113 protein-coding genes and 2 tRNA genes (2 of these 115 running past the window's edge) are annotated in these 110,921 nt (G+C 64.3%); 76 read left to right on the top strand and 39 right to left on the bottom strand.

Features of this window, described 5'->3' with window-relative positions; translation table 11 throughout:
- The 3 genes in view from AC07NV_RS19650 to AC07NV_RS19660 are tightly spaced (at most 1 nt apart) and all read right to left on the bottom strand, a layout consistent with a single transcriptional unit that may run on beyond the window.
- A protein-coding gene (locus AC07NV_RS19650) for a VOC family protein (protein ID WP_495168083.1) crosses the window boundary here: on the bottom strand, positions 1–127 show its 5' end (the start). Its footprint begins 287 nt before the window's first position; only the first 127 of its 414 coding nucleotides appear in the window; it begins with the start codon at positions 125–127; the stop codon falls past the left edge of the window.
- A gap of 1 nt (position 128) precedes the next feature.
- Positions 129–479 (bottom strand): hypothetical protein, encoded by a 351-nt coding sequence (locus tag AC07NV_RS19655; RefSeq protein WP_495168084.1) that lies wholly within the window; start codon positions 477–479, stop codon positions 129–131.
- Positions 476–1,645, bottom strand: a complete 1,170-nt coding sequence (locus tag AC07NV_RS19660; RefSeq protein WP_495168085.1) for an isovaleryl-CoA dehydrogenase — start codon at positions 1,643–1,645, stop codon at positions 476–478. Before AC07NV_RS19660 ends, AC07NV_RS19655 begins: the two co-directional genes overlap by 4 nt.
- Before the next feature lie 102 nt (positions 1,646–1,747).
- On the opposite strand from AC07NV_RS19660, the gene AC07NV_RS19665 reads away from it, so the two are divergent.
- From AC07NV_RS19665 to AC07NV_RS19690, 6 genes are all read left to right on the top strand, one after another.
- Positions 1,748–2,650: a LysR family transcriptional regulator gene (locus AC07NV_RS19665; RefSeq protein ID WP_495168086.1), complete on the top strand. Its 903-nt coding sequence runs from the start codon at positions 1,748–1,750 to the stop codon at positions 2,648–2,650.
- A 168-nt stretch (positions 2,651–2,818) separates the two neighbouring features.
- Positions 2,819–3,745, top strand: a complete 927-nt coding sequence (cysD, locus tag AC07NV_RS19670; protein ID WP_495168087.1) for a sulfate adenylyltransferase subunit CysD — start codon at positions 2,819–2,821, stop codon at positions 3,743–3,745.
- Complete coding sequence (gene cysN, locus AC07NV_RS19675) at positions 3,745–5,649, top strand: sulfate adenylyltransferase subunit CysN (protein WP_495168088.1); 1,905 nt, start codon at positions 3,745–3,747, stop codon at positions 5,647–5,649. Before cysD ends, cysN begins: the two co-directional genes overlap by 1 nt.
- Position 5,650: 1 nt before the next feature.
- Positions 5,651–6,394 (top strand): 3'(2'),5'-bisphosphate nucleotidase CysQ, encoded by a 744-nt coding sequence (locus AC07NV_RS19680; RefSeq protein ID WP_495168089.1) that lies wholly within the window; start codon positions 5,651–5,653, stop codon positions 6,392–6,394.
- Positions 6,395–6,472: 78 nt separating this feature from the next.
- On the top strand, positions 6,473–7,612 hold the full coding sequence (locus AC07NV_RS19685) for a zinc-binding dehydrogenase (protein WP_495168090.1): 1,140 nt from the start codon (positions 6,473–6,475) through the stop codon (positions 7,610–7,612).
- Between the two features lie 118 nt (positions 7,613–7,730).
- Entirely contained in the window at positions 7,731–8,315 is a 585-nt protein-coding gene (locus AC07NV_RS19690; RefSeq protein ID WP_495168091.1) for a histidine phosphatase family protein, read from the top strand.
- Between the two features lie 510 nt (positions 8,316–8,825).
- Here the strand turns inward: AC07NV_RS19690 and AC07NV_RS19695 are convergent.
- The 4 genes from AC07NV_RS19695 to AC07NV_RS19710 form a co-directional block, all read right to left on the bottom strand.
- A complete protein-coding gene (locus tag AC07NV_RS19695; protein ID WP_495168092.1) occupies positions 8,826–9,950 on the bottom strand; it encodes a cell wall hydrolase in 1,125 nt (374 codons plus the stop codon).
- Positions 9,951–9,986: 36 nt separating this feature from the next.
- The gene (gene cysK, locus AC07NV_RS19700; RefSeq protein WP_495168093.1) at positions 9,987–10,907 is read right to left on the bottom strand and encodes a cysteine synthase A; all 921 of its coding nucleotides are present in this window, start codon (positions 10,905–10,907) and stop codon (positions 9,987–9,989) included.
- Positions 10,904–11,572 (bottom strand): RBBP9/YdeN family alpha/beta hydrolase, encoded by a 669-nt coding sequence (locus AC07NV_RS19705; RefSeq protein WP_495168094.1) that lies wholly within the window; start codon positions 11,570–11,572, stop codon positions 10,904–10,906. The genes cysK and AC07NV_RS19705 overlap by 4 nt, the downstream gene beginning before the upstream one ends.
- A 128-nt stretch (positions 11,573–11,700) precedes the next feature.
- Entirely contained in the window at positions 11,701–12,975 is a 1,275-nt protein-coding gene (locus tag AC07NV_RS19710) for an MFS transporter (RefSeq protein WP_495168095.1), read from the bottom strand.
- A gap of 167 nt (positions 12,976–13,142) precedes the next feature.
- On the opposite strand from AC07NV_RS19710, the gene AC07NV_RS19715 reads away from it, so the two are divergent.
- The 4 genes from AC07NV_RS19715 (at position 13,143) to AC07NV_RS19730 (ending at position 18,951) form a co-directional block, all read left to right on the top strand.
- Positions 13,143–14,864, top strand: a complete 1,722-nt coding sequence (locus tag AC07NV_RS19715; RefSeq protein ID WP_495168096.1) for a DUF885 domain-containing protein — start codon at positions 13,143–13,145, stop codon at positions 14,862–14,864.
- Positions 14,865–14,985: 121 nt separating this feature from the next.
- The gene (locus tag AC07NV_RS19720; protein WP_495168097.1) at positions 14,986–15,969 is read left to right on the top strand and encodes a glycosyltransferase; all 984 of its coding nucleotides are present in this window, start codon (positions 14,986–14,988) and stop codon (positions 15,967–15,969) included.
- Between the two features lie 22 nt (positions 15,970–15,991).
- Positions 15,992–17,167 carry a TIR domain-containing protein gene (locus AC07NV_RS19725; protein WP_495168098.1) on the top strand — a complete coding sequence of 392 codons (1,176 nt, stop codon included), beginning with the start codon at positions 15,992–15,994 and terminating at the stop codon, positions 17,165–17,167.
- A complete protein-coding gene (locus AC07NV_RS19730) occupies positions 17,164–18,951 on the top strand; it encodes a tetratricopeptide repeat-containing protein (protein WP_495168099.1) in 1,788 nt (595 codons plus the stop codon). The genes AC07NV_RS19725 and AC07NV_RS19730 overlap by 4 nt, the downstream gene beginning before the upstream one ends.
- Here AC07NV_RS19730 and AC07NV_RS19735 read toward each other — a convergent pair.
- Positions 18,943–20,238: an RsmB/NOP family class I SAM-dependent RNA methyltransferase gene (locus AC07NV_RS19735; RefSeq protein ID WP_495168100.1), complete on the bottom strand. Its 1,296-nt coding sequence runs from the start codon at positions 20,236–20,238 to the stop codon at positions 18,943–18,945. The two genes, AC07NV_RS19730 and AC07NV_RS19735, sit on opposite strands and share 9 nt — an antisense overlap.
- Positions 20,239–20,291: 53 nt before the next feature.
- Here AC07NV_RS19735 and AC07NV_RS19740 point away from each other — a divergent pair, with 53 nt between their 5' ends.
- Entirely contained in the window at positions 20,292–20,504 is a 213-nt protein-coding gene (locus tag AC07NV_RS19740; protein WP_495168101.1) for a DUF1674 domain-containing protein, read from the top strand.
- Between the two features lie 137 nt (positions 20,505–20,641).
- On the opposite strand, the gene AC07NV_RS19745 is transcribed toward AC07NV_RS19740, so the two are convergent.
- Together AC07NV_RS19745 and AC07NV_RS19750 are read right to left on the bottom strand one after the other, a co-directional pair.
- A complete protein-coding gene (locus tag AC07NV_RS19745; protein WP_495168102.1) occupies positions 20,642–21,421 on the bottom strand; it encodes a SapC family protein in 780 nt (259 codons plus the stop codon).
- Positions 21,422–21,538: 117 nt separating this feature from the next.
- Positions 21,539–22,963 (bottom strand): FAD-binding oxidoreductase, encoded by a 1,425-nt coding sequence (locus AC07NV_RS19750; RefSeq protein ID WP_495168103.1) that lies wholly within the window; start codon positions 22,961–22,963, stop codon positions 21,539–21,541.
- A gap of 201 nt (positions 22,964–23,164) precedes the next feature.
- On the opposite strand from AC07NV_RS19750, the gene AC07NV_RS19755 reads away from it, so the two are divergent.
- Positions 23,165–23,689 carry a hypothetical protein gene (locus tag AC07NV_RS19755; protein WP_495168104.1) on the top strand — a complete coding sequence of 175 codons (525 nt, stop codon included), beginning with the start codon at positions 23,165–23,167 and terminating at the stop codon, positions 23,687–23,689.
- Between the two features lie 114 nt (positions 23,690–23,803).
- Positions 23,804–25,219: a DEAD/DEAH box helicase gene (locus AC07NV_RS19760; RefSeq protein ID WP_495168105.1), complete on the top strand. Its 1,416-nt coding sequence runs from the start codon at positions 23,804–23,806 to the stop codon at positions 25,217–25,219.
- A gap of 24 nt (positions 25,220–25,243) precedes the next feature.
- On the opposite strand, the gene AC07NV_RS19765 is transcribed toward AC07NV_RS19760, so the two are convergent.
- A complete protein-coding gene (locus AC07NV_RS19765; protein ID WP_495168106.1) occupies positions 25,244–26,260 on the bottom strand; it encodes an NADP-dependent oxidoreductase in 1,017 nt (338 codons plus the stop codon).
- 98 nt (positions 26,261–26,358) lie between these two features.
- Between AC07NV_RS19765 and AC07NV_RS19770 the strand changes: the two genes are divergently transcribed.
- Positions 26,359–26,434, top strand: a tRNA-Ala gene (locus tag AC07NV_RS19770).
- 176 nt (positions 26,435–26,610) lie between these two features.
- Here the strand turns inward: AC07NV_RS19770 and AC07NV_RS19775 are convergent.
- The 5 genes from AC07NV_RS19775 to AC07NV_RS19795 form a co-directional block, all read right to left on the bottom strand.
- Positions 26,611–27,519, bottom strand: coding sequence for a DUF4349 domain-containing protein (locus tag AC07NV_RS19775; RefSeq protein WP_495168107.1), 909 nt, complete (start codon positions 27,517–27,519; stop codon positions 26,611–26,613).
- 75 nt (positions 27,520–27,594) lie between these two features.
- Positions 27,595–29,907 (bottom strand): ATP-dependent helicase, encoded by a 2,313-nt coding sequence (locus AC07NV_RS19780; RefSeq protein ID WP_495168108.1) that lies wholly within the window; start codon positions 29,905–29,907, stop codon positions 27,595–27,597.
- Positions 29,908–29,917: 10 nt separating this feature from the next.
- Positions 29,918–30,802, bottom strand: a complete 885-nt coding sequence (locus AC07NV_RS19785) for a Rossmann-like and DUF2520 domain-containing protein (protein WP_495168109.1) — start codon at positions 30,800–30,802, stop codon at positions 29,918–29,920.
- 451 nt (positions 30,803–31,253) lie between these two features.
- Complete coding sequence (locus AC07NV_RS19790; protein WP_495168110.1) at positions 31,254–32,138, bottom strand: alpha/beta hydrolase family protein; 885 nt, start codon at positions 32,136–32,138, stop codon at positions 31,254–31,256.
- A gap of 2 nt (positions 32,139–32,140) precedes the next feature.
- Positions 32,141–32,905, bottom strand: a complete 765-nt coding sequence (locus AC07NV_RS19795; RefSeq protein ID WP_495168111.1) for a crotonase/enoyl-CoA hydratase family protein — start codon at positions 32,903–32,905, stop codon at positions 32,141–32,143.
- 251 nt (positions 32,906–33,156) lie between these two features.
- Here AC07NV_RS19795 and AC07NV_RS19800 point away from each other — a divergent pair, with 251 nt between their 5' ends.
- Both AC07NV_RS19800 and AC07NV_RS19805 read left to right on the top strand, forming a co-directional pair.
- Positions 33,157–33,351, top strand: coding sequence for a DUF465 domain-containing protein (locus AC07NV_RS19800; RefSeq protein WP_495168112.1), 195 nt, complete (start codon positions 33,157–33,159; stop codon positions 33,349–33,351).
- A 70-nt stretch (positions 33,352–33,421) separates the two neighbouring features.
- Positions 33,422–34,408, top strand: coding sequence for a TerC family protein (locus tag AC07NV_RS19805; RefSeq protein ID WP_495168113.1), 987 nt, complete (start codon positions 33,422–33,424; stop codon positions 34,406–34,408).
- A gap of 144 nt (positions 34,409–34,552) precedes the next feature.
- On the opposite strand, the gene AC07NV_RS19810 is transcribed toward AC07NV_RS19805, so the two are convergent.
- Entirely contained in the window at positions 34,553–36,145 is a 1,593-nt protein-coding gene (locus AC07NV_RS19810; RefSeq protein WP_495168114.1) for an isocitrate lyase, read from the bottom strand.
- A gap of 138 nt (positions 36,146–36,283) precedes the next feature.
- On the opposite strand from AC07NV_RS19810, the gene AC07NV_RS19815 reads away from it, so the two are divergent.
- A complete protein-coding gene (locus tag AC07NV_RS19815; protein WP_495168115.1) occupies positions 36,284–37,672 on the top strand; it encodes a helix-turn-helix domain-containing protein in 1,389 nt (462 codons plus the stop codon).
- A 64-nt stretch (positions 37,673–37,736) separates the two neighbouring features.
- Here the strand turns inward: AC07NV_RS19815 and AC07NV_RS19820 are convergent, their stop codons facing one another.
- From AC07NV_RS19820 to AC07NV_RS19830, 3 genes are read right to left on the bottom strand one after another with little or no spacing between them, the layout of a single operon-like run.
- Entirely contained in the window at positions 37,737–39,566 is a 1,830-nt protein-coding gene (locus AC07NV_RS19820; RefSeq protein WP_495168116.1) for a DUF885 domain-containing protein, read from the bottom strand.
- A gap of 47 nt (positions 39,567–39,613) precedes the next feature.
- The gene (locus AC07NV_RS19825; protein ID WP_495168117.1) at positions 39,614–40,321 is read right to left on the bottom strand and encodes a helix-turn-helix domain-containing protein; all 708 of its coding nucleotides are present in this window, start codon (positions 40,319–40,321) and stop codon (positions 39,614–39,616) included.
- A gap of 5 nt (positions 40,322–40,326) precedes the next feature.
- A complete protein-coding gene (locus AC07NV_RS19830; protein ID WP_495168118.1) occupies positions 40,327–41,361 on the bottom strand; it encodes a mannose-1-phosphate guanylyltransferase in 1,035 nt (344 codons plus the stop codon).
- A gap of 117 nt (positions 41,362–41,478) precedes the next feature.
- Between AC07NV_RS19830 and AC07NV_RS19835 the strand changes: the two genes are divergently transcribed.
- From AC07NV_RS19835 to AC07NV_RS19850, 4 genes are read left to right on the top strand one after another with little or no spacing between them, the layout of a single operon-like run.
- Positions 41,479–42,867 carry a TIGR03013 family XrtA/PEP-CTERM system glycosyltransferase gene (locus AC07NV_RS19835; RefSeq protein WP_495168119.1) on the top strand — a complete coding sequence of 463 codons (1,389 nt, stop codon included), beginning with the start codon at positions 41,479–41,481 and terminating at the stop codon, positions 42,865–42,867.
- A gap of 13 nt (positions 42,868–42,880) precedes the next feature.
- On the top strand, positions 42,881–45,001 hold the full coding sequence (gene prsK, locus AC07NV_RS19840) for an XrtA/PEP-CTERM system histidine kinase PrsK (RefSeq protein WP_495168120.1): 2,121 nt from the start codon (positions 42,881–42,883) through the stop codon (positions 44,999–45,001).
- Positions 44,998–46,374: a PEP-CTERM-box response regulator transcription factor gene (gene prsR / locus AC07NV_RS19845; protein WP_495168121.1), complete on the top strand. Its 1,377-nt coding sequence runs from the start codon at positions 44,998–45,000 to the stop codon at positions 46,372–46,374. The genes prsK and prsR overlap by 4 nt, the downstream gene beginning before the upstream one ends.
- The gene (locus AC07NV_RS19850) at positions 46,375–48,222 is read left to right on the top strand and encodes a tetratricopeptide repeat protein (protein ID WP_495168122.1); all 1,848 of its coding nucleotides are present in this window, start codon (positions 46,375–46,377) and stop codon (positions 48,220–48,222) included.
- A 165-nt stretch (positions 48,223–48,387) separates the two neighbouring features.
- On the opposite strand, the gene AC07NV_RS19855 is transcribed toward AC07NV_RS19850, so the two are convergent.
- Together AC07NV_RS19855 and AC07NV_RS19860 are read right to left on the bottom strand one after the other, a co-directional pair.
- Entirely contained in the window at positions 48,388–48,735 is a 348-nt protein-coding gene (locus AC07NV_RS19855) for a GntR family transcriptional regulator (protein WP_192645414.1), read from the bottom strand.
- 71 nt (positions 48,736–48,806) lie between these two features.
- A complete protein-coding gene (locus AC07NV_RS19860; protein WP_495168123.1) occupies positions 48,807–49,388 on the bottom strand; it encodes a nitroreductase family protein in 582 nt (193 codons plus the stop codon).
- Positions 49,389–49,571: 183 nt separating this feature from the next.
- Here AC07NV_RS19860 and AC07NV_RS19865 point away from each other — a divergent pair, with 183 nt between their 5' ends.
- From AC07NV_RS19865 to AC07NV_RS19890, 6 genes are all read left to right on the top strand, one after another.
- Positions 49,572–51,155: a peptide MFS transporter gene (locus tag AC07NV_RS19865; protein ID WP_495168124.1), complete on the top strand. Its 1,584-nt coding sequence runs from the start codon at positions 49,572–49,574 to the stop codon at positions 51,153–51,155.
- Between the two features lie 2 nt (positions 51,156–51,157).
- On the top strand, positions 51,158–52,567 hold the full coding sequence (locus tag AC07NV_RS19870; RefSeq protein ID WP_495168125.1) for an amidohydrolase: 1,410 nt from the start codon (positions 51,158–51,160) through the stop codon (positions 52,565–52,567).
- A gap of 128 nt (positions 52,568–52,695) precedes the next feature.
- The gene (locus AC07NV_RS19875) at positions 52,696–53,970 is read left to right on the top strand and encodes an amidohydrolase family protein (protein ID WP_495168126.1); all 1,275 of its coding nucleotides are present in this window, start codon (positions 52,696–52,698) and stop codon (positions 53,968–53,970) included.
- A 44-nt stretch (positions 53,971–54,014) separates the two neighbouring features.
- Positions 54,015–54,716, top strand: coding sequence for an NnrU family protein (locus tag AC07NV_RS19880; protein WP_495168127.1), 702 nt, complete (start codon positions 54,015–54,017; stop codon positions 54,714–54,716).
- Between the two features lie 5 nt (positions 54,717–54,721).
- A complete protein-coding gene (locus AC07NV_RS19885) occupies positions 54,722–55,258 on the top strand; it encodes a DUF1003 domain-containing protein (RefSeq protein WP_495168128.1) in 537 nt (178 codons plus the stop codon).
- 66 nt (positions 55,259–55,324) lie between these two features.
- Complete coding sequence (locus AC07NV_RS19890; RefSeq protein WP_495168129.1) at positions 55,325–55,618, top strand: immunity protein CdiI family protein; 294 nt, start codon at positions 55,325–55,327, stop codon at positions 55,616–55,618.
- A 161-nt stretch (positions 55,619–55,779) separates the two neighbouring features.
- On the opposite strand, the gene AC07NV_RS19895 is transcribed toward AC07NV_RS19890, so the two are convergent.
- Both AC07NV_RS19895 and AC07NV_RS19900 read right to left on the bottom strand, forming a co-directional pair.
- Entirely contained in the window at positions 55,780–56,775 is a 996-nt protein-coding gene (locus AC07NV_RS19895; RefSeq protein ID WP_495168130.1) for an aldo/keto reductase, read from the bottom strand.
- On the bottom strand, positions 56,772–58,019 hold the full coding sequence (locus AC07NV_RS19900; protein ID WP_495168131.1) for a dicarboxylate/amino acid:cation symporter: 1,248 nt from the start codon (positions 58,017–58,019) through the stop codon (positions 56,772–56,774). The genes AC07NV_RS19895 and AC07NV_RS19900 overlap by 4 nt, the downstream gene beginning before the upstream one ends.
- Positions 58,020–58,195: 176 nt before the next feature.
- Between AC07NV_RS19900 and glmM the strand changes: the two genes are divergently transcribed.
- The 7 genes from glmM (at position 58,196) to folP (ending at position 65,009) form a co-directional block, all read left to right on the top strand.
- A complete protein-coding gene (gene glmM, locus AC07NV_RS19905; protein WP_495168132.1) occupies positions 58,196–59,533 on the top strand; it encodes a phosphoglucosamine mutase in 1,338 nt (445 codons plus the stop codon).
- A 35-nt stretch (positions 59,534–59,568) separates the two neighbouring features.
- Positions 59,569–59,793, top strand: a complete 225-nt coding sequence (locus AC07NV_RS19910) for a DUF1272 domain-containing protein (protein ID WP_495168133.1) — start codon at positions 59,569–59,571, stop codon at positions 59,791–59,793.
- Positions 59,794–59,899: 106 nt separating this feature from the next.
- Complete coding sequence (gene thiD / locus AC07NV_RS19915; protein WP_495168134.1) at positions 59,900–61,042, top strand: bifunctional hydroxymethylpyrimidine kinase/phosphomethylpyrimidine kinase; 1,143 nt, start codon at positions 59,900–59,902, stop codon at positions 61,040–61,042.
- Positions 61,039–61,593 (top strand): ribonuclease HII, encoded by a 555-nt coding sequence (gene rnhB, locus AC07NV_RS19920; RefSeq protein ID WP_495168278.1) that lies wholly within the window; start codon positions 61,039–61,041, stop codon positions 61,591–61,593. The genes thiD and rnhB overlap by 4 nt, the downstream gene beginning before the upstream one ends.
- Positions 61,594–61,624: 31 nt before the next feature.
- Positions 61,625–62,521 (top strand): oxidoreductase, encoded by an 897-nt coding sequence (locus tag AC07NV_RS19925; RefSeq protein ID WP_495168135.1) that lies wholly within the window; start codon positions 61,625–61,627, stop codon positions 62,519–62,521.
- A 218-nt stretch (positions 62,522–62,739) separates the two neighbouring features.
- On the top strand, positions 62,740–63,879 hold the full coding sequence (locus AC07NV_RS19930) for a site-specific DNA-methyltransferase (protein WP_495168136.1): 1,140 nt from the start codon (positions 62,740–62,742) through the stop codon (positions 63,877–63,879).
- Entirely contained in the window at positions 63,879–65,009 is a 1,131-nt protein-coding gene (gene folP / locus AC07NV_RS19935; RefSeq protein WP_495168137.1) for a dihydropteroate synthase, read from the top strand. Before AC07NV_RS19930 ends, folP begins: the two co-directional genes overlap by 1 nt.
- A 195-nt stretch (positions 65,010–65,204) precedes the next feature.
- On the opposite strand, the gene AC07NV_RS19940 is transcribed toward folP, so the two are convergent.
- Positions 65,205–66,638, bottom strand: coding sequence for a sigma-54-dependent transcriptional regulator (locus AC07NV_RS19940; RefSeq protein ID WP_495168138.1), 1,434 nt, complete (start codon positions 66,636–66,638; stop codon positions 65,205–65,207).
- 239 nt (positions 66,639–66,877) lie between these two features.
- On the opposite strand from AC07NV_RS19940, the gene AC07NV_RS19945 reads away from it, so the two are divergent.
- The 8 genes from AC07NV_RS19945 (at position 66,878) to AC07NV_RS19980 (ending at position 72,723) form a co-directional block, all read left to right on the top strand.
- Positions 66,878–67,000, top strand: a complete 123-nt coding sequence (locus AC07NV_RS19945) for an aa3-type cytochrome c oxidase subunit IV (RefSeq protein WP_495168139.1) — start codon at positions 66,878–66,880, stop codon at positions 66,998–67,000.
- A 10-nt stretch (positions 67,001–67,010) separates the two neighbouring features.
- Positions 67,011–68,132 (top strand): NAD(P) transhydrogenase subunit alpha, encoded by a 1,122-nt coding sequence (locus tag AC07NV_RS19950; protein WP_495168140.1) that lies wholly within the window; start codon positions 67,011–67,013, stop codon positions 68,130–68,132.
- On the top strand, positions 68,129–68,581 hold the full coding sequence (locus tag AC07NV_RS19955) for a hypothetical protein (RefSeq protein WP_495168141.1): 453 nt from the start codon (positions 68,129–68,131) through the stop codon (positions 68,579–68,581). The genes AC07NV_RS19950 and AC07NV_RS19955 overlap by 4 nt, the downstream gene beginning before the upstream one ends.
- Positions 68,582–68,727: 146 nt before the next feature.
- A complete protein-coding gene (locus AC07NV_RS19960; RefSeq protein ID WP_495168142.1) occupies positions 68,728–69,330 on the top strand; it encodes a fasciclin domain-containing protein in 603 nt (200 codons plus the stop codon).
- Between the two features lie 37 nt (positions 69,331–69,367).
- A complete protein-coding gene (locus AC07NV_RS19965) occupies positions 69,368–69,991 on the top strand; it encodes a fasciclin domain-containing protein (RefSeq protein WP_495168143.1) in 624 nt (207 codons plus the stop codon).
- 165 nt (positions 69,992–70,156) lie between these two features.
- On the top strand, positions 70,157–70,438 hold the full coding sequence (locus AC07NV_RS19970) for a proton-translocating transhydrogenase family protein (RefSeq protein WP_039573456.1): 282 nt from the start codon (positions 70,157–70,159) through the stop codon (positions 70,436–70,438).
- A gap of 1 nt (position 70,439) precedes the next feature.
- A complete protein-coding gene (locus AC07NV_RS19975; RefSeq protein WP_495168144.1) occupies positions 70,440–71,924 on the top strand; it encodes an NAD(P)(+) transhydrogenase (Re/Si-specific) subunit beta in 1,485 nt (494 codons plus the stop codon).
- 103 nt (positions 71,925–72,027) lie between these two features.
- A complete protein-coding gene (locus tag AC07NV_RS19980; protein WP_495168145.1) occupies positions 72,028–72,723 on the top strand; it encodes an aspartate/glutamate racemase family protein in 696 nt (231 codons plus the stop codon).
- A 104-nt stretch (positions 72,724–72,827) separates the two neighbouring features.
- On the opposite strand, the gene AC07NV_RS19985 is transcribed toward AC07NV_RS19980, so the two are convergent.
- Positions 72,828–73,190, bottom strand: coding sequence for a DUF2147 domain-containing protein (locus tag AC07NV_RS19985; RefSeq protein WP_495168146.1), 363 nt, complete (start codon positions 73,188–73,190; stop codon positions 72,828–72,830).
- Positions 73,191–73,339: 149 nt separating this feature from the next.
- On the opposite strand from AC07NV_RS19985, the gene AC07NV_RS19990 reads away from it, so the two are divergent.
- The 8 genes from AC07NV_RS19990 to AC07NV_RS20025 all read left to right on the top strand — a co-directional run bounded on the left by AC07NV_RS19990 (position 73,340) and on the right by AC07NV_RS20025 (position 80,971).
- On the top strand, positions 73,340–74,554 hold the full coding sequence (locus tag AC07NV_RS19990) for a parallel beta-helix domain-containing protein (RefSeq protein WP_495168147.1): 1,215 nt from the start codon (positions 73,340–73,342) through the stop codon (positions 74,552–74,554).
- The gene (locus tag AC07NV_RS19995; RefSeq protein WP_495168148.1) at positions 74,551–75,579 is read left to right on the top strand and encodes an SO2930 family diheme c-type cytochrome; all 1,029 of its coding nucleotides are present in this window, start codon (positions 74,551–74,553) and stop codon (positions 75,577–75,579) included. Before AC07NV_RS19990 ends, AC07NV_RS19995 begins: the two co-directional genes overlap by 4 nt.
- Before the next feature lie 8 nt (positions 75,580–75,587).
- Positions 75,588–76,220, top strand: a complete 633-nt coding sequence (gene maiA / locus AC07NV_RS20000) for a maleylacetoacetate isomerase (protein WP_495168149.1) — start codon at positions 75,588–75,590, stop codon at positions 76,218–76,220.
- Positions 76,217–78,262: a TonB-dependent receptor gene (locus AC07NV_RS20005; RefSeq protein ID WP_495168150.1), complete on the top strand. Its 2,046-nt coding sequence runs from the start codon at positions 76,217–76,219 to the stop codon at positions 78,260–78,262. Before maiA ends, AC07NV_RS20005 begins: the two co-directional genes overlap by 4 nt.
- A gap of 82 nt (positions 78,263–78,344) precedes the next feature.
- Positions 78,345–78,791: a MarR family winged helix-turn-helix transcriptional regulator gene (locus AC07NV_RS20010; RefSeq protein ID WP_495168151.1), complete on the top strand. Its 447-nt coding sequence runs from the start codon at positions 78,345–78,347 to the stop codon at positions 78,789–78,791.
- Complete coding sequence (locus AC07NV_RS20015) at positions 78,784–79,065, top strand: HPr-rel-A system PqqD family peptide chaperone (RefSeq protein ID WP_495168152.1); 282 nt, start codon at positions 78,784–78,786, stop codon at positions 79,063–79,065. The genes AC07NV_RS20010 and AC07NV_RS20015 overlap by 8 nt, the downstream gene beginning before the upstream one ends.
- On the top strand, positions 79,062–79,928 hold the full coding sequence (locus tag AC07NV_RS20020) for an HprK-related kinase A (protein WP_495168153.1): 867 nt from the start codon (positions 79,062–79,064) through the stop codon (positions 79,926–79,928). The genes AC07NV_RS20015 and AC07NV_RS20020 overlap by 4 nt, the downstream gene beginning before the upstream one ends.
- Positions 79,925–80,971 (top strand): nucleotidyltransferase domain-containing protein, encoded by a 1,047-nt coding sequence (locus tag AC07NV_RS20025; RefSeq protein WP_495168154.1) that lies wholly within the window; start codon positions 79,925–79,927, stop codon positions 80,969–80,971. Before AC07NV_RS20020 ends, AC07NV_RS20025 begins: the two co-directional genes overlap by 4 nt.
- Here AC07NV_RS20025 and AC07NV_RS20030 read toward each other — a convergent pair.
- Positions 80,935–81,597: an HAD-IA family hydrolase gene (locus AC07NV_RS20030; protein ID WP_495168155.1), complete on the bottom strand. Its 663-nt coding sequence runs from the start codon at positions 81,595–81,597 to the stop codon at positions 80,935–80,937. The two genes, AC07NV_RS20025 and AC07NV_RS20030, sit on opposite strands and share 37 nt — an antisense overlap.
- Before the next feature lie 59 nt (positions 81,598–81,656).
- On the opposite strand from AC07NV_RS20030, the gene glmU reads away from it, so the two are divergent.
- Genes glmU through AC07NV_RS20070 form a run of 8 tightly spaced genes read left to right on the top strand, consistent with a single transcriptional unit; the run spans position 81,657 to position 87,351 of the window.
- Positions 81,657–83,018: a bifunctional UDP-N-acetylglucosamine diphosphorylase/glucosamine-1-phosphate N-acetyltransferase GlmU gene (glmU, locus tag AC07NV_RS20035; protein ID WP_495168156.1), complete on the top strand. Its 1,362-nt coding sequence runs from the start codon at positions 81,657–81,659 to the stop codon at positions 83,016–83,018.
- Between the two features lie 5 nt (positions 83,019–83,023).
- Positions 83,024–83,563, top strand: a complete 540-nt coding sequence (locus AC07NV_RS20040; RefSeq protein WP_495168157.1) for a GNAT family N-acetyltransferase — start codon at positions 83,024–83,026, stop codon at positions 83,561–83,563.
- The gene (locus tag AC07NV_RS20045) at positions 83,560–83,874 is read left to right on the top strand and encodes a hypothetical protein (protein WP_495168158.1); all 315 of its coding nucleotides are present in this window, start codon (positions 83,560–83,562) and stop codon (positions 83,872–83,874) included. Before AC07NV_RS20040 ends, AC07NV_RS20045 begins: the two co-directional genes overlap by 4 nt.
- Positions 83,875–83,887: 13 nt before the next feature.
- The gene (locus AC07NV_RS20050) at positions 83,888–84,334 is read left to right on the top strand and encodes a GNAT family N-acetyltransferase (protein ID WP_495168159.1); all 447 of its coding nucleotides are present in this window, start codon (positions 83,888–83,890) and stop codon (positions 84,332–84,334) included.
- Positions 84,335–84,372: 38 nt separating this feature from the next.
- Positions 84,373–84,597: a ribbon-helix-helix protein, CopG family gene (locus AC07NV_RS20055; protein ID WP_495168160.1), complete on the top strand. Its 225-nt coding sequence runs from the start codon at positions 84,373–84,375 to the stop codon at positions 84,595–84,597.
- The gene (locus AC07NV_RS20060) at positions 84,594–84,962 is read left to right on the top strand and encodes a PIN domain-containing protein (RefSeq protein WP_495168161.1); all 369 of its coding nucleotides are present in this window, start codon (positions 84,594–84,596) and stop codon (positions 84,960–84,962) included. The genes AC07NV_RS20055 and AC07NV_RS20060 overlap by 4 nt, the downstream gene beginning before the upstream one ends.
- Positions 84,963–84,979: 17 nt before the next feature.
- A complete protein-coding gene (gene glmS, locus AC07NV_RS20065; protein WP_495168162.1) occupies positions 84,980–86,803 on the top strand; it encodes a glutamine--fructose-6-phosphate transaminase (isomerizing) in 1,824 nt (607 codons plus the stop codon).
- Positions 86,803–87,351: an STM3941 family protein gene (locus AC07NV_RS20070; RefSeq protein ID WP_495168163.1), complete on the top strand. Its 549-nt coding sequence runs from the start codon at positions 86,803–86,805 to the stop codon at positions 87,349–87,351. Before glmS ends, AC07NV_RS20070 begins: the two co-directional genes overlap by 1 nt.
- 45 nt (positions 87,352–87,396) lie before the next feature.
- On the opposite strand, the gene AC07NV_RS20075 is transcribed toward AC07NV_RS20070, so the two are convergent.
- Positions 87,397–87,585, bottom strand: a complete 189-nt coding sequence (locus tag AC07NV_RS20075) for a hypothetical protein (RefSeq protein WP_495168164.1) — start codon at positions 87,583–87,585, stop codon at positions 87,397–87,399.
- 58 nt (positions 87,586–87,643) lie between these two features.
- Here AC07NV_RS20075 and AC07NV_RS20080 point away from each other — a divergent pair, with 58 nt between their 5' ends.
- Both AC07NV_RS20080 and AC07NV_RS20085 read left to right on the top strand, forming a co-directional pair.
- The gene (locus tag AC07NV_RS20080; protein ID WP_495168165.1) at positions 87,644–88,306 is read left to right on the top strand and encodes an HAD family hydrolase; all 663 of its coding nucleotides are present in this window, start codon (positions 87,644–87,646) and stop codon (positions 88,304–88,306) included.
- Between the two features lie 224 nt (positions 88,307–88,530).
- A complete protein-coding gene (locus AC07NV_RS20085; RefSeq protein ID WP_495168166.1) occupies positions 88,531–89,400 on the top strand; it encodes a dienelactone hydrolase family protein in 870 nt (289 codons plus the stop codon).
- On the opposite strand, the gene AC07NV_RS20090 is transcribed toward AC07NV_RS20085, so the two are convergent.
- The 4 genes from AC07NV_RS20090 to AC07NV_RS20105 all read right to left on the bottom strand — a co-directional run bounded on the left by AC07NV_RS20090 (position 89,397) and on the right by AC07NV_RS20105 (position 92,196).
- Complete coding sequence (locus AC07NV_RS20090; protein ID WP_495168167.1) at positions 89,397–89,960, bottom strand: helix-turn-helix domain-containing protein; 564 nt, start codon at positions 89,958–89,960, stop codon at positions 89,397–89,399. The genes AC07NV_RS20085 and AC07NV_RS20090 overlap by 4 nt on opposite strands.
- A gap of 31 nt (positions 89,961–89,991) precedes the next feature.
- Positions 89,992–90,459 (bottom strand): DUF411 domain-containing protein, encoded by a 468-nt coding sequence (locus tag AC07NV_RS20095; protein WP_495168168.1) that lies wholly within the window; start codon positions 90,457–90,459, stop codon positions 89,992–89,994.
- Between the two features lie 62 nt (positions 90,460–90,521).
- A complete protein-coding gene (locus AC07NV_RS20100; protein ID WP_495168169.1) occupies positions 90,522–91,538 on the bottom strand; it encodes an aldo/keto reductase in 1,017 nt (338 codons plus the stop codon).
- A 67-nt stretch (positions 91,539–91,605) separates the two neighbouring features.
- Positions 91,606–92,196, bottom strand: a complete 591-nt coding sequence (locus tag AC07NV_RS20105; RefSeq protein WP_495168170.1) for a LysE family translocator — start codon at positions 92,194–92,196, stop codon at positions 91,606–91,608.
- A 64-nt stretch (positions 92,197–92,260) separates the two neighbouring features.
- On the opposite strand from AC07NV_RS20105, the gene AC07NV_RS20110 reads away from it, so the two are divergent.
- The 9 genes from AC07NV_RS20110 to queE all read left to right on the top strand — a co-directional run bounded on the left by AC07NV_RS20110 (position 92,261) and on the right by queE (position 99,804).
- Positions 92,261–92,722, top strand: coding sequence for an Lrp/AsnC family transcriptional regulator (locus AC07NV_RS20110; RefSeq protein WP_495168171.1), 462 nt, complete (start codon positions 92,261–92,263; stop codon positions 92,720–92,722).
- Between the two features lie 81 nt (positions 92,723–92,803).
- On the top strand, positions 92,804–93,430 hold the full coding sequence (locus AC07NV_RS20115) for a hypothetical protein (RefSeq protein WP_495168172.1): 627 nt from the start codon (positions 92,804–92,806) through the stop codon (positions 93,428–93,430).
- Between the two features lie 89 nt (positions 93,431–93,519).
- Positions 93,520–94,506 (top strand): LLM class flavin-dependent oxidoreductase, encoded by a 987-nt coding sequence (locus AC07NV_RS20120; RefSeq protein WP_495168173.1) that lies wholly within the window; start codon positions 93,520–93,522, stop codon positions 94,504–94,506.
- Positions 94,507–94,623: 117 nt separating this feature from the next.
- Positions 94,624–95,811 carry an aspartate aminotransferase family protein gene (locus tag AC07NV_RS20125; protein WP_495168174.1) on the top strand — a complete coding sequence of 396 codons (1,188 nt, stop codon included), beginning with the start codon at positions 94,624–94,626 and terminating at the stop codon, positions 95,809–95,811.
- 102 nt (positions 95,812–95,913) lie between these two features.
- Entirely contained in the window at positions 95,914–96,837 is a 924-nt protein-coding gene (gene argF, locus AC07NV_RS20130) for an ornithine carbamoyltransferase (protein WP_495168175.1), read from the top strand.
- Between the two features lie 49 nt (positions 96,838–96,886).
- On the top strand, positions 96,887–97,762 hold the full coding sequence (gene hslO, locus AC07NV_RS20135; protein WP_495168279.1) for an Hsp33 family molecular chaperone HslO: 876 nt from the start codon (positions 96,887–96,889) through the stop codon (positions 97,760–97,762).
- A gap of 127 nt (positions 97,763–97,889) precedes the next feature.
- Positions 97,890–98,294, top strand: coding sequence for a DUF3617 domain-containing protein (locus AC07NV_RS20140; protein ID WP_495168176.1), 405 nt, complete (start codon positions 97,890–97,892; stop codon positions 98,292–98,294).
- A gap of 181 nt (positions 98,295–98,475) precedes the next feature.
- Positions 98,476–99,168 carry a 7-cyano-7-deazaguanine synthase QueC gene (queC, locus tag AC07NV_RS20145; RefSeq protein WP_495168177.1) on the top strand — a complete coding sequence of 231 codons (693 nt, stop codon included), beginning with the start codon at positions 98,476–98,478 and terminating at the stop codon, positions 99,166–99,168.
- Positions 99,169–99,171: 3 nt separating this feature from the next.
- The gene (gene queE, locus AC07NV_RS20150) at positions 99,172–99,804 is read left to right on the top strand and encodes a 7-carboxy-7-deazaguanine synthase (RefSeq protein ID WP_495168178.1); all 633 of its coding nucleotides are present in this window, start codon (positions 99,172–99,174) and stop codon (positions 99,802–99,804) included.
- A 3-nt stretch (positions 99,805–99,807) separates the two neighbouring features.
- On the opposite strand, the gene AC07NV_RS20155 is transcribed toward queE, so the two are convergent.
- Together AC07NV_RS20155 and lipB are read right to left on the bottom strand one after the other, a co-directional pair.
- Positions 99,808–100,152, bottom strand: coding sequence for a hypothetical protein (locus AC07NV_RS20155; protein WP_495168179.1), 345 nt, complete (start codon positions 100,150–100,152; stop codon positions 99,808–99,810).
- A 9-nt stretch (positions 100,153–100,161) separates the two neighbouring features.
- Complete coding sequence (gene lipB / locus AC07NV_RS20160) at positions 100,162–100,815, bottom strand: lipoyl(octanoyl) transferase LipB (RefSeq protein WP_495168180.1); 654 nt, start codon at positions 100,813–100,815, stop codon at positions 100,162–100,164.
- 133 nt (positions 100,816–100,948) lie between these two features.
- Between lipB and AC07NV_RS20165 the strand changes: the two genes are divergently transcribed.
- Positions 100,949–101,695, top strand: coding sequence for a hypothetical protein (locus AC07NV_RS20165; RefSeq protein ID WP_495168181.1), 747 nt, complete (start codon positions 100,949–100,951; stop codon positions 101,693–101,695).
- Between the two features lie 108 nt (positions 101,696–101,803).
- The gene (locus tag AC07NV_RS20170) at positions 101,804–102,676 is read left to right on the top strand and encodes a hypothetical protein (protein WP_495168182.1); all 873 of its coding nucleotides are present in this window, start codon (positions 101,804–101,806) and stop codon (positions 102,674–102,676) included.
- A 57-nt stretch (positions 102,677–102,733) separates the two neighbouring features.
- On the opposite strand, the gene hemF is transcribed toward AC07NV_RS20170, so the two are convergent.
- Both hemF and AC07NV_RS20180 read right to left on the bottom strand, forming a co-directional pair.
- On the bottom strand, positions 102,734–103,594 hold the full coding sequence (hemF, locus tag AC07NV_RS20175) for an oxygen-dependent coproporphyrinogen oxidase (protein ID WP_495168183.1): 861 nt from the start codon (positions 103,592–103,594) through the stop codon (positions 102,734–102,736).
- Positions 103,591–104,049 (bottom strand): tRNA (cytidine(34)-2'-O)-methyltransferase, encoded by a 459-nt coding sequence (locus AC07NV_RS20180; RefSeq protein ID WP_495168184.1) that lies wholly within the window; start codon positions 104,047–104,049, stop codon positions 103,591–103,593. Before AC07NV_RS20180 ends, hemF begins: the two co-directional genes overlap by 4 nt.
- A gap of 224 nt (positions 104,050–104,273) precedes the next feature.
- On the opposite strand from AC07NV_RS20180, the gene petA reads away from it, so the two are divergent.
- From petA to AC07NV_RS20200, 4 genes are read left to right on the top strand one after another with little or no spacing between them, the layout of a single operon-like run.
- Positions 104,274–104,831: a ubiquinol-cytochrome c reductase iron-sulfur subunit gene (gene petA / locus AC07NV_RS20185; protein WP_166941599.1), complete on the top strand. Its 558-nt coding sequence runs from the start codon at positions 104,274–104,276 to the stop codon at positions 104,829–104,831.
- Between the two features lie 13 nt (positions 104,832–104,844).
- Positions 104,845–106,131: a cytochrome b gene (locus tag AC07NV_RS20190; RefSeq protein ID WP_495168185.1), complete on the top strand. Its 1,287-nt coding sequence runs from the start codon at positions 104,845–104,847 to the stop codon at positions 106,129–106,131.
- A gap of 31 nt (positions 106,132–106,162) precedes the next feature.
- Positions 106,163–106,978, top strand: coding sequence for a cytochrome c1 (locus AC07NV_RS20195; protein WP_495168186.1), 816 nt, complete (start codon positions 106,163–106,165; stop codon positions 106,976–106,978).
- A 23-nt stretch (positions 106,979–107,001) separates the two neighbouring features.
- The gene (locus AC07NV_RS20200; protein ID WP_495168187.1) at positions 107,002–107,556 is read left to right on the top strand and encodes an adenine phosphoribosyltransferase; all 555 of its coding nucleotides are present in this window, start codon (positions 107,002–107,004) and stop codon (positions 107,554–107,556) included.
- On the opposite strand, the gene AC07NV_RS20205 is transcribed toward AC07NV_RS20200, so the two are convergent.
- Positions 107,553–108,080, bottom strand: a complete 528-nt coding sequence (locus AC07NV_RS20205) for a DUF4386 family protein (RefSeq protein ID WP_495168188.1) — start codon at positions 108,078–108,080, stop codon at positions 107,553–107,555. The genes AC07NV_RS20200 and AC07NV_RS20205 overlap by 4 nt on opposite strands.
- A gap of 162 nt (positions 108,081–108,242) precedes the next feature.
- The gene (locus AC07NV_RS20210) at positions 108,243–109,013 is read right to left on the bottom strand and encodes a DUF1134 domain-containing protein (protein ID WP_495168189.1); all 771 of its coding nucleotides are present in this window, start codon (positions 109,011–109,013) and stop codon (positions 108,243–108,245) included.
- A 244-nt stretch (positions 109,014–109,257) separates the two neighbouring features.
- On the opposite strand from AC07NV_RS20210, the gene AC07NV_RS20215 reads away from it, so the two are divergent.
- A tRNA-Ser gene (locus AC07NV_RS20215) sits at positions 109,258–109,349 on the top strand.
- Positions 109,350–109,738: 389 nt separating this feature from the next.
- On the opposite strand, the gene AC07NV_RS20220 is transcribed toward AC07NV_RS20215, so the two are convergent.
- On the bottom strand, positions 109,739–110,921 hold the 3' portion of the coding sequence (locus tag AC07NV_RS20220; RefSeq protein ID WP_495168190.1) for an MFS transporter. Its footprint extends 59 nt past the window's final position; 1,183 of the gene's 1,242 nt are visible here — the last part of the coding sequence; its start codon lies off the right edge, out of view; its stop codon occupies positions 109,739–109,741.

Below are 110,921 nucleotides of genomic sequence, written 5' to 3' on the forward strand. Positions count from 1 at the left end.
AGTCGCTGCCATGATCATAATCGGCCGAGCGCCGATAACCGAGGAAGCCGAGCACAGCGTCATAGAAGAGGCGCGAGCGTTCCTTGTCGGTGACCGTCAGGTCGATATGATGGGCCAGCCCACGCACGTTATGCCAACGCGCCGATCAGGGCGAAGATGCCCGAGGCGGTCAAGAAGGGCCAGCCGATGTGGCGTCCGCGCGTGTAAATTGCATCGAACAGCCCGGTCGCGGTCCAGGCCGCGCCGATCAACAGGATGAGGTCTCGCGGCGTGCCCGGCCAGACAACCGACGCCGCCGAAACCAGCATCAACAGGGACAGCGCATGCCACGCCAGACGAAACACTTTGCGCGCCAGATCGACGCCCAGGACACCTTGGTCGAGGGTCAGCAGCGGCCCGATCAGCCGCCGCTCGCCCAGAAAGCCGTGAACAACGGCTGTCGTCGCCATGAAGGCGGCCGACAGCCAGAGCCAGATCACGCGCCGGCGCCGATCAGTTCGCGGCCGATCAGCATGCGGCGAATTTCGTTCGTCCCCGCCCCGATGTCGAGCAACTTGGCGTCACGCCAATAGCGTTCGACCGGCCAGTCCTTCGTATAGCCTGCACCGCCCAGCGCCTGGATGGCTTCGCCCGCAACCTTCACGGCGCTTTCGCTGGCGAGCAATATGCAGCCCGCGGCGTCGAAGCGCGTCGTCTGTCCCGCATCGCAGGCCTTGGCAACATTATAGACGTAGGAGCGCGCCGACTGGAGCGCGACATACATGTCGGCGACCTTCGCCTGCATCAGCTGGAACGATCCGATCGGTTTGCCGAACTGCTTGCGGTCGCGGACGTACGGAATGACCGTGTCGAGGCACGCTTGCATAATGCCAAGCTGAAGCCCGGCGAGCACGACGCGCTCATAGTCGAGCCCCGACATCAGCACGCCGACGCCGCCGTTCTGTGGCCCCATCACCTGCTCTTCGGAGACTTCGCAATCGGTGAAGACGAGTTCGGCGGTCGGCGAGCCGCGCATGCCGACCTTGTCGATCTTTTGCCCGATGCTGAACCCCGGCATGTCCTTTTCGATCAGGAACGCGGTGATACCGCGCGATCCCGCTTCGGGGCTTGTCTTGGCATAGACGACCAGCGTGTCGGCGTGCGTCGCGTTGGTGATCCAGAATTTGGTGCCGTTGAGCAGATATCCGCTGCCCTTTTTCTCGGCCTTCAGCTTCATCGACACGACGTCGCTGCCTGCGCCGGCCTCGGACATCGCAAGGCTGCCGACATGCTCGCCGCTGATCAGCTTGGGGAGGTATTTCGCTTTCTGCTCGGCATTGCCCCAACGGCGGATCTGGTTGACGCACAGGTTGGAGTGCGCGCCGTAGGAGAGGCCGATCGCACCCGAAGCGCGGCTGACTTCCTCGACCGCGATCACATGTTCGAGATAGCCGAGCCCAAGCCCGCCAAACTCTTCCTCGACGGTGATGCCGTGCAGGCCGAGGTCGCCCATTTGCGTCCACAGTTCGTCGCGCGGGAACCAGTCTTCGGCGTCGGCCTTGGCGGCGAGCGGTGTGATCTGTTCGTCGGCGAACCGGGCGGTCGTGTCGCGGATCATGTCGGCGGTTTCGCCGAGCGCGAAATCGAAATCGGGGGTGGCGCGCATGGATTACCTATCGATCAAGGTGGCAGGACAAGGCGCGATAGTGCCTCAAATTTCGATCATATGGAAATTGAAATGAAACGATCTTTGGCATAAGGAAAATTTATGATTAAGCGCGCCCATATCCGCCAGTTCCTTGCGGCTGTCGACGCCGGCAGCTTTACACAGGCGGCGCTGCGTATTCGCGTCACCCAGCCTGCGCTGTCGACCGGTATAGCCGAACTCGAAAAGCTGGTTGGCACGCCGCTCTTCATCCGCAATCGCCGGCAGATCCGGCTGACCGAGGCGGGAGGGCGCTTCCTTCCTATCGCACGCGATCTCGACCGCGGCTTTCGGGCGGCCGACAGTTTCGGCCGCGCGGGCTCCGGCCAAGCAACCGAACTCAAGCTGGGGGTCATCCGCTCGGCGCCGGGTGAATTGCTGCAGGCAATCGCTGCTGCGCTGCGACCGGGCTTCGCCATCGAACTGATCGAAAACACCGACTCCGAACTGCGCGCCGCGCTCGGCAGCGGGCGTATCAATATGGCGCTTGTCCCGCTGCGTTCGGGCGAGCGGGGCAGCCATGTGGTGCCGCTCTATGAAGAGCCGCTCGCGATGTTCATCGCCTCCGATCATCCGCTCGCCGGACGGATCGAGGTCGGTCCAGAGGAACTCGCGGCCGAGACGATGATCGCGCGCCGGTCGTGCGAATTCCTCGATGCAACAAGCCGCTTCTTCACCCGGCATGGGGTCCGCCCGCGTTTCGCGCTGCGCAGCGAGAGCGACGAGCGCTGCCTGCGCATGGTTGCCGCCGGGATCGGCATTACCACCGCGCCGGTGTCGCTCGCGATTGACGGCATCGTTCCGCTGAAGGTTGCGGGCTATGATTTTCGCCGCGAGCTGGGGTTGATCCTCGATCCGGCCTGGAGCGTATTGCCCGAGGTTGAATCGCGGCTGCTCCACACCCTGAAAACGATCGCGGCGATTGCCGCCGAGTGGCGTCAGGCGAAGGTCGATACCGCCGCATGATCCGCACTCCCCAAGTCTGGCTTGCAGCGTCGAAAGGCCATAATGTTTGCCCCCTCGCATGACGCAGGGTTACGGCGACCTCCGTTGTCCCGTCCGTTTGGACGTATAACTTGATAAAAAATGTCCTATTCCGCTGTTCCACGGCGGAAGCGCGAGGAGGCGAGTTTGTTGTCGTCTGAGTTACAGACAAAATCACTGGAGCTGACCCATCTCGACCGGCTCGAGGCCGAGAGCATCCATATCATGCGCGAAGTGATGGCCGACGCGGTCAAGCCGGTGATGCTCTACAGCGTGGGCAAGGACAGCGCGGTGATGCTGCATCTCGCGCGCAAGGCCTTCTATCCCTCGCCGCCGCCGTTCCCGCTGCTCCACGTCGACACGACGTGGAAGTTCAAGGCCATGTACGAGTTGCGCGACCGCATGGCGCGCGAGAGCGGCATGGAACTGCTCGTCTATCAGAACCCCGAGGCGAAGGAGCGCGGGATCAACCCGTTCGATCACGGTCCCTTGCACACCGACATGTGGAAGACCGAAGGGCTGAAGCAGGCGCTCGACCTTCACGGCTTCGACGTCGCTTTCGGCGGCGCACGCCGCGACGAGGAAAAGAGCCGCGCGAAAGAACGTATCTTCTCCTTCCGCACCGCGACGCACGGCTGGGACCCGAAGAAGCAGCGGCCGGAACTGTGGAATCTCTACAACGCCCGCAAGGCAAAGGGCGAGAGCATCCGCGTCTTTCCGATCTCGAACTGGACCGAGCTCGACATCTGGCAATATATCGCGCGCGAAAATATCCCGATCGTGCCGCTCTATTTCGCGGCGCCGCGCCCGACCGTCGAACGCGATGGCCTGCTGCTGATGGTCGACGACGACCGCTTCCCCTTGCTGCCCGGCGAGACGCCGGCCCTGCGTTCGGTGCGCTTTCGTACCCTCGGTTGCTACCCGCTCACCGGCGCCGTGGAGAGCGAGGCTAAGACGCTCAGCGAAGTGATTCAGGAAATGCTCCTCACCACCACCAGCGAACGACAGGGGCGGATCATCGACAAGGATGGCGGCGACGCCAGCATGGAGAAGAAAAAGCAGGAGGGGTATTTCTGATGACCACCGATCCTGTTTACGTCACCGACGCGCTGATCGCCGAGGATATCGACGCTTATCTCGAGCAGCATCAGCAAAAATCTCTGCTCCGCTTCATCACTTGCGGGTCGGTCGACGACGGTAAGTCGACGCTGATCGGGCGGCTGCTTTACGACAGCAAGATGATCTTCGAGGATCAGCTCGCCGCGCTCGAGGCCGACAGCAAGCGCGTGGGGACGCAGGGCCAGGAGATCGACTTTGCGCTGCTCGTCGACGGCCTTGCCGCCGAGCGCGAGCAGGGGATCACGATCGACGTCGCCTACCGTTTTTTCACGACCGAGAAGCGCAAGTTCATCGTCGCCGACACGCCCGGGCATGAACAATATACGCGCAACATGGTCACCGGTGCCTCGACCGCCGACCTCGCCGTGATCCTGATCGACGCGCGCAAGGGCGTGCTCACGCAGACGCGCCGCCACAGCTTTCTCGCGCACCTCATCGGCATCAAGCATATCGTGCTCGCGGTGAACAAGATGGACCTTGTCGGCTATGACAAGGCGGTGTTCGACCGCATCACGCTGGCATATCGTGCGTTCGCGAGCGAGATCGGTATCACCAATTTCACCGCGATCCCGATTTCGGGGTTCAAGGGCGATAATATCACCGCGCTGTCGGACAATACGCCCTGGTTCAAGGGACCGGCGTTGATCGAGCATCTGGAAGGTGTCGAAGTTGCCGCGCAGCGTGATGTAAATTCAGAATTTCGCCTTCCTGTTCAATGGGTTAATCGTCCGAACCTCGACTTTAGAGGGTTTTCGGGGCAAATATCGGGTGGTTCGGTCAAGCCGGGGGACGCGGTACGCATCCTGCCCAGCGGCAAAATAACGACGGTAGATCGGATAGTTACCCTGGGCGGCGACCTCGACGAAGCCGTTGCGGGGCAGTCGGTGACGCTGACACTTTCCGACGAAGTCGACTGCTCGCGCGGCGATGTCATCGCGGCAGCGGACAATCCGCCCGAGGCCGCCGACCAGTTCGAAGCAACGCTCGTCTGGATGGCCGACGAGGCGATGATCGCGGGCCGCGCCTATTGGCTGAAGCTCGCGACCCAGAGCGTTTCGGCGACGATCCAGCCGCCGAAGTACGAGATCAACGTCAACACGCTCGATCATCTTGCGGCGAAGACGCTCGAACTCAACGGCATCGGCGTCGTCGAGCTGTCGACCGACAAGCCGATCGTCTTCGAAGCTTATTCCGACAATCGCACGCTGGGCGGCTTCATCCTGATCGACAAGCTCACCAACGCGACGGTCGCCGCGGGCATGCTGCACTTCAGCCTGCGCCGCGCGCAGAATGTCCATTGGCAGGCAAGCGACATCAGCCGCGACATGCGCGCAAATCTCAAGAACCAGAAACCCGCGCTGCTCTGGTTCACGGGCCTGTCGGGTTCGGGCAAATCGACGATCGCCAACCTCGTCGAGAAACGCCTGCACCGGATGAACCGGCACAGCTTCCTGCTCGACGGCGACAATGTCCGCCACGGCCTCAACCGCGACCTCGGCTTTACCGAGGCCGACCGGATCGAGAATATCCGCCGCGTCGGCGAAGTCGCCAAGCTGATGACCGACGCCGGGCTGATCGTCATCACCGCCTTCATCTCGCCGTTCCGGGTCGAACGCGACATGGTGCGCTCGATGCTGCCCGAGGGCGAGTTTATCGAGGTCTTTATCGACACCCCGCTGGCGGAGGCGGAGCGCCGCGACGTCAAGGGGCTCTACAAAAAGGCGCGCGCGGGGCAGCTCAAGAATTTCACCGGCATCGACAGCCCCTATGAGGCGCCCGAGACGCCCGAAATTCGCATCGACACCACCACGATGACCCCCGAAGAAGCGGCGGACCTCATCATCGACCGCTTGCTGGGATAATATGACCGAGACCGACGCCGAACTCGCCGAAAGGCTCGCGAATGCCGCGGGCGCCATCCTGCTCGAGCTGCGCGGGCAGGGTGGTTTCGAAGGCAAGGCGCTGGGGCCGGCTGGAGACGCGGCTGCCAACGCCTTGCTGTGCCGCGAGATCCGGACCGCGCGGCCGGGCGATGCGCTGTTGTCCGAAGAAGAGAAGGACAATCGGGTGCGCTGCGGAGAGAGCCGAGTCTGGATCGTCGACCCGCTCGACGGCACCCGCGAATATGGCGAGGGCCGCGATGACTGGGCGGTGCATGTCGCGCTTGCCGTGGATGGCGTGGCGACGGTTGGCGCGGTCGCGCTGCCGGGGCTTGGCATGACGCTGACCTCGGCTGCGCCGCTGCCGCTCCAGCCCGCGAACAGTCCGCTCAAGATGCTCGTCAGCCGCACGCGTCCTGCCGCAGAGGCCGTGTATGTTGCCGAACGGATCGGCGCCGAACTGCTTCCGATGGGCTCGGCGGGCGCGAAGGCGATGGCGGTCGTGCGCGGCGAGGCCGATATCTATCTCCATACGGGTGGCCAGTATGAGTGGGACAATTGTGCCCCGGTTGCGGTTGCCCAAGCGGCGGGACTGCACGTCAGCCGGGTCGACGGGGCGCCGATCCGTTATAATAATCCGGACACCTATCTTCCCGATCTGCTGATCTGCCGGAAGGAGCTGGCCGGTGACGTGCTGCGCTTCGCCGCGGAATATTCGCCGGGCTGACGGGCAGGGCATTGCCAGTGGCGCAGCTGCGTCCTAATCCGTTGCATCAAGAAACCGAAATGCGACGGGAGATGCGCGATGACCGATTTGCCTGAAACCAACCTCACCATGCTGACGCTCGTGAAGCCCGAAGGGCAGCTCGAAGTGTCGCTCGAACGCCGGCCGTTGCCGACGCCGAAGCCGCACGAAGTGCTGGTGAAGGTGCTCGCGTCGCCGATCAATCCGTCGGACCTCGGGCTGCTGTTCGGCGGCGCCGATATGTCGACCGCGCGCGCTTCGACGAGGGACGGTCTGCCGCTGATCACCGCCGACGTGCCGCCCGCGGGCATGCGCGCGATGGGCGGGCGTATCGGCGATGCGCTGGCGATCGGCAATGAAGGCTGTGGCACGGTCGTTGCGGCAGGCGATTCGCCCGAAGCGCAGGCGCTGCTCGGCAAGACCGTCGCACTGCTGGGCGGCGAAATGTATGCCGAATATCGCTGCCTTCCCGTCCAGATGACCATGGCGCTTCCCGACGGCACCGATCCCGCCGATGGCGCGTCCTGCTTCGTCAACCCGCTGACCAGCCTCGCCTTCACCGAAACGATGAAGGCCGAAGGGCATAGCGCGATCGTCCATACCGCGGCGGCGTCGAACCTCGGCCAGATGCTCGTCAAGATTTGCGCCAAGGACGGCATCCCGCTCGTCAACATCGTGCGCAGCGACGCGCAGGTCGAGATTTTGAAGGGCATCGGCGCGCAATATATCGTCAACAGCAGCGCCGATGATTTCATGGAGCGGCTGGTCGACGCGATCGTCGAAACCGGCGCGACATTGGGCTTCGACGCGACCGGCGGCGGCAAGCTTGCGGGGCAGGTGCTCACCGCGATGGAAGCCGCGGCGGTGAAGCGGATGATGACATACAGCCGCTATGGTTCGGACACCTTCAAGCAAGTCTATATCTATGGCGCGCTTGACCTGTCGCCGACGACCTTCTCGGCGCGCAGTTTCGGACTGACCTGGTCGCTCTCGGGCTTTCTGCTCACTCCCTTCATGGCGAAGGCGGGCATGGAGACGGTCGGCCGGATGCGCAAACGCGTCGTCGACGAACTGACGACGACCTTCAAGAGCCACTACAGCCATGAAGTCTCGCTGACCGATGCGTTGAACATCGATACGGCGCAGGCCTATAATGCGAAGCGGACGGGCGAAAAATATCTGATCAAGCCGCACGGCTGATTGCCGGACTGTGCCCCGGCGAAAGCCGGGGTCCAGGGTGTGGCCAGCCAAGGCCCGCGATCGAGGATTTGCGCCCCGGCTTTTTCCGGAGAACCACAAGTTGAAGGCGTTCGTGGCTATGTCGTCACAAAAAGAAATCTATCTGGCTCGGCATGGCGAAACCGAGTGGAATGCCGCTGGCCGCTTCCAGGGAAAGCTCGACTCTCGCTTGACGGAAAAGGGGACGGAACAGGCCGCTGCATATGGAAGGCATCTTGCCGCAGTCGCGCCCGGGATCGATGCGCTGGTCGCAAGTCCGTTGGGCCGGGTGCGCGAAACCACAGCGATTATCCAAAGCTTTGGACAATTTCCGGAGCCCCGGTGGGAGCCTCTGATCGCCGAGGTTTCGGTGGGATCGTGGGACGGTCTTACCCATAGAGACATCGACGCCCGATGGCCCGGCAGATTAGACGGAACGACCCCGTTCGACTGGTTTTTCCGATCACCCGACGGGGAAAGCTACGACGCCGCCATGGCGCGCGTGATCCGATGGCTGGATAGCTTGCACGGCGTCATACTTGCCGTCTCGCATGGATTGACAGGGCGCCTCATTCGCGGAGCCTATCTTGGGCTGGCTAAGGATGAGGCCCTCGCTTTGCCCGTTCCGCAGGACGTCGTCTGGCGATTGGCCCATGGGCGGGTTGAGCCCATTCGCCTGAGCTGAGGGCATCGCCACGATGAAGGCATCCGAAAAGAAACATCGGTTAGCGAACGCGACAGCCACTTACTTGCGTCAGATTGGCAGGAAGGCCCAGAAGGGTGCCGAACCGAACGACCGGGCGTATGATCGAAAGCTTGACGAGAAACTCAAGCGTATGCGGCCAGAAGATGTCGATGAATTATTCCGCGGAGAGGATGACTGAGACCGCTTCCCACCCCAAACCCGGAGTTGCGCGCTCACCGCCGAGATGGCCGAATACGAGCAGAAACTGCCTTCTCCTTCATCGTCATCCCAGACTTGATCCGGGGTCCATGCTGCAGTGGATCCCGGATCAAGTCCAGGACGACGAAGGTCTGAATTTGGACCAAGAGTTGCAGTTCCCCGGCGAAGGCCGGGGTTCAGGGCGCAACCAGCAGACATCTGCTTTCTAACGCTCTGGGCCCCGGCCTTCGCCGGGGAACATGAGTGGGAGGCAATGGCAGTTCACCACCCCAACGCCGACCTTCGCGCGTTCTACCGCTTCATGCACTGGCGCACATCGTCGCGCTTGTATTCGCTGCAATTCCACAGCGCCTTTTCGAACCCCGCCTTGTCGTCGCGCAGATAGGAAAAGCTCATCGCCGCGCGCTGGGTTTCGCTCATCGCGTCGCTGTCGGGTTTCAGCACCGGGTTGGTCCAGCCCATGAACTTGCAATAGGGCTTGTCGGCGCACAGCCGCAGCGCGGTTGTGACGAAGCTTTCGGGTGCGGCCTTGCGGTCGAGCTGGGTGTAGATGGTGTCGCGGCCCGCCGCTTCGCCGGCGCCGGTCACGACGCGCGCTTCGCCCACCGCGGCGTTGGCGTCGACGCCCGCGGCTTCGGTGGGAAGGCCCAGCGCGATCGCGTGCAGCGGCGACAGCGCGGCCATTTTCGCGACCGGGCCGTCGCTGCCCGACACGGCGCCGCGGAACGCCCCCGGCGTGCCCCAATATCCCGGCCAGCGGAAGAAGAGGTGGGTGTCGACGATCGCGATCTTTTCGAGGCTGTCGCTCCAATAGGGGCGCACCCAGTCGGTGTGGTAATGGGTGGCGAGGCCGACGGCGGGGTAGGTGCCGCCCGACAGCATCAGGTCGGCGTTGTTGCGTGCCCGTTGCCACGCCGCGTCCGAATAGCGGCGGTTGAGCGCGCCGTCGCAGGTGAAGGTGAACTGGCACCCCGTCGTGCGTTCCGACCCCTGAAACACGACACCACAGATCGACTTGGGGAATGCCGGGTGGCGCGCGCGGTTGATCACGACCTGCCCGACGGCCTGCTGCCCCCTGGCGTCGTCGCCCGCCTCGTAAATCATCGCGGCGGCAAGGCAGTCGCGCGCGCGGGCCTTTGCGTCGCCGCTTCCGGCATAGACGAAGGGGCGGGCCGCGACGAAGCCCTTGGTCACGAGCGCGACCTCGGCGTTCTGCGCGCGCGCATCGTCCTCGGTGACGGGGGCGAGCTCCATCGGCGCGACGTCGGGTACGACGTCGGCCGGCGGTGCGACCGGACGCGCATGGGCGTGCCGCGGCGCGCTGCCCGTGCGATGGCTTGCGGAAAGCACCGCGACGACCGCCGCGACGGCGATCAGAACGAACAGCCAGCCCGTCCAGTCGCGCCCGATGGGCAACGCCGTTTGATCGTCATTGGGGTGCACGCGTGGGCCTCAGATCTCCGGGAGGAAATCGGGGACCGACAGGTAGCGCTCTCCGGTGTCATAGTTGAAGCCGAGGACGCGGCTGCCCGGCGGCAGTTCGGCGAGCTTCTGCTCGATCGCGGCGAGCGTCGCGCCCGACGAGATGCCGACCAGCATGCCTTCCTCGGTCGCGGCGCGGCGGGCAAAATCCTTCGCGGCGGCGGTATCGACCTTGATCACGCCGTCGAGCAGGTCGGTGTGCAGGTTGCGCGGGATGAAGCCGGCGCCGATGCCCTGGATCGGGTGCGGCGCGGGCTGGCCGCCCGAAATGACCGGCGAGGCTTCGGGTTCGACGGCGTAAACCTTGAGGTTCGGCCAATGCTGTTTCAGGAATTGCGCGGTGCCGGTGATATGGCCGCCAGTGCCCACGCCGGTGATCAGCACGTCGATGGGCGTATCCTTGAAATCGGCGAGGATTTCGGGGCCGGTCGTGCGGACGTGGACGTCGATATTCGCTTCATTCTCGAATTGCTGCGGCATCCACGCGCCGGGGGTGGTTTCGACGAGCTCGATCGCGCGCTCGATGGCGCCCTTCATGCCCTTTTCGCGGGGCGTCAGGTCGAACGTCGCGCCATAGGCGAGCATCAGCCGGCGGCGTTCGACCGACATGCTTTCGGGCATGACGAGGACGAGCTTGTAGCCCTTGACCGCCGCCGCCATCGCGAGGCCGATGCCGGTGTTTCCCGACGTCGGCTCGACGATGGTGCCGCCGGGCTTCAGGCTGCCGTCGGCCTCTGCGGCTTCGATCATGGCGAGACCGATCCGATCCTTGATCGATCCACCGGGGTTGCTGCGTTCCGACTTCACCCAGACTTCGGCGTCGGGGAACAGTTTTGCGAGGCGGATATGCGGCGTATTGCCGATGGTATCGAGGATCGAATTGGCTTTCATGATCGGTGCGCTCTTTCCTTGAATTCGAACCGGGGGTCGCGACGGACACGATTTGGCCAGTCTCCGGCGCGGAGCCAAAGTGCCTCGTCCGCCAGCGCCGGCGTCGTCGCGCGTTGTAACGAGGCGAGCAGATACTGTCCATAAGGCCAGTCCGCGACGCCCGAGTCCGCGTTGATATGACCGAAGGGGCCGGCGTTGACGAAACGCGCGTCCCAGTGGCGCGACAGGCGCCAGACATAGGCGGTCTTGGCATAGGGATCGTCATCGCTGGCGACGACGATCATCGGGGTTTGCGACGATAGCGCGGGCGAGTCGGTGAAGCTTTCGACGCGCTTGTCGCGCCGGAGCTGGGTCAGGTCGGGCGGCGCGACGAGCAGGGCCCCGGCGATGCGGTCGCGGGCGACGCTGCTGGCGGCAGCGAACCAATGGGCAAAGGCATGGCAGCCAAGGCTGTGCGCGGCGACAAGCACGGGTTCGGGCTCGGCCTCGATCGCGTCGGCGATGCGCTGGACCCATTGGTCCTTGAGCGGCTCGTCCCAGCTGCCGAGTTCGATTCGCTCGCAATTGGCAAAGCGGCGTTCCCACAGGCTCTGCCAATGGGTCGGGCCGCTGTTGTAGAGGCCCGGAATGGTGAGGATTTTGTGGCGGATATTCGAATTATGCATGGCGGTCGCTCCATCGGAAGGAGAGAGGGGGAACCGCGGTGGCGGGTGCGATAGTAATAACTCAACTAAATAAATTGACAATAGGCTTCGGACGGAATGAGCGCGGGATGCGGCGAACGGTTTCGACGCTAGTCGCTGATCTTTTTGAACTGCGGCTCGAACGTTTTTGCGCGTCGCAGCTCGGGGAATATCCACGCCCACAGTGCGGTGACGCCGACCGCCGCCGCGCCGCCCACGACCACCGCGCCGACCGGGCCGAGGGCGGCCGCCATCGCGCCGGCGCGCATCTCGCCCAGTTCGTTCGAAGCCGAAATGGCGAGCCCCGATGCGGCGCTGACCCGGCCGCGCATATGATCGGGCGTATTGAGCTGGATCAGCGTCCCGCGCACGAAGACCGAGAACATATCGGCGGCGCCCATGAGGACGAGGATTGCGAGCGAGAGGACCAAATTGGTCGAGAGGCCGAATATGACGGTCCCGACGCCGAACACGGCGACCGCCCACAACATCTTCACCCCGACGTTGCGCTCGATCGGACGGATGGCGAGGCCCACCGCTACCGCGACCGATCCGAATGCGACGGCGGCGCGCATCAGCCCGGCGCCTTCGGGCCCGGCGTGCAAGATATCGCGGGCGAAGACAGGGAACATGGCGGTCGCGCCCGCCAGCAGAACGGCGAACAGATCGAGCGTGATCGTGCCGAGCAGGAAGCGCTCGACCCAGACGAAGCGCAGCCCGTCGACCATCTCGCGCAGCGGATGGCGGCGAACCTCGGCGGGCGGCGGCTGGACCGGCCGTACACGGCTGAGGGTGAAGGCCGATATGGCGAGAAGGACGGCCGAGAAGACATAGACCGAGCCCGGGTGCGCGGCATAGATGAGGCCGCCCGCCGCAGGGCCGATCACCGACGCCGACTGCCACGCGATGCTGCTCATCGCGATGGCGCGGGGAAGCACGGCGGGGGGAACGATATTGGGTGCGATCGCGCTCATTGCCGGGCCGGAGAAGACACGCGCGACGCCGTGGAGTGCGGCCAGACCGAAGAGCAAAGGCAGCGTCAGTTGGTCATGCCAGGTGAACCAGCCGAGCGAGGCGGCGATCAGGAGATCGATGAGGTTCGAGAAGATGGCGACGCTGCGCCGTTCGAACCGGTCGGCCGCCCACCCGGCGACGGGGGTCAGGATCGCGAGCGGAACGAACTGGAACAGGCCGAGCAGCCCGAGCTGGAACGAGGCGTCCCTGATCGACATGCCATAATCGGTGCGCGCGGTATCATAGAGCTGGTAGCCGATCACGACGACCATCGCGATCGTCGCCATCACCGCGGTGAAGCGCGCGACCCAGAAATAGCGGAAGTCGGGATAGCTGAGCGGGGAGGGGGCTTTGGGCGCTGCTTCCGGCATAACCGGATCTTCGACTTCTGGTGGGGGGATCGTTGCCATCAGGCTTTGCCGTAGCCGGCTTTTCGCGGCTGTCCAGATGGCATAGCTTTGCCGTTCGTCGATTATCGGATGTCATTGGTCCGGGGCGCTGGCACAAGCGCGGCACAGGAGTTCAGGGAGATACTCGAATGAAAAGCAGATTTGCCCGCTTTGGCGGTGCTGCGATGGCCGCGACGTTGCTGGCCCTCACCGCGTGCAACGCGTCGGACAACAAGTCGGCAACGGCCCCGAGCGCAAAGAACTGGACCGAGTTCCGCGACCGGTTCCTTGCCGGCTATTTCCCGCTCAACCCGAATTTCGCGGTCTATCAGGGCAAGCATGAGTTTGACGGGCAATTGCCCGACTGGTCGCCCGAGGGGATCGAGAAGCAGGCAGCCTATCTGGAAAAGGCGATCGCCGATGCCAAGGCCTTTGATGGTGAGATGAGCCCGGCCGAGAAATTCGAGCGCGACTATCTGGTCCATGTCGCGCAGGGGCAGTTGTTCTTCCTCCGCGATACCGATTTTGCGCAGAAGAACCCAGCTTTCTATACCGGCGCGCTCGATCCCAATGTCTATATCGCGCGGCCCTATGCCGACGCGACGACGCGGATGAAGGCGTTCATCGCCTATGCCGAAAAAGTCCCCGCAGCCGCGGCGCAGATCAAGGCGAACCTGAAACTTCCGCTGCCCGCGACCTTCGTCAAATATGGCACCGCGGGTTTTGGCGGTTTTGCCGATTATTATACCGGTGACGCAAAGGCGGCCTTCGCATCGGTCAAGGATGCGGCGCTGCAGAAGCAGTTCGACGAGGCGGCGGCGAAGGCCGGCGCGGCGATGACCGATCTGGCGAAATATGTCGGATCGCAGCCCGGAACGCCCGACGGCTATGCGCTCGGTGCCGACAAATTCGCCAAGATGATCCTGACCAACGAAGGCGTCGACACGCCGATTGATGAACTCGAACGCATCGGTCAGGCCGACCTCAAGCGCAATCAGGACGCGCTGAAGGCCGCCTGCGCGACTTATGCTGCGGGCATGACGATCGCCGACTGCATGAAGAAGATGAATTCGGACAAACCCGCCGGCGGCCCGGTTGCCGAAGCGCGGCGCCAGTTGCCGACGCTGCGTGCCTTCCTGATCGAGAAGGACATCGTCACGATCCCCGGCACCGAACAGGCGCAGGTTGAGGAATCTCCGCCGTACAACCGGCAGAACAGTGCCTATATCGATATTCCGGGGCCGTATGAAAAAGGCCTGCCGTCGGTCTATTATATCTCGCCGCCCGACCCGAGCTGGGACAAGCAGACGCAGGCCGATTTCGTGCCGGGCCGCAAGGACCTGATGTTCACCTCGGTCCACGAAGTCTGGCCGGGGCATTTCCTCAACTTCCTCCACGCGAACCGCGCCGAGAGCATCTTCGGCAAGCTGTTCGTCGGCTATGCCTTTGCCGAGGGCTGGGCGCATTATACCGAAGAGATGATGTGGGACGCGGGGCTGGGCGAGGGCAATCCAGAGACGCATATCGGTCAGCTGTCGAACGCGTTGCTGCGCGATTGCCGTTATCTTTCGGCGATCGGGCTGCACACCAAGGGCATGACCGTTGCGGACAGCGAGAAGCTGTTCAAGGAGCAATGCTATCAGGACGAAGGCAATGCCCGCCAGCAGGCGGCGCGCGGCACCTATGATCCGGCCTATCTCAACTATACGATGGGCAAGCTGATGATCCGCAAGCTGCGCGACGACTGGACCAAGGGCGACCGGAAAAAGTGGAAAGCCTTCCACGACGAATTCCTGTCGTACGGGGGGCCGCCAATCCCGATGGTGCGCGCGGCGATGATGAAGGAAGATACGCCGAAGGCGGTCTTCTGAGGCTCGCGCATCGATAAGTTGACGACGCACGGACGCGCTCCTAGGGCGCCTGTTGAGTATCGCCCGGACACCGGGCGCGTCCGAAAGCGAGCCCATGTCCGCATCGCGACTTAGCGTTATCATGCCCGTATTCAATTCCCGGCCATTCGTTGGCGCGGCGATAGATTCGATTCTGACGCAAACATTTGGCGATTTCGTTTTCTACGTCGTTGACGACGGGTCGACCGACGGGGCTGGCGACCTGGTCGCTGAAAAGGCTGCGCGCGATCCGCGAATACAGCTGATCCGGCAGGAAAACCGCGGTATCGTTGCCAGCCTTAACCGCATGCTTGTGCTGGTCGACACGCCCTTTGTCGCGCGCATGGACGCCGACGACATCGCCATGCCCGACCGCTTCGCCCGCCAGCTCGAACGGATGGAGGCCGATCCGCAGCTGGGTGCGCTCGGCACGCAGTTCGAAGAGATCGACGAAGCCGGACGAAAGATTTCGGATGGTGTGGCGATGCCTGTCGGAACCGCGCTCGTGCATCCCGAGCTCGAACAACGGCAGCCGATCGCCAACCCGACCGCGATGTTCCGCGCCCAGGCGTTGCGCGATGCGGGGCTGTACCGGGCGGCTTTTCGCTATTGCGAAGATTATGACCTTTTCCTTCGCCTGTCCGAAATCGCCCGTATCGACAATCTGCCCGAGACCCTGCTGCTTTATCGCCGGTCACCGGGACAGATGAGTGTGCTCAATCATGGGGTGCAGACCCGGCAGGCGGTCTATGCACGGCTCGCGCATCGCGAAAGGATGGCGGGTCGGCCTGACCCTTTTGCCGGCGCGGACATGCTGCCGACGCTTTCCGAACTCGACCGGGTGCTGGGTCGGCCTGGCGTCGCTGCGGAGGTGGAGACCGAGATATTGTTCGCTCACCGATATGCGGTAGGCAGCATGAACGACGCAGAGTTCGCCGACTATTGCGCGGCAACGGCGCGCGGCATCAAGGGTAGCGATATGCGGACAGTGGTGCGCTGTCTCGCTGAAGGGCGGCCCGGGCGCGCATGGCGACTGGTACGGGCTCTCGCAAAGGGCGGGCTGGCGAATCGAGCCGTTGATAGCTAGCCTCCCGAAAAAGGGCTGATCCATGGTCGATGTCTTCATTTCCTATTCGCGCGAGAACAAGGCGCGGGTGGCCGATATCGCCGCTGCGGTGGCTGCGGCGGGGTACGACGTGTGGTGGGACGCCGAGTTGCCGCCGCACCGCTCTTACGGCGATGTGATCACCGAAAAGATCGGCAACGCCAAGGCGGCGATCGTCGTCTGGTCGCACGCATCGGCGCAGTCCGAATGGGTGCGCGCGGAGGCCGATGTCGCGCGCAACCAGAAAAAGCTGGTGCAGACGGCGATCGACGATGTCATGCCGCCGCTGCCCTTCAACCAGATCCAGTTCGCCGATCTTCGCGACTGGAACGGCGATCCGGGGCATGGCGGCTGGCGCAAGGTGCTGATGAGCCTTGAAGAGCTTTGCGGACGCGAAGCCGTGCCTGCAGCGCCGGCGAAACCCGCGGCGGTCCAAAATGCCGCGCCGTCCCCGCCTTCGGCCGATCGGCAAGGGCCACCGTCGGCGCCGAAATCATCGTTTCTGCCGTGGGCTCTGCTGGGGCTGGCGGTCATCGCCGTTGCCCTGCTCGCGTGGAAGCTTTTGCAGCCCGCGCCGGCAGCGCCCGAAGTCGCGGCGGTGACAACGTCGGGCAGCGTAGATGGAAAGCCGCCAGCAGGCGCGGCGGCCAACGATCCTCCAGGTCCTGCGGAGGCCTTCACGCTGGCAGCGGTCATCGACGATCCCGACGGCTTCACGAACATCCGTTCGGGGCAGAGCACCAAAGCCGCCATCGTAGGCAAGGTGCTCGAGGGCGAAAAATTCCTGACCTACAAGCAACCCGGCTCCTGGTGGCGGGTGCGCAAGGCGGACGGCACGACGGGCTTCATGTTCCGAAAATATATCCGGTTGGTGGAGGGCGGGGGGCAACCGGCCGCTGTGCCCGCACCGGTCGGCGTTGGCGGCAGCGGAGTCGTCATTCCCGATTCCTCCGACCGTCTGCTGTCGGCCGACGAACTTGGCAATTTCAGCGCGCTCGAACTGCGGATTGCGCGCAACGAAATCTTCGCGCGAAATGGACTTCGTTTCAGCGACCCGTCGCTGCGTGCGCATTTCAGCCAGTTCAGCTGGTATCGCGCGACCAGCGACAATGTCGAATTGTCCGCCATCGAGAAAGCCAATGTCGCGCTGTTGAAAACGGCTGAAACCGCCGCGCAATGACCGCGTCGGCGGATCCCGCCAAGGCGGCCGAAGCCGATGTCGCGCACCGGTTGGGACAGGGCGATGCGCTGAGCGCATTCGATTGCGCCGCGGCGGCGCGGCGCAATGGCGTCGACAGTGCGCATCTACGATATCTGATGGTGCGCGCGCTTGCCGCATCGGGCGACAGCATGGGCGCGATGCATCTTTATGAACAGCTCGACCTTGCGGCGTCGGATGACGTCGACAGCCTCGCGCTGGCGGGACGGATCTGGAAGGATGCGGCGTTCGACGAAGAGGGCGACCCCCGAGCGATGCTATTGGGACAGGCTGCCGCTGCCTATGACCATGCCTGGCGGCTTTCGGGCGCATCCTTTCCCGCGATCAATGCCGCCAGCCTCTACGCCTTGCTGGGAGAGCGCGAGCGTGCGGCGGCTTTGGCGGAGCCGATCGCTGCCAATGGTGCGGGCGATACTTATTGGGATCAGGCGACGCTGGTCGAGGCGCTGTTGCTGCTGAATCGCGGCGAAGAAGCCTTGCGCCGTGCCACGACGGCCAAAGACCAGGCCGGCACGCGCGCCGGTGATCGCGCCTCGACCTGCAGGCAATTGTCGCGCCTTGCCGCCAGCGGAGCCGTCGACGCCGGCCACGCCGCGGCGATCGCCGACTTGCTGCGCCCGCCGCCGGTCGGCGTCTATTGCGGCCGCATGTTCCGCGCAGGCGGTGCAGGGGAGGCGAATGCCCGCGCCGCGATTGCCGCCGCGCTCGACGCCCGGCCGCTGTCGGCGCTGATCGGCCCGCTCGCTTGCGGCGCCGACATCTTGTTTGCCGAAGAGGCGCTGGCGCGGGGGATCGACTTGACGATCGTGCTGCCCTTCGCCGAGGATGATTTCATCGCCCAGTCGGTCGTTTCGGGCGGCGAGATGTGGCGCGCGCGTTATGTCGATTGCCGTGATCGCGCGGCGATGGTCCATTTCGCCAGCAGCTCACGCTATGTCAGCGACGACTGCCAGTTCATCCTTGGCTCGCACACCGCGATGGGGCTCGCCAAGCTCCGCGCGCGCGAACTGGAAACGGCGGCGCTCCAGCTCGCGGTCGTCGACCCCGATGTTGCGGCGCGCCCGTCGGCAGCGATCGCGGGCACTAATGCCGATATCGCGCTCTGGCAAAAGCATGGCGGCGAAACACGCACGATTCCGGTTGGCGATCTCGACCGCAATCTCGATTTTCCTCCCGCGCCCACGCCGCCCAAGGGAACGCGCCGCGGACTTTACGCGATCTTGTTCGCCGATTTTGCGGGTTTCTCCAAATTGGGCGAAGCCGAACTGCCCATTTTTGCGAGCGAGGTGATGGGCGGGATCGGGCGCATCCTCGACGATTTCGGCGACGCCGTATTGTTCCGCAACACATGGGGCGACGCGGTCTATGCCATCATCGACGAACCGGCGACCGCGGCGCGGATCGCGCTCGCAATGCAGGAAACGCTCGATGTGTTGCCGCCGGGGCTGGGGCTGGGGCTGGACGGACAGAAGGCCGGAATGCGGACCGGCATCCATTTCGGTCCGATCTATCGCGGCGTCGATCCGGTTGTCGGCAACGAGCTCTGGTACGGGACCGAAGTGACGCGGACGGCGCGGATCGAGCCGGTCACGCTGGTCGGGCAAGTCTATTGCACCCAGCCGCTCGCGGCGATGCTGGCGCTTGGCAACGCCCGCGATTTCGATTGCGACTATGTGGGCAAGGTCCGGCTCGCCAAGGATTATGGCGAACTGGCCCTTTATCGCCTGTCGCGCCGCTCAGTCTGACGGCGCGCGCAGCCGCGCGACGAAAAAGCCGTCGAGGCCGCCGGCGTTGGCCAGCATGTCGGGAAGGGTGCGGACCAGGCCATCGGCATCGGGCGTAATCGCCTCGGGCAATTCATCGGTGCGTGCAGGATCGATGGTCCACCCCGTGTGCAAAGCGAGGAAGGTCGACACCTGATCCTCGCCCTCGGCGCGTTCGAGCGAACAGGTCGCGTAGATCAGCGTTCCGCCGGGCTTCACCCAGCGCGCCGCGCGCGCCAGCAGCTCCGTCTGCAGCGCGGCCATCTCCGCAATGTGGCGGGGCTCGATGCGATGAAGGACGTCGGGGTGGCGGCGGAAAATGCCGGTCGCCGAGCAGGGGGCGTCGAGCAGGACCGCGTCGGCTGCTGCGTCGGGCGCCCACGACCGGATATCGCCCTGGACGATCTCGGCCGAAAGACCGGTGCGTTCGATATTGGCGCGCAGACGTTCGAGCCGCTTCGCGCTCGAATCGACCGCGACGACCTTCCAGCCCGCGGCCGCGAGCTGCATCGTTTTGCCGCCCGGCGCGGCGCAAAGGTCGAGCACGGTCCGGTCCGCGCCGGCCCCGAGCAGGCGCGCGGGCAGGCTAGCCGCCAGATCCTGGACCCACCAGCCGCCTTCGCTGTAGCCGGGCATCGTCTCGACCGCCTGTCCGCGCGGCAGGCGGCGATGCAGCGGTGCGAGGGTGATGGCGTCGGGCCACTCGTCTGTGCCGGGTTCGGCCGCGAAACTGAGATCGATGGGCGGCGGCACGCTCCACGCGGCCTCGGCCGTTTCGACCATCGCCAAACCCCATTCTTCGGCCCATCGTTCGGCGGTGGGCAGGGGCAGGGTGGCGCGTTCGGGAAGCTGCCAGTCTTCCTGCTGCGCACGCGACAGGATCGCGTGGACGAGTCGCCGCGGTCCGCCTGCGACGAGCGGCAAGGCAGTGGACACGACGGCATGGCCGGGGCTCTTGAGGACCAGCAGCTGGGCGAGCGCGATCCGCAGCACCGCGCGCGACTTGACGTCGTCGGGCAGGATCTGCGTCGTGGCGCCGTTGATCAGCGCGTCGAGGTCGGCCATCCAGCGCAGCGTTTCGGATGCGATCGCCACGGCAAAGGCGCGATCCGCGCCGGTCAGGCCCTGCGCGGCGGCGTGCATTGCGATATCCAGCGGATCGCCGCGGCGCAAAACGGCGTCGACCAGCCGCAATGCGGCGCGGCGTGTCGCGGTGCCCGCCGGGTCGGCTTCGCCTGCGGGGCGCTGGCGCGGGCGGCGATCAGTCATGACGGGAAACGGCGTGGTTGGCGTGGCTCATGAAAAATCCTATATATACGGTCATGACAACCGACAGCAGCCAGAACGCGACCATCGGCGGAACGCCGCGCGCTGTAAAGCGCCCCGCACACGTGAAGCCACCCGCAGGCTGGGTGAACAGCGCGGTTCCGGCGCCAGCGTCGATTCAGGAAGAAAAGGCGGAGAATCAGCCCGGCGGGCGTAACCCCGTGCGCTATGGCGATTGGGAACTGAAAGGGGTCGCCGTCGATTTCTGAGCGATCGGGCGGCTCTTATGTCTCGCGCGATTGCGCTTGAGAGCGATAGTTTAGCGTGCATTGGGCCGCTCGCGGCCGATGGATCAAAAATGGCCGCCCCTGCCCAATGCAGCGGCGGCCATTTTATCTGTTCGTCCTCAGACCGCCGGCAGTTCCGTGTTGAGGGGCATCTTGCCGCTCTTCACCTGTTCGGCGAACACTTCACGCATCAGCTGCAGCGAGAAGAGGTGCGCAAAAATCAGGGCGAGAATGCCGTTCTGCGTCAGCTTGCGAAGCACGTCGCCGCGCAGTTCGCGCAGCTTGTTTTCGTCGACCATCTGGAAGCCGCGGTAGACGTAGGGCTTGTCATTGCCTTCCTGCTGGATGGCGACTTCGCCGTCCATCAGGAGGTCGGCCTTCTTCAACTCGTCCATGAACATGCTGGTGCGCTGTCCGGCTTCCTCGAAATTCTTGCAGAATTCGAGGACCGCCTGAACCTGCTCCGAAGGCTGGCCGTCGACGAACAGCGCATCGCCTTCGTCGAATTTGCCCAGCGCGCCCGACGTCGGATCGAAGCACAGCGACAAATCTTCCGAATCGGGCTGAAGCCGCGCGAGAAGGAAGGGGTAGCGACGGACATAGGCCGGCACATAGATCGGGTTGAGCAGCTTGCCTTCGTCGTTGACGAAGGTGTTGATACCTTCGTTCAAACCCATCAGCGCCAGCGGAACCGGATTTTCGCCCGACGAAAACACGATCGGGAAAAAGCGGCAGGCCGAGACGAATTCGTCCGACGTCAGCGGGATCGCATGCTGTCCGACCAGAAACTCGGCGTTGTCGAGCGGGCGCGCGTGAAAGTCGGCGTGATCGACGCTCGAGAGCGGGATGAGGTCCTTGTAAAAGAGCGGCAGGTTGGCAGGTGCGGGCGCAGTGGCCATGTTTGAACTCCGGTAGGATCCCGTGGGTCGGGACGAAAAAGGATAAAGCGCCTTATTGACCCGCGTCGCGCGGCGCAAGGGGGCGATGATGTTGTGTGGCTGCGGATGTTTGAAGCGTCAGGCGATCAGCTTGCCGGGGTTGAAGATGCCCGCGGGATCGAGCCCCGCCTTGACGCCGCGCAGCGCGGCCAGTCGCGCCACACTGTCGAGCTCGGCCAATATGTCGCGTTTCATCTGCCCGATGCCATGTTCGGCCGAAATTGATCCGCCCAGTTCAATGACATGCGTATAGACCAGCCGGCTCACCTCTGCGCCATATTTGGCGATCCATGCTGCGCCATCAACGTCGATCGGCGGCTGGACATGATGATGGACATTGCCGTCGCCGAGGTGCCCGAAAGACAGCGCGCGCGCGCCCGGAAAGGCTCGTTCGAGGCGCCGCGGGTTTTCGGCGATAAAGGCCGGCATCAAATCGACCGGCACGCTGATGTCGTGCTGCAGCGCGGGCCCCACGGCGCGCTCGGCTTCGGATATGGAATCGCGCAATCGCCAGAAATCCTCGCTTTCCCGGTCATTTTTGGCGATGACGACATCGCGGATCAGCCCGGTATCGAGCGCTGCGGCGAGTTGCCGTTCCAAAGCCTCGTCCAGAGCCCGATCCTTTTCGCCCGCCAGTTCGACCAGAACATGCCAGGGCTGCTCGACCGCGAGCGGTGCGCGCGTCTGGGGGATATGGCGCAGGACCGCCGCGATACAGCTCTGCGGTATCAGTTCGAACCCTTCGAGCTCGCGCCCGATGGCGGGGTCAAGCAGGCGCAGCAGCGCCAGCGCGCTTTCGGGCGAATCGATCCCGACCCACGCGGTGCGCCGCGCCATGGCGGCGGGAACAAGGCGCAGGCTGGCCGCAGTGACGATGCCTAGCGTTCCTTCGGCGCCGCAAAACAGATGCCGAAAGTCGTAGCCGCGATTGTCCTTCTTGAGCGGTGCCAAGCCGTCGAAAATGCTGCCGTCGGGCAGGACGGCCTCGATGCCGGCGACCAGCGTGCGCATCGTCCCGTGGCGCAGCACCTGTGTGCCGCCGGCATTGGTCGACACCAGCCCGCCAATTGTCGCAGACCCCTTGCCTCCCAGCGTCAGCGGGAAGCGGAGGCCGTGATCGAGGACGGCATTGTGGAAATTCTCCAAAACGACCCCCGCCTCGGCAACGGCAATCTGTGCGGCCTCGTCGACATGACGCAGGCGGTTCATGCGCCGCAGGCTCAGCAAGAGCTGATCGCCGCTCGCATCGGGTGTCGCGCCGCCGACCATGCCGCTGTTACCGCCTTGCGGGACCAGTGCGACCTGCGCTTCGGCGCAAAGGCGCACGATCGCGGCAACCTCTTCGGTTGTCGCGGGCGACAGCATGGCCGCGGCACGGCCGTGATATTTGCCGCGCCAGTCGGTCAGCCAAGGCGCCATCGCATCGGCGTCGATGCTATAGCCCTTCGGCCCGAGCAAATTTGCGAGCGCATCGAGCAGCGATGCAGATGGCGGGCGTGTCATGCCGTTCCACTCCGGAAATTTCTCCCGCCGCAAACCGGGCGATAAGCGGGCAGGGATCGACAACAGTTCATTTGATGTTCAATCACCCTTGTTAAAGAGGGCGATGGACGAATAGTATCTTTTCGTCCAGCGGGCATGGACGCGGGAGCCACGGGTGAACGGAATCTTCTGTCAGGACGCCGAAGGAGCGGCAGCGCAGCTGTGCTGACGGCGGCATTCCTGTGGTTCGTGGCGGCTGCGCCGGCTGCCGATGCGGCAGCGCCCGTTGCGGCTCCGGAGCCGTTGGTGGCAATCTCCGCGCCGCTTTCCGAACAGACGTCATCCTTTTGGCAATTGGTGATCGAGCAGCAGTTGATCATTCGCGTGCCCGCGCAGCGATCGCAGCTCAACAGCTTTTCGGCCGGGCCCGCTCCATCCAGTCGTGCGACCGAATTGCCCATCGTCTGGAAAGAGAAAAAGGCCCCGAAATGCGTGTCGATGCGCAACATCATGGGCATGCAGGCGGTCCAGCGCGACAGCATCGATTTGATCACCCGGCAGAGGCAACGGCTTCGCGCGCAACTCAATCGCGGCTGCCGGGCGCTTGATTTCTACGCCGGCTTCTACATGCAAGGCAGCAAGGACGGGAAGCTTTGCGAGGATCGGGACCAGATCCACGCGCGGACCGGCGCAAAATGCGAGATCGACAAGTTCAAGCTGATGGTTCCGGTCCGCGACGACGATTAATCGCGTTTTTCTTCGCCTTTCCTTGACTTTTTATCGCCATTTGCCCAAGGGCCGCGGCAACGTCCGCCTGCGTGGGAGGCTGGGCGCCAACTCTTTTCCGGACATGATGATCTTATGAAATTTGCCGACATCGGCCTTTCCGACGAACTTTTGCGCGCGATCGACGAGTCGGGCTATAACGAAGCGACCCCGATTCAGGCGGGCGTCATTCCGTCGGTGTTGATGATGCGCGACATCATCGGCATCGCCCAGACGGGCACCGGCAAGACCGCGTCGTTCGTGCTGCCGATGATCGACATCCTCGCCCATGGCCGCGCCCGCGCGCTGATGCCGCGCTCGCTGATCCTCGCCCCGACGCGCGAGCTTGCAGCGCAAGTCGCGGAGAATTTTGAAAAATACGGCAAGTATCACAAGCTGTCGATGGCGTTGCTGATCGGCGGCGTCCAGATGGGCGATCAGGTCAAGGCGCTGGAAAAGGGCGTCGACGTGTTGATCGCGACGCCGGGCCGCCTGATGGACCTGTTCGAACGCGGCAAGATATTGCTGACCGGCTGTAACCTGCTCGTCATCGACGAGGCCGACCGGATGCTCGATATGGGTTTCATCCCCGACATCGAGAATATCTGCACCAAGCTGCCCGCGACTCGGCAGACCCTGCTGTTCTCGGCGACGATGCCGGCGCCGATCAAGCGGCTGGCCGACAAATTCCTGTCGAACCCGAAGACGATCGAAGTTGCACGCCCGGCGAGCCGGAACGAGAATATCGAACAGTTTCTGGTGAAGACATCGGAGCGGAGCAAGCGCGACACGCTTCGCAGCCTGATCGAGGCCGAAGATATCCATACCGCGATCATCTTCTGCAACCGCAAGACGACCGTGCGCGAGCTGGCGAAATCGCTGCAACGCTATGGCTATAAGGCGGGCGAGATCCAGGGCGACATGGACCAGTCGAGCCGCACCGCCGAGCTCGACCGCTTCAAGGCCGGAACGATCAACATCCTGGTGGCATCGGACGTCGCGGCGCGCGGCCTCGACGTCAAGGGCGTCAGCCATGTCTTCAATTTCGACGCACCATGGCATCCCGACGATTATGTCCATCGCATCGGCCGGACCGGGCGCGCGGGCGCCCATGGGCGCGCCTTCACGCTGGTGACGCCGTCCGATGACGAAGCGATCGACAACATCCAGAAGCTGACCGGCTACAAGATTCCCGTGGATGGTGGGAGTGCGCCGTCGGCCGATGTCGCCAAGCCCGAGCGGGATGGGGAAGAAACCGAGCCGCGGCGGGGACGTTCGGCACGCGGTGGCCGTGGCAAAAGCGCCGCCAAGCCGGACGCTGCCAAGCTGGACAAGGCGCCGTCGCGTCCGGCCGCTGTTACCGAAACGCCGCCGGCGAAGCCGCGTGAAGACCGGAAGCCGCGTGGCGATCGCAAACCGGCGCCCGCGCATCGGCACGACGATCAGGATGGTCCCGACGATGGCTGGAATGGCCCGATGCCGGGTTTCCTGTCGGTCGGTTTCGGAAGCTGACGCCGGATTGGCGCCGTATGCTGGTCAGAGCCTGACCAGCATTTTCCCGATATTACCGCCGGAAAACAGGCCGAGGAAGGCGTCGGGTGCCGACGCCAATCCGTCGTGCACGGTTTCGCGCATCGTCACCGCGCCGCTGGCGATCAAGCCGCCCATATCGGCATAGAATTCCTCCATGCAGTCGATGAACTGGTCGGTGTAGATAAAGCCTTCCATGCGAATCCGCGCCGGGATGGTGCGGATCAGATATTTCATCGCCTGCGGTTTCGCGTCGTTATAGACATCGATCATGCCGCAGATCGCAAAGCGCGCAAAGTCGTTCGCCGTCGCAAAGGCCGCGTCGAGATGCTCGCCGCCGACATTGTCGAAATAGACGTCGATGCCCGGCTTGCTGAGGCGTTCGAGCGCGGCGGCAAGCTGGGGCAACACTGGCCCCGCCTTGTAGTCGATGGACGCGTCGGCGCCGAGATCGTCGACCCACGCGCATTTTTCCGCGCCGCCCGCCGAACCGATCACGGTCATTTCGCGCGCCTTGGCGACCTGGACGACCGCGGACCCCACCGCGCCCGCCGCGGCCGAGACAAAGATCGTGTCGCCAGGTTTCGCGGCGGCAACACGGAGCAGGCCGATCCACGCCGTGCCGCCCGTCAGCCCCATATTATGCAAGAAGGTCTGCGGGGTCAGGCCTGCCGCGAGCGCCTCGGCGGGCAGCTTGTTGGGCATCATGTCGAGGCCGACGACGCCGCCGTCGCGCCAGCCGGCCATGTGGAGGACCAGGTCGCCGGCCGCGAAGCCTTCCATCGTGCTTTCGATAACTTCGCCGATCGCGCCGCCGGTCATCGGCTGGTCGATCTGAAAGCCCGCGGCATAGCTTTTGGCGTCGTTCATACGCCCGCGCATATAGGGGTCCACCGACAGCCACAGATTGCGAACGCGTAACTGCCCCTTGTCCAGCGGCGCATCGGGCAGCTCGCGCAACGCGAAATTGTCCATCGTCGGCAGCCCCTGCGGACGACTGGTCAAATGCCATGCCTTGGCCATCGGAATCCCCCCATTCCTGTCTTTCGTACCGCGACGGCGGCGGCCGCCAGATAAGCCGTTGCCACTGTCAATCGGTGCCGTTAAAACCCCGCGGTCGCGGGGCCGTAGCTCAGATGGGAGAGCGCTGCAATCGCACTGCAGAGGTCAGGGGTTCGATTCCCCTCGGCTCCACCAGCGACCTTTTTGCTTCGTCGGCCCCGAAAATTGCGGATCTCGTCCTTTGCGGCGACTAGCAGATGGCCCTGCATCGTCCCTTCACAAATCCGGTAAACGCGGCAGTCGCGATAGAGGCGCGCCCATGCCCCGTCATGGCTTTCGCCATAACGGGGCATTGGCGCGTCGCAGGCGGGTCAGCCCACGGGAGGCGTTGCAGGGTCACTTTCGCCCGGTCTCGCGCGCATTTGCTGGCGGACGGCGACCATGAAGCGGCTGCGCCAGAAAGCGACGATCAATGCGAGGAGGATACCCCATGGAAGCAATGCCGCGCCCAGTGTCAGGACGAAGCTGAGCGCGGTGCTGCCGCTCCGCATCAGTGTCTCGCTGGCGCTGGCGAAGGGGTTTTCATGGCCGATCCCGGGCAGGCCGCCATCGCTGGCATAGTTGAACGCGACGCTCGTCCAGGCGATGCGGGCTTCGCCGCTGCGACGGCTCTGGCGTTCGTCGCCGATCTGACCGCGAAGCTGGCTGATCTGCGCCAGCAGTTCGGCGCGTTCGCGCTTGTCGAGCCCGCCCGCCTTCAGCCGTTCTTCGAGGCGCGCGATTTCGGTTTCGGAACCGGCGCTGCGTTGCTGCGAGGCGAGGATTTCGGTACCGACATCCTCGCCCGCGACGCTGGCGTCGGCGAGGACGCCTTCGGCCTTTTCGACGCTGGCGATCGCATTGGCGCCGAACTTGCGGGCGATACCGGGTTCGAGCTTGAACTGGGTCTGGGCCTCGACAAGCTTTTCGTCGGTGAGCTGGTAGCGGACGTCGACGATGCGGCAGCGCTGGACGCCCAGCGTTTCGCAGGCGGCGGCATGTTCTTCCTGCACCTTGCTGATGCGATTGTCGGCGAGGCGGAAGGTGTAGGCATAGTCGAAGGCGACGCCGGGCGCGGCTTCGATGCCGATGCGGGGGGGAGAAGCGGTGTCGGCGGCTTCTTCGGCTGCGGCAGGGCTTTCGCTATTTGCTGGACCTGAAACGCTCGTCTCGTCGGACGATTTTTCCGAACAGCCGACCAGGGCGAGCGCCATCGCGCCCGCTAAGAGCTTAATTTTCATAGATTACTCTCCCAAAACGCGACTCGTTGGCCGCGTGGGATGACATATCATAACTGATCTAGTTGACAATAGCGTTCAGGCGAGGGCGATGAAGCTGTCCAATACCCTTTTGGTCCCGGCCTGTTCGAATTCGACTTCGAGCTTGTTGCCGTCGATATCGGTGATGTCGCCATAGCCGAACTTTTCGTGGAACACGCGCATCCCGACCGCAAGGTCGGCGCGCGCCTTGGCGCCGACCGAGGCGGCGGGGCCCTTTTCGCTGGGCGCCGGGGCGCGGGTGACGGTCGACGATCCGGCCACTGCACGCTGCCATGCGGGGCCGCGTGTCATGGTGCGCGTCGCGTTCCGCTCGGCGACCTGCGCGAAAGGATCGCTCTGCGCCGACCAGTTGGCGCGCCACAAACTCGCCCCACCACCGAAGCTGTTTTCGCTGTCGACATGCTCGGGCGGGATTTCGGCAATGAAACGGCTCGGAATGCTGCTCATCCACTGGCCATAGATGCGGCGGTTCGCGGCGTGATAGATGCTCGCACGCTGCCGGGCGCGGGTGATCGCGACATAGGCGAGGCGGCGTTCCTCCTCGAGGCTAGCGGTGCCGCCTTCGTCCATCGAGCGCTGCGACGGGAAAACGCCATCTTCCCAGCCGGCGAGGAAGACATGATCGAACTCCAGCCCCTTGGCGGCGTGGATCGTCATGATCGTGACGGTTTCGGTCGTGTCGTTCTGGTCGCGGTCCATCACGAGGCTGACATGTTCGAGGAATTCCTCGAGCGTTTCATATTCCTCCATCGCGCGAACGAGTTCGGACAGGTTTTCGAGGCGCCCCGCGGCCTCGACGCTGCGGTCGGCCTGCAGCATCGCGGTATAGCCCGACTCGTCGAGGATGAGCTGGGTCAGTTCGGGGTGCGAGAGCTGGCTCGCCTTTTCCTGCCAGCCGCGGACCTGCGCGACGAAGTTCGCGAGCTGGCGGCGCGCCTGCGGGGTCAGCTCGTCGGTTTCGATGAGGCGCGCGGCGGCGTGGAGCAGCGATGCCTGTTCGTGGCGAGCATATTGGTGGATGCGCTGGAGCGCCTTGTCGCCGAGCCCGCGCTTCGGCGTGTTGACGATGCGTTCGAACGCGAGGTCGTCGGCGGCCGAGTGGACGAGGCGGAGATAGGCGAGCGCATCGCGGATTTCGGCACGCTCGTAGAAGCGATAGCCGCCGACGATGCGATACGGCATGCCGATCGCGATGAAGCGGTCTTCGAACTCGCGCGTCTGGAACTGCGCGCGGACGAGGATCGCGGCGCGGTCGAGCGAGGTGCGCTGGCGCTGGAGGCTTTCGAGCTCCTCGCCGATCCGCCGCGCTTCCTCAGGGCCATCCCACACGCCGACGACGCGCAATTTGTCGCCGGGTTCGAGATCGGTCCACAAAGTCTTGCCGAGGCGGCCGCTGTTCTGCGCGATCAGCGCCGAGGCGGCAGCGAGGATCTGCGGCGTCGAGCGGTAATTTTGTTCGAGGCGGATCACCGTCGCGCCGGGAAAATCCTTTTCGAAGCGCAGGATGTTCGCCACCTCGGCGCCGCGCCACGAATAGATCGACTGATCGTCATCGCCGACGCAGCAGATATTCTTGCGCGTCTGCGCGAGCAGGCGCAGCCAGAGATACTGGCTGGCGTTGGTGTCCTGATATTCGTCGACGAGGATATATTTGAAGCGCTCCTGATATTGCTCGAGCACGTCGCGGTGGTTTTTGAGGATCACCAGCATGTGGAGCAGCAGATCGCCGAAATCGCAGGCGTTGAGCGTCTTCAGCCGCGCCTGATAGAGCGCGTAGAAATGCTGCCCCTTGCCGTCGGCATAGGCTTCCTTGTCGTCGGCATCGAGGTCGGCGGGGACGAGTCCGCGGTTTTTCCATTTGTCGATCAGCCCGGCGAGCTGGCGCGCGGGCCAGCGCTTCTCGTCGAGCCCCTCGGCCTGGATCAGCTGCTTGAGCACGCGCAGCTGGTCGTCGGTGTCGAGGATGGTGAAATTGCTCTGCAGCCCGACCAGTTCGGCGTGGCGGCGCAGCATCTTGGCGGCGATGCTGTGGAAGGTTCCGAGCCAGGGCATCCCCTCGACGACATCGCCGACCATCCGCCCGATGCGTTCGCGCATCTCGCGCGCCGCCTTGTTGGTGAAGGTCACCGCAAGAATTTCGGACGGCCACGCGCGGCGCGTCGCCATGATGTGCGCGAGCCGCGCGGTCAGCGCCGCGGTTTTCCCCGTGCCGGCGCCCGCGAGCATCAGCACCGGGCCTTCGGTTGTCAGAACCGCCTGCCGCTGCGGGCCATTCAATCCTTGCAGATAGGGTGGGTCCGAGGGACCGGGCGGGGGCAGGTCGGGCGTCGAGATGGAGGGCGTGTTCACGCGCGAACGATTAGGGAACAGCGAGGATGCTGTCCAGTGCAGAGAGGCGGGTCGAGGGGCCGGTTCCGCTACGCTTCAACGCGTCGAGCGTCGCGAGCGCCATCGCGCGATAGGCAGGCAACAGGTCCGGCGAATGGGCATTGAGCGCGTCAATATGATCGCCGATCGTCCGGGCGTCACCGCGCAGCAGCGGTCCCGACAGGCCGGCAAAGCCTTGATCGAGGCTGTTTTCCAGTGCCGCACGGACAAGCGGGGCGAGCAAGGCCGCCGGATCGTCAACCCCGGCATCGGCGAGCGCGGAGGACGCGCCGGCGATCAGCGTCACCAGATGGTTCGACGCATGGCACAGGGCGGCATGATAGAGCGCCCGCCGGTCCTCGGCGATTTCGACCGCGACGCCGTTCAACAGCGCGACGATGCGTTTCGCCTGTCCGGTGGCTTCGGGTGTCGAACCGGTGATTGCGAACCGCGCCTCGGCCATCCGCCGGATTTCGCCGTGGGGATGTCCGGTAAAGGTCATTGCCGGATGCACCGCCGCGGTCAGCGCACCTGCCGCGCGGACCGGATCGAGGATCGCAGCGCCGCTGCGCCCGCTGACATGAAAGACGAAGGGCGCGCGGCCAGCCGGCAAGCTGTTTGCCATATCGGCAGCAATGTCTGCCAAGGCATCGTCCGACACCGCGATGGCGACGACATCGCACGCATCCATCAGATCGCCGATGTTCGCGGCAATATCGGCGCCACCGACCCGCGCAGCGGCGGCGCGCGCGTTCTCGGGGGAGCGGCCCCATAGCAGCGGCCGGGCGGCCGAATGCGGAGCGAACGCGAGGGCAAGCGCCTGCGCGACACGGCCCGCGCCGATGATGCCGAACTGGTGGAATCGGGGATTGTCCATGTCTGTGCTGTAACGGGTTGGCGGCGGTTTCGCCAATCGGTGGGAGGGCGGTCGCTGACGAGCGGTTGCGGACAAAACTGTTCCCGTTCGCATCGAGCGAAGTCGAGATGCCCATCGGCGCGGCGCAAGGTCGAGGGGTGTCTCGACTTCGCTCGACACAAACGGCTTTTGACGGCGGCTAACGACCGATAGCTGCCCTTCCTGTCATCGTCACCCCGGACTTCATCCGGGATGACGAAGGTCTGGAAACGACCAATTGCGGACATCTTCTCCCCTCCCGCAAGCGGGAGGGGTCGGGGGTGGGCAGCGACGTTGCGTTCGTGCCCACCCCGCTGCGGCTAGCCAGCAAGCTGGCAAGCCTCGTTGCCCCTCCCGCAAGCGGGAGGGGAGAGCAACGACCGCTTTCCACCCAAAGCCGCCGCCCGCGCTTGGGCGTGGCCGTCGACTTCCTTCAATTCGCGGGCTTCAGCGTCGCCAGCCAGTTCAATATCTCGCTCTGCAGCCGGATGCGCGCGCCGGACCAGCCATGGTCGGTTGCGACATGCAGCGTCCGGAGTTTCGTGCCACCTCCGGCCTTGATCGCGCTGCTCAGCGCATCGCTCATCGGCGCAAAGCCATCGTCGGAGGTCAGCACGAACAGGTTGGTGTCGACGAGTTGCGGGGCCGCCTTGACGAAGTCGAAGCGGTCCTTGTTGGCGATGATCTCGTCCGCCATGATTTCGGGGCTGGTGCCGGCGAGCGCTTCGAGCCCGTTGGCGCGAAGCAACGCTGCGGCCTGATCGCGCGGCAGGCCGCCGAGCGCGCCCATGTTGCCCGAAGAAATCATCGCGGCGCCGAGCAACTGCCTGTCGTGCGCGGCGGTCAGCGCGGTGACCCAGCCACCCATGCTATGGCCGATGACGACGAGGCGCGCCGGGTCGATGCGCAGCTTCTTGGCGAGGGGGGAATGGCGCGCAAAGTCGAGCACGGCGTCGGTATCGTCGAGGTTGCCCGCGAAGCGATAGTCGCCGGGGCTGCCCCACGAACCACGATAGTTGAAGGTGATGACGGTCCAGCCGGCGCGGCGCATCGCCTGGGCGAGGTCGAGATTCTTCTCGAGCCCGGGAAGGCCGTGACACAGGATGACCGTTGGATGGGGCCCCGCTCCGGCGGGGACATAGACGACGCCGTTGATCCGGACGATATCGACCGGGATATGGACGACCTCCATCGTCGCGGGATATGCCTTGTCGGCGGGCGGGTCGGTGTAAATCGCCGCAGGGATATTCGCTGCGCCCGTGGCAAGGGCGGGAGAGGCCAGCGCGGCCAACGCCGCGGCCGCAATCCACATTCGCATCGTCATTCTCCCCCGGTTCTGAAACTTCCGCCGCGGCCTGCGCCTTCGGTGAATCTCTTCGCGCCCGCCGCTGCGCCCTCGCGCAAGGGGGCGACGCCCGCATGCGCTTCGTGCCCGAGCGCGCCCTCGACGTCGAAATCCCATTGGCGATAGGCGCTCAACCGGTCGCTGTTCATGCAAAGCTGCGGAAAGGCGGCGATCTGTATGGCGAGTTCGATCGATGCGGTGAGCGTCGCGCCATCGGCGACAATGCGGTCGGCGAGGCCGATACGATGCGCTTCGTCGGCGGCGACCGGGCGGCCGGTCAGTATCATGTCGAGCGCGCGGCCTTGCCCGACGATGCGCGGCAGGCGGACCGTGCCGCCGTCGATCAGCGGGACGCCCCAGCGCCGGCAATAGACCCCGAACACGGCGCTTTCTGCCGCGACGCGCATGTCGCACCAGAGCGCGAGTTCCAGCCCGCCCGCGACGGCATGTCCCTCAACCGCTGCGATGACCGGCTTTTCGAGCAGCATGCGTGTCGGCCCCATCGGGCCGGGGCCGTCGGGATCGTAGCGCGAGGTGCCGACCGCGCCGAGGTCGAAGCCGGCGCAAAAATGCCCCTCGCTGCCGGTCAGGATCGCGACGCGCGCACCATCGTCGGCGGCAAAGGCGGTAAAGGCATCGCGCAATCTGCCGGCGGTGTCCGGATCGACGGCATTGCGGCGGGCAGGACGATCGATGGTAACGATCGTAACCGGACCATCATGGTCGACAGACACGGACATTCGGGGCTCCTTGACGTCGAAACGGACGACACGCGGGCTAGCACGATGCGATAGGGACTTGAAAGGCCGATGCAGCGACCCTAAATCGGAGACATGCGGGCCGGGCCCCTCTGGCGTTGGCGGGATGTTTCCTGTCACGTGATGTCGGACCGCATCGGGTGACTCCGATGCTCTGGCCCTACCTCCCCCCTGAACGCGGGGTCCCGGCATCAGCGTCACCTGCTTGATCTGTTCAATCAGGAGGCCCTTTTATGACCTTGAATCCCAATCTCTATCGCCTGACCGTCCTGCATCGCCAGCTCGACGACGCCGTACGCCGCGAAGTGCGCCGCCGCGGCGCCGACCCGTTCCGTTTATTGCGCCTGAAAACGCTCAAACTCGCGGTGAAGGAACGGCTCGCGGCGCTGACGATGCGCCCTGCGCTACGCCCCGCGCTCGTACGCTAACCCCTTATAATATAAGATCGGACACGCTGCCGAAAGGCGGCGTGCCCGGCGTTTCCAGGGAAAGATCATCATGGAATTTCTATCCACCGACTGGCTGGGCACCCCAGCCTGGTTCTGGCTCGCCTTTATCGTGCTGGTCATCGCGCTTACGGCTTTCGACCTTGGTGTCCTCAACAAGGAAAACAAGGAGATGGGGATCGGGGAGAGCCTGAAGCTCTCCGCGCTCTACATCGGCATCGCGACCGCTTTTGGCGCGTGGGTATGGGCCGCGAAGGGCGGCGAGGCGGGGCTGCAATATTACACCGGCTTCTTCATCGAGAAGGCGCTGTCGATCGATAATATCTTCGTCATTTCGCTGATCTTCACCACCTTTGCGATCCCCGCACGTTACCAGTATCGCGCGCTCCTCTGGGGCATCGTCGCGGTGATCGTGCTGCGCGGGATCATGATCGCGGGCGGCGCGGCGCTGGTCACCGAATATGGCTGGCTGCTCTATATCTTCGCGGCGTTCCTCGTGTTCACGGGCGTGAAGATGCTGTTCGCGAGCGAAAAGCCGATGGACGTGAAGGGCAATCCGGTCGTCAAATGGCTGTCGCGCCGGATGCCGATTACGAACGAACTGCACGGCGAGAAATTCTTCGTGCGCGTGCCCGACAGCAAGACCGGCAAGATCGTGCTCGCCGCGACGCCGCTTTTCCTCGCGCTCGTCGTGATCAACCTCGCCGATCTGGTCTTCGCGGTCGACAGCGTGCCGGCGATCTTTGCGATCACCACCGACACTTTCATTGTCTACACGTCGAACATCATGGCGATCCTTGGCCTTCGCGCGCTCTATTTCGCGCTGTCTGCGATGGTGCACCGTTTCCGTTATCTCAAATATGCGCTCGCTCTGGTGCTCATCTTCATTGGATCGAAGATCTTCGTTGCCGACTTCGTGCTGGGCGGGGCGAAGTTCCCGCCGCTGGTCAGCCTGGGCGTGACCGTCGCATTGATCGCAGGCGGCATCATCTGGTCGCTGGTCAAGACGCGCGAGGAAGAAGCGACATTGCCGCAATAAAAATGTCCGCCGGAGGCCTTGCGGCTTCCGACGGACAGGCTTTCCTCCCCAGGAAAGCTCGGGAGGCGCGGGGCTGGGTCGCTAGCCCCGCGCCAAACAGGGTGGCGCGAGGGGGTGCAACATGCCCCTCGCGCCGAACTCGTGTCAGGCGGCGAACTGGTTCATCGTATTGTCCTTGCCCGCGGCCTTGAGGGCCGCTTCGCCGGCGAAATATTCCTTATGGTCGTCGCCGATGTCGCTTCCGCTCATATTCTGGTGCTTCACGCAGGCGATGCCCTGGCGGATCTCGGCGCGCTGGACGCCCTTGACGTAACCCAGCATCGCTTCGTCGCCGAAATATTCCTTGGCGAGATTGTCGGTCGACAGCGCCGCGGTGTGATAGGTCGGCAGCGTGATGAGGTGGTGGAAAATCCCCGCCCGCTTCGCCGAATCGCGCTGAAAGGTGCGGATGCGGTTGTCGGCTTCGTCGCCGAGCGGCGTGCCGTCATAATCGACACTCATCAGCTTGGCGCGGTCATAGGCGCTGACGTCCTTGCCGTCCTTTTCCCACGCGTCGAACACCTGCTGGCGGAAGTTGAGCGTCCAGTTGAAGCTCGGCGAATTGTTGTACGCGAGCTTGGCATTGGGGATGACCTCACGGATGCGGTCGACCATGCCGGCGATCTGTTCGATATGCGGCTTTTCGGTCTCGATCCACAAGAGGTCGGCGCCGTTCTGCAAGGACGCGATGCAATCCATCACGCAGCGGTCTTCGCCGGTTCCCGAACGGAATTGATAGAGGTTCGAGGGCAGGCGCTTCGGGCGCACCAGCTTGCCGTCGCGGTTGATCAGGACGTCGCCCGGGTTGCCCGCGCCTTCGACCTCTTCGCAATCGAGGAAGCTGTTATACTGGTCGCCCAGGTCGCCGGCTTCTTTCGAGAAGGCGATCTGCTTGGTGAGGCCCGCACCGAGGCTGTCGGTGCGCGTCACGATGATGCCGTCCTCGACGCCGAGCTCCATGAAGGCGTAGCGGCAGGCGCGGATCTTCGCGATGAAATCCTCGTGCGGGACGGTGACCTTGCCGTCCTGGTGGCCGCACTGCTTTTCGTCCGAGACCTGATTTTCGATCTGGAGCGCGCAGGCGCCGGCTTCGATCATCTTCTTGGCGAGGAGATAGGTTGCCTCGGCGTTGCCGAAGCCCGCGTCGATGTCGGCGATGATCGGCACGACGTGCGTTTCATGATTGTCGATCGCCGACTGGATCTGCTTCGCCTTGAGTTCGTCGCCCTCGGCGCGCGCCGCGTCGAGTTCGCGGAACAGGCCGCCGAGTTCGCGGGCGTCGGCTTGACGGAGGAAGGTGTAGATTTCCTCGATCAGCGCAGGAACGCTGGTCTTTTCGTGCATCGACTGGTCGGGCAGCGGACCGAACTCGCTGCGCAGCGCCGCGATCATCCAGCCCGAGAGATAGATGTAGCGGCCCTTGACGGTGCCGAAATGCTTCTTGATCGAAATCATCTTCTGCTGCGCGATAAAGCCGTGCCAGCAGCCCAGCGACTGGGTGTAGTTCGCGGGATCGGCGTCATAGGCGGCCATGTCGGCGCGCATGATGCGCGCGGTGTAGCGCGCGACGTCGAGGCCGGTCTTGAACTTGTTCTGGGCGCGCATGCGGGCGATGCTTTCGCCGCTGATGCCGTCCCAGGTGCCGTCGTAATCGCGGATGAGGCGGCCAGCCTGCGCCATGTCTTCCTGATAACCCATCGTCATATCCTTGTGCGGAGGTGATGGGTGGAAGTTGGCGAAAGTGCCGCGGAAAGTGAAAAGCTTTGTCAATAATATTTGTGAAATATGGCTGATAGGTGTAAATCAGACTGTAAATTAGTAAAGAAAGTTACAAATATGGCGGAGCGGCGAGTGTTTGCGGGGCCGGCGGTGCGCAAGGTGCGGCGCGAGGCGGGGATGACCCAGGCGGCGATGGCCGAGGCGCTCGCCATTTCGCCGAGCTACCTCAATCTGATCGAGCACGGCCAGCGGCCGCTGAGCGCAACGGTCATCGTAAAGCTCGCAGAACGTTTTGGATTCGATGCCGCAAAGCTCGGCGCCGAAGATCTGCCGGGCGGGCTGGCGGGGCTGCGCCGGCGGCTGGCCGATCCGCGCTTTGCGGACCTCGGGATCGGCGCGCAGGAGGTCGAGGAATGGCTGCAGAGCGCGCCCGCGACCGCCGCGGCCTTTGCACGGCTGTTCGACGCGGCGCCCGAAGGCCGTTCCGATGTGGGCGACGAAGCGCCCGAAGTTGCCGCGGTGCGCCGCGCGATCGAAAAATGGCGCAACCATTTCGCCGATCTCGACGCCAAAGCCGAAGAGCTGGCCGACGAACTGCGCCTCGCCGGCGGCGACCTGTACGGCACGATTTCCGAGCGTTTGCGCACGCGGCACCAGCTCGGCATCCGCATCTTGCCGAGCGACGTGATGCCCGACCGGCTGCGCTGGCTCGACTGGCACGCGCGGCAATTGATGCTGAACGAACTGCTGCGTCCGGCGTCGCGCACCTTCCAGGCGGCCGCGACGCTGGCGCAGATCGAGGCGAAGGCCGAGATCGACGCACTGGTCGCGGGCGCCGAATTTGCCGAGACGGCGGGAGCGCGCCTGTTCGAACGCCATTTGATCCACTATTTCGCGGCGGCGCTGATGATGCCGTATAGCCGTTTCCTGCGCGCGTGCGATGCGACCGGATATGATCTGCTGCTGCTCCAGCGGCGTTTCGGCGCGGGCTATGAACAGGTCGCGCACCGCCTGACGACGCTGCAGCGTGTCGGCGCGCGCGGACTGCCCTTCTTCATGCTGCGCGTCGATCGCGCGGGGCAGGGGAGCAAGCGCTATGCCGGCGCGAGCCAGTCGCCGCTGGTCGACGGCGACGCACGCTGTCCGCTGTGGGGGGTGCACGAGGCGTTCGCCCGCCCCGGCGAAGTCATCGCCGACCTTGTCGAGCTGGAGGACGGATCGCGCTGGTTTACGCAATCCCGGTCGGTGGCGGCGCCGGGCGCCACGGGCAGCGGCACACCCGCGCGCTTCGCCGTATGTGTCGGCGTCGATGCCAAGGTCGCCGCGCCGCTGCTCGCCGCGCGCGGCATCGACCTGATGCGTTCGCCCGCAACGCCGATCGGGCTGGGGTGCCGGCGCTGCACCCGCACGAGCTGCGTCCAGCGCTCGATGCCGCCGCTCGGCCGGCCGCTGCGTTTCCGCGAAGGCGAGCGCGGGGTGAGCGCCTTCGATTTCGCCGGCGACTGATCGCAAACCGGCTGAAATCGTGCGGCGCCGAGCGTTGAAGCCCGACGCCGACGGTTCGGCGTAATCAGACTTTTTGCGCAGCGGCCCAGCGATCGATCACCGAGGCGAGCACCGAGATCGGCATCGCGCCCGCCGACAGCGCGGTATCGTGGAAACCGCGCAGGTCGAACTTGCCGCCGAGCGCGGCCTTGGCCTTTTCGCGGATGCGAACCCAGCTCGTTTGTCCGACCATGTAGCTCGTCGCTTGCCCCGGCCAGACGCAATAGCGCTCGATCTCGGTAATGTTCGACGGTTCGGGGGTGCCGAGCGTCTCGTTATAATATGCAATCGCCTTTTCGCGGGTCCAGCGATAGTGGTGGAGCCCGGTGTCGGCGACGAGGCGCGCGGCGCGGAACATATAGCTTTGCAGATAGCCAAGGCGGCCCCACGGGTCGTTCTCATAGACGCCCATCTCGTCGGCGAGCTGCTCGGCGTAGAGGCCCCAACCCTCGGTATAGACCGAATAGGCGGGCAGGCGGCGGAGGCGCGGGATTCCTGTCGCTTCCTGCGCGAGCGCGATCTGGTGGTGATGGCCGGGCGATGCCTCGTGATAGGTCAGCGTCGGCAGTGTCCAGCTGGGGTTTTCGGCGGTATCGCGCAGGTTGATATAATAAGCACCGGGGCGCGAGCCGTCGAGCGCCGGGACCTGATAATAGCCGCCGGTCGCACCGTCCTCGATGTCCGCCGGGACACGGCGGATCTCGACCTTCGCCTTGGGCAGGCGGCCAAAGGTTTCGGGCAGACGCGCCTGAATCGCCTGCATCTGGCTGTTGAGTGCGGCGATCAGCTCTTCCTTGCCCGCGTCGGTGTTCGGATAAAGGAAGCGCGGGTCCTTGCCGAGCGCGCGCAGGCGTTCGGCGACACTTCCCTTGGTCATGCCCTGCGCCTTGAAGATCGCATCGGCGCGCGCGCTGAGTTCGGCGACGCGCTCGAGCCCGAGCTTGTGGACTTCCTCGGCGGTCATCCCGGTCGTCGTCGCGAAGCGCAGCGCATAAGCATAATATTCGTCGCCCTTGGGCAGGCGCCAGACGCCGGCGTCGTGCGTCGCCCTGGGCCGCACGGCGCGCAGCGCGTCGGCCTGACGGCGCATCGCGGGATAGATGCGGTCGCTGACGATCGCGGCGCAGCGCGCGGACCAGTCGCCGGGGATATCTTTCGTCTTGGCGGCGAGGTTGGTGGTCAGGCCGTTCGCTCGCGGTGCGGGGGCCCAGATGCGGTCGAACTGACCCAGCGTGCGGTCGATCACGAAGTCGGGCGGGATGATGCCGGCGGCATGATCGGCCTTCACCCGTCCGGTCTCGTTGTCGAGCTGAGCCGCGAAATCGTTGCAGCGCGCGAGATACGCCTCGGCATCGGCGGCGTTCGCGATGCTGTGCTGGTTGATCAGGAAATCGGGGATCGAGCGGTAGGAGCCGCTGAGCTGGGTCACCGGATGCGGTTCGGGCCAGCTGTGGAGGCCGTAGGTGAATGTGTCATAGGCTTTGACATAATCCTCCCATGGGCCGCGGAAGGTTTCGTAGTTGACGAGGTCCATGCCCGAGAGTTTCGATACGTCGATCTTTTTGAGGTCGGCAAGGCCGGTGCGATACAGGTCATGGCCTTTCTTGATACCCGCGGGCGAGCGGTCGGCGAGTTTCGACTTGGCAGCGGCATTGTCGCCCTTGTCGAGCCCGAGCGCGGTCGCGAATTCGGGGTCCTGATCGACGAGCATGTCGTAGATGCGTTCATAGATCGCGGTGAGCTTCGCGCCTTCGCCGGTGGGTGCGTCGGCGAGCATCGCGCGCGCGGGCGATCGGACCCCGGCGATGGCAGAGGTCGCGGCGAGTGTGGCGAGCAGGGTGCGGCGGTCGAGCATGGGGAGGTCTCCATCAGTGTGTGTTGGTTGGATATAACGGTGCCGCTTTACCGCTGTCTTGTATCCATTTGACCTCGTCGCCACCAACCGGGAGGGGCGCCGGTCAGTCCGGCGACGGCATGCGTCATATGCGCCTGATCGGTGAAATGGAGGCGGTGCGCGATCTCCGCAAAGGCCTCGTCACCCGTGCGGACCGCAGCAAAAGCCGCACGGGCGCGGACGTCGGCGCGGTAGGACTTCGGTGTGCAGCCATAGGCCGACCGAAAGCCGCGGCTCAGCGTTTCGGCGCGAATGCCCTTTTCCTCGGCCCAGTCGGAGAGCGCGAAGGGATCGATGCGGCGAAGGTCGTCGGCGAGCATGTCCGGCCAGTCGAGCATAGCCGGTGCGGCGGCGACGAACAGCTCGGCAAAATGCGCGGATGCCGCGCGGCCGTCGCGCTCGGCGAGGCGAACGAGACGATCGGGATCGGCAACGCGGCCCCGGAGGCGCGTCACGGCAAGTTGCGCAGGCAGTGCTAGAACGAGCACGCGCGCGCCCTTCGCCTCGAAGCGATCGAGATGCGATTCATAGGCGTGGTGAATGAGGGCGTCGCCCGGACGGACGTTCCAGCGCCCTTCGTCGCCGGCTTCCTGATAGCCGCCTTCGAGCACGACCGCGACAAATGCGTCGTCGTGGCAATGCCGGTCGCGCAACTCGCCGGGGCTGTGGTCGAGCAGCCCGAGCGGGGCTTCGGCGAAGCAGGACGATCCCGCCATGGTCGCTATTCGCGCGCCTTGGCCGCGGCGCGCACTTCCTGCGACCGTTCGAGCGGGATGATCAATATGTCGTCCCCGTCGACGATCACCGCAATATTGTCCATGCCCAGGATCGATACCCGCTTGCCCCCCGCGCGGACGAGGTTTCCCCGGCTGTCGTGGAGGAAGGCGTCGCCGGTGATGGCGTTGTCGGCATCGTCTTTTTCGGCGAGTTCGTGGATGGTGTGCCAGCTGCCGAGGTCGGACCAGCCCATCGCAACGGGGACGACCGCGACACGGTCGTCCTTTTCCATGACGGCATAGTCGATCGAATCCGACGGAGCTTTCGCAAATTCGATGGCGTCGGCATAAAGCGCGTCACCGTCATGCATTCCCGCCGCAATGGCGCGGTCGGCGGCCTCGAAGATCTCGCGGCAATGGGTCAGCATCGCGTCGCGCATCCGCGCCGCGCGAAACAGGAAAATCCCGGCGTTCCAGCTGTAACCGCCCGCTGCCAGCATCGCCTCGGCGTCGGCAAGCGGCGGCTTTTCGACGAAACGTTCGACCGCGAAACCGTCCTCGCCGAGCGCGGCGCCCTGGGCGATATAGCCGAACCCCGTTTCGGGGCCGTCGGGGGTGATGCCGAAGGTGACGAGCCAGTCCTGTTGCGCCAGGCGCACGCCCTTGGCGATCGCGGCATGAAAAGCCGCGACGTCGGCGATCACATGATCGCTCGGCATGACGAGCAGCAGCGTGCCGGCATCGGCTCGCGCGACGGCCAATGCGATCGCGGCAGCGGTGTTGCGCGGCATCGGTTCGACAAGCAGCGATTCCTCGCGGTCGCTCATCTGCTCGCGGACCATCGCGACATGGCCGTCGCCGCACAGGACGATCGGCGGCAGGAAGTTGGGACCGGCGGGCGCGCGCTCGACCGTCTGGCGGAACAGGCTGCGCTCGCCGTGCAGCAGCAGGAACTGCTTTGCGCGGGTTCCGCGCGATTCGGGCCAAAGGCGGGTGCCGGCGCCGCCGCACAGGATAACGGGCTGGATCATCAGCGTCATGATGTGCGGTCTATCGCGTCGGATGCCGCGGGTCATCCCCCTTCGCAAAAAGGGCAAGTGTAAAATTAACCGACAGTACACGCCTCGGCTGTAGTATCGCGCGGGTGAAAGGGTGTCATGTTCCGGCTGTTTAAACATTATGTTCCGCACGCTGTCGTCTGGCTGGCGTTGATCGAATTTTTCGCGCTGCTCGGGTCGGCCGAGGGGGCGTGGCACCTGTATGCGCATCAGGCCGGGTTCGACGCCGGGCCGCTTGGCGATCGCTGGCTGCCGCTCCTGACTTTTGGTCTGTCCAATTCGCTCGCGATGATGGCGACCGGAATGTACGGGAACGAGGGGCTGCGCTCGATGCGCTTTGCGACCGCGCGCTTGCTCGCGGCGATCTCGCTCGGCGTGATTTTTCTGTCGGTTCTCGGTTTCCTGTTGCCGACGGCGACGCTGTGGCGCGCGAACAGCCTTTATGCGATGATATTTGCGATTGCTGCGCTGTTCGTGATCCGCCTTGCGCTCACCCAGTCCGCCGGCACCGAAGCGTTTCGCCGCCGCATCCTCGTGCTGGGCGCCGGCCCGCGTGCGGCGCGGCTTGCGGCGCTGGCCGATCAGCCGGGCAGCGGGCTCGAAATGGCCGGATTCATTGCGATGAGCGCCGCCGAAACCACCGTGCCCGGCGCGGTGCCGCGCGAGTCCATCGACCATCTTTCGGACCATGTCGTCGCGCTGCGCGCGGGCGAAGTCGTGCTGGCGCTCGAAGAACGGCGCAACGCGCTGCCGCTGAACGATCTGCTTCGTGTCAAGACGACCGGGGTGCATGTCAACGACATCGCGAGCTTTATCGAACGCGAGACGGGGCGCGTCGACCTGGCGACGACCAACCCCAGCGGTCTGATCTTTTCCGACGGCTTCTCGGCCGGGCAGCGCATTTCGAAGGTGGGGAAGCGCCTGTTCGACATCGTCGCCAGCCTCGTCGTGCTGGTGGTCGGCCTGCCGCTGGTGGTCGTCGCCGGCCTGGCGGTGATGCTCGACAGCCGCGGTCCGGTCTTTTACCGTCAGCCGCGCGTCGGCCTGTTCGGCGAGCTGTACGATATCTTCAAGATCCGTTCGATGCGTGTCGATGCCGAGGCGGAGGGCAAGGCGGTGTGGGCGAGCGAGAACGACCCGCGCGTCACGCGCGTCGGCCGGGTGATCCGCAAGCTGCGCATCGACGAACTGCCGCAGACCTGGTGCGTGCTGAAGGGTGACATGAGCTTTGTCGGGCCGCGTCCCGAACGGCCGAGCTTCGTCGAGGAGCTCGAAAAGAAGCTGCCCTATTATGCCGAACGGCACATGGTGAAACCCGGCCTGACCGGCTGGGCGCAGATCAACTATCCCTATGGCGCCTCGGTCGAGGATGCGCGGGTAAAGCTCGAATATGACCTCTATTATGCCAAGAATTACTCGCCCTTCCTCGACCTCCTGATCCTGCTCCAGACGGTTCGCGTCGTGCTGTGGCCCGACGGTGCCCGGTAACGCGGGGCCTGATATGACCGCGCTCGCTGGCCTGTCCCAGATTCTCTCCGGCCTCGCGCTGGCGGGCTTTACCGGTGTTGCCTTGTGGCTGCTGGCGCGGCCGCGTGCGCGGATGGCGGCGTTGATGCCCGCGCCGCGCCTGCTTGCGCTGGCCGCAGCCGCCACGGCTTTGTGGTGCGGCGCCGTCATCGTCTTTTCGCCCGGGTCGTCGCAGTCGCTGGTCGTGCAAACGCTGCGCGACCTTGCGATGCTCGCCTGGTTGGCGGGGACTTTCTGGTCGCCGCGCGCACCCATGTCACGGCCGCTGCGCCTGATCCTGCACATGCTCGGCACGATCTGCCTGCTGACATTGCTACTCGGCGCGGCGGCCCATTTGCGCGCGGGCACGGCGGCAGAGCCGTGGATGGCGCCGACGCTGATCTTTGCCGCGATGATTGTGGCGATCGGCGGGCTGTTGATCATCGATGGCGGCGTCCGCCACGCCAGCGCCGGACAGCGGATGCCGGTGATGGCGGTCGCCGGCGGTTTTGCGATGTTGTGGGCCTATGAACTCAATGTCCAGCTGATCGGGGCGCTGACCGGCCAGACAGCGTCGACGCTGATCGCGTTGCTGCCCGGCGTCGCGCTATTGACCCTGCCGCTCTATATCGTCGCGGCGATGGACGTCGGGCGTGAGCGGATGCGCCTGTCGCGCACGGCAGCGACGCGCACGCTCATCTTGCTGGGTGCCGCCGCCTATCTGATCGTGATCGCCCTGACCGGCGCGGTGGCGCGCGCGATCGGCGGCGATTATGCCGAACTGGCGCAGGCGATCTCGCTGCTGGTCGCGCTCGGCACCGGGGCGCTGATGCTGGCGTCGGCGCGATCGCGGGCGTGGTTGTCGGTGATGATTTCCAAACATTTCTTCGAACATCGCTATGACTATCGTGCCGAGTGGATGCGCTTTACCGCGACGCTCGGGCAGGGCGCCAAAGGGGATGGGGGCGAGGACGACCGCAATCTCCATCGCCGGGTCGCCAAGGCGCTCGCCGAACTGACCGGCAGCCCCGGTGCGCTGTTCATGCTGCCGGGCGCATCGGGGGCCTTTCGCATCGCCGAGCATTGGCACTGGCCGGTGGGACCGGAGGACGAGGCGACGCTGTCGTTGCGGTCCGCCTTCATGCTTCAGGAAACGCAGCATATTGTCGATCTCGATGCAGAACGCCGCGGGCAGGCGGGCGAGGATCTGGCGATCCCCGACTGGTTGATTGCCGACACGCGTGCATGGGTTGTCGTACCGGTACTTCATTTTCAGCGGATGATCGCAATCGTCGTGCTCCATCGCCCGGCGGTGTCGCGCGCGCTTGACTGGGAAGACGTCGACGTGCTGCGTATCGCCGGGCAGCAGGCGGCAAGTTACCTCGCCGAATCGCAGAGCCAGCAAGCGCTTTCGGAGGCGCGGCGGTTCGACGAGTTCAACCGCCGCTTTGCCTTCATCATGCACGACATCAAGAATCTGGCGAGCCAGATCGGTCTGCTCGCGCGCAACGCCGAGCGCCACGCCGAGAAACCCGATTTTCGCGCCGACATGATCGAAACGCTGAAAAATTCGGCGGGCCGCCTCAGCGACCTTCTCGTCCGCCTGTCGCCGCGCGGGCGTGGTTCCGCAAGTGAAGCGGGACGGACGCTGGTCGAGCCGGTGCTGAACGAGATCGCGGCAGAGATGCGGCCGCGCCGCGCGCTGTTCGTCGGCTGCCAGGCCGGGTTGTCGGCCTGGGTCGATGCGGGGGAGATCCGGCAGATCGTCCAGCATCTTGTCGCCAACGCGATCGACGCATCGGACGCGGAGGCGCCGGTTCAGGTTGTTGCGGTCGCCGAACACGGGCGCGTGCGCATCGACGTGATCGACCAGGGCAGCGGAATGACGCGCGACTTCATCCGCGACGAGTTGTTCAAGCCCTTTGTATCGACGAAAGAATCGGGCTTCGGCCTTGGTGCGTTCGAAGCGCTGCAGATCGCGCAGGCTGCGGGCGGCGCGATCGATGTGGCGAGCGAGCCGGGCAAGGGCAGCAGCTTTACCCTCTGGCTGCCACTCGCCGACGCGCGCAGCGATGCCAGGATCGATGCACGCGTGATGAAAGTGGGAACCAGATGAGCGAAAGCGGGACCAATCTTCGCAAATTGCTGGTGGTCGAGGACGACCCCGGGCTGCAGGCGCAGCTCAAATGGGCGTATGAGGATTATCGGGTGCTGGTCGCGGGCGACCATGACACGGCGATCGAACTGCTCCGCGCCGAGGAACCCGATGTGGTGACGCTCGATCTTGGCCTCCCGCCCGATCCCGACGGGACGCGCGAGGGTTTTCGGACGCTGAAGGCAATCCTCGAGGCCAAGCCCGACACCAAGGTGATCGTCGTGTCGGGACATGGCGAACGCGCGAGCGCGCTGGCGGCGATCGCCAGCGGCGCCTGGGATTTCTACCAGAAGCCGATCGATATCGACGAGCTCGGGCTGATCGTTCGCCGCGCCTTCCATGTGCGCGAGCTCGAGGTCGAGAATGCGCGGCTCGTGGGACAGGGGAGCGCCGACAATCGCGTCCTCGGCGGGATGATCACCGGCGCGCCCGAGATGCAGAAGGTGGCGCGCATGATCGAGCGCGTCGCGAACCTCGATGTGTCGGTGATGCTGCTCGGCGCGAGCGGCACCGGCAAGGAATTGCTCGCCCGGGGATTGCATGAAGCAAGCGGACGCCGCGATGGGGCGTTTGTGGCGATCAACTGCGCCGCGATCCCCGAAAATCTGCTCGAAAGTGAATTGTTCGGGCATGAGAAGGGTGCGTTCACGGGTGCGGTCAAGACGACCGAAGGCAAGATCGAGCTGGCGCATGGCGGGACATTGTTCCTCGACGAAGTCGGCGACATTCCGCTGCCGTTGCAGGTCAAGCTGCTGCGCTTTTTGCAGGAGCGGACGATCGAGCGGATCGGCGGACGCAAGGCGATTGCGGTCGACACCCGCATCGTGTGCGCGACGCACCGCGACCTCGACGCCATGATCGCAGGCCAGAGCTTTCGCGACGATCTTTATTACCGGCTCGCCGAGATGGTGGTGAAGATCCCCTCGCTCGCCGAGCGGCCGGGCGATGCGGTGCTGCTCGCGCGGCACTTCCTTCACCAATATGCGCCCGATATGAACCCTGCCGTGCGCGGTTTTTCGCCCGATGCGTTGCAGACGATCGACGAGGGGCGCTGGCCGGGCAACGTCCGCGAACTTGAAAACCGTATCAAACGCGCCGTTATCATGGCCGACGGAAAGCTGGTGGTGCGCGAGGACCTCGATATGGCGGGCGGAGAAGGCGAGAGCGAGGAGGCGTGGCTGAATCTGCGCAGCGCGCGCGAAGCGGCCGACCGCGTCGCGATCCGCCGTGCGATGACGCAGAGCGAAGGCAATATTTCGGCCGCCGCCAAGCTGCTCGGGATCAGTCGCCCGACCCTGTACGACCTGCTCAAGCAGTACCGGATGCAGGCCTGAATGGTTTCTCGCCGCTTCTGGACGGGGGTGCTGCTGACCGCGGCGATGCTGCTGGGGGCCTGCGACGGCGGGTCTTCGAGCGCGCCGCGCAAGGAGTTCGAGCGGCGCCGCGCCGCGTTGCAGGACACCATCGCGAACAATCCGGAAGTTATCGTTGAACGGGTCCAGCTGGCGCGCGTGGCGATCCGGCTTGGCGACGGGATCGGTGCGGAAGCTGCGGTGAAGGGCGCCTTGGGCGCCGGAGCCAACCAGGCTGCGCTGCGGCCGCTGCTCGCGCGCGCCTATGCGATGCAGGGTGAAGGGGCCCGCGCACTTCAAACCATCGACGCCGGGCCGATCATTCCCGAGATGATCGGCGAAGCGGCATGGGTCGCGGGCGACGTGCATTTGAGCAATGGCGATCTGGGCGCGGCGCGCGAAGCCTATGACCGGGCGGTGCACGAGCTGCCGCGCAATTCGGCGCTGTGGGTCGATGTTGCGCGGTTTCGCGATGCCAATGCCGACACGCTCGGTGCGCGCGATGCGGTCGATTATGCGATCGAGCTCGACAAGGCGAACAGCGCTGCGCTCGCGTTCAAGGCGAATCTCGTCCGGATCGAGGAGGGGCTGAACGCCTCGCTCGGCTGGTACGAAGATGCGTTGGCCGCCGATCCCGACAACGAAGATGCGCTGATCGAACAGGCAGCGACGCTGGGCGATCTCGGGCGCTATCGCGACATGCTGGCGGGGCTGCGTCACGCCGCGACGATCGTTCCGCGCGATCCTCGTCTCTATTATCTGCAAGCGGTGCTCGCGGCGCGCGCCGACAATTACCGGCTCGCGCGCAGTCTGCTTCAGCGCACGCGCGGCGAACTCGACGAGCAACCCTCGTTCATGCTGCTGAGCGCGATTGTCGAACTCGAACTGGGCGGAGAAGCGGTTGCGGCGACCTGGGCCGACCGGCTTATCACCGAGCAGCCCGACAATTTTGCGGCGCGCCGCATCCTCGCTGCCGCCGACTGGGCCGACGGCGATTCCGATGGCGCGATCGAGGCGCTGCTGCCGATCGTGAGCCGCCCCGATGCGGATAGCTGGTCGTTGCTGCTCGCCGGCCGCGTCGCGGCCGAACTCGGCCGGCGCGGCGAATCGGCCGACTATCTCGCCCGCGCGGCGACGCTGGCGCGCGGCGAGGCCGTGCCCTTTGCCGTCGACAATGACTATGGGTTGCTGACGATGGCGGCGGATTCCAACCCGCTCGATCCGTCGGTCGCCATCCCCGCGATTTCCGCCGACATATCCAGCGGCAACAGCGTGCGCGCGATCGAGCGGGCGATGAGGCTGCGCGACGCGAACCGGGGCGTCGCCAACGCGCATATCCTGCTCGGCGATGCGGCGCTTGCGGGAGGGCGCTACGATCTCGCGGTTCAGGCCTATCGCGCGGCGCGCGATCTCGATGGCGGCGAGCGCACGACGCTGCGGCTCGCAAATGCCTTGTTCCGGGCGGGCGATGTCGCCGGTTCGGGCGCGGCAATCCTCGCGCTGCGCGACAGCCAGCCGTCGAGCATCGCGGCCGACCGGCTGTCGGGGCATCTTGCGATGGACATCGAGCATTGGGATCAGGCGATCGCCTATTTCGAACGCGTGCGCAGCCGGGTCGGAAATCGCGATGCCGTGATCCTGCGCGAACTGGCGCGTGCGTGGGCCGCAAAGGGCGACGACGATCGTGCGCTACGGCTGATCGACCGCGCTTATCGGCTGCAACCGCTGAATGCGGGGATCATGGAATTTTACGCCGGGCTGTTGGAGAAGCGGGGCGAGAAACAGGCGGCGGCGGATTTGCGCGACAAGGCGGCGCAGATCGGGCGGTAGGTGATGGGGAAGGGGGCGACCGGAAGCTGACTTATCCATCATCGCCACCCAGACTTGATCCGGGGGCTGCCTTCTTGAAGGAACAGACGGGTTCCCGGTCAGGCCCGGGATGACGGAAGTGAGTGAGGTAACGTCCGCTTTCCACCCCTAAGCGGAAATCCGTCGTCAGGCCTCGGTAAGGTCGAGCAAGGTGCGCGCGTCGAGGCCGATGCGGCGCATCTGTTGCGCAACCGGAGGCCACACATTGGCGAGGAAGTCGGCGCGCATCAGGTCGCGCAGCCGTTCGGTCGCACCCTCGGCGACGAACATGCCGACGCCGCGCTTGACCGTAACCAGCCCCTCGTCCTGAAAGGTTTGATACGCCTTCGCGACGGTCAGCGGATTGGCGCCTTCCTCTGCGGCGAGCGATCGGACCGACGGCAACATGTCGCCATCGCGAAACTGGCCGTCGAGGATGGCGTTGGCGATGACATCGCGCAGACGCTGATACACGGGTTTGGACTGATCGAGCATGCCGCCTTAATGCCATAAGACAGCAGCACAGTCAAATTCGGATTGTTACAAATTATCGCCGTGCTGTGTAACTAAATTTCCCAGCTCCGCACGACGTCGTCATATTCGGGCCGGGGGCGTTCGTCGAGTTCGCGCGCTGCGGTGCCGAGGAAGAAATAGCCGACGATCCGGTCGCCATCGCCGGCCCCGAAGGCGGCGGCGACCTGCGGGCTGAACGCCGCCCAGCCGGTCAGCCAGCTTGCGACGAAGCCATGGGCGTGGGCCGCGTGCAGCAGATTCATGCCAACCGCGCCCGCGGACATCTGTTGTTCCCAGACGGGAATCTTGGCTCCCGGAACCGGAGTCGAAACGAGCACGAGCAGGGTGGGGGCCTGGTGCGCGAACTGGTCGAGCGCGGACAGGTCCATACCCGCCGCGCCGGGATTTTCGGCGATCCATGCCTGCTTCAGCAGTGCCGCGAATGCCTCGCGCCGATCGTCGGCGACGGTGACGATGCGCCAGGGCGCGAGTTTGCCATGGTCGGGGGTGCGAAGCGCGAGCGCGATTATATCGTGCAGCGTCGTCGCATCGGGGCCGGGGGCGATCATGTCGCGCGCCTTGCCCGAGCGGCGCGTGGCGAGATGGGCGAGGAGCGATGAGGTGTCGTTGAACATGGTCCGCCATGTGGCGTTTCGCGCCGGTTTGTGCAAGTGTTGCGAACGGTTCGCAACAGTTTTTGGCCCAACCCAAGCGGTTTCACGCGCAATTAGATTCTTCCAATACGCAATTTTGACGCTAGTGTTGCGGCCATCTGCCCCGTTTCGAGGGCCAACAACCATATCCAGGGAAGGGTCGCCATGACCAAAGCCTATGCCCAGCACGGGGATGCCGCCGGGACGTTTCTCGGCCACCCGAAGGGCCTGTTCATTCTGTTCTTCGCCGAAATGTGGGAGCGATTTTCCTATTACGGGATGCGCGCGCTCCTGATTTTCTACCTGACCAAGCACTGGCTGTTTTCGGACGGGGAATCGGGCGTCATCTATGGTGCCTATACCGCGCTCGTCTACATCACGCCGGTGCTCGGCGGCTATCTCGCCGACCGATGGCTGGGGCAGCGAAAAGCGGTCACGTACGGCGCCATATTGCTGACATTCGGCCATTTCATCATGGGCTTCGAGGGCGATGGCGGACAGGATGCCGCCAGCCTCAGCATTTTCTGGCTCGCGCTTGCCTTCATCATCGTCGGATCGGGCTTTCTGAAGGCGAACATCTCGGTGATCGTCGGCCAGCTTTATCCGCGCACCGACGTGCGCCGCGACGGCGCCTACACGATCTTTTATATGGGGATTAACCTCGGCGCGTTCCTCGGTTCGCTGCTCTGCGGTTATCTCGGTGAAACCTATGGCTGGTCCTATGGCTTCGGCGCCGCGGGCTTCGGCATGCTGCTTGGCCTGATCGTCTTCATCTGGGGCAAGCCGCTGCTGCTCGGCCGCGGCGAACCCGAAAATCCGGAGAAGCTGGCGCAGCCCGTCATGGGCATCAAGTTCGAATGGCTGCTCTACATCATCGGCCTGCTCGCCGTCCTCGTCTGCTGGTGGATGGTGCAGAATCAGGCGCTGGTCGGGACGCTGCTCGGTGTCGCGGGTGCTGCGCTCGTTGCCTATGTGATCTTCACTGCGGTCGTAAAACTGCCTTCGCAGGACCGTGACCGCATCTTTGCGGCGCTGTTCCTGATCCTCGGTTCGATCCTGTTCTGGGCGCTGTTCGAACAGGCGGGGTCGTCGCTGAACCTGTTCGCCGACCGCTATGTCGACCGCGCCGGTGTCCCGGCGTCGGTCTTCCAGTCGCTCAATGCCGGTTATATCGTCCTCTTCGCGCCGCTCTTCGCGACACTCTGGACCTGGCTCGGCCGTCGCGGCTGGGAGCCTTCGGCGCCCGCCAAATTCGGTCTCGCGATGCTCCAGCTCGGTCTGGGCTTCTTCGTCCTCAAATGGGGCGCCGAAGCCGCGGGCATGGGCAATGCGACGCCGGTGCTCTTCATCTTCCTGATCTATCTGCTGCACACGACCGGCGAGCTCTGCCTGTCGCCTGTCGGTCTCAGCGCGATGAACCGTCTGGCGCCGGCGCATATGGCCAGCTTGATCATGGGCACCTGGTTCTTCGCATCGGCGACCGGCAATTTCGCCGCGGGCCTGATTGCGGCGGCGACGGGGTCCGAGAAGGCGAGCGGCGAGGGGGCGGGCAAGGCGCTTGTCCTCGACGTCTATCAGACGATCGGCATCTGGGCGGTCGGTTTCGGCATCCTCGTGATCGTCGTATCGCCGCTGATCAAGAAGCTGATGCACCTCGACACGCTGAGCGATGCCGACGGTCTTGCCGGTCAGAACGAACTTGCCGAGCCGCAGGCGGCCGGCGTTCATCCCGAAGCCAAGGGGGCGTAATCATGATCCGGGGTGTAAAGGGCAGCCTGCTGGCTGCGGTATCGCTGGCGCTCGTCGGCTGCGCGGCGAGTAATGGGGAAACGGCTTCGGCGGGCGACAAACCCGCCCCCGCCGAAAAGCCGGTCAAGTTCAACAAGGATCCCTATCCGTCGACGTACAAGGGATATCCGACCCGCCTGACGGTGGTGAAGGGTGTCACCATCTTTGACGGCGAAGGCGGCCGGATCGACAATGGCTCGATCGTGATGACGAGCGGCAAGGTCGACCGTATCGGTGGCCCCGATATGGAGTTGCCGACCGACGCCGACGTGATCGACGGCACGGGCAAGTTTCTGACCCCCGGCGTCATCGATATCCACAGCCACCTCGGCGACTATCCCTCGCCCAGCGTCGAGGCGCATTCGGACGGCAATGAGGCGACATCGCCGACGACCCCCGAAGTGTGGTCCGAGCATAGCGTCTGGCCGCAGGATCCGGGGTTCAGCCGCGCGCTCGCCAATGGCGGCGTGACCAGCCTGCAGATTTTGCCGGGCAGCGCGAACCTGATGGGCGGCCGATCGATCACGCTCAAGAATGTGCCCTCGCGCACGGTGCAGGGGATGAAATTCCCCGGCGCGCCTTATGGCCTGAAAATGGCGTGCGGCGAGAATCCGAAGCGCGTCTATGGCGGCAAGGGGCGGATGCCCTCGACGCGGATGGGCAATTTCGCGGTGAACCGCGCGACCTGGCAAAAGGCGGCGGCGTATAAGAAGAAGATGGACGACGGGAAGGCCGTCGACCGCGACCTGGCGATGGAAACGCTCGCAGGCGTGCTGTCGGGCGAAATCCTTGTCCACAATCATTGCTACCGCGCCGACGAAATGGCGCTCGTGATCGATATGAGCAAGGAATTCGGTTACAAGGTGTCGACGTTCCACCACGCGGTCGAAGCGTATAAGATCGCCGATATCCTCGCGAAGGAAGGCATTTGTTCGGCGATGTGGGCCGACTGGTGGGGCTTCAAGATGGAAGCCTATGACAGCGTCAACGAGAATATCCCGCTCGTCTACAAGGCCGGCGCCTGCACGATCGTTCATTCGGACGACGCCAACCAGATCCAGCGCCTCAATCAGGAAGCCGCGAAAGCGCGTGCCGCGGGGCGCCGCATCGGTATCGACGTCAGCGACGAGCAGGCGTGGACCTGGCTGTCGTATAACCCCGCCAAGGCGCTGGGTATCGCGGACCGGACGGGCAGTTTGAAGCCCGGCAAGATGGCCGACGTCGTGCTGTGGAACGGCAATCCGTTCAGCGCCTATACGCGGCCCGAAAAAGTGTGGATCGACGGGGCTTTGATGTTCGATGCGAACGATCCGAAACGGCGTCCGGTGAGCGATTTCGAGCTGGGCCAGCCGGGCGAAGGAGACGTGAAATGAGAAACCTCTTCACCGCCTCCCATCTCCGTTCGCATCGAGCGAAGTCGAGATGCCCATCGTTCGTGCGCGCCTTCGGGGTGTCTCGACTTCGCTCGACACGAGCGGGTCTTGGGAGTGCGCTGATTGCGGTGCTGGCGTTTGCCTCTCCCGCCGCGGCGCAGGATGTCGCGATCGTCAATGCCAAGCTCGTCATCGGCGACGGCAGCGCGCCGATCGAGGGCGGCACCGTGGTGGTGCGCGGCGGCAAGGTCGTCGCGGCTGGACGCGGCGTCGCCGTCCCTTCGGGCGTCGAACGCGTCGACGCGCAGGGGCGCTATGTCACCCCCGGCATCGTCGCCGCATTCAGCCGCGTCGGGCTGACCGAGGTCGATGCCGTCAGCGGCACCAACGACCGCTCGGCACCGCGCACGCGCTTTTCGGCGGGGCTCGATATCGCGCCGGCGCTGAATCCGATGGGCTCGCCGGTCGCGGTCAATCGCGCATCGGGTGTGACGCGGGCGATCGTCGCGCCGGGGGGCAGCAGCAATTTGTTCGCCGGGCAGGGCGCGGTCGTCGACCTGGCGGACGACATGGATATGGTGACCAGGCCGCGCGCGCTGCAATATGTCGCGTTCGGCGAGGATGGCTCGGCGAAAGCCGGCGGTAGCCGCGCGGCGTTGTTCCTGCTGTTCCGCGAGCAGTTGCTGGCCGCGCGCAGCTATGCCCGCAATCCGGCGACGCTCGCCGAATGGGGCAATGACGCGATGATCCAGCGCGCCGATGCCGATGCGCTGGTGCGCGTGATCGACGGCACGACGCCGCTGTTCGTGCGCGTCGACCGCGCCGTCGACATCGTCAATGTGCTGAAGCTGAAGGGCGAATTTCCCGCGCTGAAGCTGGTGCTGGTCGGGGTGACCGAAGGCTGGCTGGTCGCGCGCGACATCGCGGCGGCGAAGGTGCCGGTGCTCGTCTCGCCGCTTACCGACCTGCCGTCGAGTTTCGAACAACTCGGCGCGACCCAATCGAACGCAGGGCGGCTGAAGGCCGCGGGCGTCGACGTGTCGGTCGGCGTGTTCGACGACGATGACGCGCACAAGATGGGCTATACGACGCAATATGCCGGCAACCTCGTCGGACTGGCGCGGGTGCCGGGGGCAAGCGGGATGACGTGGGATCAGGCGTTCGCCGCGATCAGCAGCGTCCCCGCGCGCGCGGTCGGCATGGAGGGCAGCATCGGATCGCTGCGTCCGGGCCGCGCCGGCGACGTCGTGATCTGGGACAACGACCCGCTCGAACTCGGCAGCCGCCCGACGATGGTGTGGATCGACGGCAAGGCGCAGTCGCTGACGACGCGGCAGGACCGGTTGCGCGACCGGTATGCGACGCCGCAGGAAGGGGCATTGCCCAAGGCTTACGACAGGTAGGGCTGCGCCTGACAAGAAGCGGCCAAGGGAGAGGGAGACGCTCCATGCAACCGATGTCGCTTTTGGTCACGACGTGCGTGCTGTTCGTTGGCTCGCACCTCGCTTTGTCCCATCCGCTCCGCGACGGGCTCGCGGGGCGGCTGGGCGAGCGGGGATTCCAGATCGTCTATTCGGTGGTCGCGATCGCGACCTTCATCTTGGTCGTGCAGGCGTGGCGCGGGATGCCGCCCGAGCCCCCAATGTGGGCGGTTGGTGACGGTCTGTGGATCGTCGCGTCCGCGCTCGTGCTCTTCGCGAGTATCCTCTTCATGGGATCGCTGATCGGCAATCCCGCCTTGCCCGCGCCGAATGCGGCCAAGGCGGCAGAGGCCGCTCCGCGCGGGGTGTTCGCGATCACGCGGCACCCGATGATGTGGGGTTTCACCCTGTGGGCCGTCGCGCATGCGCTGGTGATGCCGACGGGCGCGCAGATCATATTGTCCGCCACGATCATTTTCCTCACGCTCGTCGGATCGGCGGGGCAGGACATGAAGAAGGCGCGGCTGATGGGTGACGCGTGGCGCCACTGGGCGGCGCGGACAAGCTTTGTGCCGTTTGCGCGGCAGATTAGCGGCGCGGCGCTATGGGCCGACACGATCCCGCGGCCGCATGCGCTGTTCGGCGGGATCGTGCTTTGGGTCGTTGCGACCTGGGCGCATGGCGCGCTCGGGTTTATGGTCGCCGGTGTCTGGCGCTGGATGGGCTGATTTTAATGCATGATACGACGACAACCGCCGACCTGTCGCTCCGCCTGCTCGGGCGGCCGCTCGACGAGCTCGACGACGACGAACGCCGCGTCCTCGACGCGATCGCCGAACGCCGCCTGATCAGCCGCGACGCCGCCGACATCGACGATGCGGGGGCGAGTTTCGGCGCGCGCCTGTCGGATCGCGTTGCCGCGGTGGGCGGATCGTGGGGCTTCATCATCGCCTTTACGACGGTATTGCTCGGCTGGATGCTGCTCAATTCGGATGTGCTGGCGCGCTGGGGGATGGCGTTCGATCCCTATCCCTTCATCTTCCTGAACCTGATGCTGTCGACGCTGGCGGCGGTGCAGGCGCCGATCATCATGATGAGCCAGAACCGTGCGTCGGCGAAGGACCGGATTGCGGCGGGGCTCGATTATGAGATCAACCTGCGCGCCGAGCTGGAGATCATGCGGCTGCACGAGAAGATCGACGAGATGCGGATACATGAGCTGGCGGGGAAGGTTAGCGAGCTGTGCGACCGGTTGGACGCGAAGGGTTAGGGCAAAGGGTCGAGGGTTGTCGGTTTTTGGGTGGAAAGCGGACGTTGAGTGACATAGCTTGGTTCCATGCAGATCAAGATTATGGCCGACTATGAATGTTCCCCGCTGTGGTGGGACCAACCCGACAAGGTTGGCAAGATTCACCCAGAAGAGCTGAAGTTAAGCTTGGAACTCAGTGCTGATCTGTGGGCTTGGGCGGCCGTGTATGACGCGACCCTCAACCATGACAATCCTATCGAATCGGGATTTGCGACTGCCGCCGATGAGTTGTCGTTTCACGAGAGTGGTATGCGTCTCGCTAAGCGCGCTGCGATCGAAATGGGAGATCGGGCTGAGGTGCACTACTGTTTGGACGGCTGATCGTCTGCAATCGGTCGATTCCAGATCTTCGCCATCCCGGGCTTGACCCAGGACCCGCCTTCCTTCGCCGATGAAGGAAAGACAAGGCAGGCCTTGGGTCAAGCCCGGGGTGACGACATTATATCGCCTTTAGATGGTTCGCGGCCATTCCATCGGAGTGATTAAAGCCGCACCATCCTCATCCCCATCTCGCCGTAACGCGGGCCGCTCGTCCCGCCCTTAGGCGCCGCCGCCTCGATCGCCGCGAGGTCTTCGGCGGTCAGCGTGACATCGGCCGCGCCGACGCTGTCCTCCATCGTTGCGCGGCGCTTGGTGCCCGGGATCGGGACGATGTCGTCGCCCTGCGCGAGCAGCCAGCCGAGTGCGACCTGCGCCTTCGACACTTTATGCTTGTCGGCGACCGCACCGATCGCGTCGACGATCGCGAGGTTGGCGGGCAGATTTTCCTCTGAATAGCGCGGGTCGTTACGGCGCCAGTCCTTCTCGGGAAGCTCGTCGCGGCTGCGCACCGCGCCCGCGAGGAAGCCGCGGCCGAGCGGCGAATAGGGGACGAAGCCGATGCCATTCTCGCGGCAGACGCCAAGGATTTCGTCCTCGACATCGCGCTCCCAGATCGAATATTCGCTCTGCAGCGCGGTGATCGGTGCGGCCTTCGCGGCGCGGCGGATCGTTTCGGCGCCGGCTTCGGACAGCGCGATGTGGCGGACCTTGCCCTCGTTCACCAGCTCCATCATTCCGCCAACGACCTCTTCGATCGGGATCGAGGGGTCGACGCGGTGCTGGTAGAACAGGTCGATCGTGTCGATGCCGAGCCGCCGGAGCGAGCCTTCGCAAGCGGCGCGGGCGTTGGCCGGCGAGCCGTCGACGCCGACGATCTGCGGGCCGTCGAACTTGAAGCCGAATTTGGTCGCGATGACGAGGCCGTCGCGCTTGCCCTTGATCGCGGCGCCGAGCAGTTCCTCGTTGCTGAACGGGCCGTAGATTTGCGCGGTGTCGAAGAAGGTGACGCCGAGGTCGATCGCGCGGTGGATCGTGCGCGTCGATTCGTCCAAGTCGGCGGCCTCGCCATACAGGATATTGCCGCCCTTGATCATCGGCATGCAGCCGATGCCGATCGCCGAGACTTCGAGGCCGTGGCCGAGCTTGCGATATTTCATGGCGTTTCTCCTGCGGGTTCGTTCTCGACGCCGTCGGCGGCATATTTGGTCGCGGCAACATCGCCGACGACATTGCCGAGTGTACGGAAAATATCGGGGAAAGTCTCGACCGCGACGAGCAGCCCGAGCGGGGCAACGGGTACGCCCATCGAAATTGCGATGGGCGCGATCGAGGTCACGAAGCTGATCGAGCCGGGCAAGCTGACCGAGCTCAGCGCAGCGGCCAGCGCGACGGCGAGGCCGATCGCCATCTCCCACGGGCTGAGCTCAACCCCGAACAGCCAGGCGACATAGACGACGACCGCGAGGTTCATCGCCGGGCTGGTGAAGCGGAACAGCGCGACCGCGAGCGGCAGAACGACATCGGCCTTTTTGGGGTCGACGCCCAGTTCTTCGGACGATTTCAGCATCGCAGGCAGGCTGGCGAGCGAGCTTTGCGTGCTGATCGCGACCGCGAAGGTCGGTACCATCGCGCGGACGAAGCGCGGCAGCGGCACCCCGACGACGAAGACCGCGAGAAGCAGGCCGAGAATGATCGTGCACAGGCCGATCGCCGAGAGCATCAGCACATAGTGGACCAGTCCGCCGAACGCCGCGACGCCCGCTTTGATCGCGAGCGCATATCCGAGTGCGAAGACGCCGATCGGCGCGAGGGCGAGCACCCAGCCGATCACGACGAGCATCGCGTCGCCCAGCGCCTTGAAGAAGCCCGACAGCGTCGCGCGTTCGGCGCTGCCGATGCGGCTGATTGCGAAGGCGAAGATGGTCGTGAAGACGATCAGCGGCAGGATCTTGGTTTCGGCCGCCGCGGCGATCGGGTTGGTCGGAATGAGGCCGAGTATGAAATCGGTGAAGGTGGGCGACGGCACGGCTTCGGTCGAACCGCCGAGCCCGTGGCGCAATCCTGCCGCCGCCGCCGCGGACATCGGAAAGCTACGCAACAAGAGCGGTAACACCAGCAAGGTCATCAGCCCGGCGAGCAGATTTGCGCCGACGAAGATCGCGACCGCGCGACCGGCCAGCTTGCCAGCCCGCGCGGCGTCGGCCGTCGCGGTGATGCCGGTGATGAGCAGGGCCACAATCAGCGGGATGATCGTCATTTTGAGGGCGTTGAGCCAGAGCAGGCCAATCCACTCGATATAGGGCAGCGACGTCGTTCCCCACGGAACCGATATCATCTCGACCCCAATGCCGAGTAACATGCCGGCGACCAGTGAGGACAAGATGAACCAAGCAGATTTCAAGACGGATTCTCCCGGCGATTATTCTGGCCAGCTTGCCAAGCAAAAGAGGGTGACTTAGAGCACCTCCCGGAAGAAACGGGAACCGGTTTTTGGGCCGGGAAATGCTCCGTGGGGGCCATCCCGTGAACGCCGGGGCAGGCTTTGTCTGGCTGTCGGCTTAAGGTGCAAGAGGTGTCATGCGCAAGTTTTTCGGAACCGACGGGATTCGAGGGTTAACCAATCAGGTCCCGATGACGGCGGAAGTCGCGATGCGCGTCGGCATGGCCGCGGGCGCGCACTTCCTGCGCGGCGATCACAAGCATCGCGTCGTGATCGGCAAGGACACGCGTTTGTCGGGCTATATGCTCGAAAACGCGCTGGTTGCGGGCTTCACGAGCGTGGGCATGGACGTGGTGCAGGTGGGGCCGATGCCGACCCCGGCGATCGCGATGCTGACACGCTCGATGCGCGCTGATCTGGGTGTCATGCTGTCGGCCAGCCACAATCCTTTTTACGACAATGGCATCAAGCTGTTCGGACCGGATGGATACAAGCTGTCCGACGAGGACGAGGCACAGATCGAGCATTTGCTCACCGTCGAGCCCAAGCTCGCCGATCCTGCGCATATTGGGCGTGCGAAGCGGATCGACGACGCACGCGGCCGCTATATCCATGCGGTGAAGCAGAGCTTGCCCGAATCGGTGCGCCTCGATGGGCTGCGCATCGTGCTCGATTGCGCGAATGGTGCGGCGTATAACAGCGCGCCGACGGTGTTCTGGGAACTGGGCGCCGACGTCGTCGCGATCGGAGTCGAGCCGAACGGCACCAATATCAACGACAAATGCGGATCGACCGCGCCCGCGCTGCTGCAGGAAACCGTCGTTGCGAGCGGCGCCGATATCGGCATTGCGCTCGACGGCGACGCCGACCGGCTGATCGTCGTCGATGAAAAGGGCGCGATCGTCGATGGCGACCAGATCATGGGGCTGATCGGCGCGAGTTGGGCGCGGCAGGGGCGGCTGAAGGGGGGCGGCGTCGTCGCGACGGTGATGTCGAACCTCGGGCTCGAACGCTTCCTTGAAGGCGAAGGGCTGCGGCTCGAGCGGACCAAGGTCGGCGACCGCCATGTTCTCGAGCGGATGAAAGAGGGCGGCTTCAACGTCGGCGGCGAGCAGTCGGGGCATATGATCCTGTCCGATCATGCGACGACCGGCGACGGCACGCTCGCGGCGTTGCAGGTGCTCGCCGAACTCGTCGCCGCGGCCAAGCCCGCGAGCGAATTGCTGCACCAGTTCGATCCGGTGCCGCAGCTTTTGAAGAATGTCCGCTTTGCCGGCGGCAAACCGCTCGACGACGTGCATGTGCAGGCGGCGATCGCCGAAGGCGAGGCTGCGCTCAACGGGCGCGGTCGACTGGTGATCCGCCCGTCGGGCACCGAACCGCTGATCCGCGTGATGGCCGAAGGCGACGATGCCGGGCAGGTCGAGCGCGTCGTCGACATGATCTGCGACGCGGTGCGCGCCGCGACCGCATAACCAACCGATTTTTGTAGAACCGAAAGAGACTTATCATGCTTGAAATGCGACCCGATTGCGAAAAGTGCGGCCGCAACCTGCCCGCCGATATCCATGGCGCCTTCATCTGCTCGATGGAGTGCACCTTTTGTGCGAATTGCGCCGACAAGCTGGACGAAATCTGCCCCAATTGCGGCGGTGACCTGCTCGACCGGCCGCTCCGCGAAGGCGCGATTCTCGCGAAATACCCCGCTTCGACGGAGCGAAAGCATAAGGCGTGATCCATTCCATCCTTCGTCATGCCGGAGGTGATCCGGCATCCTTCGCTGCGCTGGCGTCATGGGCCCCGGATCAAGTCCGGGGTGACGATGAATATGTTGGTGATTTGTGACCGGCCGTGTCCTGATTATTGCAGGGTCCGATAGCGGCGGGGGCGCCGGCATCCAGGCCGATATCAAGACGGTTACGATGCTGGGCGGCCACGCGATGACCGCGATTACCGCGATCACCGCGCAGAACACCCTCGGTGTGCAGGGCGTTCACCCGATCCCTGCGGCCATGGTGTTGCAGCAGATTGACAGCGTTGCCGCCGACATTGGCGTCGATGCAATCAAGATCGGGATGATCGGCAGCGCCGAAATCGCATCGGCGGTCGCCGGGCGACTGTCGCAGCCCGACCTTGCGCAAGCCGCACTGGTGTTCGACCCGGTGATGATCGCGACGAGCGGGTCGGTGCTGGCCGATGCTGAGACGATCGACGCGTTCCGCGCGCTGCTCGGCCGCGCGATGGTCGCGACGCCGAATTTGCCCGAACTCGACGCCCTCGGCGGCGAGGAGGCGGTGCTCGCACATGGTTGCTCGCTGCTCGTGAAGGGCGGTCACGCCGAGGGTGAGACGGTGATCGACCGCCTGTTCGAGACGGGTGAGGGCGAGGTCGCGCGCTGGGAAGCGCCGCGGATCGATACGCCGCATAGTCATGGCACCGGCTGCACGCTGGCGAGCGCCATCGCCACGGGGCTGGCGCAAGGCATGCCGCTGGAGCCCGCGATCGCGCGCGCCCGCGATTTCGTGCGGCTGTCGCTGCTCGATGCACCGGGACTAGGGCAGGGGCACGGCCCGATGGGGCAGCAGTTCGTGCGCAACGACGGGCTTTTCACCGGCCCGGCGCTCAACCAGATCACCTTGCCCGCAAACGACTATGCGGTGTCGGTAGCGTTCTACAAGCAGATGGGGCTGAAGCAGATCGTCGATAGCCCCGACAATGGCTATGCGCGCTTCGAGGCCGCCAACGGCGTCACGCTCTCGATCCATGCCGGCGACGGCGCGGCAGGCGGGGCGACGACCTATCTGGAGAGCGGCGCGCTGGATGCGTGGGTCGCCTATCTGGCGCGGCGCGGGGTGCGGTTCGATCAGATGCCGAAGGACGAGGAATGGGGCTGGCGCGAGGCGCGGCTGGCCGATCCCGCGGGCAATCGGCTGTGCCTGTATCAGGCGGCCGAATATCGGCGCTATCCGCCGTGGCGCCTATGATCGTCGGCGTCGACGAAGCCGGGCGCGGGCCGCTCGCCGGACCGGTTGTCGCGGCGGCGGTGCTCCTCTGCGAAGGCGGCATCGTCGGCCTCGACGACAGCAAGAAGCTCACCGCCAAACGTCGCGCCGAACTCGAAGCGCAGATCAAGGCGCGTTGCCGCTGGGGTGTCGGCGAGGCGAGCGTCGAGGAAATCGACCGCATCAACATCTTGCAGGCGACCTTTCTCGCGATGACCCGCGCGGTCGAGGCGCTGGGGTTCGAGCCCGCCGAAGTGCTCGTCGACGGCAATCGGCTGCCGCGCTGGCGCTACACGGCGCGCGCGATCGTCGGCGGCGATGCGCTCCATCCGTGCATTTCGGCCGCGAGTATCATCGCGAAGGAACATCGCGACCGCTTCATGGTCGCGGCCGCACGCGATTTCCCCGGCTTTGGCTGGGAAACCAACATGGGCTATGGTACCGCCCAGCATCTCGCGGCGCTGCGGCAGCATGGCCCCACGCCGCACCATCGGACCAGCTTTGCCCCGGTCGCACAAATGCAACTGGTCTGACCGCCCGAAAGCCTAAGAAGGGGAAACGGCGATGAGCAGGGGATTTTCGGCCGACGATGTCGGTGCACAGACGGGACGGCGTTTCCTTGTCACCGGTGCCAATGCCGGGATCGGCTTCGAAGTTTCGAAAATACTCGCCGCGCGCGGCGCGCATGTGATCCTCGCGTGCCGCGATGCCGACCGGGCGGAGGCGGCGATGAACCGTATCCGCGTCGACGTGGCGAAGGCCGATCTGTCGTTCGAGCCGCTCGACCTGGCCGATCTCGATCAGGTGAAGGATGCGGCGAAGGCGGTTCTTGCGGGACCGCGGATCGACGTGCTGGTCAACAACGCCGGCGTGATGATCCCGCCGAAAACGCTGACGAAGCAGGGATATGAACTGCAATTCGGGGTCAATCACCTCGGCACCTTTGCCTTTACGGGGCTGATCCACAGCCATGTCGACGACCGCATCGTCATCACGTCGAGCATTGCGCACAAGGGCGGCGAGATCGATTTCAGCGACCTGTCGGCGTCGCGCAGCTATCACAACTGGCAGCGCTACCAGACGAGCAAGCTGGCGAACCTGCTCCATATGTTCGAACTCGACCGGCGGCTGAGTGCCGCCGGACGCGCGACGCAGGCGATCGGATGCCATCCGGGGGTCGCGCTCACCGAATTGACGCGGCATCTGCCGCTGCCGCTTCGCACGTTGACGCCGCTCGCCGCGCCCTTTTTCAACAGCGCGGCGCAGGGCGCCTGGCCGACGCTGCAAGCGGCGACCGGCGCGCATGTGCGGGGCGGCGACTATCTGGGGCCGCAGGGGCTGGGCGAAGTGTCGGGGCGATCGGGGCCGGCGCGGGCGACGCGCGATGCACGCGATCCGAAGCTCGCGCGAGAACTCTGGCAGCGCTCGATCGATCTGACCGGGGTCGATCCGGGCATTTGACCCGCCGCCACGAAATTTTTTTTGCGGGTGAGTCTTCATCGCCACACCACCAGTAGTTGAGTCTCCGAGTCGCGGCCGACTCCATATGGTGTGTCAGACTCCTTTCGTTCTCATCGCGTTAACCAGTTGGAGAGGCGGAATCCCTAGAGTCCTGCGCTTGACGGCGGACTCCGTCGGACTCATCAGGGCCTTCTTACGAGCAAGGAACGGGGTGAAGCATGGGTGTTATGGAACGGGTCAAGGCCCCGACGGCGAAGCAGCGGGCGACGAAAGCGGCCCCGGTGGAGCTGCCGCTCGACAGCATCCTGCAGGGCGATTGCATCGAAATGATGCGGTCGCTGCCCGCCGCGTCGGTCGACATGATCTTCGCCGACCCGCCCTATAATCTCCAGCTGGGCGGCGATCTGCTTCGCCCCGACGGCAGTCAGGTCGACGCGGTCGACGACGACTGGGACAAGTTCGACAGCCTCGCGACCTATGATCGCTTTACCCATGCATGGCTGAAGGAAGCGAAGCGCATCCTGAAACCCGGCGGCAGCATCTGGGTGATCGGCAGCTATCACAATATTTTTCGCGTCGGCACCGCGCTGCAGGATCAGGGATATTGGATCCTCAACGATGTCGTGTGGCGCAAGGCGAACCCGATGCCCAATTTCAAGGGCACGCGCTTTACCAACGCGCATGAGACGCTGATCTGGGCGTCGATGGGCGAAAAGGCGCGCTACACCTTCAACTATCGCGCGATGAAGACGCTCAATGATGAACTTCAGATGCGGTCCGACTGGCTGATCCCGATCTGCGGCGGACAAGAGCGATTGAAGAAGGGCGGCACCAAGGTTCACCCGACGCAGAAGCCCGAAGCCTTGCTCTATCGCATCCTGCTCGCCTGTTCGAACCCCGGCGACGTAATCCTCGACCCCTTCTTCGGCACCGGCACGACGGGTGCGGTCGCGAAGCGCCTCGGCCGCCATTATATCGGGATCGAGCGCGAGGATGATTATATCGCCGCGGCGAAGGAGCGCATCGAAATGGCGCTGCCGCTCGACGAAAGCGCGGTGAAGACGATGATGGCGCCGCAGGCCGCGACGCGGGTCGCGTTCGGCACATTGGTCGAGGGCGGGCTGATCGCGCCGGGCACAATCCTCACGGATACGAAGCGTCGCTGGAAAGCCAAGGTGCGCGTCGACGGCAGCCTCGAATGCGAAGGCCAGCCGGCGGGGTCGATCCACAAGGTCGGTGCGGGCGTGCAGGGCGCGCCGAGCTGCAATGGCTGGACGTTCTGGCACGTCGATAATGGCAAGGAATTGCGGGTGATCGACGCCGTGCGGCAGGACTGGCTGCTGGCGAACGAGGCGTAATGTTTCAGCCGCTGACCAAGCCCGACCTCGGCGCCGCGTCAGCGGATGCGCAAATCTATTGCCGCCCGACCTGCTTCGTCGACCGGCCGCACGAACTCGACGACGATTGTATGCGGATTGCCGACACGATGGTCTGGTTCGCCGCCTGGCATGTCAGCTTGCGCGACGGTCCGACGGTCAAATCGGCGATCGTCCCGGTGTCCGAATGGGGCGGCTGGATCGCGGCGATGCCCGATGGGCTGGCGCGGGCGGCAACGACGCAGCGCGCCGGGGTGGCCCGGCCGCGCGGCACCCTGCAACTCGGCGAGCGGACGATCCGGCTGAACGAACCGCAGCTCATGGGCATATTGAACGTCACGCCCGACAGTTTTTCGGATGGCGGCAAGCATGTCGACACCATCGCCGCGGCCGAAGCCGGTTTCGCGATGGGCTCGGCAGGCGCCGCGATCATCGATGTCGGTGGTGAATCGACGCGGCCCGGCGCACCGCTTGTCTGGGACGGTGACGAGATCGAGCGGATCGAAGGCGTCGTATCGGCATTGGCGAAGGGCGGCGTCGCGGTGTCGATCGACACGCGCAAGGCCGCGGTGATGGAGGCCGCGCTTTCGGCGGGGGCGACCATCGTCAACGATATTTCGGCGTTGCGCTATGACGACCGCGCGATGGAAGTGGTTGTCAATGCTGGCTGCCCCGTCGTGCTGATGCACGCACCGTCGGCGAAGAGCGACCCGCACGAAGGCGGAGCCTATGCGCACGTCCTGTTCGAGGTCTACGACATGCTCGCCGAGCGTGTTTCGGCGTGCATCGCAGCGGGTATCGATCCGGCAAACATCATCGTCGATCCGGGGCTCGGTTTCGGCAAGGGGGTGGGCGATAATCTGACGCTCATCAACGGGATCGCGCTGTTCCACACGCTCGGCTGTCCGATCCTGTTCGGGGCGAGCCGCAAGCGGATGATCGGGGCGCTCGACAATGAAGCGGCGGCCGATCAGCGGCTCGGCGGAACCGTCGCGCTGCATTATCAGGCGGCGACCCAAGGGGCGCAATTGCTGCGCGTTCACGATATCGCCGAAAACCGGCAGGCGCTGCGCGTGTGGCGTGGGCTGAGGGACGCCGCACTAACGGCTTGACGCCTCGCGGCATCCTCAATCAAAAGCATGTTCCCGGCCAAAAGCTCGCGGAAACGAAGGAGGGATAGCATGGCTATTTGGCTCGCCATCATCATCGGCGTAGTGGTCGCCATCGTGATTCCGTTAATCGGGGCATGGTACGCGCGTTCGAAGAAACCCGACGACTAGGCACCGACCCTCGCCGACGCTTGGGGCTCAGGCGGCGGTATCGATCCCCAGATCGCTGAGCTTGCGGTAAAGCGTCGAGCGCCCGATGCCGAGGCGGCGGGCGACTTCGCTCATGCGGCCGCGGTAGTGGCCGATGGCAAGGCGGATAACGTCGGCCTCGATTTCCTCGAGCGGGCGCAAATTGCCGTCGGGCAGGTAGAGCGTGACGCCGATCGCTTCGCCATTGATCGCGATCTCGCCTTCGCCGCTCGGGCTGCCGCCGCCGAGCGTGGCTTCGATCGCACGGAAATCGGCGCTGGTGAGGACATCGGTGGTGCTGCCGACCGCAGCGCGGAACAGCACATCCTGCAACTGGCGGACATTGCCCGGCCAAGCATAGGCGGCGAGCAGGCGCAGCGCGTCGTCGGTCACGCCAATCGTGCTCATGCCCGGCAACCCGCCGATGCGCGCGAGCAGATGGCGCGCGAGCGGGCCGACGTCGCCGCGGCGTTCCGACAGCGAGGGCAGGGTGAATTGCGCGCTCGACAGCGCGTAGAACAGGTCTTCGCGGAAGTGGCCCGCCTCGATCAGCTTGTCGAGCGGGCTGGTGCTGGTCGCGATGATGCGGACGTCGACGCTCTGGCGGATCGAACCGCCGATCATCTGGACTTCGCCGCTGTTCAGGAATTCGACGAGTTTCGCCTGCGTTTCCAGGGGAATGCATTCGACATGGTCGATGATGATGCTGCCGCCGTCGGCCTGGACAAGCCGGCCGACCTGACGATCGAATGCGCCCGCAAAGGCGCCGCGTTCGTGGCCGAACAGTCCCGATCCGATCAGCCCGGGCGACACCGCCGAACAGTCGACCATGACGAGTTGGCCGCGGGCGCGCGGGCTTGCGCTGTGGATCGCGCGGGCAAAGACTTCCTTGCCGGTGCCCGCCTTGCCGTTGATCATCACCGGGACGCGTGCCCGCGCCGCCTTGGCGGCGATCGCGAGCGCGCTGCGGAAATTGGGGCTCGAGCCGATGATTTCCTCAAAAGCGAGCGGTGCGCGCAGCTTTTCGGTCAGCGGGCGCAGTTCGCCTTGCGGTCCGCTGGTCGACGCGACGCGATCGAGCGCTTCGAGCAGGCGGTCGGGGGCGATGGGTTTCTGGACGAAATCGCTTGCCCCGGCGCGCATCGCAGTGACCGCGACCTCGACACCGTTGCGCATCGTGATGACGACGAGCGGCAATGCGGGGCGCCAGCGGCGCAGTTCGGCAACGAATTCAGCCATCTCGACACCCGGTGTGCCCTGGTCGACCAGCACCGCGTCGAGCGCCATGCCTTCCTGCGTACCCAGCTTGGCGAGCGCGGTGTCGGTGTCGGCCGCGATCACGCTGCGCCAGCCGCCACGCGACACCAAGGCCGCCAGAAAGCGCTGCTGAGCAGGCTCGCTGTCGACGATCATCACTGTTCGCGTGTCGCGCGTGCTTGCCATCGTTTCGAATCCGCCCCTTGAACCTGCAAATATCTGGGTTTGTTCCGCCGAAGCGGGGTATCTACCCGATAGGGGTAAAAGGGCGATTAAGGCCTTTCATCTTTTGCCGTGGGAATGCCGACGGGTCAAACCCGCACTTGAGCATCGCCGGACGCGTAGCTAAGACCTCCGCAATAACCGATTCTGGGGGCGGCGCTATGTGTTCGCTCACAGATAGGGGCTGTTTAAGGGGAAAAGCGATGGCACAGCAGGAAATGAAGGCAGCGGAAGAAACCTATTCGGGTTTCATCAACCTGTTCAAGATCGGCTCGATCATCACCGCGGTCGTCGTCGTCGGCGTCGTCCTGCTCATCGCGTCCTGACCGGACCGGCATGCGCATCGCTGTCCTGACGGAGCTCGCCGACGGCGAGACCCGCGTCGCCGCCACTCCCGAAACCGTGAAGAAATTCATTGGCTTGGGAGCCGAAGTTGCTGTTGAATCGGGAGCAGGCGAGCACGCCTCGATCGCCGATGCCGATTATAGCGCCGCGGGTGCGACCGTCGGCAGCCGCGTCGATACGCTGAAGGGCGCGAACATCATTCTCGCGATCCAGGGCCCCGACCCCAAGGGCCTTTCGGGCTTTGCCGACGGCGCCTGGCTGGCGGCCGGGCTCAACCCGTTCGGGGAACGCGCGCGGGTCGATGCCTATGCGAAGCTGGGGCTGGAAGCGCTGGCGATGGAATTCATGCCGCGCATCACGCGCGCGCAGTCGATGGACATATTGTCGAGCCAGGCGAATCTCGCGGGCTACAAGGCGGTGCTGATCGCGGCAAACGCCTATGGCCGCGCCTTTCCGATGATGATGACCGCCGCCGGCACGGTGAGCGCCGCCAAGGCGTTCGTGATGGGCGTCGGCGTCGCCGGGTTGCAGGCGATCGCCACCGCCCGCCGCCTCGGCGCACAGGTCAGCGCGACCGACGTGCGCGCGGCGACCAAGGAACAGATCATGTCGCTCGGCGCCAAGCCGATCTTCGTCGAGAGTGTCGCGGGGATCGAGGGCGAGGGCGCGGGCGGCTATGCCACCGAAATGTCCGACGAATATAAGGCGGCGCAGGCCGAACTCGTCTCGTCGCACATCGCCAAGCAGGATATCGTCATCACCACCGCGCTGATCCCGGGGCGCCCCGCGCCGCGGCTGATCTCGGACGCTCAGCTGGCGACGATGCGCACGGGCAGCGTGATCGTCGACATGGCGGCCGAAAGCGGCGGCAATGTCGAAGGCTCGGTGTCGGGCGAAGCGAAGCGCATTCATGGCGTCACGGTGATCGGTGCGAAGAATATCGCAGCGCTGATGCCCGCCGACACCAGCGCGCTGTTCAGCCGCAACCTGTTCAACTTCCTCTCGGCCTTCTGGGACAAGGAAGCGGGCAAGCCCGTGCTCGACGAGGAAGTCGGCAATGCGGTGCGCCTGACGCAGGGCGGCAAGGTCGTGAACGAGCGATTGCTGGGGTGAAACGCCTAGCGGCTGTGCTTTTGGCGTCGCTAACCTTGGCCGGTTGCCGCCAATCGCCGACCGGCGTTGAATTTTATGACCGATCGTTCGTTCGAAACTACGCCGAGATAGTCGAATTCTGGGATATTTATGGGCAGGCCAAGTCGGTCCTGTTTCCTGGCTGCGACACGACGTCGATCAATAGCATGGTGCCGGATCCCTATTGGCGCTTCAATCGCGCGCACAGGCTGGAAGCCCAGCAAGTGCGGGCTCAAGCTGCGGCCGCCGGGATGGCCGACGCGGGCATGATGCCTCCGCCCGAACCGGCACCCGGTGCGAACATTGATTGCCTGGCGCCGACCAAGCTCACCGATGATCAGATGGTGATGGAGATGGACCGGAGGTTGAACAAGCATCTGCGAATCGTGCAGCGTATGGAAGCGATTTCTGCGGTCGTGCTTGACGACTGAGAGATGCGATTCGCTGCTGTCTTTCGGGGCGCAACACGTTCGGGGCGATAAAAACGGCCGATTTCGGTCTTTTCATGAAACTTCCTTTGGTTACTATGCGTTCGGGGTTTCCTAACCCTGTCTCTCAACCAACCGGAGAATGTTTGATGCTGCCTGCGAAGCTTTTCGCCACTCCCCTGTTTGCGCTTGCTACCCTGTCGCCCGTTTACGCGCAGGAAGGTGCTCCTGTCGAAGCCACCATCGGAGCGGACGTCGAGGCCCCGGCCGACGCTGTTGCCGACGTCGCGGGCTCCGCCCAGCCGACCGGCATTGCGCTCGAAATCGCGGCCAAGCCCGACCACAAGACGTTGGCCAATGCGCTGACCGCCGCCGGCGTGTCTGAAAAGCTGGCCGGCCAGCCCTTCACCCTTTTCGCGCCGACCGATCAGGCCTTTGCCGCGGTGCCGCAGCCGATGACCGACTGGCTGATGAATCCGGCCAACACCGCATCGCTCGCCAAGGTGCTGACCTATCACGTCGTTCCCGGCCGCGTGACCGCGGAAGATCTGTTTGCGAAGATCAAGGCCGGCGGCGGCAAGGCGACGCTGACCACCGTCGAAGGCGAGACGCTGACTTTCACCGAGGTGCAGGGCAACATCAAGGTCGACGGGACGCAGGGCAGCAGCGGTTTCATCACCCAGCCCGACGTCGAACAGTCGAACGGTAACATCCATGTCATCAACGGCGTGCTGATGCCGACGCTCGGCTAAATTCCCGGCCATGCGGCCGTTGTGGAAGGACAAGGATATGAAAACTCATCTGATACTGACGGCCGCAGCGGCCGCGCTCGCGCTCGCGCTCGCGGGTTGCGGCAGCAAAACCGAAACGCCAACCGAGACGACCACCGTCGCGGGCGGCGAAACCACGCCGGTCGATACGGCGAGCGCCAATCCGCGGGTCGGCGGCGCCGAGATGCTGCCGACGAAGACGATCGTCGAAAACGCCTCGGCATCGCCGATTCACAAGGCGCTGGTTGCTGCGGTCAAGCAGGCCGGTCTGGTCGAAACGCTATCGGGTGCGGGGCCGTTCACGGTCTTCGCTCCGACGGACGATGCCTTTGCCCAGGTGGCGCCGGTGACGCGCGATGGCTGGATGCGCCCGGCGCAGAAAGAGGTTCTCGCCGGAATCCTGAAATATCATGTCGTCCCCGGCAAGCTGACCGCGGCCGATCTGACCGCGAAGATCGCCGAAGGCGGCGGCAAGGCGGTGCTCAAAACGGCCGACGGGCGGGACCTGACCGCCACGAAAAGCGGCGACGCGATCATCCTGACGAGTGCCAGCGGCAACAAGGCGACGGTGACGCAAGCCGACGTTGGCCAGTCGAACGGCGTTATCCACGTCGTCGACGCGGTGCTCGTGCCGAAAATGTAGCAAAACCCGCCGGCCGGCCCGGCACGGCGATATTTTATGTCGCAAAGGGCCCGCATTTCTCGCCTCGGGAAATGCGGGCCCTTCTTTTTGGCAGCTTAAGAGTCGACACGCTGGGCGGCGCGCGGCAAGAGGTGCGCGAAACGGAATCAGCAGGGGAGCGAGCCCGTGGACTTTATCGCGATTTTTTCGATTTTCGTACTGGCCTGCTTTGTCGGCTATTTCGTCGTCTGGTCGGTGACCCCGGCGCTGCACACGCCGCTGATGAGCGTCACCAACGCCATTTCGTCGGTGATCATCGTCGGCGCTTTGATCGCCAGCGCCGCGGCGGGATCGGCTTCGTCGAAATGGCTCGGCCTTGCCGCGGTCGTGATGGCGAGCATCAACATTTTCGGCGGCTTTGCCGTCACCGCGCGCATGCTCGCGATGTACAAGAAGAAGGAGCGCTGAGATGGACATCCAGTCGATCCTTTCCGCCGCAACCGGCGGGCATGGCCTCGCGGTCAACCCCTGGGCCTCGGTCGCCTATCTGGTAGCGGGCGTCCTTTTCATTCTCGCGCTGCGCGGGCTGTCGAGCCCGGCGACCGCGCAAAGCGGCAATCGCTTCGGCATGGCGGGTATGACGATTGCGGTCGTCACCACGCTGCTGACGCATGCGCCGGTCACCGTCGATGGCGGCCTCGATAGCATCGGCCTGGTCGAGATCCTCGCGGCGATCGGTATCGGCGCGGTCATCGGTATCGTCATGGCACGCCGCATCGCGATGACCGCGATGCCGCAGCTTGTGGCGGCGTTCCACAGCCTTGTCGGTCTGGCCGCGGTCGCGGTGGCGGCGGCGGCCTATCTGAACCCGCAAGCGTTCGGCATCGCCGACGCCGCGGGTCAGATCTTCACGGTCAGCCGCATCGAAATGGGACTTGGCATCGCGATCGGTGCGATCACCTTCTCGGGTTCGGTCATCGCCTTCCTCAAGCTCAACGGCAATATGTCGGGTTCGCCGATCATGCTGCCGGGACGGCACGTCATCAATCTGGCGACGCTGGCGGCGATCATCGGCCTCGTTGCCTATTTCACCTTCGACCAGTCGCCCTGGGTGTTCTGGACCGTCACCGGCCTCAGCTTCGTCATTGGCTTCCTGCTGATCATCCCGATCGGCGGCGCCGACATGCCGGTCGTCGTGTCGATGCTGAACAGCTATTCGGGCTGGGCTGCGGCGGCGATGGGCTTCACGCTCGGCAACACCGCGATGATCATCACCGGCGCGCTCGTCGGCTCGTCGGGTGCGATCCTGTCGTACATCATGTGCCGCGCGATGAACCGCAGCTTCATCAGCGTGATCGCGGGCGGCTTTGGCTCCGATACCAGTGCGGCTGCTGCCGGGGGCAAGGAACAGCGTCCGTGGAAGCCGGGCAGCGCCGACGATGCCGCCTTCCTGATGAGCCAGGCCGAAAATGTCATCATCGTTCCGGGTTACGGCATGGCGGTGGCGCAGGCACAGCATGCGCTGCGCGAAATGGGCGACCTGCTCAAGAAAGAGGGCGTGAACGTCAAATATGCGATCCATCCGGTTGCGGGCCGTATGCCCGGTCATATGAACGTGCTGCTCGCCGAAGCGAACGTGCCCTATGACGAGGTGTTCGAGCTGGAGGATATCAACGGCGAGTTCGCGCAGTGCGACGTTGCCTTTGTCATCGGCGCGAACGACGTGACCAACCCGTCGGCCAAGACCGACAAGAGCTCGCCGATCTACGGTATGCCCGTGCTCGACGTTGAAAAGGCCAAGACCGTGCTGTTCGTGAAGCGCTCGATGGGCGGGGTCGGCTATGCCGGCGTCGACAACGACGTCTTCTATATGGATCAGACGATGATGTTGCTCGGCGATGCCAAGAAAATGGCCGACGACATCGTCAAGGCGCTCAACGGCGGCGGGCACTAGACAAGAATCGTCGCCCCTGCGAAGCAGGGGCCGCTATCAAGGCAGCGCTATGTTGCCAGCGGCCCCCGCCTGTGCGGGGGCGACGTGTTTTTAAAGGGACCTTATGCGTAAAATCGGCCTGATCGGGGGAATGAGCTGGGCATCGACCGAGCTCTATTACCGCCATCTCAACAAGGGTGTGCAAAAGCGCCTCGGCACCGCCTGTTCGGCGCCGATCCTGATGGAAAGCCTCAACTATTGCGAGTTGTCGCGGCTGACGACGCCCGAGCAATGGGCGCATGCGAAAGAGGTGCTGATCGCTTCGGCGCAGCGGCTCGAGGCGGCGGGTGCGACGGCGCTGATGGTTGCGGCCAATTCGATGCACAAGATTGCCGAGGATATCGCCGCAGCGATTTCGATCCCGCTCCTCCACATCGTCGACGAAACCGGCGAGAAGATGAAAGCCGACGGGATCAAGGCCACCGCAGTCATCGGCACGCGCAACGTGATGACCGAGCCCTGGTTCCGCCAGCGGCTCGTGCGTCACGGGTTGACGCTTGCGCCCTATGAGACGAGCCGCGCCGACGAGATCGACCGGATCATCTATGAAGAGCTGATGCTGGGCAAGGTGAACGAAAGTTCGCGCCGTACGATGAAGACGTTCATCACCGATATCGCAAAGCAGGACATCCAGGCGATCGTGCTGGCGTGCACGGAACTGGTGATGCTGGTCGACACCGATGCCAATGTCCTGCCGATTTACGATACGACGCGCATCCACGTCACGGCCGGCGTCGACTGGATTTTGGGCGAGGGCTGAGCCGGCCTGAAGTCCGTTCGCATCGAGCGAAGTCGAGATGCCCATCGGTCGAGTGCGACTTCGGGGTGTCTCGACTTCGCTCGACACGAACGGATTTGGTTTCTCTAGCTCATCTTCGTCCAGGTCACGGTACGGCAGAACAGGCTGACACAGCCTTTCATCGTCATCTTGCCGCCGTTCACGCGTAGGTGTGCCGTATAATATCGCCCGTCTTCGGGGCTATAGCCTTCGCCCTTCCAGCCGTCGCCGTGCGGGACAAGATCCCAGTAGATCTGAAGCCCCGTGACCTTGCGGCCGCGTTTGGCCTTGTCGGGATTGCGCTCGTCGAGCTGGCCGCCTGCGGGTTGCTTGACGAGCAGGCGCTCGATCCGCCCGCACATCTTGTTGCCGCACGCGGCCATGACGACGACGCCCTTGCCATCGTCGGTTTTCCATCGTCCCGCGATGGGCGCGGGCGCGGCGGCCATCGATGGCACGGCAATCAAGGCGACAAGCGCCAAACCAAATCTGTGAATCAAAGCGACCTCTCCCCGGGTTAGCTACGCATATGTCAGCAACATCGCTTGGCATCCGTCAAGTCTTGCACCATGCTCTCCGAAAATAAGGGGAGAGACATATGCGATTCCATGGCCTGCGCCACGCGGCGACGCTCTGCATCGTAGCGGTCCTTGCCGCCCATCCGGCGGCGGCGAAAGTGATCAGCGTCAGTGCGACAACGCCCGATGCGAACGAAAAGCTGCAAGAAGCGCTGATCCTCGCGCAGCCGGGCGATGTCGTGCAATTGGGCGCGGGCGTCTGGCACCTTGCCGACGGCCTGTCACTCGATGTCGCCAATGTGACCGTGCGCGGCGCCGGGGCGGGCGAGGGCGGATCGGCGCTCGATTTTTCGGGTCAGCAGGGCGCGGGCGAGGGACTGCTCGTCACGTCGGACGATGTGTTCCTGACGCAATTCGCGGTGCTCAATACCAAGGGCGACGGCATTAAGTCGAAGGGCGCCGACCGCATCGTCTATCACAAGCTGCGCGTCGAATGGACCGCGGGGCCGAAGGAAACCAACGGCGCCTATGGCATTTATCCGGTCGAGAGCAGCGATGTGCTGATCGACAGCGTTTACGTTCGCGGCGCGTCGGATGCGGGCATCTATGTCGGGCAGTCGAAGAATATCGTCGTCCGCGATTCGATCGCCACCGAAAATGTCGCGGGGATCGAGATCGAGAACAGCTATGACGCCGACGTTCACGACAATATCGCGACAAAGAATACCGGCGGGATCCTCGTGTTCGACCTGCCCAGCCTGCCGATGCAGGGCGGCCATAATGTCCGCGTCTTCGAAAATATCGTGAACGACAACAGCACGCCCAATTTCGCGCCGAAGGGCAATATCGTCGCGAGCGTACCGACCGGGACCGGCGTGCTGATCATGGCGAACCGCAATGTCGAGATCTTCGACAATGTCTTTGCCGACAATGGCACCGCCAACGTGATGATCGTCGGCTATCGCTATGAGCATAAGGACCCGAAATATCAGCCGCTGCCCCGCGCGATCGTCGTGCGCGGCAACCAGCATGGCAAGGCGGGCTATGCGCCCAAATTCCCTGGCGGCGACATGATCGCCGCGGCGATGGGCGGCAGCATTCCGCCGGTGCTGTGGGACGGCGCGGGCGACGCGGTCGTGCTCGACAAGGTTGGCGTGCTGTCGCTGAACCTGCCCGATGTGAAGAGCCCGCAGAGCGAGGCGAAGCCATCGCCCGCCGACCTGTCGAAGGGTACGCCGCCCGCGGCGCTGCCCGCGATCGAACTGCCCGACGCGATGGAGGCGAAGGTTCGGTGAGACGCGCTTTCGCTGCGCTGGCGGTCGCGCTGCTTTGTGTCAGCGGGGTCGCGGCGGTACCGGCGCCGGGCGTCGATCAGCAAGTCATCGACAGCGAGGCGATGCCGCCGAAACTGTCGGCATTCGGGCTGTTCCGCGGCAACGATCCGAAAACGCCTGCGACCGGTGTCGGTTATACGCTGCGCGCACCTTTGTTCAGCGACTATACCGACAAGCACCGCTTTATCTCGATCCCTGCAGGCAGGAAGGCGAAGGTTGGCGCGGACGGTGTAATCGACTTCCCGGTCGGGACGGTGCTGGTCAAAAGCTTCGGTTGGAGCGACGTCAATGACGGGCGTCCGGTCGAGACGCGACTGCTGATCCGGCGCGCGGGCGGCTGGACGGCGCTGCCCTATATCTGGGATACCGACGGCAAGGACGCGACGCTGGCGCTTGGCGGGCGCCGCGTGCCGGTGACCTTCAAGAGCCCCGATGGCGAGATTCACAGCATCCGTTACGCCGTGCCCAACAAGAATCAGTGCAAGGAATGCCACAGCCTGAGCGGCGAGATCGTGCCGATCGGCCCCAAGGCGCGGAACTTCATCCTCGACCCCGCGGCGTCGGGTCATCTGCGCAGTCTCTATTTCGAGAATCCGGCGATGCTCAAACCCATGATGCCGCAGTGGGACGACCCCAAGTCTGGCAGCGTCGCCGACCGCGCCCGCGCCTATCTCGACGTCAATTGCGCGCATTGCCACAACCCAGCGGGCAGCGCGTCGAACAGCGGGTTGTTCCTGCGCTGGACCGACGACCCGGCGGGTGTGAACTATGGCATTGGCAAGCGCCCGACGGCGGCGGGACGCGGCAGCGGGGGCGTGGATTTCGCGATCGCGCCCGGCGACCCCGCGCATAGCTTCCTCGTCTATCGCCTCGAAAGCACCGATCCTGGCATCGCGATGCCCGAGGTCGGACGCTCGACGGTGCACAAGGAAGGCGCGGCGCTGCTACGGCAATGGATTGCGGAGATGCCCAAAGCATCGCATTAGACGGCGCCATGACCCAGCTTGTTCTCCACGACTATTTCCGTTCGTCCGCGAGCTTCCGCGTCCGCATCGCGCTCAATCTCAAAGGGCTCGCCTATGAGCGCGTCGAGGTCAGCCTGATCGCGGGCGAGCAGCGTAGCGACGCCTATCTGGAGCAGAATGCGCAGGGCTTTGTGCCGATGCTCGTCGTCGATGGCGAACCGATCATCCAGAGCATGGCGATCATCGACTGGATCGACCGCGCTTTTCCCGAACCGCGGCTGATCCCCGAGGAGGCGATGCCGCGCGCGGTCGCGCTTGCGCGGGCGCAGGTGATCGCGAGCGACATCCATCCGCTCAACAATTTGCGCGTGCTCAAATATCTGACGCGCGATCTGGGGCTCAACGAGCAGACGAAGGATCGCTGGATCGCGACATGGATCGCGCAGGGGTTTGAGGCGCTCGAGGCGATGGCGGGCGATGGGCACTATCTGGGGGGCGAAACGCCGGGGATCGCCGACTGCTGCCTCGTGCCCCAGATGTACAACGCGCGGCGCTTCGAGGTGCCGCTGGACGATTATCCGCGGCTGGTCGAAATCGACGCGGCTTGCATGGCGCATGAGGCGTTTCAGCGCGCGCATCCCGATGCAGTGAAGCCCGCGTGATTCGGCTGCTGACGGGGGTGGCCGCGCTGGCGCTGCCGGCGATGGCGATGGGGCAGGAGGTCGCCGATCCCCACCCGGACGGCCAGATCATCATCCCGATAGGGAAATATGACCCCGAGGCGATCGTCGTGAACGGCGGGCTGCTGCGCGACCACGCGCGCCGTCTGCAAAGCGTCACGACCCTGACGCGCCTCGATCCAGGTATCGGCGCTCGCGTCGAGAACCGGTTGCGCGACGAAGCCGGCCTCGTCCAGTTTCGCCGCTCGGACGGTCGCTCCGCACACCCGACGAGCCAGGGCGTCACATTGCGAGGACTCGGCGGCAATGCGTCGAGCCGCGCGCTCGTAACGCTCGATGGGGTGCCGCAGGCCGATCCCTTCGGCGGTTGGGTTGCCTGGAGCGCCTATGATGCAATCCATCTCGGCGGCGTTGCGATCGCGCGCGGCGGCGGGAGCGGCGCCGATGGGCCGGGCGCCCTGGCCGGCACGATAGCCCTTTATTCGACCATGACCCGAGATTCCGAGGCGAGCCTTGCCTATGGAAGCCGCGACAGCTGGGACGCGTCGGCTTCGATCGGGGGCCGGATCGGAAATGGTGAAGTCGCCATCGACGGGCGCTATAGTCGCGGCGACGGCTTCGTTCCGGTGATCAAGGGGCAGCGCGGGGCGATCGACCGTGCGGCGCCTTACGAGCAAGGCGGATTGGGATTGCGCCTTCGCTTCGATGCCGGTGCGCAAACGCGTGTCGAAGCCAGCCTGCGCGGTTTTTCCGACCGGCGTGACCGGGGGACCGATTTCACCGACAGCAAGGTCGACGGCGTCGATGCGAGTTTGCGCATTGTGCACGATCCGTATGATCAAACCCAATGGCTCGCCCTCGCCTATGTCCAGCTTCGAGATTTCGAAAGCGGCTTTGCGAGCGTGGCGGCCAATCGCAACAGTGTCGCGCCCGCACTTTTTCAGCGCGTGCCCGCGACGGGGCTCGGGGGGCGGCTGGAACTGCGGCCGGCGCTGGGTCAGGACAAATGGCTCCGTCTCGGCATCGACTGGCGGCGTACGGTCGGCCGGACCGAAGAAGATTTCTTCTTCAGCGGGGTGACGCCGGGCCGCCATCGTGTCGCAGGCGGAAGCAGCGACACGGCGGGCCTTTTCGTCGAAGGCACGGCGGGTAACGCCGAAGAAGGGGGCATGGCGAGCCTGAGCGGCCGGCTCGACCGCTGGTCGCTCGGTACCGGCTATCGGCTCGAACGGAATATCGGCGGATCGGTGATTGCCGACCTCGGCTTTCCTTCGCGCCGGGGCTGGGAAGGGAGTGGCCGTGCTTCCGTACGCTGGGCGTCGTACGCGTTCGCACTGCGCGCCGCCGCCTATCGCGGCTGGCGCCTGCCCACTCTCAACGAACTCTACCGCCCGTTTCGCGTCGGGGCGGAGGTGACGACCGCGAACGAGATGTTGAAGCCCGAACGACTGTGGGGCGGCGAGGTCGGCGTCGACTGGAACAGTGGCGATACCAAGCTGTCGGCGACGGTCTTTGCCAATCATCTGACGAACGCGATCGCCAATGTGACGCTCGCGCCGAACCTCAACCAGCGGCAGAATCTCGATGCGATCGACAGCAAGGGGATCGAGGTCAGCGCCGAACAGCGGATCGGCCCGGCAACGCTGCGTGCGACCTATGCCTTTACCGATGCGAAGGTCGACGCCTCGGGCGGAGCGGCAACGCTCGACGGCCGCCGCCCGGCGCAGATCGCCAAGCATGGCGGCAGCGTGTCGCTGCGCAGCAATGCGAGCGGCCCGTTCGGCGGCTTTGCGACGCTGCGCTATGTCGGCAAGCAGAATGAGGATGATCTGGGGCTGCTCGAACTGGGCGATGCCCTGACGGTCGATGCCGGGCTGTCGTGGAAACTGGCCAAGGCGATCAGCATCGAGGCGCGCGGTGAAAATCTGTTCGACGAGTTGGTGCCCGCCGCGATCTCGTCATCGGGCATCGTCGAGCGCGCGACGCCGCGGACGCTGTGGATCGGCGCGCGCGTTTCTTTCTGATTTTCCCATATTGATCTTCACAGGCCTGAAACAGGCGATAGGATGGGCGCCGCTGGGGTTTCGGGTGGGAGATGGATAAGGCATGGCCGCGAAGAAGCTGAATCTCGACAATTTCCTGCCGTACCGCCTGTCCATCGCATCGAATGCCCTGTCGAGCCGGATCGCCGCCGAATATGAGAACAGGTTCGGGCTGAAAATTCCCGAATGGCGGCTGATGGCGATTCTGGGCGAAGGGCAGCCGAAGACCCAGCGCGAGCTCGTCGAGGCGACGCGTATGGACAAGGTCACGGTCAACCGGGCGGCGAAGGCTCTGGCCGATCGTCAGCTGATCGCGCGGCAGGCGCACGAGGCCGACGGGCGCTCGCACCACCTCGAACTCACCGAAACGGGATATTCGCTCTATGACGCGATCGTCCCTGCGGCGCTCGCGAGCGAAGCGCAGCTTGAATCGAACATCAGCGCTGACGAACGAGCGACGCTGCTTGCCATTCTCGCGAAACTGACCGCCGCCGCCGAAGACTATGGTTGATCGCGCCTATCGCGCCGCGCCGCCGGGCGTGCTGCGTATCGAGCCGCTCGGCGAACTGACCGCGATTTTCGACCGGCGGTCGATGCAGACGCATCTGGTCGTGTCGCCGATGCCCGAGATACTCGGCGCGATGGCCCTCGACATATGCAACGCTGCAACCTTGGCCGCGCGTCTGGCCGCGACATTCGATCTCGATGGCGACGAGGATGTGCGGCCGATCCTGGCTGAACGGCTGGGCGAGCTTGCCGCGATGGGGCTGGTGGCGCGCGCGTGAGGCATCATGTGCGCATTGCCGTCGGTCCGGTGCAATTCCGTATCGGGAGCGATTGGGCCGAACCGATCGCGGCGCTCGGACATCTCTATGCCGGCTATCCGCAGGACGATGCTCGCCCCGCCGAAGCGACGGTGCGATTGTTCGCCGCGCGGCCATGGCGGCGCTGGCTGCGGCCATCGGTTCATATCGGTGGCGATTTCATCGTCCCCGACGCGCTGCCGCTGCCGCTATCGATGGGGCTGCTTGCCGCCGAGATGGGGATGAATTTGCAGGTCGCGCTGGGCTGGCGGCGGCACCTGCTGCTCCACGCCAGCGCTGTCGCGCGCGACGGGCGCGCCGTGATCATGTCGGGCGAATCGGGTTCGGGCAAATCGACCCTTGCGGCCTTGCTGGGCGAAGGCGCCTGGCGGCTGATGGGCGATGAGTTCACGCTGATTGACCCCACCGGTGGCGACGCCTTTGCTTTTCCGCGCGCGGTCAGCCTGAAGAATGAGGCGATCGCCGAGGTTGCGGCGCAGGTCGACGCCGCGCGGCTTGGCCCGCTGCTCGCCGGGACACCGAAGGGCGATATCCGTCATTTGATCCCGCGGCCCGAAGCCATCGCCGCGATGCACGAACCCGCGCGCCCCGCGTTGCTGCTTTTCCCGCGCTTCGGTGGCGAGGTCGCGGTCGAGCCGATGGGAGAGGGCGAAGCCTTTGTGCGGCTGACCGAGGCGTCGACCAATTATGTCGCGCTGGGCGAGGCGGGCTTTGCCGCGCTGACGCGGCTGGTTCGCGAAACGCCCGCTTTCGGCATCTCCTATCCCGACAGCGCCGCCGGCATGGCGCTGGTCGCGCAATTGTGGGCGGAAACCCGGCGATGAGCGCGGTGCGGACCTTTGTCGACCTGCTCGCCGGGCGTCGCGAAGCGGGTGCGCTTGCGCCGCGCGAATGGGATGGCGTGATCGGCGTCGCGCGGAGCGAAGCGATGCTCGCGACGCTGGCGCACCGTCTGGCCGACGCCGACCTGCCGCCCGCGGTCGCCGCGCTGTTCGTCGACCAGCGCGCCGCTGCCGCGGTCGCGCAGCGGCAGGCGCAGTGGGAGGCCGAGATGGCGCGGCGCGCGCTTGCGCCCGTGGGCATCGAATTCGTGCTGCTCAAGGGCGCTGCCTATGCCGCGGTCGGCATGGCATGCTCCGAAGGACGCCAGATCGGCGACCTCGACATCCTCGTGCTCGGGTCCGACATCCGCCGCGCCGAGAATGAACTGCTCAACGCGGGGTGGGAATGGGTGAAGCCCGATCCCTATGACGACGCCTATTACCGCGAGCATATGCACGAGCTTCCGCCGCTGATCCACCGGACGCGCGACCGGATGATCGACGTGCACCACACGATCCTGCCGCGGACCCACCGGATCACCCCCGATGCGCTCGCGCTGATGAGCGATGCCGTGACCAGTGACGACGGTTTTGCGGTGCTGAACCCGGCCGACATGGCGTGCCATTGTGCAGCGCATATGCTCGCCGACGGCGACTTGCAGGGCGGGCTGCGCAACCTGTGGGACTTTTACACGATGACCCGCGATTTCGCTACGGCCGATCCAGGCTTCTGGACGCAGCTCGAGCAGCGCGCGGCTCTGCACGGGCTGCGCGCGGCGGTGCACCGCGCGGCGCGGCTGGCGCGCGATCTTTACGGTGCAGTGCTTCCCGGCGGATGGGATCGGCAGGATCCGGCCGACATCTGGTTCCGCCGCCGCCTGTTCGCGCGCGACGATTGGGGGCGGGTGACGAACCCGTTGCTCGAACAGGCTTTCTATATCCGCTCGCACTGGCTGCGGATGCCTCCCACGATGCTCGCGAAGCATTTGTGGACGAAGTGGCGGAAGCGTCAGAGCGTTTCGAGCAGCGGCACCAAATCGTCGTAATGGTCGATGACATGGCCGGCGCCGAGTTCGGCGACGGGCCGGTCGAGAAATCCGAAGCTCACGGCGATACTGGGCACACCGGCATTCTTCGCCGCCATTACGTCATAAATGCTGTCGCCAACGAACGCTGTGCGGCCGTCGCCGCATCGCTCGATCATCGCAAAGATCGGTTCGGGCGCGGGCTTGCGGACACCCAATGTGTCGCCGCCGATGATCGTCGCCATGCGGCCTGCAAGGCCGAATTCTCCGAGCAAGACGCGCGCCAGATGCTCGGCCTTGTTGGTGACGACCGCGGTCCGGACGCCCAGTGCATCGAGCCGGTCGAGCGCGTCGATCACGCCGGGAAAGAGCCGGCTGTGGACCGCGATATGCGCTTCATAGAAGCGCAGTAGTTCGGGATAAAGCCGCTCGACCGCACCATCGGGGACGCCGCCGGACGCACGCAGCCCTTCCTCGAGCATATGCTTTGCGCCGCGCCCGATCATCGGCCGCACGGCGTCCGTGCTCAACGGAGCGCGGTCCATCAGTGCCAGCGCATGATTGACCGCGGCGGCAAGGTCGCCGAGCGTATCGAGGAGCGTGCCGTCGAGGTCGAAGCCGACGATCGCAAAAGGGAATCGGTTCATTGGCCGCGCATGGCGCGATGCTCTGGAAACCGCAATGATTTGCTGGCATGGCAGCGCGCATGAGCAATCCAATCGCCGCTATCGTCCTTGCCGCGGGCAAGGGAACCCGCATGAAGTCCGACCTGCATAAGGTGCTGCACCCGATCGCGGGGCGCCCGATGCTGTTGCATCTGATGGCCAGCGTCGACGAACTCGGCCCGGCGAAGAAGGTCGTGATCGTCGGGGACAAGGCCGATCAACTCGAGGCCGCGCTGGCCGGCAGCGCAGAGCTTGCGGTGCAGAACCCGCAGCTTGGTACCGGCCATGCGGTGCAGCAGGGCGAGCAGGCGCTGGCGGGTTTCGATGGCGACGTGCTGATCCTTTATGGCGACGTGCCCTTCGTTCCCGCCGCGACGATGCAGGCGATGATCGACCGCCTCAATGCCCCCGATGGACCCGCGGTTGTGGTTCTGGCGTTCGAACCCGCCGATGCGCAGCAATATGGCCGCGTCATCACCGCCAAAGATTCGGAGGGGGGCGACCGCGTCACCAAGATGGTCGAGCACAAGGATGCGACCGAAGCCGAACGCGCGGTGCGGCTCTGCAATTCGGGGCTGATGGCGGCGAAGTCGGCGGACCTGTTTGGGCTGCTTTCGCGCGTCACCGACGATAATGCGTCGAAGGAATATTATCTCGTCGATATCGTCAATATCGCGAACGCCGACGGACGCCATTGCGCCGTGGTCGTGACCGATCCCTATGATGTGGCGGGCATCAACAGCCGGGGCGAACTCGCCGCGATGGAAGGCGAATGGCAGGCGCGGCGACGGGTTCAGGCGATGGCCGACGGCGCCAGCCTGATCGCCCCCGGCACCGTCTGGTTCGCATGGGATACGCAGTTGGGCCGTGACGTGTTGATCGAGCCCAATGTCTTCTTTGGCCCCGGCGTAACGGTCGCGAACGGGGTGAAGATCCGCGCGAACAGCCATATCGAGGGCGCTGTGATCGGCGAAGGCTGCGAGGTCGGCCCCTTTGCGCGGCTGCGTCCCGGGACGATCCTTGGCGAGAAAGCCAAGATCGGCAATTTCGTCGAGACGAAAAAGGCGGTGCTGGGCAAGGGCGCCAAGGCGAACCACCTTACCTATCTGGGCGACGTCACGGTGGGCGCCGGCGCGAATATCGGCGCGGGTACGATCACCTGCAACTATGACGGCTATTTCAAATACAAGACCGAGATCGGCGAGAATGCCTTCATCGGGTCGAACAGCGCGCTCGTTGCGCCGGTCAAGATCGGCCGCGACGCGATCGTGGCGGCGGGCAGCGCGGTGACGCGCGATGTTGCCGATGGCGAGCTGCGCCTTGTCCGCGGCGAGCAACTGATCAAGCCCGGCTGGGCCGACCGCTTCCACGACGCGATGCGCAAGAAAAAGGCGGGGAAGTAACGATCATGCCCGCGCCGAAGCTGACGACCCCGCGCCTTGTGCTGCGCCAGATCCGCGCGAACGATGCCGCTGCGCTCTATCCCGTCCTGTCCGACGCCGAGCTGATGACCTGGTGGTCGAGCGGCCCGCACCAGTCGCTCGCCGAGACGGAGGACTATGTCCAAAGCAACGCGGGCGAGGGGCAAGGCTTCGATTGCTGGGCGATTACTGCGGGCGACGATGTCGCGCTCGGCTGGGTGATCCTGATCGACGGCAAGCCCGATGTGAAAGAGATCGGTTATATCCTGCATCGCGACCATTGGGGCCGCGGCATCGCGCGCGAAGCAGTCGAGCGGGTGATCGACCATGGTTTCGATGATCTGAAACTGCGACGCATCTTTGCCGATACCTACCCGGAAAATACCGGGTCGATCACTTTACTGAAGCGGATGGGCTTCCAATATGAAGGGCGACTGCGCGGTGAATGGGAAACGCATATCGGCGTCCGCGATTCGCTGATCTTCGGACTGCTGCAGGACGAATGGATGATGGAGAAAAAGACGTGACCGACCGCTACACCGACAAGCCCTTCCTGCGTTTTGTCGACGCATGGGTGCTGAAGGCGATCGGCCATCTCGACGCGGCGACCGAGACCTGGTGCAAGGCGATGGTGCCGCAGCTCGAGCAGAGCTTTGGCGCGAAGGGAAGCTGGGAGCAGATCGTCGAACAGCAGATGAAGTTCGGGCCCGAATTGCCCGCGCAGATTCTGAAGATCTGGACCGACGGCAAGGCGCGCTTTGCGGCCGGCAATGGCGAGGCACCCGATCCGCGACAGTTCGCGATGATCTTCGTCGACCGGAATTTCGGGCAGAGCTGACTTGGCAAATGCATTGACTGTCCGACCGGCAACACGAGCCGACTATGATGGCTGGCTCCCTCTGTGGGACGGCTACAACGCTTTCTACGGACGCAGCGGCGACACGGCATTGGCGCCCGAAATAACCGCGGCGACATGGGATCGTTTTTTCGATCCCTATGAGCCGATGTTCGCGCTCGTTGCCGAGCGGGACGGCGCGCTTCTCGGCCTCACCCACTATCTACTTCATCGCAGCACGACGTCGTTGCTGCCGTCGCTCTACCTGCAGGATCTTTTTACCAACGGCGAGGCGCGCGGGCAGGGTGTCGGCCGCGCGTTGATCGAGGCGGTCTATCGCGCCGCACAGGATCTGTCGCTTCCGCGCGTTTACTGGCTGACGCACGAAACGAACGAAACAGCGATGACGCTTTACGATCGCATTGCCGAAAAGTCGGGCTTTCTTATGTATCGAAAGAGTTGACGGCTTGATTTGATATCATGATATGATATCAATGAGACATGCGCTTCCTCGCCGACATCCCCGATGACGACATCCAGTGGCTCGACGCACTTGCCAGCGAACAGGGCGTGTCGCGTGCAGAGCTCGTGCGGCGGGCGGTTGCGTCCTATCGTGCCGACATATCGGGCGATGCGATCGATAACGCGTTCGGTATCTGGCGCGGCCGTGATGACATCGGTGACGGACTGAAATATCAGCGGCGCCTGCGGGGAAAGCGCGAATGATCGACGCGCAGTTCGACAGCGATATCCTGATCGACGCGCTCAACGGCGTCGAGGCCGCGCGCGCCGAAATCCGCCGCGCGGGGCGAAAGAGCATCAGCCGGATCAGCTGGACCGAAGTGATGTCGGCCGCCGACCCGGCATCGGTAAAAGCGGTCGAGGCGTTCCTCGGCTGTTTCGCGCTCGAAGAGGTCGGCGATGCGGTCGCGCGCCGCGCCGCGGCATTGCGCGCCGAACGCAAGGGCTTGACGATGGCCGACGCCTTTGTTCTGGCGACCGCACAAATCTCGGGTCGCATCCTCGTGACCCGCAATATCAAGGTGTTTCCGGCCGCAATGCCGGGTATTCGCGTTCCCTACACGCTTTAGAAGAAAGCCAGACCAACATGTGCGGAATTATCGGAATCATCGGCAAGGACCAGGTGGCGGATCGCCTCGTCGACGGGCTGAAGCGCATGGAATATCGCGGCTATGATTCGGCGGGCGTCTGCACGGTCGAGGGCGGCCAGCTGATCCGCCGCCGCGCCGAGGGCAAGCTTGGCAATCTGGTCAAGGAACTGGCGGGAAATCCCGCTTCGGGGACCGTCGGCGTCGCACACACGCGGTGGGCGACCCACGGCGCGCCGACGACGAGCAACGCGCACCCGCACGCGACGGGCGAAGTCGCGCTCGTCCACAACGGGATCATCGAGAATTTCAAGCCGCTGCGTGAGGCGCTGACCGCGCGTGGCCGCAAGTTCGAAAGCGACACCGATACCGAAGTTGTCGCGCACCTCGTTTCCGAGCAGGTCGAGGCCGGCCTGTCGCCGCAGGATGCGGTCAAGGCGGTGCTGCCGCAGCTTCGCGGTGCTTTTGCGCTCGCCATCGCCTTCCGCCAGCATCCCGACCTGCTGATCGGCGCGCGGCTCGGTTCGCCGCTCGTCGTCGGCTATGGCGACGGCGAAACATATCTCGGTAGCGATGCGCTCGCGCTCGCGCCGCTGACGCAGAAGATCGCGTATCTCGACGAGGGCGACTGGGTCGTCATCACGCGCGAGGGCGCGCAGATCTTCGACGCCGACAACACGCCGGTCACGCGCGAAATCACCACGTCGGGCGTGACCGCCGCAACGATCGAGAAGGGCAATTACCGCCACTTCATGCAGAAGGAGATTTTCGAGCAGCCGACCGTGGTCGCGCAGACGCTCTCCTCCTACATCCGCCCGCTCGAACAGACCGTCGCACTGCCGCAGATGGACTTCGACCTCGCAGGTGTCGAGCGCATCACCATCGTCGCGTGCGGCACCAGCTTCTATGCCGGCATGGTCGCGAAATACTGGTTCGAAACCTTCGCGCGCGTTCCCGTCGACATCGATGTCGCGTCAGAGTTCCGCTATCGCGACCCCGTGCTCCAGCCCGGCGGGCTGGCGCTCTTCATCTCGCAATCGGGCGAGACCGCCGACACGCTCGCGGCGCTGCGCCACTGCAAGGCGAACGGCCAGACGATCGCGGTCGTCGTCAACGTGCCCACGAGCAGCATGGCGCGCGAGGCCGACCTGCTGCTCCCGACCCACGCGGGTCCCGAAATCGGCGTTGCGTCGACGAAGGCCTTTACCTGCCAGCTCGCGGTGCTCGCCGCGCTCGCCGCGCATCTCGCGCTCAAGAAAGGCAAGCTTAGCGCCGATGAGGAGCGCGAGATCGTCAAGCATCTGATCGAGGCGCCCGCCGCACTCAACGCTGCGCTGGCGCACGACGAAGAGATTGCGAAGATGGCGCACCTCGTCGCCCCGGCGCGCGACGTGCTCTATCTCGGCCGCGGCCCCGACTATCCGCTGGCGCTCGAAGGCGCGCTCAAGCTCAAGGAAATCTCGTACATTCACGCCGAAGGTTACGCCTCGGGCGAGATGAAACACGGCCCGATCGCGCTGATCGACGAGGCGGTCCCGGTGATCGTCCTCGCACCCAGCGGGCCCTTGTTCGAAAAGACCGTCAGCAACATGCAGGAAGTCATGGCGCGCGGCGGCAAGGTCGTGCTGATCAGCGACGCCGAGGGCCTCGCCGAAGCGGGCGACGGCTGCATGGCGACGATCGAAATGCCCAAGGTCCACCCGCTGATCGCGCCTTTGGTGTATGCGGTGCCGGTGCAGTTGCTGGCCTATCATGTCGCCGTCGCGAAGGGGACCGACGTCGACCAGCCGCGGAACTTGGCGAAGTCGGTTACGGTGGAGTGATGCAGCCGCTGGTTGCCCGGAATTCCCGTTGGCGAATTTTGTTGATCATATTGGGTAGCCTTGCTTTTGTTGTGGCGGGCGTCTGGATTGCGGGCATCGCGGGTCCTGCTCCCAAGCCGGGCAAGGAATGGGTTGGCTGGCTTTCGATCATCTTCTTCGGAGCCGGCGCGGCCGTGGTTGGCAGTCAGCTCTTCAATGACGATATCCAGATCCGGATTTCGGATAGCGGCATCTACTACAGGAAATGGTCCGAACAGACGATACCATGGGGCGAGATCAGCGCGGTTTCAGTGTGGGCGTTCAGGAGGCAGAAATTTCCGATTCTGCATCTCGTCCAGCCCAATCGCTATCCTTCGAGAACGCTTTCGGGGAAATTGTCGGCAACGAACCGGTTACTGACCGGCGGTGATATCGCAATCAGCCTGAGCGGCATGGATCGCAGTTTCAATGATGTCGTCGCCGCGATCGAATATTATCACAGCGCGCATCAGCGCCCCCCGGTTGCGCCGCAACCGCCGCAGAGGGGCTTCGGACGCCGGGGTGTTTGAGGATATCATTTTCGATTTCGAGGGCCGCAGCGCCGACCATGGCCGTCACTCCGCCGCGTTCGCCTGCGCGAGGATCGACGCCGCAATCTCCTCGATCTGGCCGGCGACCAGCAGCGGCGCGCCGCCGACCATGCCGACCTGCGTCTGGCCATTTTCATAATCGCGGAGCCAGGCGACATTTTCGGCAACGACCAGATAATTGCCGCCGCGCGACTTGAGTTCGATGAATTTCATGGGATGTCTCCTGTTCATCGGGGCTCTAGGCGGGAAGTATGAAGATTGTAGGATTCGCATGACCTTCGCGGCGATCATTTTCGACTTCGACGGCGTCATTGCCGACAGCGAGGTTCGCGCGAATCTTTCGCTGTCCGAAAGCCTGACGGCCGCGGGCTTGCCGACGACATATGACGACTGCCTGCGCGATTATTATGGCCACAATTGGCAAGAGACCGAACGGCGCATCGTCGCGCGTTTCGGCCGCGCGTTGCCCGTCGATTTCCGCGAAACCCACCGCGAGCGAGCCCGTGCCAGATATATGGAAGGTTTCAACCCCGTGCCCGGTGTCCCGGCGTTTCTCGATACGCTGGGCGTGATGCCCCGTGCAATCGCCTCGTCGAGCCGGGCCGAATATATCGGCTGGGCGCTCGGGCTGTTCGGGCTCGGCCATCATTTCGGCGAGCATGTCTATAGCGCCGACGGTTGGGACCGTGGCAAGCCGCATCCCGATATCTATCTCGCTGCGGCGAAGGGGTTGGCGGTCGATCCAGCCGCGTGCCTCGCGATCGAGGATTCGCCGACCGGTGCGCAGGCAGCGCTTGCGGCAGGGATGACGGTCGTCGGTTTTTGCGGCGCGGGGCATATCGTCGATCGTGCGGGCCATGGCGCGATGCTGCGCGAAGTCGGCGTGCATCATGTGGCGATGTCGTTCGATGAGGTGATGGCTCTCACTCTCTAACTCGTCATTCCCGCAAAAGCGGGAACCCAGTTGCAACGCCTGCTCGCTGGGTTCCCGCTTTCGCGGGGATGACGAAGGGGATCCGCCAAAAACCTCTGTCCTACAAAAGCATGCACGGTTAAGCTTCGCCCCTTGCCCGCGTGACCGGGCTGAAAAGGTGATTCCAGAGTGAAGTTGCGCAGTTTTCTGCCGCTTTTCGAAAATCGCCCTTCGAGGAGAGAGATATGTGCACCGAGGACACGGAAGCTGATCTTGACCGCGCAGGCCTGCCCGTCGGGCGGCGCAGCTTCACCGCGCTTGCCGGTGCGGGCGCGCTTGCGACGATGCTGCCGGTGCATGCCATGGCGGGCAAGCCGGTGAAGGGCCGCGACGTTGCGATCAAGACCGCCGACGGCACTGCCGATGCCTATTTCGTCGCACCGGCAAGCGGAAAGCATCCGGGCGTGCTGATCTGGCCCGACATTCGCGGGCTGCGTCCGGCGTTTCGCCAGATGGCCGACCGACTGGCGGGTGAGGGATATGCGGTGCTTTGCGTCAATCCCTTCTACCGCTGGCAGAAATCGCCGGTGGTCGATGCCGCGAACGATTTCAGCGATCCCGCGATCCGCGAGAAATTGTTCGGCTATCTGAAGCAGCTCAACCAGGAACTCGTCACCACCGATGCGACCGCGCATCTCGCCTTCCTCGATGCGCAGAAAGAGGTCGACACCAAACGCAAACTCGGCACCACGGGCTATTGCATGGGCGGCGCGATGACGATCTATACGGCGGCGTTGAAGCCCGATCGCGTCGGTGCGGCGGGGAGCTTCCATGGCGGCGGGGTCGGCACCGACAAGCCCGACAGCCCCCATCTGCTGATCCCGAAAACCAATGCGGGCTATCTGTTCGCGATCGCCGACAATGACGACAAGGAAGCCCCGAACGAGAAGGTGCTGCTGAAAGCGGTGCTCGAACCGCGCAAGCAGTGGCACGAGGTCGAGGTTTATGCCGGCGCGATGCATGGATGGTGCCCGCCCGACGGCCGCGCCTATAACGAGGCCGCCGCCGAAAAGGCGTGGGGACGGATGCTCGAACTGTTCAAGGCCAGTCTCTAGGCAAGTCTTTCGAGTGCGGCCTTCCCGCGTGGCGACAGGCGATAACCGGTCTCGAGGCTTTCGGTGAGGCCCAGCTCCTTGAGTTTGCGGATGTTCGGCTTGAGGACCGCTTTTTCGATGTCGAGGGCCGCTGCGATTTCGCGCGCTGTCAGACCTTCGTGGTCCGCGATATGTTGCAGGACGGCGATCGTCCACGGGCGGTCGGCGTTGTTGTCGAGCTTTGCCAGTCGCGCGCCGATCGTGTCGATATCTGCGGAAGATAGGTCGTCCTGCTCGCGCAGTGCGACGCGGTTGTCGGCTCCGGCGAAATGTACGGCGATGCGGTACAACTTGCCTTCGTCCCGTCGCCGAAGTCCGGTGAGCAGCCTGTCGCGGTCGGCAAATCCCGCCGCCCGTGCGTCGTCCTCGGTGATGCTGGTTTCTTCGCACGGCGCGACGCTATCGATCGCCAGCTCACCCACCGCGGTACGGAGCCGTCCGCCCGCCTTCACCGTCGGCCTGCGCCATCGCCGGAACGCCAGCGTGACCTCGCCGGTCCGGATCTTGTCGAGGATGGCCATGGGGAAAAGCATCGTTGCCCCCGCGATCCGATCAGTGTGCGTGCGCCCCGCCGCTCGCAGCATAGCTTGCGTAGACGCGCTGGCCGGCGGGGCCGAACGTCATGACCTTATATGCCTCGCGGTGGTCGCCATGCTCCATGCCGGGCGAACCCGTCGGCATGCCGGCGACGGCCAGGCCCTTCACGCCCTTCGGTTTTTCGCGGAGCAGGCGGGTGATCTCCTTGGCCGGAACATGACCCTCGATCACATAGCCGCCGACGAGCACGGTATGGCAGCTGCGCAGCGCCTGCGGCACACCCTGTTTGTCCTTCACCGCGGTCATGTCGGGCGAATTGACGACGACGGCCTTCTGCCCGAACGATGCCTTCACCTGCTCGAGCCATTTGAGGCAGCAACCGCAGCCTGCGTCGCGGAACATCGTCGGGTTCGCGGCGTGGGCCGCGCCCGCCGTTCCGGTCAGAAGTGCGAGAGCGAGCAAGGAACGGTGGATGGGCGACATCGAAAACTCCCTGAAAACATGACCCGCAGCATAGCAGTTGCCGCCGCCGACGCACAAGCGCCTCATCCCATCGGGTAGAGGATGTCCTTGCTGACCTTGTGCAGCGCCTTCATCACATCGTCGCCGAGCACCAGGTCCATCGCATCGAGGATCGGGTCGACCTGATCGTCGGCGCTGACCCCGACGATCGTCGAGGCGACGAAGTCATGTTGTTTCGACCAGGCGGTCGCCATCGTCACCGGATGGAGTCCGGCTTCGGCGGCGATCGCCAGATAGCGCTCGGTCGCGGCGAGGCTCTTTTCATTGACGAAGCGGCGGCCCATCTCGGCCTGTCGGCCTTCCATGCCGAGGTAGCGGGAGAAACGTGCGCCTTCGGGCCGCGCGCCACCCTGATATTTGCCCGACAATACCCCGCCCGCGAGCGGCGAATAGGGGATCAGGCTGACGCCCTCCTGCCGGCAGACCTGCTTGAGTTCGTCCTCGAAGCGACGATTGTTGAGGCTGAAATTATTCTGGATCGTATGATAGCGCGCGCCGCCGAGCTTCTCCGACGCCGCGAGCGACTTCATCAGCCCCCAGCTCGTCTCGTTCGAGCAGCCAAGGATCCGGACCTTACCGGCGCGGACGAGTTCGTCGAGCGCGTCCATCATCTCGTCATAGGGCGCATCATGGTCGGGCCAGTGCGTCTGGTAGAGATCGATATAGTCGGTCTGCAGCCGGGTCAGGCTGTCGTCGACCGCCTTCATGATATTGTGGCGGTCGAGCGCGGTCATGCCGTTCCGGCAGGGCGACTTGAACCAGACGTGGCTTGGTCCCGACACCTTGGTCGCAAGGATGATCGCGTCGCGCGGCTTGGTTTTCAGCCAGCGCCCGACGATTTCCTCGGTGCGGCCGACCCATTTAATGTCGGGCGGCACCGGATAGCCCTCGGCGGTGTCGTAGAAATTGATCCCGGCGTCGAAGCAGCGGTCGAGCACGCGAAGGGCTGTCGCTTCGTCGGCCTGACTGCCGAAGGTCATCGTTCCCATGCAGATGTCGGACACATGGATGGCGCTCTTGCCAAGGCGGCGGCTCTGCATGTTCTGTTCTCCGGTCAGAAGAGGGGAGCGCCGTCCATAGGTTGCGAGATGCAACCTTGCAATCGGATCAGATCAGCAGCGCGAGCGAGCCCACCAGAAGCGCCGCCATCGTCCAGTTGAAGGCGCGCAGCCGCGCCGGGCTGGACAGCCAGCCGCGCAGCACCTGACCCATCACCGCCCACAGGCTGGTCGAGGGCAGGTTGATGATGCCGAAGACGACCGCGACGAGCAGTACCGCGCCGAAGTTGCGGTCCGGCGCGTAGAGCGCGATGGCCGACAGCGCCATCGACCAGGCTTTCGGATTGACCCACTGGAACAGCATCGCCTGTACGAAGGTCATCGGCTTGCCGCGTGCGCCGGCTTCCGTGTCAGGCGCCGCGGCGTTGGCGATCTTCCATGCAAGCCAGAGCAGATAGGCTACGCTTACGACTTTGAGCACAGTGTTCAGTACCGGGAACAGGTCGAACAATCCCATCAGCCCGACCCCGACGAGGACGATCATAAGGGTGAAGCCGAAACCGACGCCGAGTGCGTGCGGCACGGTGCGGCGCAGCCCGAAATTGGCCCCCGATGCCATCAGCATCATGTTGTTCGGGCCCGGCGTGATCGACGAGACGAGCGCGAAGGCAGAAAGCGCGAGGAGAGTGGTCTGGTTCATACGCGCAACATAATGCGTTTTGGCGTGCAATGGATTGCAAAGATGGCCTTAAATCGGATAGACTATGCAATCTATGATCAAGATTGATGCTATTGGCCGCAAGATATTGCATGAATTGTCGCGCGACGGGCGAATCTCCAACCTCGAGCTCGCCGAGCGTGTCGGACTTTCCCCGTCGGCGTGCCTGCGCCGCGTACAGGAGCTCGAGCGCAGCGGAGTGATCAAAGGCTATCGCGCAGTAATCGATCCGGCGAAACTCGGATTGACCTTCCTCGCCTATGTGACGGTCGGCCTGTCGTCGCACACGAAAAAATCGCAGGTCGGTTTCGAGGCGGCAATGGCGGGCGCGCCCGAGGTCCGCGAATGCCATAACATCACGGGCACGATCGAATATCTGTTGCGTGTCGAGACGGCCGATCTTGTGGCGTACAAGCATTTCCATACCGAGGTGCTTGGGGTGCTGCCGCAGGTCCATTCGATCACTACCTATGTGTTGATGGACTCACCAAAGGATGAGCGCGCATAACGACCCCGTGTCAGTTTGGGGTAGCTGTCACAATGCTTCTGGAATAATGAAACTATAGTTCAATGGCGTGTCGGGGGGCTCATGGCGATCAAACTGCTTCATCAGTCTTCCTTGTCGGGCGCGGAGCTTGGGCAACTGGCCGACGCCCTGCAACCTTTCGACGCCGACATAGCGATTTTCGAAGCACCCGACCCGGGGCCCCAGAACGTCCTCGAATGGGCGCTGCCCGTTCTGGTCGGGATCATCCTCGCAGGCCCGGTGAAGTCTGCCAGCGACGGCTTTTTCAGCGAAATGGGAAAAGACGCCTATGTGAAGCTCAGAGACGTCGTTTCGCGACTGTTCGGCGACACGAAGCAAAGGAGCACGAGCTGGAAATCCCAAAATGGTGAGGTTAGGCAAGCGCCGCCGCTTGCGATCTCGTTCGATTTCGACGGCGATGCTGTCCGTTTCGTTTTTCCATACGACTTGGCGCCGGCCGGGCTTCCGGATGCGTTCGAGGAGATGAACCGGAACATCGCCTTTCTCGCCAACATGGTGACATGGCAGAAAAAGCAGTTTGTCCTGCTGGATGATCATGCTGCCGATTTGTTCGGGCCGACCTATCCCCGGCAGGACCGGTGGTTGCAGAACCGCGAATTGCTGGGCGAAATCGCCTTTGGCACATGGGTCTATAACGCGGCGGTGAAGAGCTGGATCAAGGCCCAGTGATTCGACGCTGAGCGTCACGCTTCGCAAGAGTATGCCTCCAGGCGGGGCAGGGGCTTGCCGCGGCGGGCTCGGAACCACATATCGGTTTCATGACGAAACTCTCTTTCCTCGACCTTGTGCCCGTCACCGATACCGGCACCATCTCCCAATCACTGGCCAACGCCGCCGATCTTGCCCGGCATGCCGAGGCGCTCGGCTACGAACGCTATTGGGTCGCCGAACATCACGGCATGACGGGAATCGCGAGCGCCGCGACGTCGGTGGTGCTCGCGCATATCGGGCAAGCCACTTCGACGATCCGCATCGGCGCGGGCGGCATCATGCTGCCCAACCATGCCCCGATGGTGATCGCCGAGCAGTTCGGTACGCTCGAAGCGCTGTTCCCCGGCCGTGTCGATCTGGGCCTTGGGCGTGCGCCTGGCTCCGACGGTGTCGTTGCGCGCGCGCTGCGCCGCAATCTCGCGAGCGACGAGCGCCAATTCCCACAGGATGTCGTCGAGCTTCAAGCTTTCCTTGCTGGCGACGACCGGCTTGGCATCCGCGCGGTGCCGGGCGAAGGGACGAATGTTCCGCTGTGGATTTTGGGCTCGAGCACCTTTGGTGCGCAACTCGCGGCAATGCTGGGGCTGCCCTATGCCTTCGCCAGCCATTTCGCGCCCGACGCACTCGACGAAGCGCTCGACATCTATCGCCGCCAGTTCAAACCGTCGGCGCAGCTTGCCGTGCCTTATGCCGCCGCCGCCTTCAACGCCTTCGCTGCTGATTCACGCGAGGAAGCCGAACTACTCGCTTCGTCGCAGCAGCAGGCGTTCGTTGCGCTGCGCACCGGCAATCCGGGCAAGATGCAGCCGCCGCTTGCAGGCTATAAGGACAGCCTGCCGCCGAACGCACGCGCGATTCTTGACCATGTCCTGCAATGCTCGGCGGTTGGCACCGCCGAGGACATCGCCGCGGGGCTGAAGGCCTTTGTCGAGCGCACCGGGGTCGATGAGGTGATCGTCGCGTCGTCGATGTACGATCATGATGCGCGCAAACATTCGCTCGCGCTGACCATGGAGGCCGGCAAGACGCTTTAGGCGAAGGGGACGTGCCCCGTGTTGACGCACCTCCGGGTGCGGCAGTATAGGGGCGGCCCGACCAAGGGCGGCCCGTATCGGGGTCGCCTTTTTACTTTTGCCTGAAAGGTGCCTGCTATGTCGATCACGCCGCTGATGCCCGTTTACCCCCGGTGCGCTGTGCGTCCGGTACGCGGCGAAGGCGCCTATCTGATCGGCGAGCGAGGCGAACGCTATCTGGACTTCGCGAGCGGCATCGCGGTCAACCTGCTAGGCCATGGTCACCCGCATCTGACGAAAGCGATTCAGGAGCAGGCAGCGACGCTGATGCACGTGTCGAACCTGTACGGTAGCCCGCAGGGCGAAGCCTATGCCGCGCGGCTCGTCGAAAACACATTTGCCGACACGGTTTTCCTGACCAACTCGGGCGCCGAGGCGGTCGAGTGCGCGATCAAGACCGCGCGCGCCTATCATTCGAGCGCGGGCAATGGTGAGAAGCACAATCTCATCACCTTCAACAACGCCTTCCACGGCCGGACGCTCGGCACGATTTCGGCGACCAATCAGGAAAAGCTGCGCAAGGGTTTCGACCCGCTGCTCCCCGGCTTCGCTTATGCGCCGTTCGACGATCTCAATGCCGCGCTCGACCTGGTCGACGACAATACGGCGGGCTTCCTGGTCGAGCCGATCCAGGGCGAAGGGGGCATTCGCCCCGCGTCGCAGCCGTTCCTTCAGGGGCTTCGCGACATCTGCGACCAGCGCGACCTGATGCTCGTGTTCGACGAAGTCCAATGCGGCGTTGCGCGCACCGGGCATCTTTATGCCTATGAACATTATGGCGTCACCCCCGACATCATGGCGAGTGCCAAGGGCATCGGCGGCGGCTTCCCGATGGGGGCGACCCTCGCGACCGAGAAAGCCGCGCGCGGCATGGTGATCGGCACACATGGTTCGACCTATGGCGGCAATCCGCTTGCATGCGCGGCGGGGCAGGCTGTCCTCGACGTCGTGCTCGAAGAAGGGTTTCTCGATCAGGTCAAGGCGACCGGCGAGCGGCTGCGCGGTGCGCTCGAACAGTTGATCCCCAACCACGACCAGCTGTTCGACAGCGTACGCGGTGTCGGCCTGATGCTTGGCCTCAAGCTCAGCTCGGACAGCCGCGCGTTTGTTGCACATCTGCGCGACAACCACGGGCTGCTGACCGTTGCGGCGGGCGAGAATGTCGTTCGCGTGCTGCCGCCGCTCAACATCGACGAAAACCATATCGCCGAATTCATCGAGAAACTGTCAGCGGGCGCGGCGAGTTACACGCCGCCTGAAGCATGACCTTCTTGGTTCCGTTCGTGTCGAGCGAAGCCGAGACACCCATCGACAGCGCGCGACCTCACGGCATCTCGACTTCGCTCGATGCGAACGGAGAATAGGGACATGCGGCATTTCCTGAACCTGTCCGATGCGGGTGGGGACGCGGTCGCGGCGATGCTCGCCGACGCGATCGATCGCAAGGCGGCGCGTGCGGGCTGGCCAAAGGGCCAGGTCGACGCCGACGCGCCGCTTGCGGGGCATGTGCTCGCAATGGTGTTCGAGAAGAATTCGACGCGGACCCGCGCCTCGTTCGACATCGCGATCCGTCAGCTTGGCGGTACGCCGATGATCATGGATGCAGGGGTGACCCAGCTCGGGCGCGGCGAGACGATTGCCGATACCGCCCGTGTGCTGTCGCGCTATGCCGATGCGATCATGATCCGCACCGATGACCATGCGAAGGTCGAGGAGCTTGCGGCGCATGCGTCGGTCCCGGTGATCAACGGGCTGACCGACCTGTCGCACCCGTGCCAGATCGTCGCCGACCTGCTGACCATCGTCGAGAACGGCAAGGCGTTGCCGGGGCTCGAGCTTGCTTGGCTCGGTGACGGGAACAATGTCCTCGCTTCGCTGATCGAAGCGGCCGGCCTGTTCGGTTTCCACGTGCGCGCCGGTGTTCCGCAAGGCTATGATCCCGATGCGGGCTTCGTCGAGGCGGCGCGCGCCAAGGGTGTTCGCGTCGAAATTACCCGCGATGCGCGCGACGCCGTGGCGGGCGCGGACCTTGTCGTCACCGACACCTGGGTGTCGATGGGGCAGGATCATGCGCACAACAAGGTCGCGGCGATGGCACCTTATCGGGTCGACGAGCGGCTGATGACGGGCGCCAAGAGCGACGCGATTTTCCTCCACTGCCTGCCTGCACATCGCGGCGACGAGGTCGTCGATGCGGTGATCGACGGTCCGCAGTCGCGGGTATGGGACGAAGCCGAAAACCGCGTCCATGCGCAAAAGTCGATCCTGCTGTGGGCGTTCGGGAAATTGTGAGTTCGAACAAGTGAGCGAAACCATCGAAACCTGGTTCGACCAGACTCTGATGTTCACCATCGCCGCGCGCCATGTGCGCGGGCGACTGGTGCGGCTCGGGCCGACGCTGAAGACGATCATCGCGGCACATAATTATCCGCCGGTCGCTGAAAAGCTGCTGGCCGAAGCGCTGGTACTGACCGTCCTGCTCGGCTCGACGCTGAAGGACGAGAGCGGCCAGATGACGTTACAGGCGCAGACCGGTGGCGGCCCGATCGAACTGCTGGTGTGCGACTATCGCGGCGGCGAGCTGCGCGGTTACCTGAAGTTCGATGCCGAGCGGTTGGCCGAGGTCGGGCCCGATCCGACGCTCTTCGCTCTGTTTGGCGAAGGGTTTCTTGCGATCACCTTTGATCAGGCGGCGACGGCCGAGCGTTATCAGGGCATTGTCCCGCTGGAAGGCGCGTCGATCGGCGAGGCGGCCGAACATTATTTCGAGCAGTCGGAGCAGATTTCGAGCCTCATCAAGCTTGCTGCGCGGCATGACGCCGAGGCCGGATGCGTCGCCGGCGGATTGCTGTTGCAGCATCTTCCCGAGGGCGAGATCGGCCGCGACCGGTTGCATGTGCGCCATGACAATCCCGAATGGGAGCATGCGCACGCAATCGCCGCGACGCTGAAGGACGAAGAACTCACCGATCCCGCTTATTCGCTCGAGACGCTGGCGTGGCGCCTGTTTCATGAGGATGAAGTGCGGGTCGAGCCCGGCGTCACCGTGTCGCGTGGTTGCCGGTGCAGCACGGGCTATTTCGCGGGTGTACTCGCGCAGTTTCCTGAATCGGAACAGCAGGACATGGCCGACGATGGCGGCAACATCGTTGTCGACTGTGCCTTTTGCTCGCGCATATTCCCGATTCCGCTCGAAGAGATTTCAGCCCATCGCTGATACCGCGTCGGCGATGGAACGGTGTAATCTGTCGCCAAATGGTTGAAAATCGGCCGACGCATTGTTAGCTTGGACGGAACGGGGTCGCAATTCCGCCCGGTTACGGGCAGCCAATGGATAGGTAAAAATGGCGATCTTCTCTCCCTTCCTGCGATGGTCTCTCACCGCGTGCGCGCTTGCGGGCGCGACGGCCGTGCCGGCGCAGGCGCCGTCGCTGGCAATGCTCGACCGGCTGGAAAAAGGGAGCTGGCAGCTGCGCGAGCGCGGCAAGGATGCCGTGTTGCAGACGATCTGCGTCGGTGACGCGCGCCGGATGATCCAGATCTATCACCCGCGCGCGAACTGCTCGCGCTATGTTATCGAGGATACGCCGAATTCGGTGACGGTCCATTATACCTGCCCCGGCGCTGGCCACGGCCGGACGAGTATCCGCAGCGAAACGAACCGGCTTGTCCAGATCGACACGCAGGGCATCGCCGAAGGCAAGCCCTTCTCGCAGGCGATTGAAGCGCGGCGGACCGGCGGCTGTTGAGCGAACGATATGTTAACCATCGCACATTAATGGGGTGTATGGCACACCGGTTTGTGCCCCTCCCTAACGGCTTTCATGCCGAACTGGGCCGTGCGGCAATCGCCTCGCGGCCCATTTCTTTGGTACATGGGACGCAAGCCGCCTCTTGCGCCGCTATCGGTGCGGGCGTATCGGGCGCCGCATGCAGGATATAGCTGGAAAACCCCTGATCGTCCTTTTGTCGGGCGGCCTCGACTCGATGGTGTGCGCGGGCCTCGCGCGCGAAGCGGGCGCACGCATCGTCGCGTTGACGATCGATTATAACCAGCGTCATCGCGTCGAGCTGGAATCGGCCGCACGCATTGCCGCGGAAGTCGGTGCGGTCGAACATATCGTGCTGCCGCTCGATCTTCGCCGTTTCGGCGGTTCGGCGCTGACCGCCGATATCGACGTGCCCAAGGACGGAGTCGGGGGCGACGTTCCCGTCACTTATGTGCCGGCGCGCAACCTTATCTTCCTGTCGCTGACGCTGGGACTGGCCGAGGCACGGCGTGCGCAGGACATCGTCATCGGGGTCAACGCGCTGGATTACTCGGGCTATCCTGACTGCCGCCCCGAATTCATCGCGGGCTTCGAAGCCTTGGCGCGGCTTGCGACGCGCGACGGCGACAAGGGGGTCGACTTTCGTATCCATGCGCCGCTTCAGCATATGACCAAGGCCGATATCGCCGCCGAGGCGGCGCGGCTCGGGATGGACGCCGGTCAAAGCTGGTCATGCTATGACCCGGCGCCGGGCGGGCTTCATTGCGGGCTGTGCGATAGCTGCCGCCTGCGCAGCAAGGGCTTTGCCGACGCCGGGCTTGCCGACCCGACCCGCTACGCCGTCGAGCCCTGATCGATGGCCTATGCCGTCAAAGAGATTTTCCTGACGTTGCAGGGCGAGGGCGCGCAGGCGGGTCGCCGCGCCGTCTTCTGCCGCTTTGCCGGTTGCAACCTGTGGACGGGGCGCGAGAAGGATCGCGGCAAGGCCGTCTGCAAGTTCTGCGACACCGATTTTGTCGGCACCGACGGGACGCTGGGCGGAAAATATGCGGATGCTGCGGCACTGGCCGACGTTGTTGCCGAAAGCTGGGGGCGGGGCGCCGATGACCGCTATGTCGTGCTGACCGGCGGCGAACCGATGCTCCAGGTCGACGATGCGCTGATCGACGCGCTGCACGCGCGGGGTTTCACGATCGCGATCGAAAGCAACGGCACTTTTGCGATCCCGCGCAGCATCGACTGGATCTGCGTCAGCCCAAAGGCGGGTAGCGATCTGGTGCAGTTGAGCGGTGACGAACTGAAACTCGTCTGGCCGCAGCCGGGCAGCGACGTCGAACGGCTCGCGGCGCTCGATTTCAGACATTTGCTCGTTCAGCCGCTCGACGACCCGAATGCCGCCGAAAACGTCCGGCAGTGCATTGATTTGGTGATGGAGGATCCGCGCTGGCGCCTGTCATTGCAGACGCACAAGAATCTGGGGCTGCGCTAGGGTCTATTCGCTCTTTTTGGCTGCGGAATCGGCGGTGATCGCCTTTTTCGCGACCGGCAGGTCGACGGCATCGGGATTGTCGGCTTCGGCGTCCTCGTCGGCCGCTTTGTCGTCGGCTTCTGCGTCGCCGGTCTTGGCGGCATCCTTTTTCGTGCCGTCGTCGGGCACGCTGTTGTCGACCGCGGTACCGTCGCTGACCGCATCGTCGAGGATGATCATCGAATCGCTGACCGATCCCGGCTGGACCTCGACCGCGTCGAGCTTGGTCGACGATTTGCCCGCGGAATCGCTGCCACCGCAGGCGGTGAGCGAAAGAACAAGGAGCGAAGCGAATAAAGTCCGGGTCATGCGCCGTTCCTAATCGCTCGGTCGAAGCTTGTCGAGAAAGGCGGGCAGGCTTTGCGCGAGCGCCGCATCGACGTCGCCGAACGACGCCGTCCGTCCCAGCGCGGCAAGGCTGGTAACGGGGAATTCGGCGATCCCGCATGGCACGATGCCGCCGAAATGGGCAAGATCGGGCGCGATATTCAGCGAAAAGCCGTGGAGTGTCACCCAGCGTTTCACGCGCACCCCTATCGCGCCGATCTTCGCTTCGCGGCCGTGTCCGTCGTCTGTCCAGATGCCGATGCGGCCATCGGCGCGGCGCGCCTCGACGCCGAGCAGCGCCAGCGCGTCGATCACCCAGCCTTCGAGCGCGGAGACATAGGCGCGCACGTCGCGTCCGCGCTGCGTCAGGTCGAGCTGGACATAGCCGACCCGCTGGCCGGGGCCATGATAGGTATAACGCCCGCCGCGGCCCGCGTCATAAACGGGAAAGCGCGGATCGAGCAGCTCTGCAGGATCGGCGCTCGTTCCGGCGGTGTAGAGCGGCGGATGTTCGAGCAGCCAGATATGCTCGCCCGCTTCGCCGGCGTGGATCGCCGCCGCCCGCGTTTCCATGTCCGCCAATGCAGCGGCATAGTCGGTCAAGCCGGGACTTATGGTCCATCCGGGTGGGGGAAGGGGAGGCATCGCGCCGGCTATCTGGCCCGCTGCGGCGCCCGGCGCAAGGGGCGCGATACCAAATGCGGACAGGGCTGGACAGGAGGGCCGAAGATCGTCACCTTCGCGGCGACCGGAAAATCGAAAAAATGACGGGGTATCAATGGTAAAATTCGACATGGGTGCGGCGTGGGACGACACCCAGCAGCTTTTGAAGTCGCACACTGCGCTGGTTGTAACGATCGCGGGCGTTTTCCTCTTTCTGCCCGCGCTTGCCGTTGCATGGTTTGGGCCGGTTCCGATCGAGCCCCCGGCCAATGCCGATTTCAACCAGATCATGGAGAGCACGCGAGAAAGCTTCCGGCAGATGATCCCTGGCCAGATTGCCGTCGGACTCTGTGCGCTTGTCGGAACCGCGGGCATTCTGCGGCTCTGGTTGTCGCGTACCGGCACCAGCGTTGGCGAAGCGCTGACCTTCGCCCTCATGGTTTTCCCCACGATGCTGGCGATCCAGATCCTGTGCGGGTTTGCGATCGGCTTTGGCGCGATTCTGCTGATCCTTCCCGGTATCTATCTGATTGGCCGGCTCGCGCTCGTTGCACCGGTGGTTGCCGATCGCGGGGTGTACAATCCGCTCGAAGCGATCCGGACGAGCTGGGATCTCACCCGCAACAATGGATGGGCGATCTTCTTTTTCCTGTTCCTGGTCGGGCTGGTGATTGTCATCGCGGGGCTGATCGTCGGCGGGGTCGTCTCGGTCATCGCCGGAAGCGGACCCGGGGTGGGTCGGATGCTGGGCGGCTTTATCGAAGCCGCGTTCGGCGCGATCGGCGGTCTGGTGTCGATTGCGGTAGCGGCGGCGGCCTATCGTCAGCTTGCGCTGCGGACGTCGTCTGATGTGTTCAAGTGACGGGTATCATAACTATAAGAGTCAATGTGTCGCAACCGGGGCAAGCACCGGATTGGTCTGCCCCTTCGAATAAGGAATGCATGCCGTTCAAAAGCAGGGGAAAGTGACATGACAAAGATGAGTATTGGAGCGGCTTTCTCGGAAACCTTTGCGTTTCTGAAGGCCAATTGGATGCAGATGCTGATCTGGGTCGGCGGCGCCTTGGTCGTCGTCGGATTGCTCGGCTATCTGTTTCTCGGGTCGACATTTTCGGCAATGGCGATGGCACCCAACGACCCGTCCCTCATTCTGGGCGCTTTCAGCAAGATTGCCTTGTTCGCCCTGATCGCCGCGATCATCTTTTATGGCGTATCGATGCTGATCTGGCGCGGCGGCCTGCATCCCGGCGAAGCGCCCAATTTTGCATGGGCGTTTCAGGCCGGGCCGGCTCTGGCGTTCGGTATGCTCGTGGTCATGATCGCTGCCTATATCCTGATGTTCATCGTGATGTTCATCCTGACGCTGGTTTTCGGCGCGGCGTTTGGCGGGATGGGCGCACTGTCCCCGGCTGCGCTGGAATCGGGTGCCGTCGGCGGCGGCGCGATCTTCCTGATCGTCGTCTTGTATATAGCCGTCATCGTCTTCCTGCTCTGGGTGCAGGGACGTTTCCTCGTTGCGGGCCCGGTGATGGCCGATCGCCTGACGCGCAACCCGATGACGGGCCTGACCGAATCATGGCGGCTGACGGGGGCGTCGCAGTGGACGATCGTCGGTTTTTATCTGCTCTTCACGATCGGCATCTTCATCTATGCGCTGATCGCGGGCATGATTTTCGGCGGCATATTGGGCGCGATTGCGGGCGGCTCGGTCGTCGGCGCGATCCTGACGATGATCGTCATGGCCGCGATCGTCTATCTGCCGATCATCATGATTTCATTTTCGATGCCGATCGGCGTCTATCGCGCGCTTGCGCCGCGTGCTTCGGGTGACGTGTTCGCCTGATCGATCGTTAGCGCTATATGAAGAGGGCGCCGCCGGCAACGGGGCGCCCTTTTTGCGTCAGCTCCATTTCGCGAGCGGTGGCAAGCTCATCAGGATCGCGTCGATATTGCCGCCGGTCTTGAGCCCGAACAGGGTTCCGCGATCGTAGACGAGGTTGAATTCGGCATAACGTCCGCGCCAGATCAGCTGTGCCTCGCGCTCGGCTTCGGTGAAGGGCAGGCCCATTCGGCGGCGCACGATCTGCGGGAAAATGTCGAGAAATGCGTCGCCGACGGCCTGCGTCAGCTGAAAATTGCGGTCGAACTCGGCATCGTCGCCGCATTCGAGATGGTCATAGAAGATGCCGCCAACGCCGCGATGGACGCCGCGATGGGGAATGTAGAAATAATCCTCGGCCCACTTCGCATAGCGTTCATAGACGTCGGGACCGAATGGCGTGCAAGCGGCGCGCAGTCGCGCGTGAAAGGCGTCGGTGTCTTCGGGATATTCGATCGGGGGGTTGAGGTCGGCGCCGCCGCCGAACCAGCGCTTGGTCGTTGCGAGGAAGCGCGTGTTCATGTGCACCGCCGGGACGTGCGGGTTCGCCATATGCGCAACCAGGCTGATTCCGGTGGCGAAAAAACTCGGGTCCTCACCCGCGCCATGGATCGAGCCGGCGAAATCCGGCGCGAACTGCCCGGCGACGGTCGAGACGTTGACGCCGACCTTTTCGAAGACCTTGCCCGTCATCACGCCGCGAACGCCGCCGCCGCCTTCGCCCGGCTCCAGCCCCTCGGCTTCGCGGTCCCACGGCGTGTATGAAAAGCGCGCGTCGCTGCCTGCTTCTGCCTCGATCGCTTCGAATTCGGCGCAAATGCGCGTTCGAAGCGATTCGAACCAGTCGCGTGCCGTCTGTTGCTGCGGGTCGAGCGAGATCATGCCGGAAAGCCTTTCGTTTGCCTGAGCGCTTCGGCGAGCGCGATGCCAGCCGCGACCGCGACATTCAAGGAGCGAAAGCCCTCCCGCATCGGAATCGCGACGCGCGCGGTCGCTGCGTCGTGAACATAAGCCGGCACGCCCGAGGATTCGGCGCCGAGCAACAAGATGTCGCCGGGTTCGAAAGCGAAGTCGGGCAGGGGAGTCGCGCCCGCCGTCGTCAGCAGCACAAGCCGGCGCCCGGCGTCGGCGCTCCATATATGAAAGCCGCTCCAGTCGGCATGGCGGCGCACATTTGCGCGCGTCGCATAGTCCATACCCGCGCGTTTCAGTGCACCGTCGGAAAACGGAAATCCGCACGGCTCGATGATGTGCGCGGGCACACCGAAACAAGCGGCCGTGCGCAGGGTCGTGCCCACATTGCCTGCGATATCCGGCTGAAACAGGGCGATTTCCATGAGAAGCCCATAGCTGCGGCCGCCCGATGAATCGAGAGGCTTTGCTTCCGTATCGCGGTCGAGCGCGACAAGCGGAAATTGCCTGTTGGCAAGCCCGGACTGTGCGGCTATCAGGCCCGCAATTCCCGGAGGGGCCGCCGGGTTGTGCCGTTTCGTGCGTGCGCAATAGGGCGGGTCATTCCTTTCGAGAACTTTTTCTAGTTCACCCATGCAAGGGCAGTCGAATGGCCAGTGAATCTGAACTCAACGCCGGCATCGAAGATGGCGTGCGGCGCCGGGATTTCATCAATATCGCGGCAGTGAGTTTCGCTGGTGTCGGTGCGGTCGCCGTGGTGTTGCCACTGGTCAACCAGATGAACCCGTCGGCCGATGTCCTCGCGTTGTCGTCGACCGAAATCGACATTTCGGCGATCCAGCCCGGTCAGGCGATCAAGACCAGCTGGCGCAAGCAGCCGGTGTTCGTGCGCAATCTCGTTGCCAAGGAAATCGCCGAAGCCAAGGCCGTGCCGCTGGGCGACCTGCGCGACCCGCAGACGATCGACGAGCGTACCAAGCCCGGTAAGGAAAACTGGCTGATTACGCTGGGCGTCTGCACCCATCTGGGTTGCGTGCCGCTCGGCGCCGCCGAAGGCGAAAACCGCGGCGATTTCGGTGGATATTTCTGCCCGTGCCACGGTTCGCACTACGACACCGCGGCGCGCATCCGTAAGGGCCCGGCACCCAAGAATCTGGTCGTGCCGCCCTATGAATTCACCAGCGATACCGTCGTGACGATCGGCTGAGGAGCAAGATAAGATGAGCTTTCCCTGGGCCAAACCCTATGAGCCGCAGCATCCGCTTATGAAGTGGATGGACGAGAAATTGCCGATCCCGCGGCTGGTCTATAATGCCACGGGTCCCGGTTATCCGGTTCCGCGCAATCTCAACTATTTCTGGAACTTCGGCGTTCTCGCCGGCGCCGCGCTGATGATCCAGATCATCACCGGTATCGTTCTGGCGATGCATTATGCGGCCAACGCAGGTGTTGCGTTCAATTCGGTCGAGCATATCATGCGCGACGTGAACGCCGGCTGGTTCATTCGCTATGCGCATATGAACGGCGCGAGCATGTTCTTCATCGTCGTCTATCTGCACATCTTCCGCGGCCTCTATTACGGTTCGTACAAGGCGCCGCGCGAAATGGTGTGGTTGCTTGGTGTCGTGATCTTCCTCCTGATGATGGCGACCGCCTTCATGGGCTATGTGCTGCCGTGGGGCCAGATGAGCTTCTGGGGTGCGCAGGTGATTACCGGCTTCTTCTCGGCAATACCGCTCGTCGGCGAACCGGTGCGCGAATGGTTGCTCGGCGGCTTCGTCCCCGATAATGCGACGCTCAACCGCTTCTTCTCGCTGCACTATCTGCTGCCGTTCGTGATCCTGGGTGTCATCATCCTGCACATCTGGGCGCTGCACATCCCGGGTTCGTCGAACCCGACGGGCATCGAGGTCAAGGACGAGCAGGACACCGTCCCGTTCCACCCCTATTACACCGCGAAGGACGGCGTCGGCGTCGGCGTCTTCCTGCTGATCTTCGTCGCGCTGACTTTCTTCAGCCCGAACGCTCTCGGCCACGCCGACAACTATATTCCCGCCAACTCGCTGTCGACGCCGGCGCACATCGTGCCCGAATGGTATTTCCTGCCCTTCTACGCGATCCTGAAGGCGTTTACCTTTAACTTCCTGTGGATCGATGCGAAGCTGTGGGGCGTCATCGCGATGTTCGGTTCGATCGCGCTGCTGTTCTTCCTGCCCTGGCTGGACAGCTCGCCGGTCAAGTCGTCGAACTATCGCCCGCTGTACCGGATCTTCTTCTGGATCCTCGTCGTCGACGTGCTCCTGCTTGGCTGGTGCGGCATGCAGCCGGCGGAACAGCCGTGGGTGATCCTCAGCCAGCTTGGCGCCATCTATTACTTCGCCCACTTCCTGGTGATCCTGCCCATCGTCTCGCGGATCGAACGTCCGCTGCCGATGCCGAATTCGATTACCGAAGCGGTCCTCGCCAAACATGCCACCGACACCTCGTCGGCTTCGGCAACGGCCTGAGCGCCGGACTTTAATAGGAGCTGATACAGCCATGGTTCGTCCGCTCGGTTTTCTCGTCGGCCTCGGTTTCATTGCCGCGCTGGTGCTCGCGATTTTCACGACGCCGCTCAGCAATGAAGTCAATGTCGCGCACGAGTTTCACAAGCATCCCAAGCATCTGAAGCTTGCCAGCGACGGCATCGTGCTGCCGCATTGGGACAAGGCTCAGTTGCAGCGCGGGATGCAGGTGTACAAGGAAGTCTGCTCGGCCTGTCACAGCCTGCACCTCGTCGCCTTCCGCGACATTGGTGACCTCGGTTACACCGAAGGTCAGGTGAAGAGCTTTGCCAAGAGCTACGACAACATCCCGTCGATCAACCCGGATACGGGCGAGCCGGCAACGCGGACGGGGCTGCCGTCGGATTATTTCCCGTCGCCTTATGCGAATGAAACCGCTGCCCGCGCCGCGAACAACAACGCGCTGCCGCCAGATCTGTCGCTGATCACCAAGGCACGTGAAGGCGGCAAGGACTATGTCTATTCGCTTCTGACCGGGTTCCAGAATCCGCCGAAGAACCTGCCGGCCGAATTGAAGCCGGGCACGGGCCTACACTACAACCCCTATTTCGCGAACCTCAACCTCGCGATGGCGCCCCCGCTGAATCCCGGACAGGTCACCTATGCCGATGGCACCAAGGCGACGGTCGACCAGATGGCCAAGGACGTCACGGCGTTCCTCGTCTGGACCGCCGAGCCGAAGCTGATCAAGCGCATTCAGGTGGGTTATGCAGTGTTCTTCTTCCTGCTGATCTTCACCGTGCTGACCTACCTGTCGTACCGGAACATCTGGGCCGACAAGAAGCATTGAGGACATAGGGGAGGGCGGCCAACATGATCGCCCTCCCGCCTCGGCCGGACCTCGACCTTGCGTCGCTTGTCCGCACCATCCCGGACTTTCCCAAGCCGGGCATCCAGTTCCGCGACATCACCACGCTGATCGGCGATGCCGCCGGCTTCGTAGAAAGTGTGCGCCGGTTGAGTGCGCTCGCCGCCGTTCACCGGCCCGACTTCATCGTCGCGGTCGAGGCGCGCGGTTTCTTGTTTGGCGCTGCGATGGCGACCGCAATGGGGCTCGGCCTTGTGCCGGTGCGCAAGGCGGGCAAGCTCCCCGGCGTCACCATTGGCGTCGACTATGAACTCGAATATGGCGTCGACCGGCTCGAACTGCACGAAGGTGCCGTTCTGCCCGGGCACCGTGTCGTCCTTGTCGACGACCTACTCGCAACCGGCGGCACGATCCTCGCGACCGCGGCGCTGATGCGGAACGTGGGGGCAGAGGTGGCGGCGGCGCTGTTCGTGATCGACCTGCCCGACCTCGGCGGGTCGCAGCGGCTGGAAGCTGCGGGGCTTCTATGCGAGACGCTGATCGCCTTCGATGGCGACTAGTCGTCGCGGTTTCCGGCGATGACCCGGATCGGTGGCTTGGCCCCCTTGATCAGCAACCACAGTCCCAGACCGACTTCATAGAGCAGCATCGGCAGCCATGCGATCCAGGTAGCCGCCGATGACCAGTTCATCGGGCCACCAAAAAGCCCGAACTGCTGAAGCGGGATGAGGATTATCAGCAGGGCCGATGCGATGACGCCGAGCCATGCGAGCGTGGCAGGAATCATCTGCCCCCGCAGAAACAGCCAGGCGAAGGCGGTGCTCGCCACCGCGAAGAAAAAGCTGCCGTCGCCGGGGGCCGCTTCGACGATGCGGCAGGCAAGGCCAAGCAGGGCGAGGTCACGCCCGGCATCGCGCGTCAGGACATAGAGGGTGACGCCCAGAACCACAGCCGACAAAGCGGTGAACAGGCCGATTGTCTCGGTGGCATGCGGTACCCGGGCCAGCGCCATGCCTCCGATCCCCGCCGCGATATAGAAAAGGAACGCGAAGCCCGCGATCCGTGCGCTTGTTATGAAGGCCATATGTCACCCCCCCTCAGGCTGACAGTCGATGGCTCTGATCATATAGAAAGAGCGCGGGGCCCGCAAATGGGACGAATGTGAGCCCGGGCACGGACGATCGCGGACAAAGAAAAAGCCCGCGCCGAAGCGCGGGCTATCGCCCCCGTGGCAAACGGGTTGTTTTCAGAAGGGCACCCAATTCTGCTTCTTGCGGAACTTCATATAGCCCACGTTCGCGCCGAGCCGCGCGCCGACGCCGACGCGGATCGGGATTAGCACCACATCGCCGCGCCGCAGATAGCTCGCGTTGAAGCCGCCGATCAGATAGGCCGCGCCTTCGCCCGCGGGATAGCGCTTGTAGAGATCCTCGCTGTCGAAAAGATTGTACACCAGAACGAAGGTGTTGCCCGCGTTAGCGCCCGCGTCGAAGCCGACCGAAGGCCCGGTCCAGTAAGCGGGCAGTTCGCCCTCGATCTTGTGATGGAGCGTGCCCGAGCCGTACCGCACGCCAAGAACCAGCGCGCCGCCGGCTTCACGGCCGACAATATAGGCGTTGGGTTCGCCCTGCTTCTTCAGGATGTCCTCGATCAGGCCGGCGAGGCCCTGCGCGCCCTTGCCGAACACCCCCTCGGCTGCGCCGATCAGATCGTCCTTTTTGAAGGTCGATCCGGGCTCTGCAGCCACCGTCGTTGCCGAAACGTCGCCGTTGGTTGCCGGGCTATCGATGGGCGTTTCGCTTGTCTGCTGGTCTCCGGTGGCGAGATCGCTGTCATAGGAGGTGCCCGTCGTGGAGTTGCTCACCGGCGGCGGAGTGGGGGCGGGATTGTCGAGATCGGAGTCCAGCGCCGTATTGGGATCGACTTCGCGCATCTGTGCCGCCGCCGGCAATGGCGACAGCATGAGGCCGAGCGATGCCGCAGCCGCAAAGGCAAGGCTGGTGAACGTCTTTCGCATATCTGACCCCTAATGAATCGAATGACGCCTGTACGGCGAAACCTGCATTAATCATGACTCGCTTTCGCGCCCGGGCAATGAACGGGCGATGACCCGAGTCGAATTTGCGCCAGGCCGAATCATCCGCACGGCGAAATGCCCGTCGCGACGTGAAAAATGAGCAATCTTTGGCGTTGCGAGGTGCGAAGTGCATGGCTATAGCGACCCGCCTAGGCCAGACTGTTGTTAGCGCGACAGGCCATGCGGAGACGTGGGTGAGTGGCTGAAACCAACGGTTTGCTAAACCGTCGTGCTGTGAATGCGGCACCGAGGGTTCGAATCCCTCCGTCTCCGCCACAGCCTTTTCGAGCTGACCCACCCTCCCGGGAAAGCGGGGGCTCGGGGCTGCCTCGGCTCCCCATGGAGCCCCAGCGAGCCAATCCTGAAATTGGCATGTGTGGACAAGGGTCTTGCACAAAAGGGGGAATGAACGGGCTCTTCGCGCCTTACGGCCGCCGTGCAGCGACGCTCTTCGGCGAAGCGATAGCCAGCGGGATAGCATCGATACGGCTCGACGAGGCGATGATCGCATTGCTGCACGGCTTTGATGGCGGTCGAAAGCCGGAATTTGTGAACCGGGGCGTCACTCGCCGGCGAGCGACGGCGCGGTCCGGGGGCGTCCGGATGATTCTAGCCCAACCCGTTCGCCAAGCGCCGGCCGCCCCACTGTAGTTCGCGATAAGCGCCTAGCTTCGCCGATGCTCTTCGGAATGCGGTAGCAAGATAGTCGCGAGGCCGAGGAGGGGCAGATAGGCACAGAGCTTGTACACCCAGACGATGCCGTAAATGTCCGCAAGCTGCCCTAGCCCGGCGGCGCCGATCCCGCTGATCCCGAACATCAGGCCGAACATCAGCCCTGACACCAGTCCGACGCGGCCCGGGACGAGCTCCTGAGCATAGACAACGAGTGCGGCGAATGCCGACGACATGATCAGGCCGATCGAGATGGCGAAGATCGTCGTCCAGAAAAGATTGGCGTGAGGCAGGATCATGGCGAACGGCGCGACGCCCAGAAAGGATGCCCAGATCACGGCTTTCCGGCCGATGCGATCGCCGACGGGGCCGCCGGCGAAGGTTCCGACCGCGATCGCGGCGAGGAAGCAGAAGAGATAGAATTGGGACTCGCGCGCAGTCAGGTCGAAGCGTTCGATGAGGTAAAAGGTGAAATAGTTGGTGAAGGCGCCGATGTAGATGAATTTTGCGAACATGAGGACGCCGATCGCCGAAAGCGCGCGAATGATTTCGCGGCGGCTGTACTGCGAAATCTGCGAGGCCGCCGGGGCGCTGGCCTGCGCACGGCTTTGCCGCACCCGCCAGCGGGTGACGCCGAAGAGCACCCAGATCGCCGCGATAGCGACGAAAGCGAGCCAGCCGACCGCCGTCTGTCCGAACGGCAAAATGATTGCCGACGCGATGATGGGTCCGAGAGCCGAGCCCGTGTTCCCGCCGACCTGAAACGCCGACTGGGCTGTTCCGAAGCGACCGCCCGACGCCATCCGCGCGACGCGCGAGGCCTCCGGGTGGAAGGTCGCCGATCCGACTCCGATGACGGCGGATGCAAGGATCAGGGCCGCATAGCTGTCCGCCATCGCCAGCCCGCCGACGCCCGCCAGCGTGACGATCATGCCCAGCGGTAACAGATAGGGCAGGGGGCGCTTGTCGGTATAGAGGCCGACCCACGGCTGGAGCAGCGAGGCCGTGACTTGGTAGATGAGGGCGATCCAGCCGATCTGGCCGAAGCTTAGATGATATTTCTCCTTGAGCATCGGATAGATGGCGGGAAGCACGGCCTGGATCAGATCGTTCAGAAGATGCGCGAACGCGACGGCGCCAACAATCTGCACCACAAGCTTCGGTCCATCCTGGCGC

The organism is Sphingopyxis sp. GW821-FHT10B01 (assembly GCF_059415685.1).

What these genes read in the sequence shown, in the direction of transcription:
- AC07NV_RS19815 (WP_495168115.1), top strand. Translation starts at nt 36,284, where the DNA reads ATGGCGGAGCGGCGAGTGTTTGCGGGGCCGGCGGTGCGCAAGGTGCGG.
- AC07NV_RS19660 (WP_495168085.1), bottom strand. Translation starts at nt 1,645, where the DNA reads ATGCGCGCCACCCCCGATTTCGATTTCGCGCTCGGCGAAACCGCCGAC.
- hslO (WP_495168279.1), top strand. Translation starts at nt 96,887, where the DNA reads ATGTTCACCATCGCCGCGCGCCATGTGCGCGGGCGACTGGTGCGGCTC.
- AC07NV_RS19890 (WP_495168129.1), top strand. Translation starts at nt 55,325, where the DNA reads ATGCAGATCAAGATTATGGCCGACTATGAATGTTCCCCGCTGTGGTGG.
- AC07NV_RS19910 (WP_495168133.1), top strand. Translation starts at nt 59,569, where the DNA reads ATGCTTGAAATGCGACCCGATTGCGAAAAGTGCGGCCGCAACCTGCCC.
- AC07NV_RS19930 (WP_495168136.1), top strand. Translation starts at nt 62,740, where the DNA reads ATGGGTGTTATGGAACGGGTCAAGGCCCCGACGGCGAAGCAGCGGGCG.
- AC07NV_RS19745 (WP_495168102.1), bottom strand. Translation starts at nt 21,421, where the DNA reads ATGGCCACTGCGCCCGCACCTGCCAACCTGCCGCTCTTTTACAAGGAC.
- AC07NV_RS20025 (WP_495168154.1), top strand. Translation starts at nt 79,925, where the DNA reads ATGAGCGCGGTGCGGACCTTTGTCGACCTGCTCGCCGGGCGTCGCGAA.
- AC07NV_RS20210 (WP_495168189.1), bottom strand. Translation starts at nt 109,013, where the DNA reads ATGCGAAAGACGTTCACCAGCCTTGCCTTTGCGGCTGCGGCATCGCTC.
- hemF (WP_495168183.1), bottom strand. Translation starts at nt 103,594, where the DNA reads ATGATCTCGCTCGACCCGCAGCAACAGACGGCACGCGACTGGTTCGAA.
- AC07NV_RS20070 (WP_495168163.1), top strand. Translation starts at nt 86,803, where the DNA reads ATGCAGCCGCTGGTTGCCCGGAATTCCCGTTGGCGAATTTTGTTGATC.
- AC07NV_RS19680 (WP_495168089.1), top strand. Translation starts at nt 5,651, where the DNA reads ATGACCGAGACCGACGCCGAACTCGCCGAAAGGCTCGCGAATGCCGCG.
- AC07NV_RS19965 (WP_495168143.1), top strand. Translation starts at nt 69,368, where the DNA reads ATGAAAACTCATCTGATACTGACGGCCGCAGCGGCCGCGCTCGCGCTC.
- AC07NV_RS19800 (WP_495168112.1), top strand. Translation starts at nt 33,157, where the DNA reads ATGACCTTGAATCCCAATCTCTATCGCCTGACCGTCCTGCATCGCCAG.
- AC07NV_RS19830 (WP_495168118.1), bottom strand. Translation starts at nt 41,361, where the DNA reads ATGACGCTGATGATCCAGCCCGTTATCCTGTGCGGCGGCGCCGGCACC.
- AC07NV_RS19885 (WP_495168128.1), top strand. Translation starts at nt 54,722, where the DNA reads ATGCATGATACGACGACAACCGCCGACCTGTCGCTCCGCCTGCTCGGG.
- AC07NV_RS19940 (WP_495168138.1), bottom strand. Translation starts at nt 66,638, where the DNA reads ATGGCAAGCACGCGCGACACGCGAACAGTGATGATCGTCGACAGCGAG.
- AC07NV_RS20075 (WP_495168164.1), bottom strand. Translation starts at nt 87,585, where the DNA reads ATGAAATTCATCGAACTCAAGTCGCGCGGCGGCAATTATCTGGTCGTT.
- AC07NV_RS19945 (WP_495168139.1), top strand. Translation starts at nt 66,878, where the DNA reads ATGGCACAGCAGGAAATGAAGGCAGCGGAAGAAACCTATTCGGGTTTC.
- AC07NV_RS19825 (WP_495168117.1), bottom strand. Translation starts at nt 40,321, where the DNA reads ATGGCGGGATCGTCCTGCTTCGCCGAAGCCCCGCTCGGGCTGCTCGAC.
- AC07NV_RS20095 (WP_495168168.1), bottom strand. Translation starts at nt 90,459, where the DNA reads ATGTCGCCCATCCACCGTTCCTTGCTCGCTCTCGCACTTCTGACCGGA.
- AC07NV_RS19690 (WP_495168091.1), top strand. Translation starts at nt 7,731, where the DNA reads ATGTCGTCACAAAAAGAAATCTATCTGGCTCGGCATGGCGAAACCGAG.
- AC07NV_RS19790 (WP_495168110.1), bottom strand. Translation starts at nt 32,138, where the DNA reads ATGCGAATGTGGATTGCGGCCGCGGCGTTGGCCGCGCTGGCCTCTCCC.
- AC07NV_RS20195 (WP_495168186.1), top strand. Translation starts at nt 106,163, where the DNA reads ATGGTTCGTCCGCTCGGTTTTCTCGTCGGCCTCGGTTTCATTGCCGCG.
- AC07NV_RS19860 (WP_495168123.1), bottom strand. Translation starts at nt 49,388, where the DNA reads ATGTTCAACGACACCTCATCGCTCCTCGCCCATCTCGCCACGCGCCGC.
- AC07NV_RS20120 (WP_495168173.1), top strand. Translation starts at nt 93,520, where the DNA reads ATGACGAAACTCTCTTTCCTCGACCTTGTGCCCGTCACCGATACCGGC.
- AC07NV_RS19715 (WP_495168096.1), top strand. Translation starts at nt 13,143, where the DNA reads ATGAAAAGCAGATTTGCCCGCTTTGGCGGTGCTGCGATGGCCGCGACG.
- AC07NV_RS19785 (WP_495168109.1), bottom strand. Translation starts at nt 30,802, where the DNA reads ATGGACAATCCCCGATTCCACCAGTTCGGCATCATCGGCGCGGGCCGT.
- queC (WP_495168177.1), top strand. Translation starts at nt 98,476, where the DNA reads ATGCAGGATATAGCTGGAAAACCCCTGATCGTCCTTTTGTCGGGCGGC.
- AC07NV_RS19805 (WP_495168113.1), top strand. Translation starts at nt 33,422, where the DNA reads ATGGAATTTCTATCCACCGACTGGCTGGGCACCCCAGCCTGGTTCTGG.
- AC07NV_RS19985 (WP_495168146.1), bottom strand. Translation starts at nt 73,190, where the DNA reads ATGGCCGCCGCGCCCGCGCCCATCGCGGGACGATGGAAAACCGACGAT.
- lipB (WP_495168180.1), bottom strand. Translation starts at nt 100,815, where the DNA reads ATGCCTCCCCTTCCCCCACCCGGATGGACCATAAGTCCCGGCTTGACC.
- AC07NV_RS19990 (WP_495168147.1), top strand. Translation starts at nt 73,340, where the DNA reads ATGCGATTCCATGGCCTGCGCCACGCGGCGACGCTCTGCATCGTAGCG.
- glmU (WP_495168156.1), top strand. Translation starts at nt 81,657, where the DNA reads ATGAGCAATCCAATCGCCGCTATCGTCCTTGCCGCGGGCAAGGGAACC.
- AC07NV_RS19855 (WP_192645414.1), bottom strand. Translation starts at nt 48,735, where the DNA reads ATGCTCGATCAGTCCAAACCCGTGTATCAGCGTCTGCGCGATGTCATC.
- AC07NV_RS20055 (WP_495168160.1), top strand. Translation starts at nt 84,373, where the DNA reads ATGCGCTTCCTCGCCGACATCCCCGATGACGACATCCAGTGGCTCGAC.
- glmM (WP_495168132.1), top strand. Translation starts at nt 58,196, where the DNA reads ATGCGCAAGTTTTTCGGAACCGACGGGATTCGAGGGTTAACCAATCAG.
- AC07NV_RS19720 (WP_495168097.1), top strand. Translation starts at nt 14,986, where the DNA reads ATGCCCGTATTCAATTCCCGGCCATTCGTTGGCGCGGCGATAGATTCG.
- AC07NV_RS20010 (WP_495168151.1), top strand. Translation starts at nt 78,345, where the DNA reads ATGGCCGCGAAGAAGCTGAATCTCGACAATTTCCTGCCGTACCGCCTG.
- AC07NV_RS19975 (WP_495168144.1), top strand. Translation starts at nt 70,440, where the DNA reads ATGGACATCCAGTCGATCCTTTCCGCCGCAACCGGCGGGCATGGCCTC.
- AC07NV_RS19725 (WP_495168098.1), top strand. Translation starts at nt 15,992, where the DNA reads ATGGTCGATGTCTTCATTTCCTATTCGCGCGAGAACAAGGCGCGGGTG.
- AC07NV_RS19835 (WP_495168119.1), top strand. Translation starts at nt 41,479, where the DNA reads ATGTTCCGGCTGTTTAAACATTATGTTCCGCACGCTGTCGTCTGGCTG.
- AC07NV_RS19810 (WP_495168114.1), bottom strand. Translation starts at nt 36,145, where the DNA reads ATGGGTTATCAGGAAGACATGGCGCAGGCTGGCCGCCTCATCCGCGAT.
- AC07NV_RS20180 (WP_495168184.1), bottom strand. Translation starts at nt 104,049, where the DNA reads ATGGAAATCGCCCTGTTTCAGCCGGATATCGCAGGCAATGTGGGCACG.
- AC07NV_RS19730 (WP_495168099.1), top strand. Translation starts at nt 17,164, where the DNA reads ATGACCGCGTCGGCGGATCCCGCCAAGGCGGCCGAAGCCGATGTCGCG.
- AC07NV_RS19775 (WP_495168107.1), bottom strand. Translation starts at nt 27,519, where the DNA reads ATGAAAATTAAGCTCTTAGCGGGCGCGATGGCGCTCGCCCTGGTCGGC.
- rnhB (WP_495168278.1), top strand. Translation starts at nt 61,039, where the DNA reads ATGATCGTCGGCGTCGACGAAGCCGGGCGCGGGCCGCTCGCCGGACCG.
- AC07NV_RS20080 (WP_495168165.1), top strand. Translation starts at nt 87,644, where the DNA reads ATGACCTTCGCGGCGATCATTTTCGACTTCGACGGCGTCATTGCCGAC.
- AC07NV_RS19750 (WP_495168103.1), bottom strand. Translation starts at nt 22,963, where the DNA reads ATGACACGCCCGCCATCTGCATCGCTGCTCGATGCGCTCGCAAATTTG.
- AC07NV_RS19865 (WP_495168124.1), top strand. Translation starts at nt 49,572, where the DNA reads ATGACCAAAGCCTATGCCCAGCACGGGGATGCCGCCGGGACGTTTCTC.
- glmS (WP_495168162.1), top strand. Translation starts at nt 84,980, where the DNA reads ATGTGCGGAATTATCGGAATCATCGGCAAGGACCAGGTGGCGGATCGC.
- AC07NV_RS20030 (WP_495168155.1), bottom strand. Translation starts at nt 81,597, where the DNA reads ATGAACCGATTCCCTTTTGCGATCGTCGGCTTCGACCTCGACGGCACG.
- AC07NV_RS19765 (WP_495168106.1), bottom strand. Translation starts at nt 26,260, where the DNA reads ATGGCCAAGGCATGGCATTTGACCAGTCGTCCGCAGGGGCTGCCGACG.
- AC07NV_RS19795 (WP_495168111.1), bottom strand. Translation starts at nt 32,905, where the DNA reads ATGTCCGTGTCTGTCGACCATGATGGTCCGGTTACGATCGTTACCATC.
- AC07NV_RS19705 (WP_495168094.1), bottom strand. Translation starts at nt 11,572, where the DNA reads ATGCATAATTCGAATATCCGCCACAAAATCCTCACCATTCCGGGCCTC.
- AC07NV_RS19895 (WP_495168130.1), bottom strand. Translation starts at nt 56,775, where the DNA reads ATGAAATATCGCAAGCTCGGCCACGGCCTCGAAGTCTCGGCGATCGGC.
- AC07NV_RS19735 (WP_495168100.1), bottom strand. Translation starts at nt 20,238, where the DNA reads ATGACTGATCGCCGCCCGCGCCAGCGCCCCGCAGGCGAAGCCGACCCG.
- AC07NV_RS20040 (WP_495168157.1), top strand. Translation starts at nt 83,024, where the DNA reads ATGCCCGCGCCGAAGCTGACGACCCCGCGCCTTGTGCTGCGCCAGATC.
- AC07NV_RS20060 (WP_495168161.1), top strand. Translation starts at nt 84,594, where the DNA reads ATGATCGACGCGCAGTTCGACAGCGATATCCTGATCGACGCGCTCAAC.
- AC07NV_RS20105 (WP_495168170.1), bottom strand. Translation starts at nt 92,196, where the DNA reads ATGAACCAGACCACTCTCCTCGCGCTTTCTGCCTTCGCGCTCGTCTCG.
- AC07NV_RS20155 (WP_495168179.1), bottom strand. Translation starts at nt 100,152, where the DNA reads ATGACCCGGACTTTATTCGCTTCGCTCCTTGTTCTTTCGCTCACCGCC.
- AC07NV_RS19740 (WP_495168101.1), top strand. Translation starts at nt 20,292, where the DNA reads ATGACAACCGACAGCAGCCAGAACGCGACCATCGGCGGAACGCCGCGC.
- AC07NV_RS19980 (WP_495168145.1), top strand. Translation starts at nt 72,028, where the DNA reads ATGCGTAAAATCGGCCTGATCGGGGGAATGAGCTGGGCATCGACCGAG.
- maiA (WP_495168149.1), top strand. Translation starts at nt 75,588, where the DNA reads ATGACCCAGCTTGTTCTCCACGACTATTTCCGTTCGTCCGCGAGCTTC.
- AC07NV_RS20190 (WP_495168185.1), top strand. Translation starts at nt 104,845, where the DNA reads ATGAGCTTTCCCTGGGCCAAACCCTATGAGCCGCAGCATCCGCTTATG.
- AC07NV_RS19710 (WP_495168095.1), bottom strand. Translation starts at nt 12,975, where the DNA reads ATGCCGGAAGCAGCGCCCAAAGCCCCCTCCCCGCTCAGCTATCCCGAC.
- AC07NV_RS20165 (WP_495168181.1), top strand. Translation starts at nt 100,949, where the DNA reads ATGGTAAAATTCGACATGGGTGCGGCGTGGGACGACACCCAGCAGCTT.
- AC07NV_RS20115 (WP_495168172.1), top strand. Translation starts at nt 92,804, where the DNA reads ATGGCGATCAAACTGCTTCATCAGTCTTCCTTGTCGGGCGCGGAGCTT.
- AC07NV_RS19870 (WP_495168125.1), top strand. Translation starts at nt 51,158, where the DNA reads ATGATCCGGGGTGTAAAGGGCAGCCTGCTGGCTGCGGTATCGCTGGCG.
- AC07NV_RS19850 (WP_495168122.1), top strand. Translation starts at nt 46,375, where the DNA reads ATGGTTTCTCGCCGCTTCTGGACGGGGGTGCTGCTGACCGCGGCGATG.
- AC07NV_RS19665 (WP_495168086.1), top strand. Translation starts at nt 1,748, where the DNA reads ATGATTAAGCGCGCCCATATCCGCCAGTTCCTTGCGGCTGTCGACGCC.
- AC07NV_RS20090 (WP_495168167.1), bottom strand. Translation starts at nt 89,960, where the DNA reads ATGGCCATCCTCGACAAGATCCGGACCGGCGAGGTCACGCTGGCGTTC.
- folP (WP_495168137.1), top strand. Translation starts at nt 63,879, where the DNA reads ATGTTTCAGCCGCTGACCAAGCCCGACCTCGGCGCCGCGTCAGCGGAT.
- AC07NV_RS20140 (WP_495168176.1), top strand. Translation starts at nt 97,890, where the DNA reads ATGGCGATCTTCTCTCCCTTCCTGCGATGGTCTCTCACCGCGTGCGCG.
- AC07NV_RS20205 (WP_495168188.1), bottom strand. Translation starts at nt 108,080, where the DNA reads ATGGCCTTCATAACAAGCGCACGGATCGCGGGCTTCGCGTTCCTTTTC.
- AC07NV_RS19925 (WP_495168135.1), top strand. Translation starts at nt 61,625, where the DNA reads ATGAGCAGGGGATTTTCGGCCGACGATGTCGGTGCACAGACGGGACGG.
- argF (WP_495168175.1), top strand. Translation starts at nt 95,914, where the DNA reads ATGCGGCATTTCCTGAACCTGTCCGATGCGGGTGGGGACGCGGTCGCG.
- AC07NV_RS19950 (WP_495168140.1), top strand. Translation starts at nt 67,011, where the DNA reads ATGCGCATCGCTGTCCTGACGGAGCTCGCCGACGGCGAGACCCGCGTC.
- AC07NV_RS20015 (WP_495168152.1), top strand. Translation starts at nt 78,784, where the DNA reads ATGGTTGATCGCGCCTATCGCGCCGCGCCGCCGGGCGTGCTGCGTATC.
- queE (WP_495168178.1), top strand. Translation starts at nt 99,172, where the DNA reads ATGGCCTATGCCGTCAAAGAGATTTTCCTGACGTTGCAGGGCGAGGGC.
- AC07NV_RS20110 (WP_495168171.1), top strand. Translation starts at nt 92,261, where the DNA reads ATGCAATCTATGATCAAGATTGATGCTATTGGCCGCAAGATATTGCAT.
- AC07NV_RS20085 (WP_495168166.1), top strand. Translation starts at nt 88,531, where the DNA reads ATGTGCACCGAGGACACGGAAGCTGATCTTGACCGCGCAGGCCTGCCC.
- AC07NV_RS19960 (WP_495168142.1), top strand. Translation starts at nt 68,728, where the DNA reads ATGCTGCCTGCGAAGCTTTTCGCCACTCCCCTGTTTGCGCTTGCTACC.
- cysN (WP_495168088.1), top strand. Translation starts at nt 3,745, where the DNA reads ATGACCACCGATCCTGTTTACGTCACCGACGCGCTGATCGCCGAGGAT.
- AC07NV_RS19880 (WP_495168127.1), top strand. Translation starts at nt 54,015, where the DNA reads ATGCAACCGATGTCGCTTTTGGTCACGACGTGCGTGCTGTTCGTTGGC.
- prsR (WP_495168121.1), top strand. Translation starts at nt 44,998, where the DNA reads ATGAGCGAAAGCGGGACCAATCTTCGCAAATTGCTGGTGGTCGAGGAC.
- AC07NV_RS20170 (WP_495168182.1), top strand. Translation starts at nt 101,804, where the DNA reads ATGACAAAGATGAGTATTGGAGCGGCTTTCTCGGAAACCTTTGCGTTT.
- AC07NV_RS20125 (WP_495168174.1), top strand. Translation starts at nt 94,624, where the DNA reads ATGTCGATCACGCCGCTGATGCCCGTTTACCCCCGGTGCGCTGTGCGT.
- AC07NV_RS20100 (WP_495168169.1), bottom strand. Translation starts at nt 91,538, where the DNA reads ATGCAGAGCCGCCGCCTTGGCAAGAGCGCCATCCATGTGTCCGACATC.
- cysK (WP_495168093.1), bottom strand. Translation starts at nt 10,907, where the DNA reads ATGAAAGCCAATTCGATCCTCGATACCATCGGCAATACGCCGCATATC.
- AC07NV_RS19685 (WP_495168090.1), top strand. Translation starts at nt 6,473, where the DNA reads ATGACCGATTTGCCTGAAACCAACCTCACCATGCTGACGCTCGTGAAG.
- prsK (WP_495168120.1), top strand. Translation starts at nt 42,881, where the DNA reads ATGACCGCGCTCGCTGGCCTGTCCCAGATTCTCTCCGGCCTCGCGCTG.
- AC07NV_RS19820 (WP_495168116.1), bottom strand. Translation starts at nt 39,566, where the DNA reads ATGCTCGACCGCCGCACCCTGCTCGCCACACTCGCCGCGACCTCTGCC.
- petA (WP_166941599.1), top strand. Translation starts at nt 104,274, where the DNA reads ATGGCCAGTGAATCTGAACTCAACGCCGGCATCGAAGATGGCGTGCGG.
- AC07NV_RS19760 (WP_495168105.1), top strand. Translation starts at nt 23,804, where the DNA reads ATGAAATTTGCCGACATCGGCCTTTCCGACGAACTTTTGCGCGCGATC.
- AC07NV_RS20200 (WP_495168187.1), top strand. Translation starts at nt 107,002, where the DNA reads ATGATCGCCCTCCCGCCTCGGCCGGACCTCGACCTTGCGTCGCTTGTC.